Origin of the sequence: uncultured Tateyamaria sp., from assembly GCF_947494755.1 — a bacterium.
Classification (GTDB): domain Bacteria; phylum Pseudomonadota; class Alphaproteobacteria; order Rhodobacterales; family Rhodobacteraceae; genus Tateyamaria.
In genome coordinates, this window is the sequence record NZ_CANLVZ010000009.1 from 55680 (window position 1) to 171022 (window position 115343).

Consider the following 115343-nt stretch of genomic DNA (forward strand, 5'->3'; position numbering starts at 1 on the left):
ATGCTCGAGGCTGCGCAAATCCTGACGGGCCTTGGCTTCACGCTTGTGGCGACCCGCGGCACGTCGGCCTGGCTGAATGAACAGGGTGTTGAGTGCGGCGTGGTGAACAAGGTCTATGAGGGCCGCCCCGACGTGACCGACATGATGAAGGACGGGCGCATCCAACTGGTGCTGAACACGACCGAAGGGGCGCAAGCGGTCGAGGATTCAAAGTCAATCCGCTCCATCGCGCTTTATGACAAGATCCCTTATTTCACGACCGCAGCGGGGGCCTACGCCGCCGCGCTCGCCATTCGCGAACAGGCGCAAGGCGATGTCGGGGTCAAGGCGCTGCAAGGTTGATCATTCGATCAACCCGTCAAAACGGGCTGCGACGTCGTTCAAATTCCTGAGGATGGCGTCGCCCAAAACCGACGCAAGTTGGATGTCGCGCATGTCGACCGGGTCCCCCCGTGCGGCCTGTTCCAGAATGGGCGCGAGCGTGGTCCATTTGCTGGCCACTTTGCCCAAGGTAACTTTGATGTGAATGTTGGGCGCTTTGATAATGGATTTGTCAGGGTTCCCGTTCATCAGATCGTCAATCGTCTGTTCAAATTCGACGATATGGACCGTCATGACCTTCGCAGCACCTGACCACGCAAGATCGGTTTCCAGCAGGCACAGATCACGCTGCACCTGTTGCGACACGGCCCGCATCCGGTGAACCGCCCGGTAGGCGGGCCGCATCTCGTGCAGCGCGGCCGGAACGGTGGCCCCGCTTGCGATGTCGCCAAGTGTGTCGGACACAATCGGGTTGAAACGCAAAAGCAACCCCGCAGGCACAGTGTGCAGGTCCCCTGCCGCCACCTGCTTGGCTGACACGGACATCGTGTGGCCAATATCGCGCAAACTTTTGATCTGGTTTCGATCCTCGCCCGCGCTGGTTGCCAAAAGCCGTTCAAGCCCGGCATCAAGAGCGGTCGAGGACGCCTCGATATCGTCGGCATGTATCTGCGCCTCGGCCCCCATGAGGACTAGGCAGGCCGACTTGGCAATGCGATGGGTCAACACAGCCTGATCCATAACCTGCACCATCGAAACCGGCTGCGCCGCGCTGGACACCGGCAAGATCAGAAGAAAACAACACAGATATGAAAACAGCGCCCGCATGACGCTCCGCATATCCCATCGACATTACTGCGCAATTAACACCGATCAGACCAGATGAATGAAATCCTTTTTCACGTAATTCCGGGTCGAGGCCTTGGCTTCACCACCGTTGTTATTGCTGCCATTTGTGTTGCCTTCGATGGTGTCAAAATCGCTTCTGTTTGCATTTGAAACGATGCCGACATGGTTCCAGTCATTGGCCGTCTTGCGGATCACGAACAGCATGCCCGGCAGGACTTTGGAGGGGCGCAGGTTCGCATCCTTTACGGCGGCCTCGCTCAGGAAACGCCCGGCGGCCTTGGCGTCCTTGACCAGTTGGTCGCAGCTGACCTGCCGCTTGAACGGCATCTTGATCCCCATGTCGCGTGCTGCTTGGGCGGCCAGTGTCGAAACGAAACCCGCACACCATAGCTGCGCATCGCCCTCGCGCCCCTTCATATACAGACGCACCCATGGGCCACGGTTCTGCCCTGCGCGCTCCTGAGGGGCTTGGGCGATGTGCTGGCGCGCGATCTTGAGGTAGGTGGCGTTCAAATCCGCCTCGACGGTGACGGGCATCAGGGCACGACGCATGGGTGCGGTCAGCAGCAGCCACGTTTCGCGGTCCACCTCGCCTGTCACAGGCAGGGCATTGCGCTGCTGGAAACGGGACACGCTTTTGGCTGTCCCCTCACCGAAATCATCATCAACAGCCGTCGAAATCCCATGCAGATCACACCATTCCTGAATACGCCGGGCTGTCATCCCGTCAGTGCCCTTGCCAAAGTGCTGGTTGTGGGTCCCGGGAAAGTCGACCTCCTTGGCGGCATGCGGAAAGGGGCTGAGATCCAGCGTGGCCATATCCGTGCTGCCCAGCACCCCGGCAGGCGCGGGCGAGATCACCTTGCGCTGCGCGGATATCGTCACCAGATCCCGGTCGATCATCCGTTTGAGCAAACAGGCCGCTCCGACCTGTTGAGACACCGCGTTGGGATCGAACTTGCCGTCTGCGACATACTTCCCTTTGTCGAAATACTCCGACCCGCTCCACAGATAGGGGCTCATGCGGCCACGGTTGCGGTAGCCAAGGCCGTTATAACGCTCAAGTACCTCGAGGGCGGGGCCGACGGACCAGTCAGTTACACTGCCAAGGCTGCGCCCTGCCCCGGTCAGCGCGTCCGCGGCACTTTCGGCCCAGGTCATACCCAATCGCCAGCTTTCAGGGCGTCCCACGGGCACACGCACTGTCGGCGCGCTGAGCGGGTCGCCATTGTGGAGGTGCAGTTTGAAATTCGCGCTCGCCTCAAGCATGTGGATGATGCACACGACCCACCACGGCACGCCGGTCATCTGCTCGACCCGCCGATAGCGGACGGTGCGATCAGGCTTGGTCATCAGGTCCACGACGCCATCAATCCGATCAAGCCACGCATCGCGCAATTGCACCGCGTCAAACCAAGCCTGATAGTCCTTGGCCGTTGTGGGTGGGCCGTCAGAGGTATCGGCCACCTGCACCGGCAATGGAGATGGTGGAAGCGTTGGGGCCGGATCCGGCGCGGGGGGGGGCACCACGGGCATCTGTTGGGGTTCATGGTCAGTTTCGGGTGCGGGGTGGTGACGCACCTTGCGGATCATCGTCCCCGCCTTTTCCGCAAGCGCATCTGCCGCCGCCTTGAGGTCCTCGAGGAACATGGTGTCGACCTTGTGCTGCACCTCGCCCGTGGCCTGATCCAACCGGTCCGCCAGCCCTGCGATCTCGGCGGCTGCATTGGCGAGTTGACCAAGGCGGAACCGCTGCTCGGCCCGTTTCAGGTCTTCATAGAGCGCCTCAAGCCGCACCATCTCCTCTTGGCGGTTCTCGGCACTGGCTTTGACGTATTTCTGGCGTGCCTCGTCCTTCAATGCGAGGATATCCTCAAGCGTGACCATATCAAAAGTCCTCCTCTAAAATGTCGGGTGCCCTGAAAATAGGGGCCTAATCTATTGAGCAGCGAGGGCGGCGCGCACCCCTTGGGCTGCTGCGTCCATCTCGGCAATGGTCTGTAAAATACTGGCCGAATTGGCACGCGATTGACGGTTTTCGATGGCATCCACCGAGTGGGCCAAGGCAACGCGGGTGTTTTCCAACAGGACAACCCAATTGGCCAACAACACCTGCAACCCTTCGATCCGCGCCACCTCGGCTTGCGAAAATCCACGCAGGCCGCTGATCGTGTCGCGGTCAAACAGCAAATCCCCGATCAGCACGCAAAAGATCGACGTCGTCGCCGCCTCAAAGCAGGCGCGCTTGGGATCGGTGCTGATCTTGCCGCCCGCGCCGGGTGCCGCCGTGGTGCCGGTCAGCGCAATCAGCTTGTCGAATATCGCATCAATGGTGGGGGCCTGTTCGACCACCGTCTTTTGAAACTCTGCACGGGTCAGCACACCGAAAGCGGCTGTCGTTGCAGGCTCAAGCGCGCGCAAGGGCTGCGCGCGGGTGGCCAGACTGTCAATCACAGCCCGTTGTCCGGGTCCGACCGGGGCAACGATACGTGCGCCCAAGGACGTCGCTTGCGTTCCGATCTGGGTGAGGCGATTGGCCAGAGTCGTTGCGGATTCCCCTGTCGCCAGCCCCGAGACGGTCTGCGTGTAGGTGTTCAGAATATCCAGCGACTTGCGCAAAGAGGCCGTCGCAGGCGGGTCAATCCCCGGCGCAAGATAGCGCGCCTCGCCCGGATCGAAATAGACCGTGCGGGGCGTGATGGGCACGCGGGCATTTTCGAACGCCTTACGCTCGGCCACGGCCAGCTTGTCGAGGACGGATTGGCCGACCTGATAGGACTGATTGAACGAGGCCTGATAGACCGCAAATTCATTCGCACCGGGGCTGATACAGGCCGACAAAACCAGCAAGGCAAATGTCGCAGCGCACAGGCGAGCCAACGGCTTGGAGTTGAAAGGAAACACAACAGGCTCCTTTTGAAAAAATGGATCGAACAAAAAAACGAGAACGAACAATCGGTATTTATATGAACAGAAAACTACCGCGCGGCGCTTACGCCAACGGTTTTGTGGCCTTTGCACCCACAAGTTGAACGCAGTGCGGCGCATCGGCCACAGCCTTAGACAACGATGCAGACCCCCCGTTGGGGCCGGTTATTCGGGCCGCCACTCATCCCGCGTCATGGCGATAAAGGTCCCGGCCACGCCGCCTTCCACATTGCGCTCAACGATATCGCGGATCGTGTCGGTGCTGTGGATCGCATCCCATCCCGGCGCCGAGAACGTCTCGCGTTTGAAGACGTGTTCGGACAACAGCGGGTTGCTGAATGCCTGGCTGAACGCGTCCAGTGCCACGAACAAAAGCACCAGATTGGGCAGGGGGCTGTTGGGCACGCGATCTTCACAGAACAGACCCACATGGAAATCCACGTCGCGCGGGCTGACATAGTGTTCGGCCAATGCGGCGGCCACCTCCGGGTCGGACGAGATCGCCTCGAAGGTCGCGGGTCGGTCCTGCCCCATATAGGCGCAATAGTCCGAGAAACTGGCCAGTTCGCAGAACCGATCCTGCTTGATCGACGCCTCTTCGATATGCAGCAGATGTTCGGCGGTGTTGCGCGGGCCCAGTTCGGCGGCTTGGGTCTGGCTGACGCCCGAAAAGGCACGTTTGAGGCCATGATCTATCAGCAGCGCGTTGTTCATGAAAGTGTGGTGGACGGGGTGCATCTCTCCGCCCCATTTCATCTCGTCGGGGATCAGCGCGTGCCAGCGATAAAGCAGGCTGAATTCGGTGGTGATCCAGTTGGGCTTGTTCCAGGGCGCACGCCAGGCCACTGATGGGTCAGCGCGCAAGGTGAAGGGCAAGGGTGAGATGTGGTTGATGTAATCCTCGACCACCATCTTGATGAACAGCACGATCACCGCATTGCGGGTCGTCTCGAATACCCGATCATCGTCCCAGTCGGGATGTGCGGCCTCGATCTTGCCCGCAAGCCGGTTGTGTTCGCGCAGAAACAGGGTGTTGAGCATGGACACCTGCGGCACGGAATTGGCCCGATCGCCGCCAAAGGCGAACAGCGTGGCGCGGCGCGCGTCATCAATCGAGCTGTCCCCCAAGGGCGAATCCAGCACCTCAAATTGCGGGTCCACCTTGCCACCCGCGTAAAGGAAGGGCGCGTATTCCTCGCCATTGATCATCTGTGATTTGAGCCGTCCACGCTGACCAATATCGGACGACTTCAGGCGCAGCGCATGGGTCTGATCAATCGTGCGCCCATACAAAGGGCACAAGTCAATCTCGTGATTGGAGGTGTTGCGCTTGAGCCGGGTATCACCCCCATGCCCATGCGGCGTCAGCGTTTCGGACTCCGTGCGGATGAACCCATCCGTCAGATACTGCGCAAAGGCCGGGAACAGACAGGTTGATTTCGGACACAGGCGCTGTTTCCCCGCCCGGCGGGCAAAGAGATCGCGCAAGGCGGCCGGGTCCGGTGCATTCTCGCGAGGGCGCGGCGGCAGATGCCGCGCGCTCCACCGACGGTCCGTGAGACCCTGCCAAGAAACATAGTCGCGTTCAGTGCTCAGCGGATGAGGTCGAAACCGGGCGCGATTGACGACACGGTTAATCGCCCACCGGTTCACCCACGCATCCAGAGGCGGCATCGCCTCGACAATGGAAAAGAGGGTCTGACGGATTGAATAGGAAAATGAAGGCATAATGGGACGCTCAGAAAATGGGATGAATAATGCCGCGATCATCCCCCAACAACGCACGCATTTCCAGCAATAGTTGAATATCATCCCCGCCAGGGGGACGCGGAAATCCGCCAATACGTCCGCCGCCACAGACCGGATGGCGTTTCATGAGGTCCTCGGTTATGATCCGGTCAAATCTAAAAAAACAATCAAATGCAACGCCTTACATCGCCGGGATCTGGTATGGCACAGCCCACCTTCACCTTTGAGGATCGCGACGGACAGGCGACTGTGCGGCTGGCCGGACGACTGGTGACGCAGCACCTGAACCTTGTCGACGACGACTTTGCCAACACCACCGCCAAAAGCAACTCGCTGCGCGTTGATTTGAGCGACCTTGACGCGCTGGACACGGGCGGCGCGTGGTTGATCGCCCATTTGCAAGACCGGCTCGAGCGCGATGGAGTGCGCGTCGATGTCGCCGGTGCCGATGCGAACCAAACCGCCCTGCTGCGCACCGTGCGCGAAGCTTTGCCGTCCGAAAAAGGCGTCGAGGACATTCCGCGCGGCCTGCTTGTCTGGGTGTCTGGTATAGGAGCCAAGACGGCAGGCGTCGGGGCCTCGATGGTGTCGCTGCTCAGCTTTACGGGCGAGATGCTGACGAGCCTATTTGGCACTATTCTGCGCCCCAAACGCTGGCGCCCCGCGGCCCTTGTCAGCCAGATGCAGGATGCCGGGTTCAACGCGATCCCTATTGTCGTGTTGATGAGTTTTCTGATCGGAGTTGTGCTGTCCTTTCAGGGGGCCTCGCAATTGCGCCAGTTCGGGGCAGAGGTGTTTGTGGTCGACCTGATCGCCATCTCGATCCTGCGCGAACTGGGCATCCTGCTGACCGCGATCATCGTGGCGGGCCGGTCGGGCTCGGCTTTTACCGCCTCAATCGGGTCGATGAAGGTGCGGGAGGAACTCGACGCGATGCGCACCCTTGGTCTTGACCCGATGGAGGTCCTGGTGCTGCCCCGTGTCATCGCGCTGATCATCATGCTGCCGATCCTTGGCTTCATCGCCAATGTTTCGGGGCTGGTCGGGGGGGCGTTGATGAGCTGGATCGAACTTGGCGTCAGTCCGGGCATGTTCGTATCGCGCCTGCAGGAAAACACCGATGTGTCCCATCTGGTGATCGGGATGGCCAAAGCGCCCTTCTTTGCCGCCGTGATCGGGGTTGTGTCCTGCTGGCAGGCCATGCAGGTGCGCGGCTCAGCCGACAGTGTGGGGCATCAGACGACCATCTCGGTTGTGCAATCCATCTTTCTGGTGATCGTGGTTGATGCCATGTTCTCCATCTTCTTTGCGGAGCTCGGATTGTGAGCGACACGGAACGCGAGGCGGTCATCAAGGTGCGCGGGCTGAGGAACCAGTTCGGCACGCAGGTCGTGCACGAGAACCTCGATCTGGATGTGTGGCGGGGCGAAGTGCTGGGCATCGTGGGCGGGTCCGGCACGGGCAAATCGGTGCTGCTGCGCACGATTGTCGGCCTCAATCAACCCGCTGCAGGCAGCATCAATGTGCTGGGCGCGGATGTGCTGCATGGCAGCCGGGCAGAACGCTTGCAGGCCGAACGGCGATGGGGCGTTGCCTTTCAGGATGGGGCGCTGTTTTCCTCGCTGACCGTGATGCAGAACGTCATGGCCCCGATGCGCGAGCATTTGAACCTCAACCACGCGCTGATGCGCGCCTTGGGCCAGCTCAAGATCAGCCTTGTGGGCCTGCCACCGCTGGCCTGTGGCAAGCTGCCCTCGGAATTGTCAGGCGGCATGCGCAAACGCGCCGCCCTTGCCCGCGCCCTGTCGCTGGACCCGGAAATCGTGTTTTTGGACGAGCCAACGGCAGGCCTCGACCCCATCGGGGCAGCGGCCTATGACGATCTCATCGGCGAGTTGAAACGCTCCCTCGGCCTCACCGTGTTTATGGTCACCCATGACCTCGACTCTCTTTATGCGATCTGCGACAGAATTGCGGTACTGGCAGAGAAGAAGGTGTTGGTCGAAGGGCCCATTGAGGACATGACAGACGTGGATCACCCATGGGTCCAGGAATATTTCACCGGCCCGCGCGCCCGCGCTGCCCAAAGCAAAACCTGAGCCGAAAAGGAGCCCCCGCCAGATGGAGACCAAAGCCAACTATGTGCTGATCGGGCTGTTCACGCTGGCAGGCATTCTGGGTGCGCTTGGGCTCTTGTTGTGGCTCGCCAAGGTCGAGGTGGATCGCCAATACGCATATTACGACATCCGGTTCGAGGATGTGACCGGCCTCGGGTCAGCCAGCGATGTGCGGTATAACGGGGTGCCTGTGGGGCAGGTCATCGATATTGCGCTGGACGGTGAAAATGCCGATCAAGTGCGGGTCCAGATTGAGATCAACGCCGACACGCCGGTGAACGCCGACACGGTCGCGCGTCTTCAGTCACAAGGGGTGACGGGCGTGAGCTATGTGGCGCTGAAAGGCGGGAACGAACGGTCGCCCCCCCTGCCCGATGACGGCATGATCCCGTCCGAGCGCACGGCGCTGCAATCAGTTTTTGACGGCGCGCCCAAGGTGCTGGATCGGGCCGTGACCCTGCTTGATAACATCAATGACGTGTTTGACGACGACAACAAGGTGGCCATCGCGAGCATCCTGGAAAACCTCGCCGCATCCTCTGGCCGGCTCGACACGGTATTGGCCGATTTCGAAACTCTGTCGGCCGACCTTGGTAGCGCGGCGCGCAATGTGGCCGGCTTTGCCGAGCGGCTGGACCAACTGGCCGACACGGCGGATGAGACGCTTGTGCGTGCCTCAACTGCGCTCGAGACCGCGAATGGTGCGTTGAGCACGATCAACACCTTCACCACTGACGAGCTGACCCCATTGGCTCAGGATGCGCGCACAACGATCCAGACCGCCAACAGCGTGGTCGCGGGCGTAGGGGAGGATACAGCCCGGATTGCCGCACGCCTTGATGGGTTGGCCGATGACGGGGCCGCTGCCTTGCGCACCGCTACGGCTGCCTTTGAGAACGCCAATACAACGCTGGCCCTGATCGACACCGCGATGGAGGATGCGTCTACCACGCTGACCACTGCGGACCAGACATTCGCGATGGCCAACACGATCATCGAAAACGACGTGGGCGCGATCATCGCGGATCTGCGCGGGGCGGCCACGGCCTTTACCAGCACGATCACCGACGCGTCGGGTAGTATCGACACGATCTCGACCGAGGTGGTTGCGGCCTCCCGCTCGGCGGCCAACTTCACCGGCGCTCTTGAGACAGTCGTGGCAGGCAACCAACGCCAACTGTCCGAGTTTCTGCGCCTTGGCCTGCCCGAATTCCTGCGCTTTACCGAAGAGGCGCGCGGACTGGTCATCAACCTCGAACGCCTCGTGAACAAGATCGAACGGGACCCCGCCCGCTTCCTGCTTGGCACCCAGAATTCAGAGTTCAGCCGATGAAACGACCTCTTGCAACCCTTGCCCTTTCGACAATGCTTGCGGGCTGCGCCGGTCTGGCCAGCCTCAATCAGGCGAGCCAACCCACCGAGTTGTTCGTGCTGACACCCAAAAGCACCTTTGATCCGGGCCTACCCAAATTGCGCGATCAGATCGTGGTCGAGACACCCACGGCCACCGCTTCTGTGAACACGGATCAGATCGCCGTGCAGCCGACGCCGCTTCAGGTGCAATATCTGCCTGATGCACGGTGGGTGGACCGGGCGCCCCTGATCGTGCAGGCGCTGTTGATCGAGAGTTTCGAGAACTCCGGCAAGGTGCCTGCGGTGGGCAGTTCGACCATCGGGTTGCGCGCCGACTATCTGATCGTCACAGACATCCGCGAGTTTCAGGCCACAGTCCCGGTGGGGGCCTTGTCCGAGGCATTGCAAATCGACGTGCGCCTGAACATCAAGATCATCGACGCCTTTACGGATCGGATCATCGGGTCGCGGTCATTTGAGGAATTTGTCGCGTCGCCCACGGACGCCGCCCCGGATGTGGCCGGTGCCTTTGACGAGGCCCTGGGCGACACGATGCGCGACGCGGTCGAATGGAGCATTCGCCAGATCGCGCGCCACGCCCGAGGACGCTAGCGCAGGCCGTTCTGTGCGATGAACACGGACAGATCCGCGATGATCTGGCCGCGCGCTGCGGCGATCGCCTGCGGGCCGCCATCGACGGCATAAGGCACGCTCAGATCGAACACGCCCGATCGTTCGCGCCGCCCATCCGAGACACTGACAAAGTACTGGCCCGTCGCGCGGTATTGACCCAAAGCATTCGCGACCAGCGTTTCAAACCGGACATCTAGCCGAGCGTCGGGGAATGCCTCAAACGGCCAGGGCTCGGGGGCAACGCGCGCGCCCGACAGGGCGGCAATATTACGCGCCAGTTCCAGCGACAGCGCGCGCGCTGGCTCATCAGCCCAAAGCACAGTCGAGTCCGTGACCAGCTTGCCTGTTTCGTCCTGCACCGCAATTTCGTTGGCGCTCGCGTAGGCGGGCAAGGACACGTCGCGTACCTCGACGCTGCGAAAGGCGATGCGCTGCGTCTGCGAAACCTCGGGGGCCGTCACCGCATAAAGGTCCGGCGAAGCCCCACAAGCCGCCAGCAATATCAGCCCCGCAGCCAAGGCCGGTTTCACAATCCCCATCATCGTCATCTTCCCCGAATAAGCGCGCTTGGATTGCGTTCCAAGGTGCGCGCAAGTGCAGCGATGGCGCTGGCCGCTTCTGACAGATCGCGCAAGGCGGCCTGCGCATCCCGGCTGAGTGCCTCGCCCCTGTTATAGCCCGCAATCGTGCGGCTGGCCTGATCCAGAACCGCGCTCACCCGCGCCACGAGCGAGGGCAAATCCTGCGTTGACTGCGCCACAGCATCCGCCGCATCCCGGGCAGAGGCCAGTGTGGCATTGACGTTGGCGACCGCGCCGCCCTCGCGCAATTCGCGCAAGGTGGCGTTTATTTCATTCAGCGCCGCACCAAGGTCAGCAGGCAGCGCGCGCGCCGCATCCGTCGATAGCACCGCATTGGCGGAAGCGGTCAACCCGGTCAGCTCTTGGGTCAATTCCTCAAGCGGGAGGGCCGCAGCCTTTGCGGCGATCTCCTCGACCTGCGCAATGAGCGCGGGCACGCCCGACACCGATGCGGTCACCCCTTGGGCAGCGGCGGCGGCGGCATCCACGGCGGCAACAAGCTGGGTGGTAAACTGATCGCGCTCAAGCTGCGCCAATATGGCCTCGAAGCGACTGAGGGTCGCGTTCAGCCTGACCGGGATGTCCTGCACGTCTTCGGATGTCACGATCCCGCGCACATCGCCGAGTAAGCCGGTGACCGCCTCCGGCATGCCTTGCAGGTCTTCGCTTGCTACAAAGGCGCGCGCGCTGTTCAAGAACAGGATAACACTGTCGAGTAGTTCTTCGACCGGCAAGTTGTTGATACGCGCCACGACTCCCTCAACCGTGGCGGCGACGTCCGAGACTTCGCTTTCGGTGGTGGGGATGATGGGGATGCCGCCGCGCGATGCGGACCCGGCAAACGGAGGCGCATCATCGACCTGCACCAGCTCAATCTTGAGCCCGCCCGCAAAGATGCTTGCCGCGGCGAGACGGGCGCGCAACCCTTCCTGGATCCGCTTGTTGATAAATTCGAGCGCCGCTTGGGGCGTGGATTCCCCTGGCAGACCAAGCCGCGATGGCTGGATGTAAAGCAATGCGTTCAAGCGGACCCGTTCGTCACCAAACGCGTCGGCATCAATCACGCCGGACAGGCCTTGTACCCGGCCAATCTGCAACCCGCTCAGCTCAACCGGGGCATCAACCGCGAGGCCGGAAATGTTATCCTCGAACACCACGCGCATCTCGAGGGGCTGCACTTCGGAAGCGTTGAACAGGCTTGCCCGCGCGGTCTCTGCGTCCTCGAACACCTCGAACATGTAGCCGTCCGTCACCCGCGATCCGCTGGACACGAACGTGTCAAAGGTCAGCCCGCCGCTGAGCAGTGTAGCAACCGACTGAAAGTCGATCTCGGCCCCGCCGGGACCCACCGAGAAGGTGAAACCGGAGGTGTCCCAGAACCGGGTCGAGCGCGAGATGAGGCGGCTGTGCGGGTGATAGATGATCGCCTCGGCAATGGCGAAGTTGCCGCTTTGCGAAATCTGGGCCTTGCCGACCCGACCCACTTCAATGCCGCGAAAGCTGATGGGGGCATCGTCGGTCAAGCTGCCCTGCCCCGTCGTACGCAAGGCGATCTGCAGGCCCTCGCGCCCATAGCGGAACAGGGGCGTGTCGGTGAGACCGTTGAACCGCGTCTGGGCGGGGCCGATCTGGCTGTCCCATGCCCCTTCGATATAGACACCCGTCAGCACGGTATCGAGGCCGCTGACCCCTTGCGCGCTAAGTTCGGGGCGCACGATCCAGAAACTTGCGCCGACATCGATGAAGGGGGCAATTTCCTTATCCACACGCACGCTGGCCACCACACCATCAAGGCCGGGCGTAAACTTGACGTCCTCGACGACACCCACCGTCACATCGCGGTAGCGCAACTCGGTATCACGCTTTTTGATGCCGGCACCGTTCTCGAACTCGATCTCGATCAGCGGGCCGCGGTCGTTGTAACTCTGCCATGCCACGGCCATCGCGATGGCCAGCGCAAGGATCGGGATGATCCAGATGAACGAGGTCGATCCGAATATGGACCGGCGTACCGGCTCGATCCTGACCGGCGGCGGGGTATCAGTCATTGGCGGCGTGCCCCTTTCGCCCCTCGGCGTCGTCGCGTTTCTGATCGGTCCGCACGTCCCAGATCATGCGGCTGTCAAAGGCCTGCGCCGACAGCATCGTAAAGATCACCGACAGCGCAAAGAACAGGCTGGCCCGACCCGGATTGATCGCGGCCAATGTGTTTAGTTGAACCAGCGACGACATGATGGCAACCACAAAGATGTCGATCATCGACCAACGCCCAATGTATTCAACGACTTCGTAAAGGACCTGGCGATGATGGTTGGACACCGCCGAGGGGCGCGTGACCGAAATCGCGAGAAAGCCGATGGCGAGGAACTTGCCGATGGGGATGACCACACTGGCGAACAGGATGATAAACGCAATGCCGGGCGAGCCGTAGTGGATCAGCTCGATCGCGCCGCCCACGATGGTGTCCTCTTGCACGCTCAGCAAGGTGCGCGTTTGCAGCATCGGGTACATGTTGGCGGGGATGTAGCACATGAACCCGACCAGCCACAGCGCCCAGACCCGTTGCAGGCTGAGTGTGTCGCGCGAGATAACCGCGCTGCCGCAGCGCCCGCAGGTGGTCGTGCCCGCCGGCCACACCTTGGTGCAGCGTCGGCAGGCGACGAAGCCCATCTCGCGTGCGCTCAGGATTTGCGCGTTCTGTCCAGCGACGTCCATACCGACCACCTACACAGGAAATTGTCCTGCACCACAACCAACACCACAAGCACAGCAAACATCCAGAACGCAGGGCCAAACGTCACATCCGCCAGATCACTGATCTTGATCAGCGCCACCGCGCAGCCAAGCGCAAAGATTTCGGCCATCGACCAGGGCCGCAAGGCTTCGGCAAAGCGAAACGCCTGTGTCGCCCCCCGCACAGGCGGATAGTCGAGCACGACGGGGATCAGCACATAAAGCGTCAGCAAGACCCGCGCCAGCGGCACAAAGATGATCAACGCCGCCGTCGCCAGCGCCAGCGCGATCAGCAGCCCGTCGCTGAAGGCCAGCGCGGCATCCAGGATCGACACCGAATTCGTCGTCCCCCCCGCCGAGATAGATAGAAAGGGAAAGACGGTCGCAGCCACGATCAGGATCGCAATCGCGATGGAAACGGCGATGATCTGCAAGCCCGCCTTGCGCCGCGGCGTGATCAGCACCGTGCCGCAGCGCGCGCATGTCGCCTTTTGCCCCGCCGACGGCCGCTCGAGCGCGTAGACCGCATCGCAATGGGTGCACACGATCAGCTTGTCGAGGGGAATCGGGGGCGCTGTGCTCATCCCTCTGATTTAGCAGGTTTTGCAGGCGCGCACAGGCGTCATAAGGGATAGCGGGTCGCTATGGTGCGACGATCGGCGTTGCCTTCAGCGCAGGTGCAACCGTCGGGGTGTCGACAAAGGCGCTGCCATGCTCGAACCAGCTTTGCGGAGCGCGTGCGCCCCAAAGCGTCTGGCGCTGCGGGTCCTTCAGGTCCCACTTGATCGGTTCGAGGTCCGGATCGACCGTCTGATAATCCGAACAGTAAAGCTCGATCCGGTGCCCGTCCGGGTCGAGAACATAAAGGAAGAAGGCGTTGGAAATCCCGTGCCGCCCCGGCCCCCGTTCGATATTACCCACATGCCCCTTGGTCGCCATCAGATCGAGCAGGTCGATGATGTTGAGCGGGGTCGGCACCCAGAACGCCACATGGTGCAGGCGCGGCCCCGTCCCGTTGGTGAAGGCCATGTCGTGCACACCGCCCTTGCGGTGCATCCATGCGGCCCACAGCTTTTCGCTGTTTTCGTCCTCGGTATATTCCGTCACCCGGAACCCGATATCGCTGTAGAAGGCGACGGAGGCATCCACATCCGGCGAGAAGCAGTTGAAGTGGTCGATGCGCAGCGGCTTGACCCCGCGATAAAGCGCGTATTGCTGATGGATCGAGGGCAGACGGTCCATCTTGTGATAGAACTCCAGAGGCATGCCTGCGTTGTCGGAGGTGAGCAGCGTGCGTCCCTGATAGGGCCGCTCGACCCACGCGGTCGGCCGCCCTTTGCCCGCGAAATACGCCGCGGCCCGGTCCAGATCGTCCTCGTCGAATGTCTTGAAGCCCATGACCTCGACCGTGCCGGGCTGGTCGGATTTTTGCAGGATCACGCAGTGGTGGCCGCGTTCTTCCATCGCGCGCAGGTAGATATGTGTGTTGCTTTCGTCCGTCACCTGAAGGCCCAGAATATCGGTGTAGAAGGTGCGGCTCGCGGCCAGATCCGCGACGTTCAGGCAGACGTGGCTCAGCCGGATCGTGTTGAAGTCGGGATAGAGGTTCGGTTCGGGGACGGGCATCAGGAGGCTCCCAATCTGGTGATCTTGTGCTGGCCTGTGGCAAAGCCGACATGCTTTTGCTCCATGTAGAACTCGAAGGACCAGTCGCCGCCGTCCCGTCCGATCCCGCTGGCCTTAACCCCACCAAAGGGCGTCGGCAGGTGGCGCACGTTTTCCGAATTGACCCAGATCATCCCCGCCTCAAGACGGTTGGTGAACCGCAGCGCGCGGGTCAGATCGTTCGTCCAGACATAGCCCGTCAGCCCGTAGGCCGTGTCGTTGGCAAGGCTCAGCGCCTCCTCTTCGGTCGCGAAGGGGATCGAGGTGAGGACGGGGCCAAAGATTTCCTCCTGCGCGATGCGCATGTCATTGGTCGCATTCGTGAACAGCGTCGGGCGCACGAAATACCCCTCGTCCCCCACCGTTGTGCCACCGGCGGCCACAGTCGCCCCATCCGCGCGCGCGATGTCGAAATACCCCGTCACCTTGTCGAAATGCTCCGCGCTGATCAACGGCCCGATCTCGGTCTCTGGGTCAAGCGGATGGCCCACTTTGATCTTGCTCACGCGTTCGATCAGTCGCGCCTCGAAATCAGCCCGGATGGTGTCCTGCACCAGCAGGCGTGAGGATGAAGTGCACCGCTCGCCGTTGATCGAGTAGATCATGAAGATCACCGCATCGAGGGCGCGATCAAGGTCTGCATCATCAAACACGATCACCGGGTTTTTGCCCCCAAGTTCGAGGTGGTTGCGTTTCAGCGTGTCCGCGCCCTGCCGGATGATCTGACTGCCGGTGCGGCTTTCGCCGACAAAGGCAATGGCGCGGATCAACGGGTGTTCACACAGGGCCTTGCCCGCCTCTTCGCCGTACCCATTGACGGTGTTGAGCACACCGGGAGGCAGGCCCGCCTCTTCGGCGATCTCGACCAGCAGGCGGGCGGTGAGCGGCGAGGCTTCGGCCGGTTTGTGTACCACTGTGCAGCCCGCCGCCAAAGCGGGTGCGATCTTCCACGTGGACAGCATGAAAGGCGTGTTCCAAGGCGTAATCACCCCTACGGGACCAATGGGCACGCGGGTCGTGACATTCATCAGCGTGGGCGACGGCAGGTGCTGCCCATCTCGCGCGCCCCCGACCTGATCGGCGAAATAGCGGAAGTTTTCGGCACCGCGCAGGGCGGCCTTGGACATGAATTTGATGGTCTGACCGGTGTCCCAGCATTCGCACAAGGCAATCTCTTCCGCGCGCGCCTCGATTCCGTCGGCAATCCTGATCAGGAGGTCGCGGCGCTGTTTGGCGGGCATGTCGCGCCAGTCGGCAAAAGCCGCCGCAGCGGCCCGGGCAGCCCTGTCGATATCCGCCGCAGTGCCATGGGCAACATCACAAATCACGCTCTTGTCGACGGGTGTGTGGGTTTGGAACACACCCCGTGCCCCGGCCACATCCTGACCTGCGATCCGATTGGGAGTCCCGTGGGCGCGGAAACGTTCAAGGTAACCGTTCAGCTTGGTGATGTTGTCGTCCAGCGCGCTCATTGACGGGGCCTCCGGTTATAAAGATGGGACCAGTATTGCATGATCCGACATCCACTCTATTTAACATGTTAATTACTGTGAAGAGCCGAACCGCAGCCTACGCTGTCATACCCGGCTTGGCCGTAGCAATGGCTGATGTAAGGACCCTGATGGCGCCCAGACTTCCCTCGACCTCCCGCTCCCTGCCTATCGCGCTGATCCGCGCGCGCGAAGGGGTCATGGCCCCGATCCGCGAGATGCTGGCCGACACGGGCATTACCGAACAGCAGTGGCGGGTGTTGCGGGTGCTGTCCGAATACGGGCCGCTGGATGCGTCCACCCTTGCGGACCGGGCCAGTCTGCTGTTTCCAAGCCTGACCCGAATTGCGACCACGATGCGCGAGAAGGGATTGATCACCCAGACCCGTGACAGTGATGACCGGCGGCGTCAGTTCATTCGTATTGCGCCAGCGGGCGAACAGATCATAGATGACCACACTGCACAGGCCGCCCAAATCGTTGCAGGCTTTCGCGAGACATTAGGCGATGCACAGTACGAAACGCTGCTGGACTTGCTAGGCCGTCTGGACCCCGGCGCGCGCAGCTAAGGGCCTGCCAAGAAGCAGTCGAGCGTCAAAGCTGCGCGGCACCGGCTTGGGCAATGAGCGCCTTGTAATGCGCGCGGATCGCGTGAAAGACAGGGCCCGCCGTGCCGCCCCCGATCACGCGCCCATCGATTTCGAACACCGGCGACTGAGCCCCGAAGGTGCCCGTCAAAAACGCTTCGTCCGCGCCGTAAGCATCGACGAGGGAATAGTTGCGCTCGAACACGGGGATGTTGTTGGCGCGGCACAGGTCAATCACCTTCTGGCGGGTGATCCCGTTCATGCAGTAATCCCCGGTTGAGGTCCAAACCGCCCCCTTGCGCACGATAAAGAAGTTGCAGGCGTTGGTGGTGTTCACAAAGCCGAACGGGTCGAGCATCAGCGCCTCATCCGCCCCGGCACGGACCGCATGGTTCAGCGCGATGATGCAGTTCAGCTTGGAATGCGAGTTCAGCTTGGCATCCTGTGTCAGCGGCAGGCCCCGGTGATGGGGCACCGTGTGCAGGCGAATGCCGCGATCCACGATGCTTGCGTCGGGTTTGGAGTGTTCGGCAATGATCACAATCGTGGGGCCATAGACGCTCAGATGCGGATGCTGAAACGGCTTTTTCTTGCGCCCGCGTGTGACCATCAGGCGGATATGCACATCCGTCGTCATCGCGTTCGCGTTCAGGGTTTGCCAGATCGCATCCGTCAGTTCGGCGCGCGTCTTGCCGATATCAAGGTCAAGGTACAGCGCCGCCTCATAAAGCCGATCCAGATGCTCGGCCAGGAACGAGATATGCCCGTCATAAAGCCGCATCCCCTCCCATATCCCGTCGCCCAGCATGAAGCCGGAATCGTAAACTGACACCTTGGCCTCGTCCCGATGCACCACGGCCCCATCCACATAAATCAGGATGTCGTCGTTGCGCGCATCCATGGCCGCATCATGGGTCGAAATGTGTGTGTCGGTCATGTCGGGTCCTTCGCAGATATGGTCAGACCCCAACATGGCGCAGGTGATGATGCGACAACAGCGCAATCCGCAGCGGCAGCTCGCATATCAGGCAAAGGCGGCGTTGGCCTCTGCAAGTTCGGCAAGCATGGCGGCGTATTGCGGATCGTCATGGATTTCCGCGATCTGCTTTTCCATCCCGATGATCTGCGCGCGCGTGGCCTCAATCTTCTTGTCGATGGCCTCGATCTCGACCCGATCTTTGGGATGACCAAGTTTCTGGCGGAACCCGGCGATCTTGTCTGCGATACCGGCGATGGTTTTCTCAAGACTTGCCGCTCGCTGGTCCAGTTGCTCCTTTTTCATTTCATCAAAGGCATTTGCCGCTTTTGATCGAGTGACGGCCAATTCGCTCTCACGGTCGGCTTGCAATCGCTCAAAGTGACTGATCTGAACCTCGATCAACGCATCTGTCTTGCTCAGCTCAAGGCGTTGGATATCACCCTTCAATGCGTTGATATGCGCGGCGATCTCACCGGTTTTACGACCCGCTGTGCGCGCGTATTCGGCCGTCGCCGCCTTGAGGCGGTCCACGTTCTCAGCGGTATAGCTGGAATCGATATCGTCGAAGTAACTCGACATCAAAACCGCGTCCAATGTCGGACGCTTGGTGGGATCAGGCTGCTTGAGGCTGTTGATCAGACGATCCAGTGCCGAGGCTGATGTCGCCTGTCCCGCATCGTCCACCTTTTGACTTGTGACCGGGTTCGCGCTGGAAAACTTTTCGCTGTATTCCCCCTGCTTGCGGATCGGGTCGGTGATGCGTTGCAGGATTTCACCCAAGGTGAAGTTGTCGGACTTTTGGGTCACATCCCCCTCTCCCTGCAATTCGGGCGGCTGATAGCCGGGCGTCCATTCATTCAGATCCTTCACAACATCCGTGCCGCTGTCGACATGATGGGCCAGCCCGAAATCCGCCACCTTAAAGGTCCCGTCCGAGGTCAGAAAGATATTCGCTTCTTTCAGGTCGTGGTGCGTCATACCGCCCTGCTGCATCGCCTGCATCCCTTTGACGACATCGCGCATTTGGGCGGCCATCATCGCTTGACGGGCGTTTTCAGACATCAGGCCCGTATCCTCGCAAGCCGCCATCGCATCGGTATAGGCATGTGCGTCGCCCGCATCCGCCATATCCATGACGATCAGCGGGATCCCGTTGGGGGCCAGCACCATGCCCTTCATATCGAGGATATTGTCGTGGCATGCCCCGTCCTCTCCGCCCGTGGCGGCGCGGTGGTTCAACGCTTCGGAGCGGAAATTCTCATGCATGGTTTCATCCGTGCTGTCCGCGTCGAAATTGGCCGCAATCGGGGTCTTCAACACTACCGGCGCACCGGTGTCGGGATGAACCGCGCGAAAGACTTTGCCGCCGCCCCCGCGCCCCAGAAACGTGATGTCGTCAAAGGTCACACCGTCCAACACAAACGAGGTCGGTGTACCGGTGTCGTCAAAGGCTGCCTTGTTCGGGAACGCATCAAATGCGGCCTTGTTCATCGCTGTGGCCGCAGCTTGAAGCCGGGCAAGCTGATCTGGATCGGTGTCATTTGGGTTCTCGGGATCAAACGGGATGCCGGAGGCCCGTGCAGCCTCCACGCACCAATCCTCGTACCCACGGGCGCACATTTCAAACGCCTCGTCCGGCATCGGGCCTGGGGTCGCAAGCAGGGTCTGCAACGCTGATGTGATCCCGTTGCCAGCAACCAACGCCATCTCGTCGGCGGTGCGGCTGGTGTCGGTCAGATCGAGATCCATGTCCTCAAAGAAGTCCACGGTCGAAAATTCGCGTGTCTTGCTGTTGGTTGGCAAACCCACCGCATCCGTCAGCCCAAGGGCGAAATTGTCCTGCAACACCGCTTGGCGGTATTGCTCCTGAGCCTGCGCCCATCGTTCCGCCTGCCTTGCCTCGACCACCTTGAACCGCTCGGCAACGTCGGCCTCCGCCTGTTTGGCCGTGTCACCCGTCAATGCGGTCCCATCGTTATCGGTGCTTGCGCTGGTTTCCATGGGCGGAGGTGTGGTTTTGGCCGCAAGGGCATTCAGCAAGGCCAAACGCCGCTCTTTGAGCTGCGCCTCCAGTTCGGTGCGCAACTCAGCCCCATTTCCGCTGAGGTGATGGGTGCGCGCCGTCTCGTGCGCGGCCATGTAGTCCCCATTGTAGCTCATGGGCAGCTTTCCGGGCTGTTCCTTGTTCAGCAGCGCCATGTTGTGCCCGATCAATGCGATCAGCGATTTGACGGTCGGCGCACTGGCGTGCATCGCACCATAGGCGTCGAGCCGCCCGGACACAGCCGTCTGGAGCGCATCCATCTGCCCGATCAAAACCAGCTTCTCGCGTTGCGCCGCCCCAAGCAGACCAAGGATTTCTTCGCGATCCGCGCCGGTGGCGGGATCGGTGATCAAGGCACAGCGGTCGATCACGTCCTGGCTTTGGCTATCGGTATCAAGGGTCAGCGCCTGCTTGGCCGTCAACATCGCCTGGATCTTGTTCTTGAGCGTTGCGATATCCGCGCCAATCACCGCCGGGTTCAGACCATTCTTGACCGTATTGGCCGCCGCGCGCGCGCTTTCCTTGATCGCCTTGAGGTCGCCGTAAGCCCCCTTGAGGTCGCCACTCTCGGCCTTTTTGGTGGCGTCCGCGATCCCCTTTTCAACGACAGCGCGCTGCGGATGCTCGGGCGGCAGGACCCCCAGTTCGGCCTCGGCCTTATCGCGGCGACGCCAAAACTCCTTGAGCCGGGCAGCCATGTTGCGTTTGGCAAAGTACCCCTTGGAGTCATAGGCAAGGTGGGTCGTCAGAAACGACATCTGCTCGGTGCTGAGATCAGCCATCATAATTCCTTAATGCAAAACTGCGTTTGGTCACACAATGCAGCGTCATCGCCACATCCCACACATGACCGTCCGGATTTGGCGCGAGACTAAGCAGATCAACAATCTGCGACAAGGATTGGGTGCACCTCTTTACGACGATCACAACCACGGATGGCGTTGTTCATTGTTTGTGAACAGTATTTTTCCAACCTCGGCCCAATAATCGCCACAAACCACAGGCAAACGGGTCTGCATAAGTTGGAGTAAAGCACATGTATTTGTCTGTTGTGGTTCCGTGCATGAACGAAGAAGAGTCGTTGCCCTATCTGGTGGACCGGCTTGTTCAGGCAATTGAGCCCTACAAGGATCGCGCCGAGATTTTGCTGGTCGATGATGGCTCCACGGATGGCACATGGGCGGCGATCATCAAAGCGCAGGCGACCTGCCCCCAGTTGCGCGGCTTGCGTATGTCCTCCAACCGCGGGCACCAGATCGCGTTGACCGCAGGGCTCGAAGCGGCGCGCGGGGCGCGTATCTTTATGCTTGATGCAGACCTTCAGGATCCGCCTGAATTGCTGGCCGACATGATGGCGATGATGGATCGCGGCCACGATGTGGTTTATGGGCGGCGTGCTGAACGGCAGGGCGAGACGCTGTTCAAACGCGCGACCGCGCATGTGTTTTATCGCCTTTTGAACGCCATGTCGGATGTACCGATCCCCAAGGACACCGGTGATTTCCGGCTCGTCAGTCGCCGCGCCTTGGACGCGGTTCTGGCAATGCCCGAAAAGGCACGCTTCATTCGCGGCATGTTTGCATGGGTCGGTTATAGCCAGATAGGCATCGAATACGCTCGCGCCCCACGGCACATGGGCGAAACCAAATACCCCTTCCGCAAGATGCTGCGCTTTGCCATCGACGCGATGACCGCATTTTCCACCAAGCCGCTCAAGCTGGCGACACGGCTGTCCTTTGTCAGCCTCGGCGTCGCCGGGTTGATGATGATCTACGTGTTCCGCTCGTTGATCCTGTATCAGACGGCCCCCGGTTGGGCCTCGGTCGTGCTGGCGATTGCGGCATTCTCGGGCGTGCAATTGCTGACTTTGGGCATCCTTGGTGAATATATCGGCAGGCTGTATGTCGAGGCCAAAAACCGCCCCCTTTATTTCGTCGCGGAGGAGTCGCGCACGGTCGTGGACGCCTCTGCCCGGCTGCAAACACGGGCGTGATCATGGATCAGTCTGCAAAAATCCTGCGCTTTGCCTGCGTCGGGGCGACCGTCGCCCTGCTTTATGTCGCGCTCTATCTCGGCCTGCTCACGCTTGGGCTGGCCCAACCTGTGGCCAACGGTGCTGCATTCTTGCTGGCCGTTGCTGTGCAATATGCAGGCCAAGCCGCCTTTACCTTTCGTGCCCCTCTCAAGGATGGGCCACAGATCACGCGATTTGTGGCGATGATCGGCTGCGGGCTGCTCAGTTCCGCGCTCATCACCGGCATCGCGCAGCCCGCACTTGGCCTGCCGCATTGGGGTGCGGCTGCGATCGTGACCCTTGTGCTGCCGATCCAGAATTATCTGATCATGTCGCGATGGGTTTTCGCGCATGGATCATCCCCTGCGGAGACATCCCAATGACGCATATTTATAACGATACGTTCTTTGATTACATCGACCACGGCGCGCGGCGTTCGGCCAAGGCATTGACCGGGTTGATGACCAAATGGCTGGCCCCGCAAAGTGTGCTCGATCTTGGATGCGGGCGCGGCGTGTGGCTGGATGAATGGCAACGCGCGGGTGCTTTGGATGTGCTGGGAGTGGACGGCGATTATGTGGATCGCAGCCAGTTGGCAATTGACGCCGCCCAGTTTCACGCAGGTGATCTGACCAAGCCCTTGGACCTTGGCCGCCGCTTTGATCTGGCCCAAAGCCTTGAGGTCGGGGAACACCTGCCAACCGCCGCGTCTGATGCGCTGGTGGACAGCCTCACCCAAGCCTCGGACCGGGTCTTGTTTTCGGCAGCCGTGGTTGGACAGGGCGGCGAATTTCACGTCAACGAGCAACCCCTGTCGTTCTGGCAGGCCAAGTTCGAGGCACGCGGATATCGCGCCTATGACTGCCTGCGCCCGCATCTGAAATCCGACCGCTCGGTCGAGCCGTGGTATCGCTATAACGCCATCCTGTATGTGAACGAGGCGGGTGCTGCGCACCTGCCCGAGGCGATCCGCACCCATGCGCTCGCCGATGGCTTGCAAGTCAAGAACGCCGGTGATTTGGCATGGCGGGCGCGGCGCGCGGTCGTGGCGAACCTGCCCCAAGGGGCTGTCACGCGGATTGCGCAGGTCCGCGCCGCCGTTCTGGCTGCAAATGCCCGGCGGATGAACACCCGCACGAGCCTGTCGTAGTGCCCCCCGTCGCAGCCGATGCGACCCCGACCGCACGGGGTCTGTGGCTGCTGATGGCCGTCACCTTCGCCGCCGCCCTGTTGGTCAGCTTGCCCAACCTGCGCGACCCCATGCTCCGTTACGACGATTTCCCCGCCCTTTTGGCCGACCCATCCGGGTTCTGGCCCAAGACGCTGCACGAGGGCCGGTGGCTGAACTACCTGTGGCATCTGCGAGAGGTGGTGACCCCGGCGTGGCTGAATTTCGCGGTTTACCAAGCCCTCTGGGCCGGCTTTGCGGCCAGCTTCGCCTTTGCCGCCACCGGGGCGGCACGCCACGGCCTGATCCTGGCCTTGCTGATCCTGATCGCACCGCCTGCGACGCTGATATCGTTGTGGTTCAATACGTTGATGCCCGGCCTCGCACTGGTGACGCTCTATGGGCTGCTTGGCTGCGTCCTGCGCCCGCGCACGCACCGGCTGCTGATGCCCATCTTTGTCGTGGCGAGCTTTATGTCCTACACGACCTACCCGCTTTTGATCCTCGCCATGGCCCTGGTACGCAGCTCTGAGAGATCGGTGCGCGACCTGGCCGGGTTGCTTGGCCTGTTCGTCGCCTCCTTTGCGGCGGCGGTCCTGATCGTCTATGCGATCAACTATCAGGTTCACGGCATCTTCGGCGTGCCGTTGGCGGCCTGGCGCGCGGCGTCCCCGGCCTCTGATATCGCGGGGATGGTCCAGAATATCCCGCTTGTCACCCAATCCCTCAGCGATCTGATGATCAAAGCGAGCTTTGGTTTTGCCCCAGCCGTCTGGTTCCATCTGGCGATGCTGGTAGGCGGGACGCTGGTACTGGCGCGTCATGTCCCCAAAGAAGCGCTGTATCTGCAAGCCGGGCTGTGGATGGGCATGGCGCTTGTGGTGGTGCAAATCCTCAAGATGGGGGCGATTGTGCCTGCCCGCTCCTTTCTGTTCGCGTGGGTCATTTACGCCGCGATCATCGTGCGCGCCGTGCAAGTCCTCAGTATCAAGCCCACTCTGGCCGCGCGGCTGGCGCTCAATCTCGTGTTGTTGATCGTGGGCAGCTATCTGCTGCAAACCTTTATGCAATACACAACCTATCGCGGCTGGCAGGCCGAGACGCGCGCACTTGCACCCGCCGTCCAAGCCGTCAACGGGCCTGCGGACATTGTGGGTGATGTGATGCAGACCCCGTCCGCGCAAGAGGCAGGGGTGCAGGACCCCTCCGCGTTGGTGTTTCGGCTGCACTATCTGACGGGCAAAACAGTGACGCTGTGCGCGACAGATGCGGGCTGTTCAGACACGGCCCTGCGTCTGGGCCAGAACTGAGCGTCTTACGTCTCGAAATCCGCGCGCCGCTGCACGATCCAGGCGCTCACGAAATCCACGAACGCTCGCACCCGCGCTGTGCGGCGCAGATCGCTGTGCAGCAAGATCCAGATGCTGCGCCCCGGCACCACCGGAACACCGGGCACCCGGATCAGATCAGGCTCGCCGTCCCCCAGAACGGCGGGCACCCACGCAATGCCCAGACCTTGTGCAGCCGCCCGCGTTTGCATGAAAATTTCGGGCAGCGAATGGCGCGCCTTTGCCTTGGGCAAGGGGCTTGAGGCGATCCAGTTGTCATCCCCGCCCCATCCGATCCAATGCGCCCCTTCGCCCCCCGTCGCCATCAGATCGGGATGCGCGTCAACGTAAGCCGGGGTCGCAAACGCCGCCACCACGTAGTCCACCAACCGCCGGCCCACCAGGTCCTCTTCGACATGATGAGCGGCGCGCAGTGACACATCCGCTTCCTGACGGGCCAAATCCGAAATGCGGTTCGTGCCGATCACATCAACGCGGATGTCAGGATATTGCGCGCTGAAGGCGGCCAGGATCGGGGCGAACAGCCCTTGGGCAAAGGATGGCGGCAGACTGAAGCGGACAACACCAGTGGGCGCCGCATCCAGCCCCGTCAACTGGCGCTGCACCTCAAGCATGCGCCGCTCCATTCCTTCGGCGTGGGGCAACAACACCTCGCCGGGTTGCGTGATGCTGAGCCCCTTGGCCGAGCGGTCAAACAGGCGCGTGCCGAGACTGTCTTCAGCGGCCTTGAGGGCCCGCGCGACAGTGGCGTGGTTGACGTGCAAAGCCTCGGCGGCACCGCGCAGGCTGCCTGCCCGGTGGATCGCCAGAAGAATGCGCATGTTGTCCCAGTCCATCAGCTTCCCCCGGCTTGTACGGATCGAATACGATCCGCTCTGCCGGATTATTTCGGGCAGAAACCTAAAAATCAATCCGCTAGGGTTGGCCGCACAATCATCGCAACCGGCGCACCTCTCTGCATAACAACCAGCAGATATCCGCGCTCTCACGACAAATTGGGGCGGCTGCACCTGTTAATGCCGTCCGCTCCGCACATATCCTACCAGATCTGGCACGAGGCTTCGTCCCTGCCACCAGCCCGGAGTATCGACAGTGACACCATCCCTTGCTCAAATTCAGCCCTGCGAGGCGTCGTCATTGTTCGAACGCACACGCATGCGCACCGACGCGCTTGTGGCGCCGCTGAACCCCGAGGACATGATGCTGCAAAGCATGGAGGATGCCTCGCCCGCGAAGTGGCATCTGGCCCATACCACGTGGTTCTTCGAAGAGTTCATCCTCAAACCCCGCCTGCCCGCCTATTCCTCGCCCGATGATCGCTTCGCGTTTCTGTTCAACAGTTATTACACCCAAGCCGGTCCCCGGCACGCGCGCGACCGGCGGGGCCTTGTGTCGCGTCCCGATGTGCAGGCCGTGCGCGACTACCGCGCCCATGTGGAGGACAGCCTCGCGACCCTCATGTCAGGCGCGCGGGACGACACCGACGACATCGCGGCCCTCGTCGAGCTGGGGTGCCATCACGAAATGCAGCATCAGGAATTGCTGGTCACCGACCTGCTGCATGGCCTCAGCTTTAACCCGCTGTTGCCGGTCTACAAGGATCCCGAACCGCTGCCCGTCACGGATGAGGTCCCGTTGACCTATACCCGCCACGATGGTGGGCTGGTCGAGATCGGGCATGAGGGGCCCGGGTTTTCCTATGACTGCGAAGGGCCGCGCCACAAGGTGTTCCTGCGCCCCTACGACATTGCCGACCGCCCCGTGACCAATCGCGACTGGATCGCCTTCATGCAAGACGACGGCTACGGCGATGCGCGCCACTGGCTGATGGAGGGCCACGCGGTGGCCGCGCGCGAAGGTTGGGAGCATCCGCTTTATTGGTGGCAACAGGACGATCAGTGGTGGACTTACAGCCTGCGCGGCCCACAGCCCGTGGCGCTGGACGCGCCAGTGGTCCATGTGAGCTATTATGAGGCCGATGCCTTTGCCCGGTGGGCCGGGGCGAGACTGCCCACCGAGGCCGAACACGAAGTGGCGTTTCGCGACCGTCCCATCACAGGCAACTTGATGGGCGATGCAAGCGCCATCGGCGCATTGCGCCCCCTGCCGGGCGCCGGTGTTTGGGGCGATGTGTGGGAATGGACGGCCTCCGATTTCGCACCCTATCCCGGCTTTCGCCCACCCGAAGGCGCGCTTGGCGAATATAACGGCAAGTTCATGGTCAATCAGCGCGTTCTGCGCGGTGGGTCCTGCGCGACGCCACGCGAACAAATGCGCCCGACCTACCGAACCTTCTTTTTCCCCCATCAACGCTGGCAAATGCTGGGCCTGCGCCTGGCCAAGGACGTATGACCATGACACTCGCCAACGCCCCCTCTTTACACGATAAAACAACGCGCGCCTTCCTGCGTGATGCGATCCAGGGGCTGACAAGCGCGCGCAAATCACTGTCACCCAAATGGCTCTATGACAGCGCGGGCAGCGCCCTGTTCGAAGAGATTACCGGCCTGCCGGAATACTACCCGACCCGCACCGAAATCTCGATCTTGCGGAGCCATGCTGCCGACTTGGCGGGTTACGTTCCTAAGGGCGGGGCATTGGTCGAATTGGGGTCAGGTGCAAGCATCAAGACCCGGCTCCTGCTCGACGCGGGCCCGCATATTGCAGCCTACGTGCCGGTTGATATTTCGGCCGCGTTTCTGCATGCCACGGCGGATGATCTGCGCGCCCGTTATCCCCATCTGGCCGTGCATCCGACCGTGGGGGATTTCGTCAACCCCATCGCGCTGCCTGCCGCTTTGCACGATCTGCCCAAGGTTGGTTTTTTCCCCGGTTCGACCATAGGCAACCTCGAACCCCTGGACGCCACCGCCCTGCTGGCCCGCGCCCGTGCGTGGCCGGGGATCGAGACATTTATTCTCGGGGCCGATCTGGTGAAAGACCCCCAGGTCCTCATTGATGCTTATGATGATGCTGCGGGCGTGACGGCCCGGTTCATCACGAACATCCTGATGCGGATGAACACGGAGTTGGGTGCAGATTTCGATGTGGACCGCTTTGACTACATCGCCGAATGGAACGCGGAGGCCGCACAGATCGAGATGTCATTGATGGCAAAGGTCGATCACCATGTGTCGCTTGGCGGGCAGGACATTCCCTTTGCCAAGCATGAGCGCATCGCCGTTAGCCAGTCCCGCAAATATACGATAGGCAGTCTCGGCAATCTGGCCAATGCGGCGGGATGGTCCGTGCAAGAGGTCGTGACCGACGCCGAGAGCAACTTCGGGGTCGCCGTCCTGAAAGCGCAAAGCGCTGGCTAGCTTATAGGTGGTCCGGCCGCACCGTGCCGGGCCGCGCATCTTCGATCAACGTGAGGATATCGGTGACCTCCAACCCGGTCGCAGATCGCAGCGCGGATTTGTAGGGCGGCAGGTTGGTGCATTCGAGCAAAAGATGACGGTGGTTAGGCGTCTGCTCCGACGCAATGAAGGCCGCCAACTCATCACGGGCGCGGTCCGTGTCCAACATGGCACTGTCCGACGCGATGACCTGACGCAAATGCATCTTCTTGGGCAGGCCAACGATGCCCGGGGCATAGGCCCTTGCCGCCCCCAGATGCGCGGGTGTCAGGCTGTCTTCATCAAAGGTCAGGATCAACACCTCGCCCGGCGCGTGGGCTTCGCTGAGCCTTGGCAAAGCTGTCAGCGCGGAACTTACGAACGGTTTGGACGTCAGGGCGGCCAGATGATCCTGCCAGTACGACAAAAACCCGCAGGAGGTGACGATCACATCCCCCTTGGCGGCCTGCACGGCCTGCTCAAACGGTGCGATGTCTATGTCTTGGGGCTTATGGCTCACAATCCGTGACACGGTTGCGGCGCGCACCCGGATCACGTCAACGGCTTCCATATATGTTTCAGGGCAGGCCACGTCACCGGACACGCGCGGAAAGCCCGTATCCAGTTGCAGTATGCTGACCGACGGGGCCATGCCCTATTGCCTGATGTTGTCTGGCAACCACGTCGCCAGCCCCGGGAACGCCACGAGGATCACGACCATCAACAGCATCAGCCCCACCATCGGCAGCGCCGTTTTCGAGATGTAGCCAATGTCGTGGCGCGTCATGCCCTGCAGCACGAACAGGTTGAAGCCAATAGGCGGGGTCACCTGCGCCATCTCGACCACCACCACGATGAAGATACCGAACCAGATCACGTCGATCCCGGCTTGGCGGATCATCGGCTCGACAATGGCCATGGTCAGCACCACGGATGAAATCCCGTCAAGGAACATGCCTAGGATCACATAGAACAATGTGAGCGCCGCGATCAGGGTGATGGGCGACAGCTCCATCTGGTCGATCCACGCCGCCAGCGCCCGCGGCAAGCCGGTAAAGCCCATGGACAGCGACAGGAACGCCGCGCCCATCAGGATCAGCGCGATCATGGCCGAAGTGCGCGTGGCCCCCATCAGGCTTTCCAGAAAGGTGCCCATCGTCAGCGAGCGTTGGAACAGCGCCAGCGTCAGGGAGCCAAGCACGCCAACCGCTGCCGCCTCAGTCGCCGTGGCCCATCCGAAATACATCGACCCAATGACGGAAAAGACAAGCAGCAGTACAGGGATCAGAAAGCGGCTTTCGCTCAGCATCTCGCCCCAGCTCATGGACGGTTCGGGGGGCGGGCGCTGATCGGGGCGGAAAAAGTGCCAAGCGATGATGTAGGACATGAACAGCCCCGCAAGCACGAGGCCCGGAATGATGCCCGCCATGAACAGCTTGATGATGCTTTCGTTGATCGACACGCCATAGACGATCAGCGTCAGCGAGGGCGGGATCATCAGGCCCAAGGTGGCGGCCCCTGCCAATGTGCCAACGATCATGTATTCGGGATAGTCGCGTTTGCGCAATTCGGGGATCGACATTTTGCCCACAGTCGTCAGCGTCGCGGCCGAGGACCCCGACACGGCGGCAAAGATCGTGCAACCGGCGATGTTGGTGTGCAGCAACCCGCCCGGCAGGAACCGCATCCATGGGGCAAGGCCACGGAACATGTCTTGGGATAATCGGGTGCGATAGAGGATCTCGCCCATCCAGATAAACAGCGGCAGCGCAGTCAGCGTCCAACTGCTCGCCCCGGTCCAGATGGTGGTGATCATCGCATCACCTGCGGGGCGGGTCGTGAACAACTCCATCCCCACCCAGGCGACACCCATCAGAGCAAGGCCGATCCAGATAGACGAGCCAAGCAGGGTAAAGAGGACAAACAGAAACACGATTGTGGCGTAGGCTTCGGTCATTCCACGGCCTCCGACACGATGGGGTTCACGCCGGTCACAAGCATTCGAAACAGCGTGTCCCACAGCGCAATGGCCAGCAGCACAGTGCCGATGGACATGGCCAGTTGGGGTATCCAGACAGGGGTATAGACCAGGGTGTCGGACGCCTCGGACATCGCCTGGCCCCATTCGCCGACGGCGCGGGACGGCAGGCTCAGCAAGGTCACGACCCATTCGGGGATTTGATCCTGCCCTTGCGTGCGGTCATTCAGCATCTCGGAAAATGCATTGGCCTTGATGGCGTACCGCGCGAAATAGGTCGCGATGATGGCCCCGCCGAACACGGCAAACACATCGAGCCAGCGGCGCAGGAACGCGGTGGAGTTCAGGATAATCGACACGCGAATGTGCGCGCCGCGCGTCATCGCATGGCTGAGCGCAAAGAACGAGGTCGCCGCCATCGCGTAGCCTGCAAACTCGGTCGTGCCGGGCAGTGCCACGCTGGTCCAGCGGGCAATCATGCCGGCCACGATCAATCCGAGGATTGTCACCATGAAAATCGCGGCGATTACACCGCTGGCAAAATAGATCCCGTCGAGGGCGCGCCAAAACGGGCGCAATATCCGCTCGATCCGGGGGCCGGTGATCAGGCAGATCAGCGCAAACACACTGGGCAGGACGAAAATCCACACCCAAAGCGGCAAGCCCATGACGGGCGACCAGTCACGCATATTGATATCCCGATCTGTTCAGAAAATGAGGAGAGGCAGGCCCGGCACGATGCCCGGACCCGCCAATGGTAAGATCAGTTGGCGTTGTAGGCGTCCAAAATCGCCTGACCGTCCGCGCCTGCGGTTTCCAGCCACTCGGCGGTCATTTTGGCACCAATCGCTTCGAGTTCGGCCAGGAAATCGGGGCCGGCGTCCTCGACGCTCATCCCGTTCTTGGCCAGTTCATCAAAGTAGAAACCTGCCAGTTCCTCGGATTTGGCCGCGCAGCTTGCCGCGGTTTCGTCGGCGGCTTTCTGGATGCCGTCCTTGGTCGCGTCATCCAGCCCTTCCCACACCTGGGTGTTGACCATCACGTAGTTGCGCGGCAGCCAGGCGTTGACCTTGTAATAGTGGCTGAGATGTTCCCAAACCTTGCGGTCATAGCCCGTCGAACCGGACGAGATGAAGGCCGAGGCGACACCCGTTGCCAACGCCTGGCTGAGCTCAGCCGCTTCGATCTGGACGGGGATCATCCCCAACTCTTCGGCAAAGGTGGCCGTGGCGGAATTGTAGGAGCGGAATTTGATGCCTTGGGTGTCGGCAGAAGAGGCGACTTCCTTGTTGAAATAGAAGCCTTGTCCCGGCCATGGGCAGGTATAAAGCGCAACCAGGTTCAGGTCCGCCAGTTGGGCGTTGACGGTGTCCTTGGCGGCAGCCCACAGCTTGGCATTGTCCTCATAGGAGGTGGCGATAAAGGGGACGTTGTCCCAACCCAAAAGTGGCGCTTCGTTGGCATGGGCGGACATGAAGCGTTCACCGATCGGCACCTGTCCGGTCTGGATCGCTCGCTTGATATCGCCGCCGCCAAACAGCGAGCCGCCCGCATGCACTGTGATGTCGATGGCGCCGTCCGTGTATTCGCGCACCTTGTCGGCAAAAATCACGCCGTGTTCAGAATGGAAGTTCGTGGCCGCATAGGCCATCGGCATGTCCCAGGACTGCGCGTGCCCATCGGCAGAGGCACCGCCCGCAATCAGCGCGCCCACAAGCGTGGCGCAGGTCGTTTTCAGTGATATCGTCATTGGTTGTCTCCCGGTCGGCTACGCGGAGTGCGTGGCATATTTTCGCGGATCGAACTGCGTCAAATCTATGTTCGACTTTTTCCCGTCAATCAGATCCGCGATGATCCGACCCGTTTTGGGCCCACCTGTCAAGCCGACATGCTGATGGCCAAAGGCCGAATAACTGAGACCGGCAGGATCATTCGCCCCGATCAACGGCAGGCTGTCTGCCGGGGCGGGACGGTGACCCATCCATTCGACCACATCGTCATATGTCAGATCGGGCAGCAATGCCTTGACCTGACGCTTGAGCAAGGCAATCGGCCCCACGCTTGGTCCGTTCTCCAAGCCGCCGAATTCAATGATCCCGGCGGCGCGCAACCGCCCCTCCATGGGGGTCAGCACGAATTTGCCACTGGCGACCATCATCGGGGCGCGCGGCATATGCGAGGGGTTTATCAGCTCAATGTGATAACCCCGCTCGCTCTCAAACGGGACCTTGATGCCCAGTTTGTGGGCGATTTCCCTGGACCACGGCCCCATTGCAAAGACGATGCGATCGGCACGAAGCGGACCTTCGGGCGTGATCAGTGCGGCAATCGCGCCCTCCTTTGTGTCGATGTCGGTGATGTCCGCGATGTGCAGCACGCCGCCTTGCGCGACGAAGTGGTCCGCCAGTGCACGCACATACGCCCCCGGATCGGAGACGCGCCCGTGGTTCTTGCAGCGTACAATGACCTCGAACACATCACCAAAGACCGGGTCGTATTGGGCGTAATCTGCCGCCGTCGTCACCTCGAACCGGCAACCTGCCTGTTTGCGGATATTCCAACCATACGCATCCGATTCGAAATCAGCCCGTGTGGCATAGCCAAAGCAGTAGTCTTCGTCGCTCAAATACCTCTCGGCACCCGTTCCGGTGGCAAGCGCGCGGTGCTGATCGGCAGTATCATGCAAAAGTGCCCCCATCGCCGCCGCGTATCGCTGAACATGCGCGTCCGTGGCATGCGCCAGATACCGGGTCAGGAATGGCATCAGTTTCGGCAGATAAGACCAGCGCAGAAACAAGGGCGCATCCGCGCGCATCAACATGCCTGGCGCACGCGACATCAGGCCGGGGGTGGTGACCGGGATGACCGCACCCGCCGCAAGCACGCCCGCATTGCCATGACTGGTGCCGGAGGCCGGTCCAGCACGGTCCACAAGCGTCACCTGATGCCCCGCGCGTTGCAGCCAAATTGCACACGAGATGCCCACAATGCCGGCCCCTGCCACGATGATATTCATGCCCTGTCCCCTGCCTGTCCTGACACCTGCCGTGCCATGTTCATGTCATCGGGCAGCACAGTACAAGCCCCCCGCACACCGCATTCCGCAAAACGCCAGAGGGCATACATTCGCCGAACAGAGCAAGATTCTGATAAAATCAGTTTGCGTTCAGCGCCTACCTACCAATAGGTCTACGTTAGGGTAACGCACCCGACCACAGACCGTGAAGGATACGAAGACGATGGAATTGCACGCCGACTTTGACCAGCGGGTTGTCATGCACTCGGACGATATTGACTGGGTCGCCTCGCCGATGCCGGGCGTGGACCGGCGTATGCTCGACCGGATCGGAGGAGAGGTCGCGCGGGCCACGACGATTGTGAGATATGCGCCCGACAGTCATTTTTCGGCCCACACCCATACCGGCGGTGAAGAGTTCATTGTACTTGAGGGCGTGTTTCAGGACGAACATGGGGACTATCCAGCTGGCACATATGTGCGCAATCCGCCGACCACGTCCCACACGCCCGGGTCAAAGCCGGGCACCGTCATCTTTGTCAAACTCTGGCAGTTCGACATGGACGACCGCAACCAGTTCCGCAAATCCATGGCAGACACCCTTGGCGCTCCGGTCGACGGTGTCGCGACAGGGACGCTGCACCAAGATGCGCGCGAAACGGTGACATATCATCACCTCGACGCGGGCGCGACGCTATCGATGAACGTCAATGGCGGAATCGAAGCGTTGATGATCGATGGCACCCTGACTCAGGGTGGCGACACCTTGCGCAAAGGGTCATGGCTGCGTCTCCCCGACGGAGAGGCGCTGCAGGCCACCGCAGGGTCGGAAGGGGCCAAGGTCTGGATCAAATCGGGTCATCTCGTCCACGCTGCACCTCCGGCAGTCTGATGGAAAGGCCGTTCCAAAGCAGCGGACGCCGCTAGGATGCACACTGATGTTCTGATCATTGGCGCGGGCCTTGCGGGACTATTCCTTGCGGACCAGTTGCACCGGGCAGGCCGTGCCTGCCAAGTCGTCGAAGCGCGGGACCGGCTTGGCGGACGCATCCTGACCGAACGCTGTGATGCCGGACATTTTGATATGGGACCTGCGTGGTTCTGGTTGGGTCAACCCCGGGTCGCCGCACTGATCGAACGCTTCGATCTCACCGCGTTCGAGCAACACTACGCCGGGACGCTCAGCTATGAGGATGAAAACGCACAAATCCAACGCGGGCAAGGTTTCGCGTCGATGCAGGGGTCCTACCGGATTGTTGGCGGGCTTGATCGGCTGACCGACAGCTTGGCAGGGGCACTGCCCCCCGACATGGTTCAAAGGGCGGCAGCGGTGACGCATCTGGGCTATGGCGACGGGCGCATCACGGCACGACTGGCGGCTGGCGCGCATATCACGGCACACACAGTTGTGCTGGCCATCCCGCCGCGCATCGCCGAGGCCCAGATCACTTTTGATCCCGCCCTGCCGCAGGAAACCTGTCTTGCGATGCAACGCGTGCCCACATGGATGGCCGGTCAGGCCAAAGCCCTCGCCGTCTACGACACCCCGTTTTGGCGCGAGGCCGGTTTGTCGGGTGATGCGATCAGCCGCTATGGCCCGATGATCGAAATCCACGACGCCTCACCACGCTCGGGCGGGCCGTTCGGGTTGTTTGGGTTTATCGGCATACCGCCCCAAGAGCGGCTGGACGAGCAAGCGCTGCGCCCTCGTATCATCGCGCAGCTTGAGCGGCTTTTTGGACCCAAAGCGGCGCGGCCAAACGAGCTTTATCTCAAGGACTGGGCGCGCGATCCCTTCACCGCAACGGATCGTGATCAAGCGCCGATGACGGCGCACCCAACCTATGGTATACATCAGGCGATGTTGGATCACTGGGACGGTCGCCTCCTATTCGGAGGGACCGAAGTTGCCACGCATTTTGGTGGATACCTTGAGGGCGCGTTGGAAGCCGCCGAAGCCGTTTTTCTGAATTTGCAAAGCTGAGGCCATAGACGGATGCAGACAGACACAAAGACCGCCTTGCTCGATTCAGCCGAAGCTGCGGTGCGCGCGCGCGGGTTCGACGGGTTCAGCTATGCGGACCTGTCAGCAGATGTCGGCATCCGCAAAGCCAGCATTCACCACCATTTCCCCACCAAAGCGGCGCTCGCCCACGCGCTGATGATGCGCTATTGCGAGGTGCTCGCCGAGGCCTGCACCGACATCAACGCCGCACATGCCACCGGTGGTGCGCGGCTGTCCGCGATCATCGCGCTTTACCGCGAGGCAAGCGCGTCCGGGCAGCAGCTATGTTTGTGCCTATCCTTTGCAACCAGCCCGGATCGGCTGCCTGATGGCGTCAAAACGTTGATCGTCGGATTTCGCCAATCGGTTCTCGATTGGCTGGGTAGCGTGTTTGCACTTGGCCGGAGCGATGGCAGCATTATCGGTGTCATTGATGACCAAGCCGAAGCAGCCGCCGCGATGGCCGTTCTGGAAGGGGCGCAATTGGCGTGCCGAGTCGAAGAAGACATCACCCGCTTTGACATCGCTATCCGTCAATTGAGCGCACGGGCGCGCCCCGCTCAGGGCTGATCATACCGGCAACGCTGTCCCCTCAGGACGCTTTGGCTTGCTGTGCAAAGTCGGTCACCCAGTCTTTTGACAGATCGTGCAACAGCGGGAAATATTCAAACATCTCGGGGATTTGGTCATCCGGGACCAGTGGTTTGTCATACAAGCCGCGGCTGTCATTGTCGTCATGCACCGCGCGGATGTAATAGGGCCGCTGCGAGTAGAGAACGCGTGTGGGTCGGTCGCGCATTATGTTTTTGTGCGAAATGTCGTAGAGGCTGTAGCGAGACGGGCTTGGCGCAACGATGGCAAGGCCCAGATTGGTTGTGGCGCTGACCCTCGGGTGCAGGCTGAGCTTGCCATCCTTGAACAGGCCCGTCAGGCCGCAAGCATGTGAAATGCAGGAATATTTTTCACCCCGTGCGCGCAAATTCTTGGCGGCAGCCGCCTCTGCGTGCAGCTTTTCGTTGAAGTCGACCGACAGCGCGTCATCATCATCAAGCACAACCTGACAGGACCAGGGATCGGCCGTGAAATGCTGCCAGCGGTAGGTGCGGAAATGCACGTGCGTCGGGTCAGGATCGCAGAACATCACATGCGCCCGGTCCCCAAGCATATCCCCGCACATCGCCTTGAGCTGCTTTTGAAAGGTCTTGGGCAGAAAGGTCGAACTCAGGATATTGTGGACAAAGCTCTTGTTGGTCTGATCGGCGAGTGAGCGCAGTGTCACCTTCTCGAAAAAGTACTGCCGCCGCTTCAGTCGCTCGGTGTCGAACAGGATTTCCATGTCCTTGCTGGCCTTGGACCGCCAGCCCGGCGAGGGGTTAAAGAATGAATAACGGGTCTGATAAATCATGTGCATGTTCACGTCTCTCCCTGTCGGCCATGTGCAGCATAATCAACGACAATTGCGTTGCACAGGCTGAATTCTGACTGCGCCACGGTCACCCCAACACCAGTCCATGCGCCCTGCAGCATTCCACATGCGCTTGCGCCATTTCAGCATGGGCCGGGTGTATCGTGCCCAGATTTTCCTGCTGCCACCAGTCGGTTTCAAGGTCATAAAGCTCGGTCGTGTCGTCGTTGTACCGGATGTAGCGATACTTGCCCTTGCGGATTGCGGAGCCGTGCGGGTTGAACGTCGGCACGGCGCGATCCGGGTCCCCCGCGCCCCCTTCAACGATGGGGCGCAGTGATTTGCGAATGTCGCTTTCGCCAGGATCCAGGCCTGCGTAATCAAGCACCGTGGGCCCCGCATCCAGCAACGCGACAGGGTCCGTCACCACCCGCGCGGTCGGGCTGGTCGGATCGTGAACGATCAGGGGCACAAGTGAGGTCTGTTCCCACAATGTCGATTTCCCAAAGCGGCCATTTTCGCCCAGATGATGGCCATGATCGGTTAAGATAACGAAAATGGTGTTTTCGGCATGCTTTGACGCTTTCAGCGCGTCCCACACGCGACCCAAATGGTGATCCCCATGGGAAAACGCGGCAAAATAATTGCGCACGCTTTTGCGCCAATGCCGGCGGTCATGGGTCTTGAAGGTGGGCCCAAGCACAGCGTCCGCATAGGGGCCGCGTTCAAACCCCCGCTGCCATTCGGGCGGGTATTCGAACTGCATGAACGGATACATCTGTTTGTAGGGCACGGGCGTGATGAACGGACTGTGGGGGCTGAAAAAACCGACCTCGCGGTAAAAAGGCTGATCGCTTTCGTAGTTGTTCAGGAACTCGATGAATGAGTCCGCACTTTGGGCGTCGTAGTAATACCCGTCATCCTTGGGATCGGTGGTCGAAATGCCGCCACCACTGCCCCCGTTTCGCGACTGCGCAAATTCCGGACGCAGCTTTATGTCGATGCGAAACCCTTTGCGCTCGTCAGAATAGAGGATTTTCTGAACATGCTCGGGCAGCGGCCGAAACCCGTGGTGGACCTTGCCGCCGGACGAGCAGAAATAGCCGTCTTCCTTGAGCTTGTACTGCCACATCTCTTGGGGCGGGACGGTGTCATACACCTTTTGCTTGTTGTCGTAGATCCCCGTCTCCGGCGGGGCCTTGCCCGACATGAAGCTTGACCGCGAAGGGCCGCACAGGGGCGACTGGCAATAGGCCGCATGAAAGGCAGTGGATTCCGCACAGATGCGGTCCAGATTGGGCGTCTTCAGCTCGACCCCGAAAATATTGCGATACCGCCAAAACGAAAACGCATCGTCAAAACTGAAAAAGACAATGTTCTTCTTTGATTGAGACACCTGTTATCGCCCCGCCTGCCATGCCGTTTTTGACCCCGCCTTTGGTGGCGGAGCTGCTATTGGCCTCGTTGTCGGACAGTTTAGGCCGTATTTCAAGGGACAAGGCCCGGAGGCTCCATTCAGACAAGGTGAACAGCGCACCCTGACGGACCGATCTTTCGCGGCCAGAGGGCAGCGCAAAGCCCCCGAACCTCACCCCGTTTCGAGCGTACCGGGCGGGATCACCTTGGCCGCCGATCTGATGCTTTCCAGTATGCCGTGCAGATGCGCGTCGGGCTTGCGGTCGGCGTGGCGATAAATCCCGATCTTGATCTTTTCACGGGACCGGTCTGACACGTCCAGCATGGTGATCCCATGTTCCGCAAAATACGGACGGCACGCGACGGGATAGACCAGAAAGGCATCGGTATCGCACAACATGTCCAAGCCCGCCGTCATGGAGTTCGTGCTGAACAGCCCCGACTGGCTTTGGCCCAACGCCGCCAGTGACGGGTCGAAATTGGCGTGTTCGATGATGCCGAGATGCTTGTTCACGAACGGGGCGACATCCATTCGAGGATACGCCCTCAGATCGCTCAGACGGATTTCGCGCCCCGACAGGGGATGATCGCTGCGGGCGAACACCACATCCTCGACCGAAAACAGATGCTCAAAGACAAGGCCCATATTGTCGTTCAGCTTGGCCACCTTTGTGCCCACGAAACAGGCTGTGTCCCCAGACAAAAGGCTGCGCAATCCATCAAGGCTACTGCACATGTAGACATGCAGCGATACACCTGCGTGGTGGTCCCGATATGTCGTGACAATGTCGCGCATGAACAGCGACCACCACGCAAATCCCGTCCCGACCCGCATCGCCTTTTGACGCGATGCTTTCAAAATGCGGATCTCGGCGGCGGCGTGTTCGTCAAGCTGCGCCATGACCTTGACATGCTCATAAAGCACCTTGCCGAACTCGGTCAGTTGAACACCGCGCGAACTGCGCGTGAACAACTGCACGCTATATGCCTCTTCAAGACGGCGGATATTCACGGACACGGTGGGTTGCGAGACGTTCAGCAACTCTGCCGCTGTGGACACGTTGCCCGCCTCTGCAACAGCAAGGAACTGGCTTAGTCTGCGATCCATGGGCGTGCCCTCCATAGGCAAAATCTATAATAGTCGCGCCAAAACATATTTCCCTAATCTTTTGCCACTGACTACCCTGAACTGCATGCGTGCCCCTACCGGTCGGCCGCGCACAGAACATCTGGGAGGATTTTTGATGAGATTAGGCATTTCAACGGCTGCCGTGGCATTGCTTGCCACCGGAGCGGTCGCCGACGGCCATTTGATCGTGACACCTGGCGAAGGCGTGTTTGATTGGGACAGCTACGAAGAATTTGCAGCCGCACATGACTACACGGGTCAGACACTCACCATGGCGTCCCCATGGCTTGGCCCCGACGCCGTCGCGGCAGAAGCTGTGCTGGCCTATTTCGCAGCCGCCACGGGGGCCTCGGTCACGCAAGCCGGCTCCGACAGTTTCGAACAGCAGATCCTAATTGACACCGCCGCAGGCTCTCCCCCCAACGTCGCTGTGTTTCCGCAGCCTGGCCTCGCCTGCGACCTCGCCGCGCGCGGGTTCCTGAGCCCGCTTGGTGATGAAACCGCGGCCTGGATGGCCGAAAACTATGCGGCCGGCCCATCCTGGGTTGCCCTTGGATCCTGCGACAAGGTCGAGGGCTTTTACAGCTTTGCATACAGCGTGAACGTCAAGTCGCTGGTCTGGTACGTGCCCGAGGACTTCGAAGAAGCGGGCTATGAGATCCCCGAAAGCATGGAAGAGCTGAAGGCGCTGACCGATCAGATCGTGGCCGATGGCGGCACCCCGTGGTGCATTGGCCTCGGGTCTGGCGGCGCGACAGGCTGGCCCGCAACGGATTGGGTCGAGGATATGATGCTGCGCACCCAGCCTCCCGAAGTCTATGACCAATGGGTGAAGAACGAGATCCCCTTCACCGATCCGCGTATTGTCGCCGCCATCGAAGAGTTCGGGCATTTCGCGCTCAACGACGACTATGTTGCAGGCGGGGCAAGTGCGGTCGCCTCTACCGATTTCCGCGACAGCCCCGACGGAATGTTCAGCAGCCCGCCGCAGTGCTACATGCACCGTCAGGCCTCGTTCATCCCGGCCTTCTTCCCGGAGGATGTTGTGGTGGGTGAAGACGCAGATTTCTTCTATCTGCCCTCCTACGAAGCTGCTGATCTGGGAAAACCTGTTCTGGGCGCAGGAACACTGATGGCCATCACGGATGACAGCGAAGTCACCCGTGGGTTCATCGAGTTCCTCAAACTCCCGCTGGCACACGAGATCTGGATGTCCATCGAAACCCAGGCCTTCCTGACGCCCCATCTGGGCGCAAATCTGGAGGCCTACCATAACGACACGCTACGCGGCCAAGGTGAAATTCTGCGCAACGCGACCACCTTCCGTTTTGACGGCTCTGACCTGATGCCCGGCGGTGTTGGCGCAGGCACGTTCTGGACCGGTATGGTCGACTACGCGAGCGGGAAATCCGCGCAAGAGGTCGCCTCCGATATCCAGGACAGCTGGGACAGCCTCAAGTAACAGTCTCCCGGTCTTTGGGTGTCATTTCCCGAAGACCGCCCGCACCCTGACCTTGATCCAACATCCGGTCAGGGTGCACCTTTTTCCTCAGACCTCGTTGAGTGCCCCATGACACAGTCACCCGCGCCGTGGTGGAAAGCCGCGACAGGTTATCAAATCTATCCCCGCAGCTTTTGTGACAGCAATGGCGATGGCATTGGCGACATTCCGGGCATCATCTCAAAGCTGGATCATCTGCGCGATCTCGGCATCGGGTTCATTTGGCTGTCGCCAGTCTATCGCTCGCCGATGCGCGACAACGGCTATGACATTTCGGACTATTACGACATAGCCCACGAATTCGGAACGCTGGACGATTTTGACCGCTTGGTGGCCGAGGCTCGTGCCCGCGACATCCGGATCGTCATGGATCTGGTCATCAACCACTGTTCCTCCGATCATCCCTGGTTCAAGGCCGCCTGCGCCACGACGGATTGCGCCGAACACGACTATTTCTATTGGCGCGAGGCCGCCCCTGATGGCGGCCCGCCAGACGATCAGCGCTCGTGTTTTGGGGGGCCTGCATGGGTCTGGGTCGAGGACGTCGGTAAGTACTATTTTGCGATGTTTGGCCACCAGCAACCCGACCTCAACTGGCAAAATCCGGCCCTGCGGCGCGAGATCTACGACATGATGAACTGGTGGCTCGACCGGGGCATTGGCGGGTTCCGTATGGATGTCATAGAATTGATCGGCAAGGACGTGGATGCGCGCCACTATTACGAAGGCCCCGACATGCATCGCTATATCCAGGAGATGCGCCAAGAGACGTTTGGGTCCCGCGATGTTCTGACGGTGGGTGAATCGGGTGCCGTCACTGCGAGAAATGCGCTTGAGTATTCGGGCCGGGATCGCGGCGAGCTGGATATGATGCACGGCTTCAACCATATCCATGCGGCGTGGGACCCTGATCTGGGCCGGTTTGGTCCCAGCCGCTTTGACCTTGTGACCCACAAACGCATCCTTGCCGACTGGCAGTCGGCGTTGGCGGATGACGGTTGGAATTCACTGTTTTTGTCCAACCATGACCTGCCCCGCCCCGTGTCCTACTACGGGGACGAGGGGCGCTATCGCACCCGCTCGGCCAAGATGCTGGCAGTTGCGATGTACATGATGAAGGGCACCCCGTTCCTGTTTCAGGGTGAAGAGATCGGGATGACCAATGTGGTCTATGAGCGGATCGACCAGTTCCGCGATATCGAGACGCTTGGCCAGTACAAGGATCGCAGCGCCGCAGGCGTGTCAGATGCCGACTTTATCGCGGGTGCCAATCTGCATGGCCGCGACAATGCCCGCACCCCGATGCAGTGGGACGCGACAGACGCGGCTGGTTTTAGCAGTGGAACGCCCTGGATCGACGTCAATCCGAACTATCGCGACATCAACGTCGCTGACGACAGGCAGCGCCCCGACGGTGTATTTGCCTTCTACCGCGAGCTGATCGCCTTGCGAAAAACCTATGCGACCCTGCGCGACGGATCCTTTGACTTGATCGAGCAGGACCACCCGGATGTGTTTGCCTATGTGCGCGCGCTTGAGGGTGAACGGCTCTTTGTCTTTGCAAATTTCAGCGATGAAGAGGTCAGCATCAAAACGCCCGCAGGGCTATACGCCTATGCGCACACCGTTCTGATCAACACGGATACGCCAGTCACGGTGTCCGACACCATTACGCTGGCTCCTTATCAGGCGGTGGTGTTTGGGATGGATTAAGGCGGCCCGGACAGGGAAAAGGGCCGCAAGCGAGGTGCGGCCCTCTTGTTTGGTTCCGGTCTTTGACATTAGTGGCTGAACTTTCTGATCTCGCCTGATTTCAGGCGTGCGCTGTAGGAGGCCAGCTCGGCCCGCACGACTTTCATCAGGAAGTAGAGGCAGAAGATGTTGACCACCGCCATCGCAAAGATCGCCGCATCCGAGAAATCAATGACCGGGCCAAGGCTGGCTGCCGCACCGATCACGATGAAGATGCAGAAGATGACCTTGAAGATCAGCTCGGTCGTCTTGCCTTCGCCAAAAAGGTAGGTCCACGCCTTGAGGCCATAGTAGGACCACGAGATCATGGTGGAGAACGCGAACAGGATCACCGCGATGGCCAGCACAAACGGGAACCATCCAATGGCGGAACCGAACGCCGCCGAGGTCAGCGCCACGCCGCCATTGCCATCCACGGTCGCGATGGCTGTGCCCGCTTCGTTCAGCAGGTAGTTGCCTGTCGCCTCGTCAACGATCAGTTGTTGCGAGATAATGATGACCAGCGCCGTCATCGTACAGATCACAACCGTGTCGATCAGGGGTTCCAGCAGGGACACGAAGCCTTCGGTGATCGGCTCTTTGGTCTTGACCGCAGAGTGCGCAATCGCCGCCGAGCCGACGCCCGCCTCATTCGAGAACGCCGCACGTTTGAACCCTTGGATCAACGCACCAACAAATCCGCCCGCCACACCAAGACCGGTGAAGGCACCTGCAAAGATCTGGCCAAAGGCCCATCCGATCATGTCAAAGTTCACGATCAGAACGATGATCGCGGCCCCCACGTAAAGAATGCCCATGAACGGCACGATCTTTTCGGTGACCCGCGCGATGGACTTGATCCCGCCCACGATGACGGCAAAGACGACCGCCGCAAAGACAAGCCCCGTGATCCAGCCGGGAAATTCTCCGGTAATCTGGGTGATCTGCGCATGCGCCTGATTGGCCTGGAACATGTTCCCGCCGCCCAAAGCCCCAAGGATACAGAACACCGAAAACAGCACCGCAAGGATTTTGCCGCCGGGCAGGCCCAACTCGTCAAACCCCTTGGAGATGTAATACATCGGGCCACCGGACACGGTCCCATCGGGGTATTCGTTGCGGTATTTCACACCCAGGGTGCATTCGGTGAACTTGGACGCCATGCCCAGCAAACCGGCCAGGATCATCCAGAACGTCGCGCCCGGCCCTCCAATGCCGACGGCCACCGCAACCCCCGCGATATTGCCCAGACCGACAGTGCCGGACAGGGCCGTGGCAAGGGCCTGAAAGTGGCTCACTTCACCCGCATCTTCGGGGTCGGAATAGTCGCCCTTGACCAAGCTGATGGCGTGGCCAAAGAAACGGAACTGCACCGCAGCAAAATAGATCGTAAAGACGGTGGCACCGACCACCAGCCACATCACGATCCAGGGAAAGCTCGTGCCCGGGATCGACATGAATATGAAGTTGACGAACCAGCCGGTCGCATTGGAAAACGCCTCGTTCACGCGCGCATCAAGCGACGCGGCGGCGTCCTGTGCCGACGCAGGTAGTGAGACGGCAACATAGGCCACAAAAGCCCAGAGAAGTGATTGAAAGTATCTCATCAGATCCGATCCTTATGCGACGACAGTGACGGGAACGCGCGCGTTCATCACAAGATTTGCGGTTGAACTGCCAAACAGGCGTGACGTCAGCCCACCGGCGCTGGAGCGTGCCACGACGATCTGCGAGGCACCTTCGGAATGGGCAATATCGTCAATGGTGTCGGCAACATCACCATGGCGCACAATCGCCTTCACCGAATGCCCCGCCTTTTTCAAAGTGGCGACGGCCGGCTCGACGACCCGTTCCATCGCGATTGATATCTCTTCTTCGCGCCGCTTATGGCGTTGCGCATTCTCTTCGGCGGTCTGAAAGGAAAACGGCGACCATTCGATCACATAAACAACGATCAACTCGCAGGTTTCACTGTTCGCCGCGACGCCGGTCGCGAATTCAAGGGCTTTCTCCCCCGAACTCTGACCATCAAGTCCAATAACTAATTTCATTTTTTCGTCCCTGATAAATTGGCCTTATGACTAGGCTTTCTGGTTGGGGAGCGATTGATCCTGCACGTCTCCCATGGGACCGACGGTACGCTACAGAGTGAAATTCAACCCAACGTTTTGTTTTGGGGTCAGAAAAATGGGGCATATCCGGCATTTATTCGCCGGTTGCGGACCTTAGACGTCAGAGGCATCCGCCTGCAACGACCGCGCCATGTTCGACACTTGGCTTGCGTCACCTATGCCCGACAGCAGCTTGATGCTTTGGGGCTTGGCGACTGGCAGGTTGCGGTTCTGGTTGCCCGCCCTGACGTTGTGCAAGTCGGAGAGTATCAGATCACCGATAAGCTGGCGGCCCTTGTCCACCGCCGCTGCGCGGTGCGGCGAAAGGATCACTGCGGGGATCTGGCGTATGGCGTCGTCGCCACCCACGGGTTCGCTCGGGAACACGTCCACGCAGGCGCGGATGCGACCTGTCTGCAATTCAGCCACCAGCGCATCGAAATCGACCAGATGGGCGCGGCTGAGGAGAACAAGAAGACTGTTGTCAGCCAGCAGCGGCAGATTGTCCGCATTCAGCAGGTGCCGGTTCTCGGACGTCGGGATGGCGGCCACAAACACGCAGCGTGATGTCCGCAGAACGGATTCCAGAGGGGCCAGTGTCACACCGAATTCATCCGCGACCTCCTGGGGCAGCCACGGATCGTAGACAGATATGACAGGGCGGAACGGGACAAGAAGCCGGGTGAGTTCCTGCGCGATCTGTCCAAACCCGACGAAGCCGACAGCGCCACCATAAAGCGTGAAATCGGTCTGCGGATTGTCCGCCAGCCAGTTTTCACGCCCCTGCCGGAAGGCTTCATGCTCCTGCACAAGCCCCCGCGCGCCGGACAAGGCCATGGCAAGCCCCATCTCTGCGACGGCCTGTCGAAAACCCGGTGCGCAGCTCAGCACCTCGACCCCGGCGGCGAAACAGGCTGCGTAGTCGATGGTGTCGGGGAACGCCCCTGCCACCTCGATGATAACGCGCAGCTTTGGTGCCTGTGCGAGCGTGTCCGCATCCACGCGCGGCGTGGCGGCGATCAGGACGTCGGCCTGCGGCAGGGCTGCGCGATAGATATCGTCGGGGATTGGCCCTTCCGTCCCCCAGATCACCTCGAACATGTCATAAAGGGCCGCGCGGGTCGCGGGCGAGAACAGCTCGTCCATGCGCCGCCAGTCAGGGTCGAGGATCAGGACCGGTTTCGTCATCTGGTCTCCGGGAAAATATGCGCCTGCGCCGGATCGAATGCGATATCGACCACTGTGCCTGGCGTCTGGATGCTGTCCTCAGCCAGTGCTGCAATGACCTTGGTGCCGTCGGCGAGGGCCACATCAATGACCGTCTCACTGCCCAAACGTTCGGTCAACACGACCTTTCCATGCAGCTTGCCGCCACCGGGGGGCGCGGGGTGCAGGTATTGCGGACGAATGCCAAGGGTCGCGGTTTGACCCACCACAAAGCTGCGCCCCTTGTGCGGCACTGCAATAGGTTCCAGCGACGCATTGCGCACGGTGACCGTGGTGTCGTCCAACGCCTCGACCGTCACATCAAGAAAGTTCATCGAGGGTGCGCCCAGAAAGCCGGCAACAAAGAGATTTTCTGGTTCGTGATACAGGTCCATCGGCGCACCGGCCTGCATGACCTGTCCGTCTTTCAGAACCACGATTTTGTCGGCCAGTGTCATCGCCTCTACCTGATCGTGCGTGACGTAGATCATGGACGCCCCCAAGTCCTGATGCAATTTGCCGATCTCCATTCGCATGTCCATGCGCAAAGCGGCATCCAGGTTCGACAGCGGTTCGTCGAACAGGAACACCTTGGGGTCGCGCACAATGGCCCGCCCGATGGCGACGCGTTGGCGCTGCCCTCCCGAAAGCTCTGAGGGGCGGCGGTCAAGCAGGTGCTCCATCTGCAGAATTTTCGCCGCGGCCGCCACCTTTTGCGCCTTTTCGGCCTTGCTGGCCTTGTTGACCGTCAGCCCGAACGCCACGTTTTCGCGTACCGTCATGTGCGGGAAAATCGCATAGGTCTGAAACACCATCGCGATGCCGCGCTTGGAGGGTTCAAAATCGTTGACCCGGACGCCGTCGATCTCGAGCGTGCCCGAGGTGATATCCTCAAGCCCTGCGATCATCCGCAGCAAAGTCGACTTGCCGCACCCCGAGGGGCCGACGAAGACAACGAACTCGCCATCCTCAATGTCGATGTCCACGCCCTTGATGACTTCGACTTGGCCAAAGCTTTTTCGAATGTCGCGCAATTTGACCCGAGCCATGATTTATTCCGCCGCTTTCAGAGAGGGGGAGAGGCGCAAATAGCGCTCCGGGGTGATCTCTACTGGTTCGGGGTCCATCACATGCCCGATGAACTCGACGCCATCGGGACGGTCCGCAAATCCGAGAATGACGAGGCCCTGACCGGTGTCGACGATCCGGGCGGCATAGCGGCGACAGGGCAAATCCCCGTCGAGAAAGTCGGGTGCTACCTGCCATGGGCCTCGCGGGCTGTCCCCAATCAGATAGTGATTGCCCGAGACGGGGCCACCCGGTGTCGCCTCTGCCCGATCTTTGGAGAAGTGTTCGGCTGCGGTGCAGAACAGGCAGTACCACTTGCCCTCCACCTCAAACACCTGCGGCACCTCAAGCTGGCCATAACCGCCGGTGAAAACCGGTGGTTGCAGCCTCCACTCGTAGCCGTCCGGCGATGTGGCAAAGCCGATGCAGCCACCCTCGTTGGGTTCCGTCACCCCTGCGGCGCGGGCCGTGAAATACATCAACCACCCAGGGCCGTCGGGGTCGCGCATCACCCAAGGGTCGCGCATCGCCCGGTCATGCCAGATCGCCGCGTGATCCTTTTCATAAAGGTCCGCGGCCGGCCCCGTCATGTCGAGGATCAAACCATCGCCCACCCGCGTCCAATTGTGCAGATCGGTCGACGTTGCGTGCCCGATCCGCTGATAGAGCCCCTCTTCGGCCTTGCTGGCCCCGGTATAATAAAGATGCCAAAGTCCGTCATCGCCGCGCACGGTCGATCCTGTCCAAGTGGTGTAGTCGTCCCAGGCGGGTCCTGTGCTTGGCGCGAACGTGGTGCCCAGATGCGTCCAGTTTGTCAGGTCGGTGCTGGTCGCGTGGCCATAGCTTACGTTGAAATGACGCAACTCCGGGTCACCTATCGAGCGCGGTGCCTTGAGGAAATACCCGTGCCAGACATCCCCGTCCCGGACATACCAGCTGTCCCAGATGAACTGATCTTTGAGGGCGATAACCATTGCGTCAGCCTTTCACGCCGGTTGAGGCAATCGACGCGATGAACGCACGTTGCAGGACAAGATAGAACGCCAGCACAGGCATGGTGATCACGGTCAGATAGGCCATGACCTCGCCCCATGCGGTGTTGAGCTGGAAGAAATATTGCAGGCCGACCATGACGGGCCGGTAGTCTTCGGCCTGTACTACGATCAGCGGCCAGAGGTACTGATTGTACATCACAAGGAATTTCAGGATGGCGGCCGTGGCAATGACCGGACCCGAGAGCGGCATCACCACCTTGGTGTAGATCTGCCACCAGCTTGCCCCCTCCACGCGCGCCGCTTCGATCAGGTCACGCGGCAGGTCCTTGAAGAATTGCACAAACAGAAAGATCGTCAGCCCGTCCGCGATCCACGGGATGATCTGCACGCGGTAGGTGTTGAGCCAACCGATCGAGAGGCCGTCAAACCCGATCCACGGCAGCTTGGACACCAGCAACAACAACGGGATCGCGATCGTCTCGAAGGGCACGATAAGCGTGGCGATGATGATCGACAGCAGCAGATCGCGCCCCCGCCATTGCAGGAACACGAATGAAAATGCTGCCAGCGAACACAGCAGCAGCGCCAGCAGCACCGTGACCCCGGTGACGAGCACCGAGTTAAAAACGAACAGCCCCACCGGCGCGCGCGCAAAGGCGTCTGCGTAGTTGTTCAGGCTGATATCGCCGACAGGCAGAAACGCGCGGATGCTGGATGTGTCACGCAGCAGTTGCAGGTCCGGCTTGAAGCTAGAGACCACCATGAAGACCAACGGGAAGACGAAGATCACCGCGATCAGCGTCAGCACCACGTAGCGTGTCGCCAGACGCAGCCCGTGGTTGTCAGCGGAAATGACGGCCATGCTAACGCTCCCTCGTGAGATATCGCTGCGTCAGGCTGATCGCGAGCACGATGAGGAACAGCAGGACCGAGATCGTTGCCCCACCCGAAATGTCCTGCTTGCCATAGCCCCGTTCGACCGCTTGAAAGACGAGCGTTGTGGTGCTGTCGAGAGGGCCACCATTGGTCATCACGTCGATCTGCGCAAAGAGCGCAAAGGCCTGCATCGTGATCACGATCAGCACCAGAACGGCGGTGTTGCGCAGGCCCGGCCACGTGACATAGCGGAACGTCTGCCACTTGCTGGCCCCTTCGATGGACGCCGCCTCGTACAGTGTGGGCGAGATTGTTTGCAGCCCGGCCAGCCAGATCACCATGTGAAAGCCGACCGCCTGCCAGATCGACATTGCCTTGATCGCCCCAAGCGCGGTATGGGGATCCCCCAACCAATCGCGCCCCTCGACCATGCCGAAACTGAGCGTTTGCAGGATCGCGTTGAACAGCCCCTGTTCGGCGTAAAGGAAGCGCCACAACAGCGAGACCACCACGATTGAGACCACAACTGGCATGAAATAGATCGCCCGATATACGTTGATGCCCCGCAGGCGCTGGTTGATCAGCAGCGCGAGGCACAGCGCCAGTCCGCCTTGCACCGGCGCGACCACCAGCACGAACATGAAGGTGTTGCGCAGGGACTTCCAAAAGACCACGTCCGAGGCCACGACGACCTTGGCCACATCGCCACTGTTCCAACGGAACCATTCGCGCATTCCGGCATATTGCGGATAGTCCGGGTTGTTGCGGGTATACGTGCGCACGCGGGGATGTTGGGCATTGCCGTCCGCATCCCGGATCACGGCACCTTTATCATCGCGCGTGGGCTCAATCCTGAGCACGCTGATGGCCAACAGGCTGCGGTAATTCTCGAGCCCGACAAACTCGGTCGGATTGGGTGAGATCAGCCGTTGGTTGGTCAGTGACAGGTAGAAGGCGAAAAAAAACGGCACCACGATAAACAGTGCCAGCAGACCGAAGCCCGGCAAGGCAAAGGCCCAACCTGCGCGATTGGAGGTGGTGAGTTTCGATGCCATCGGTTTTCGCCTTCGCAAAGGTGCCGGGGGCCCGCCGGAACGGTCCCCCGACGGGGAGGATCACTCGTGGCCGTAGCCGTCGTTCCGCTCGATATCGGTGTTGATCTCGTCAACGGCCGCATCCAGCGTGTCCGCCACATCCGCACCGTTGGAGATATCGGCCAGCGCCTTTTCAAAGACCTTGGCCGCGACCACATAGCCGGGCGTCACGGGGCGGACGAGCGCCTGCTCCGCAGACAGATCAAAGAAGACCTCAAGTGGGCCGCCCTCGGAATATGTCTGCGTCATCTCGGCCGCCCCGGGGGTTGCGGGGATCAGACCGGTCGTCGTTGCAAAGGCGGCAAGGTATTCATCTTGCAGCGCATATTCGATCCATGCATTTGCCCCTTCGGGATTTTCGCAGGTGGATGACACCCCGAACTGCCATGAGGCGGCCCCGATTGTGTTGCCATTGCCGAAATCGGGCGCGGGCAGAAAGACCACGTCCTCCACACCTTCGAGGGTCGTGGCCGCCGCCCAGTTGCCGTTCCAGGTGAACGCATATTTGCCGTCGATAAAGCCCGCATCGCGGTCCGCGGGATCCTGGCTGGTGCCGGGCGCATACCCACCGGCGAACAGCGCCTGCCACCACTCGCCAAATGCGATGGCGGCTTCGCCGTTCAGCACCCCTTCGGCGGATGCATAGGTGTCACGGTCGATGATGTCGCCACCGAAAGATTGCAGCAGCGGGCTGAAGGCATACGGGTACCATTCCCCGGTCCAGGCCATGCCCGGATCGAATGCGAATTCGTACTTGCCTGACGCTTTGGCCGCATCAAGCGCCCCCATGAATTCGTCGCGGGTCCAGGGTGCGTCCAAGGTCGGGGTGCGCAAACCCCAGGCGTCCAGATCCGACTGGCGCGCATAGATCGCAACGGCCGCGTCCCACAACCCGATGGAATAGAGCTCACCATTCCAGATGCCCTTGGTGCCGGGCAGGAAGTCAGCAATCAGGCTTTCGTCAATGTCGAGCGGCTGCATGTAGCCCGACCACGCCCAGTTCGGCATGACAGGGCCGTCGACGTCAATGATGCAGGGCAGATCACCAGCAAGGGCGGCGGCCACGACAGAGTCATTGTAACTGTCCTGCGGAAAGCTTTCGACAACGATGTTCCATTCGTCCTGCGCGGCGTTGAAATCTGTCACAATCCGGTTCAGCGTATCCGCCTCGCCCCGGTTGCCCGCGCCGTGGTACCACATCGGCACATCGGTCTGCGCTGACGCCACGGTGGTAAAGCAAGTCGTGCCCAACAGGGCCACTGCCAGAGTTGCTCTCAGTTTCATGTGATCGTCCTCCCTATTGACGAAAGTTTGGTGATGGGTGTCGGAATGTCGCGCACCGATGCGCGGTGATGCACCTGTCCGCTGACCAGAACCGGGCTATCGGGCATGTCGGTGCCGCCCCCGATTGCGTCCAGCAGGATCTGCGTCGCGCGAATGCCAATCGCGTGGTAGGGCAGATCGACGGAGGTCAGGGACGGGTAGAGCGTTTCGGTGATCATCCGGTAATTGTCGTAGCCCGCAATCGACATATCATCCGGCAAGGCCAGCCCGCGTGAGCGCAGAATGCCATAGGCGCGCATCGCCATGCGGTCGTTACCGAAACAGATGACGGTGGGCGGCTCAGACAGACTGAGCACCCGTTCGATGGCGTCCCAGAGCAGCTGTTCCTCGCCCTGTGCGTCGTCAGCGACGATGTCAGACGGGATATAAAGCGCGGGATCAGCGGCGATCCCTGCCGCACCCATCGCATCGCGGTAGCCCTTCGTGCGCAGGATCGTCGCATCGTGGCTTGCCGAAAGCGCGAGGTAGGCAATTCGGCGGTGACCCTTGGCGATCAGCTGTGTGACAAGGCTGAATTGGCCCTGATAGTCGTTGGGCAGGACAGCCGCCGTGCCCACATCGTCATAGCAGTTGGCCAGCACCAGCTTGGTCGAGCCCATGACCGGTGGCAGCGTCACTTTCTGGTGGTGATCGGCCACGTAAAGGATGCCTTCGACACGGTGCTCTTCAAAGGTACGGATCAGTTCGGGTACGCGGTCCATCTGCCCGCCGGTATCGGCAATCAGCAGCGTCTTTTTGCTGGCCTCCATCGCTTTCTGGACGCCCTGAACGATAAAGAGATCTGGAAGGCCCGATGCCTCCGACCGGTTCGGCGTCAACGAAATGGCCCCGGTGATCAGACCCACCAGCCCCGACCGGTTGGAGCGCATCGCCCGGGCCGCGGTCGAGGGCACGTAGCCCAACTGACCAATGGCCGCGTTGACCTTTTCCTTGGTCGCTTTCTTGACGGCGGCATCGCCGTTGATCACGCGGCTCACTGTTTTGGGCGAGACGCCTGACACCCGTGCAACATCGTAGATCGTCGCCAATGCAATGCCCTCCCAAGCTGATGTGGATGACGCAGAGAATCGTGATCGCGCCAAATGACACCGATGTCATGACCTCGGTGTCATAGCGATGTCAAAACTTTTCTGATCATCGTCAAGACCGGTTTGTCCGAGGAAAGTGCGAAGCTCTTAGATGGAACGCCAAGAACTGAAGGGCCTCAAGACACCTCGATGCGCATCAAAAATCCGACCACAAAACCCTCAGGGTCGTTTTATCTCCTCACGTTCCTGACGGCGTACATTGGCGCCACCTCGCCTTCGGTGCCTGTGCCCCATCCAGCGGGAACACCTCGAGGCCGTTTTTGCCTAGCGCGCATGTGGCACCTGCCTTGGATGTCGTCCTGAACCGCGGCATCACAGGAAAAGACAGAGAAGATGTAATCTGCGAAGAACGACGGTACGCGCCCCTATTAGGCACCTGTCACTCCTTCTATTTCAGGTTGGGCGTGCGTAAGTCCCGATTGTGTCGGATGAGTGAGTAAGCCAAAAAACTTCGCATCTAGACCCGGAACGCGCCAAGGAATGCTGCCAGCCTCGAGCTGGACTGTTATCCCCCCGACCACGGTCTTGGCACCCATGACGCGCGGATTGCGCTAGCGTGGGCGCGCATCGACCTCGTTGTCACCCTTGTTGGGAAGGATCGGCAGTGATGTCGGCCGCTGGAACCAGAACTGAGTGGGATTTGTCGCCAGATCCGCAATAAAGCCCTGCACCCCGCCAAGCCCCGTCAGCCGCGCGTCCTTGTTGATCTGATAATTGTGCTCGATCTGCTGATACACAAAATCGACAATTGGGGCGCTGACCGTGTCGGGGGTCCATGTTGTGCCATTCTCGGCTTGCCAATCGGCCAGATCCTGATCGCTGATGGTCGAACGGTGGGCCGCACCGGACGCCAATTCAGCATATATTTCCGCGCGCAGTGCCGCGCTGTCTCCGCCCCGATTCCATGACTGCGTAATGATGTAATCCACCACGTCGGTCATGTTGTAGGCATCGATAAGGTCGGACTGTTCGTCGCCCGTCATCAACAGATGCGAGAACGCGTCGTGCCAAGGCGGCAGGATGTTGGAGATATTGCCATCCGGATCATCGCCAAAGCTGCGCTGCAGAAACTCGCCTTGGAAATACCACGCGGGCATGACAGCGAAATACTGCGGCTCGAAGGTCGCACCAAAGCCGCCACCATCATCCGGCAGGGTTTGCGCCCCGCCCGGAAACGCTTCGACCGGGATCAATTCGGGCACGAACGCATCGCCGCTTTCGCCCGTTGCAATCGCGCGCGGATCGTCCAGCCACTCAACCGTTTGACCCTGGACGGTGCCTGTCTGGGTGGCGAAATTCTCGGGATTGTTCAGTGCGGCCACAATGGGGCGGTTTCGCCCGTAGGCCAGTTCATAATAATATCCGGTGATGGACTGTATGTCAGTGGGTTCGATCCCTGCGTCTATGATGTCCTGTTCGAGCGACGACACCAAGGGCGCGCCGGTGTCAGGCGCGATGGCGTTGGGATCAATGCCAGCCTCAGTGGTCAGCACCATGATCGGGTTCTCAAAAATCGTCCCGTCAAAGAACGCGTCGATAAACCCTTCGCGGTCGGTCTGGAACGCCAAGGCGCTCAGATCACTGCCGGGGTTCAGGTTGGGCACGCTGAAGCCCTTGGCGTCCAGATAGCCCGACATCAACCCCAGTGCGATTTCGCCATCACCGTGTTTGTGCCAGTAAAGCTTGCCATAGTCGTAAAGAAACGACGCCAGCCCTTCGATCGCCTGTTCGCTGCCGGCAGGCTCGGTCAACAGCGCATCCCACCGGTTTGCCATGTCGCCACGGACAGCCCCCAGCATCCCCTCGGATGCGATGTAGACAGTGATCATTTCAAAGGGAAAATCGCTGGCAAAACCTTCAGTCACAGGCCGGATGAGGGTGGTGGCAATGGGATAGGCCGCCCCGTCTGCATCCACCGCCTGCCAACTGTATTCGATGGTGCCGCCCTCTGCGATGATTTGATCAATCTGCTGCGGCAAGGCGCTGGCTTCGAAATCGGGCGCGGCACCATTGACCAGCACGTTGTCCCAATCCGAGGCGATGTGATCCAGCGTAGGCTGCACCCCATCGGAAAACAGCGGGTGCGTCACGCGGGTCGTGCGCGCACCGGGGGCGCGTTCGACGCCGTAGTTCTGGACCAGATCAGTGTTCTGGGGCAAATCGGTCTGCGCCAGCGCCTGCGCGCTCGGCTCAATCCCCGCCAATACAGCGTTCAAATCGCCGTTGCCGCTTTGGATCGCTTGCGAGGTGAAGGTCCCCCAATCGGTGATCGCAGTGTTCACCGCATCCGGGTCAGGAAAGAACGAACTCGCCTCTCGGATGAATTGCACGGAGTCAGGCTCTGCAACCGCGCTGATCGATGTGTCGGGCGTCTCACTCGTGTCCGTGACATCAAGGACGCCGTCCGCGTCTGCATCTAGGGATTGGGTGATGTCCGACTGCGCGACGCCTGCGGTCACAAGATCGCCAAACACGTCAATATCGGCCTGTGTCACGCCGTCGGGGTCAATCGCGCTGAACCCTTCATAGGCGGTGCGCAGATACAGTTCGGACTGCGCCGGGGTCAACGACAAAACCAAAGGCTCTGCCGGAGGGGTGCCAAGATCCTGAGCACCTGCGTCGGCCAGATAAGAGGCGGCGGCGACCCGATTGGCATTCAGGGTTTGGGCCAGATCAAGCCCTTCGGGCGAGCTGCTGAACGCGTCCACATAGAAGTCGGTGAGCGCCTGTATGCGCGGATTGCCCCCGAAATTGCCGACATTGGTGGAGCGAGCGTTGTTCAGAAACTGCTGCACACCCACGGCAAGGCCGCCCTCGCCCGGCAGTGTGCCATCGGCCTGTAACTGATCCAGCGACAGTTGCAGGGCGGCTGCCAGTTCCTCGCTTGCGAAACCGTCAAGCGCGGGGGCCGATCCGTCGCTGCGCTGGAAATCCACCCCGATGAACAGGGCAGCGTGCCCGATCACATCATGGGTGTTGTCGAAATCATAAAGCTCACCGGTAAAGTCACGCGCCGTCGTGACTTGAGTGCCATCCTGCGCAACCCCTTCGATTTCAATCCCGATCGCGTTCAGGCTGCGGTTCTGCGTGCCGCTGTCGATGATCGTGGACTGCAGACGATACGTGAAGTTGTCACCCTGCACCGGGGGGAGGTCGCCGTTCTCTTCCAGCATCGCTAGTGTCTCGCCAGAGATATCGCGCTGGCTGCTGATATCTGTGGGTTCGATCCCAAGGTCGGAACGCACATCGTCGGCGAGGCTGGAATTGGGCGGGGTCGTGCCGTCCGTAGGAGGCGTGGAGGAAGTACCAAAATTCTGGTTGCTCGGGAATTGGCCACCCTGAAAGAAGTTTGAAAAGTTGTCGCGGTAATCCTGTTGCGTGGACAACAGCGCCTCGAGGTCAAGGGAGACACCCGGCGCGAGGCTGTCATAGTCAAGCCCGCGCGAGCGCAACAGCCCATCGACCATCCAGTGTCCCACCGCGGCCGTGCCACGTGCAAGCGGCACCGACTGGAACAACAGCCATGAAAAATCGGCAACCCCATCCAGGAACTCCTGTGTGGTTTCGGCCCGCTGCAAGTTCGTGAATTGCCGATCAAGTTCCGGCATGATCTGGTCCAGCGCGCTGCTGTCTGGATGTGTGATCGACCCCAGCCTGAAGGTGCCGTCTTCGTTGAACACACCGTTGAGTTGGGACAGTCCAACCTCGGTCCCGCCGATGTTGATCGTGGGGCGCACGCTGGCAATCGAGGTACCATCAGCCTGTGCCACCAGCTCTTGCCCGGCGACCCGGTCTTGCAGCCGCCCTTGGTGCCCGATGTAGCGTCGCACCAGCAGCGGTGTGGTCAGCGTTGGTTGCTCAGAGGGGATTGCGCTGACGGTCTCGCCGTTGCGGTTCACGAATTCAACCGGCGTGTCGCTGTTGCGCAGCACGCCAAAGGCCGCGAAATTCGGATCGACCCCCTCGGCCATTTCGCCACGCGCATTGGCAAGGTTTCCAAAGACTGGTCCGAATTTAAGGCTGGCACCGCGCCCGTTTGCATCCTCAAGCGCGCCTTGCAGCGCTTGGGAGACGATGATGCTTTCGCTCGTGAACTGCGGATCAGGTGTGAAGCCGACAACCATGGGCGTGAAACGGACTTCGCTCGGCGTCACGCCAGCATCCGCCAGCCATTGGTTGAGTTCGGCCACCTGATCTGCTCCGATGTGACTGGGCAGCCAGTTTGTCGGTTCGTTTGCGGATGGGTCCAAAGATCCGGTGATATCGGGATAAGGCGTCAGCGATGTGATGTCCGTCGGATCAATTCCGATATCGATCAACTCTTGTTCCAGCGACGACAAAGGCCGTCCAAGTTCCTGGCCAAGCCGTGTGTCATTCCCGTCAAAGGACAGGTCAGGTGGGACGAATGTGGGTATATCCGGCTCTGTTATTGGATCCGGCGATATGTCCGGATCGGGCGTCGGCAGGATCGGGTCGACCGGATCGGCGACGTCGATCGGGTCGGTGCCAGGTTCTGGAACGCTATCGGGATTTTCCGGGGCGACATCTGTGTCGGTCGGTGTGGTGTCCGGCAACGTCTCATCAGGCACCGTCACTTCAGGTAGGCTGTTCTCGACGGTGTTGTCTTCGGCACCGATGGGCTCTGTTGTGATCGGCTCTGGCGTCGTTGGGTCGGTCAGCGCTGGCTCTGTTATGTCGGGCGGCGTTTCCGGTGTCTCGACCGGGGTCGTGTCTGGGTTGTTTGACTCCGGAGGCGTGGTCGGATCGGTCGGATTGGCCGTGTCATTGGGGACGCTCGGCGTATTGCTGAGACCGGGCAATGTGCCGGCTGCCAGTTCCGCTTCGGCTGCCGCCATCGCGTCGTTGAGGTTGGTGGTGCCGGTCAGCTGGACCGTCCGCACCTCGCCAAAGATGGTATAGTTGATCGAGAAACTGCCAAGACCCGTCTCAGTAGGGCTGAGATAGTTCACCGAAAAGCTGTCTCCCAATGGACGCTGGAAGGTGGTGTCCGGGGCATCAAGTCCGAGGAAGCCGCCCGCTTCATATTCGGCCCGGGCTTGTGCGTTGGCCGCAATCGGGTCGGATGTGTCCAGAGGCGCGCTCACGAACGTCCCGTCGCCGACATCACGGCGGGCAAACAAAGTGCCATCGGTCTCGACGATTTCAATTGCGGTGTTGTCAAAGAATGTCAGCGGGTTGCCCCCGACAGTGCGCCCTTCAAGCTGATTGTTGACCAAAAGAGCGGTAATTTGGGTATCGACCGGTGTATCGGTATCAAGCGATACGCTGCGCAAGACGCCATCGTCACCGGTGTAGCTGAAACTTTGGCCGTCTTCGGTGGTGGCAACGGATCCATCAACGCCTGCGACGGTGACGGCTTCGATTTCAGCGGGAGGTGTCTCGGGAGCAGGCGTTTCTGTTATCGGATCGGGCGCGATGTCAGGCGCGGTATTCTCAGGGGTGGCTTGGGGCGGAACAAAGCCGTCATCGTTGAACGTCACAGAGCCATCTGGATTGGTCTGAACCCGAGCAGCCACGTCATTCACTCTGGCCGGATCCAGCGCGCCGAGCCTGTCCAGTGCAGAGTTGTTGATCGGCGCGTTGGTGACGGCACCCGTGACGGCGCTGCTGCCCACAAAACTGGCCAGTTGGTCAGTCACGATCTGGGTGCCACCTCGGACGAACAATAATGCTTCTTCGATTTCTTCGGGCGTCGTGGCCGCGTCCAACCGTACCTTGCCATCGCTGATAGCAGCAACGCCTTCTGCAATCTGGGATGCGACAAATCCCAATTCGATCAATTCGGCCGGTGGGAAGAGCGCTTCAAAAACCATATCGATTGCCGCATCGGTCAGGAATTTGGTTGGATCCGCCAAGACAGACTGGATGAAAGTTGATACCGAACCAACCGCAACGTTCCCGATCATCAGCCCGACCTGAGTTCTAAATTCCGTCGAGTTGGGGTCAAGCTGCGCCAGCGCCCGAATTCCAGCCAAGTCTGCATTGAGCAGGCCTGTCTGGTAGGCCTCTCCGTTTTCGAACAACGCAACGGGATCGACAAACTCGCCAACCCGCGTCTGAATGTCATCCCAACGAAGCAAGAAATCTTCGTCCGATAGAATGAGATTGATGAGCTGCCCGTTTTGAAACTCTGCCTGCAATTCGGGATTGTCCGTCGCGGCGACAAGCCTTTCGATGAAACCTGCATTCTGCAGCACATCCGGGGAAACGATGAAATCCTTGTTGAATACAATTTCGAGAACCTCCGGAAGGGGCGCATCGGAGTCGAGTTCAAAGTCATCGATATGGAAACTCGTGAGTGCGGAAACGTTCGCATCGCCTTCGTCAAAAACTGTGCTGAGCGCGTTTTGTAATTTTTCGCTGACGGGTCCACCACCGGCATAATCCCACATCTCTGCCAAGAACCCGGTGACGACAAATCCATCCCCATCGACATCCCGCTGCTCGCCAGTCAGCGTCCGCAGTCCTTCGGCCTCGGCCAAAACGAACACGTCCCGCACGAAGTCGTTGACCTCGTCCTGGGTCATTTCGTTGAGTTGGGTGAAAACATCAGCGTAGAGCAGTTGCTCTTGTTGCCCGGCCAAGCTGTATTTGCCGACAATAGCAGAATAAAGCGCGCGTTGACCCGGTGTAAGCGTCGACAGCACCTCGGCGCTAAGAGGCCCTTGACTGGTATCGACGTTTCCGAGTGTCTGAGACAGATCAAGTGAAGCCTGCAATTGCCCCGTTTGTTCCGGCAGGATGATCGGGTCGACCGGATTTGCCTCTTCCGGCGTCAGCGCGCGTTCTTGGGACGTATCATCGGTGGCCGGGTTGTGGTTGAACGCGAAGTTTTCGACGCCTTCATCATCGCGGATGTAGTAGTTGTAGGATCCGTTATCGGCCAATTCGATCCGTCCTGTATCAGTGCCATGACGGTCGAGCAGCGCAATCGGCACCCGCGCGGCCCCTTCTGCACCGTCTTCGTAAACGATGATCAACCGCTCATTCTGATTGAAGGGATTGCGCCCTTCGACTTCGCCGTCGAGGTTGTTGAAGAACACCTGCACCGGATTGCTGCCGGTAAAGCCTTCGATGGTTTGAAGCGCGCCGGGGAAAGCTTCGAGCAGGGCGTTGCCGACCCCGTCCCCGTTGTTGACCGCATCCGAAAAGTCGATGATGACCGACGCACCCGTGAACAACGCGGCGGGAAGATTGACGTTGCTGGGGTTCAGCAGCGGCGTGTTCTCAATGAACTCAGGCGCTTGTGTGAACAGCCCTTGGGTGGTCAGGAACCCTGCGGTGGCTGTCAAGATGCCCGACAACTCACCGCTTTCGATTGCGGCCCCGATCCGCGCGGCGTCCGCCCCGCCCAGAAGCAGCTGTTGCGTCCCGTCGCTGGACACGGACGCGCCAAGCAGGAACACCCCTTCGGCGATCTCGAATGCGGAGCCGGATTCCAACCCATCTACAATCATGATCCCGGCCTCGACCGAGTCCGAAAGCTTCGCAAAATCAAGTGGCAGGGTGTCCAATCCGGCAAGGCCTTGCGCCTCAAGCCCGGCCGCCGTCAGGAACAGGTTTTGGGTGAAGTTTTCCCAATCCCCATCAATGGCAGCCGCAGTGCCGCGCAGCGCAGGGGCCACCCATTTGGGTGCAAGCGTTTGTCCACTTCCGGACAATCCACCCCCTGCCGACGCAACCGAGGCTGCCGTAAGCAGTGCGTTCTGAAACGACAGGTTGTCATTGGCCGCATCATAGACAAACTTCGTCACCGCGCCCGCGATGGCCGCAGGTGGGAAAAACGCGCCAACAATCATCAATACCGAGCTGATAAAGCCAAGCGCCGCCAGCTTGGTCCGCACTTCGGGCGGGATGGACTGCAAGGTGGTGATCCCACCCTCTCCATCCGACACATAGATGGACTCGAGGTTGTCGGCATCGCCCGTCAGGTTAATCTGGGCAAGGATACTGCCGTCTTCATCATAGGCGACCAGCTTGTCGCCATCGATCATCGTCCAACCTTCACCGACAAGGCGGGCATCCATGCGCGGCTGGTTCAGAACGACGACATCGTTTTCGTAGATCTCGTCCCCGTTGGCCCACATCCATGAGGCGGCACTGTCCTCAAGGCTGAAATCGCCGCGAAAATCAGGGCCGACCTCGATATAGTCATTGTCATCACCGGGCCGGATGATGTTGCCCACAGCCTCTCCGTTAAACGTCAGGCTGTCCTCGCCGTCGCCCCCGAAAATCGCGCTGTAGCTCAGCGTCGAGCCGTTGTTGGCCACAAAGGTTCCGTCGGTATCGTCAAAGAAAAACGTGCTGCCCGTGACATTCGCACCGGCCTGCAATTCGACCCGGATTTCGCCATTGCCTTGCAGCGAGAACCCGTAGGTGTCGCCGGGCCCGAACAGCACGATGTTTTCGCCGTCATCGGTGAACTGGAAGCTTTGGTTCGTCTCGCCGCTATAGCTGACGATCGACGCGTTTTCCGAACTGGATACGACGTCTTCGATACGCAGCCGTGTGCTGTCGTCAGCCACCACCTGAATGGACCCGCTGCCGGGCCGCAGGATGCCGCCAGTTGCGCCGGTGGTCACGTAGTTCAGATCACCCGCCCCGCTGATGATCCTGTTGCCGGAACCGCCCTCTTCGATCACCGTCAGGTTGCCCAAGTTCGATACGTTATCGACGTTTTCATTCTGCGCGTTGATCAGGAAGGTGGTTGTCGTGCCCGCAACCGCGTCCGGGGCGAAGGTGTCAATGGCCGAGCGGGCCAGCCCGCTGCCGAAGTCATTGAAGAACGACTCGCGCTTGTTTTGATCAAGGTTGTAGCCGTAGCCCAGATTCTGGCCGCTATCTGTCACAAGTCCTGGCGTGTTGCGGCGTCGGTCGGGGGCAAACTCCTCGGTCAGGCCAAGCACAGACAGGACCTGATCGCGGCCCTCCTCCCCCACGACATCAAAGGTGCGGTCCAGATTGGGAGCAACCCTGATAGCGGTGCTGAGATAGTCACCGTCATCGCGTTCCAGCAAGAGGCGGGTGCGATTGCCACGCCCGTTTCCTTCACGCGGAACCCTGATATCGCTTAGAAAACTGCCGATATTGTCGGAATCGATCCGTTCGTCGATCCAGGCCGTAAAGGGCGTTTCATCGCCCCCATCGACGCGCACATCGACCGATCCACCACGCCCATCACCCGGGTCGAAACGCACGCTCACCGCAGGGTGTTTGATCATCGTCCAGGTCAGCAGGATTTCCATAAATGACGCATCATCACCGCGGGCCAACTGGTTGACCGCCGCAAGCTGCGCTGCGTCCGGCCCGGTGGCCAGATCGAAATCGCGGGCGAGGTTAGCTTCGATCTCGGCAAAGGATTGATTGCCGATTGCGCGCAGCTCCAACTCGGGGGCCGTGGCGATATCGAGGCGCCCACCGCCATTGGCCAATACCTGTTCCAGACCGGCCATGATCGTCAAATCGTTGGCCCAGGTTTCAAATTGCGTGTTGGAGATGAAACCCGAACTGAGCCAGGTGAGCATCTGCATCATCGCATTCTCATAGTCGCCCGGGACGGCACCCTCGGGGATTTCGAGGTCAAAGGGCAGATTGTCGATCAGCAAGGGGGCAGTTGCGCTGGCGTCCAGCGGCTCATCATTGGGGCGTGCAGTGATTGGGTCAGGGCGTGGGATGCCTGCGGCGCGGGTTTCACGCCCCTCATCGCTGGTCCACAGGACGGTGTTGTTTTCCACGTCCACCAAGGCCAGGGCCCCGTCATCGCTGAGTGTCAGCTTGAACTCGCGAAATGCCTCACCGTCATTATGGTTGGTGCGGCTTGACCAGACCGCGTTCTCGGGCAGGGTCGGCCCGTTCTCGTAAATGACCAGATTGCCATCAGCCTGGATCGCAAGCGTGCCTTGCACCGCGTCTCCGCCCGTGCCGGTATCCCAGATCGGTTGGGGTCCACCTTCGGCCTGCAGGTCATAAATCACCAGATTGCCGTCGAACTGGAATAGGGCGCGGTAGCGGCCGTTTTCGCTGTCCAGGTATTGGTTGGCTTCCAGGTTGGACCAGGATGCCTCGGACCCGATCAGCGTTTCGGGATAGCCCGCCCCCCCTTCGCGCAACACCTGAAATTCCCGCCCATCGTCAAGCAAAACGGTGCCCTGCCCCGTACTGGAATAGGCACCGCGATTGTCGATCCAGACATCTTCGATGACCATATCGTCGTCGATCACGATAACGCCGTGACCGTTCCGGTTGTCATCGCGAAACACGAAACGGGGTACGGGAACTTCGGCGGCTGCGCCGGGCGCGAGGGGGCGTCCTTCGTGACGGCCTATGTTGATCCAGTGTTCCGCCGCCTTTTCAGTGTCCGTTCCAAAGGCCTCGACCAGATCGGCATTCGCCTCCAGATAGGATTGGGCGGAAAAGGCGGGCACCCGGTTTTCGCCAAGCCCGTTGTTCTCGAAATGATTACGCGCGGCATCATCGTCTGCGCCCAGGGCGTTCATCAGGTCGGGATAGGTCGCGATATATTCCAACGCCTGCGTGTCGTTCCAGTCATCCGCAATCCGGTCCGCCCGGCTAAGCCGATTGCCCGATGACCACAGCGGGGTCCGCACAAGGCTATCCACCAATGTCAACGCTCCGTTGTCCTCGAGCACAAGTTCGTAGTCGCGCGCCGCCATCTCACCCTTGGGGTCAGTGCGCGATGACCATTCGACATCGCCTCCTTGACTGAGGATTACGAGATTGCCGTCCCCTTGAATTCGGAATGTCCCACCGGCGGCGTCTCCGTCGGTGCCGCTGTCCCACAGAACCGCGTCGGATCCGGATTTCGTGGTATCAGTGACCACCAGATTGCCGTCCGCCTGAAACGTCGCGGTGTAGCGCCCGTTGGCTGACACCAAACTGTCCCCGGCTGTCAGATCACCATTGGTTGCGACATGGGTACGCGCAGGCGGAGGCGGCGGCGCGGCCCCTTCAAGCGGGACGTTCGGGAGGGTTTGCCCATTCAGGTCAGTATTCGGGTCGACATTGAAGTTCACCGAGACATCGTTGGGCATGGCCACGCTCCTGTTGTTGCGAGAAGTGTCGTGGATGATGGCCGCTCAAAGCTATGTCAGCTGGCTACGTAGCAATCTACGTGACCCGCACATGACTGCGCAGATGGGTGCCCCGGCTGGCCACCGTCATGATGCAGGGAGGTCTAAAGTGCACACTCAAGCCGTTGCTTGATCTTGCCGCGTAAACGGCTTTCATCTCCGTTCCCTGCCGCGCCCATTCAGGGCACTTTATTTAGCCGCTTCAAGCGCCGCGCGCAGCGTGTCGCGGTCCCCGATTTGATTGGCCAGAATGAGGATCAGCCGTGCATTGAACGCCATGCTCTGTGCTTGAGACAAACCCTCATGCGCTTTCAACAGCGCGTCATAGAAGCCATCGGGGTCAGGAATATTAGGCTCAAGCGTCAACATGGGATCCCTCCCGCGCCAAGGCTTTGGCAAGTGCGGCATCAACCGCCTTTCGGTCATAGGAAGGCCAGCGTCCGACAATGTGCTGATCAGGACGGATCAGGTAAATCGCGCGCGCAGCATCGCCCATATAACGCGATCGCACTCCGTCAGACGGGTCTGGTATATCGACGACGCGCAAGGGGCCGTGTTCAGGCGCGCCGCTTCCCAAGACCAGAACGGCGAAGTCTCCACCAAGGTGATCCAGCAAGAACCCCTCGCCCATCTGCGCATCCGGGCAGGCGGCACCGGGCCGCGTTGCCACCGGACCTTGCAATGCGTCAGGGCCGAAATGAGGGAACCCGTCATAGACACTGGGCACCGACAAGCGACCCGAGTTCACCAGCGGACGCGCAAATGCGTGGCACCCTGCAAGGTCGAGCACGGCGTCGCGAAACAAGCGGCTGATCTCGTTCTTGGGGGTCATGAAGTCTGTCGCACGCGATGAATTCAGGATGTTCTCATCCGCCGCGAAAGCCCGTTCGGCGTGGTAACTGTCCAGCAAGGTTTCATCGGCTTGCCCTTTCAGAACGGCATCCAGCTTCCATGCAAGGTTTTCGGCGTCCTGCACACCCGAATTTGCACCGCGCGCACCAAAGGGCGACACCTGATGGGCACTGTCACCGGCAAAGAACACCGGCCCGTGCCGGAAGTGCTTCATCCGGCGGCACTGAAAGGTGTAGATTGACGTCCAAACCAGATCGTAGTCGGGCACGTGCCCGGTCTGGCTGGACAACATGGCGTCCACGCGGGCGCGAATGCGGTCTTCTTGCAGCTCCCTGTCGCGGTCGATATCCCAGCCAAGCTGAAAATCGATGCGCCAGACATCGTCGGGCTGTTTGTGCAAAAGGGCGGATTGTCCGCTGTCCTTGAAGGGCGGTTCGAACCAGAACCAGCGTTCGGTCGGGAAATCGGCCGTCATACGGACGTCCGCGATCAGGAAGTTATCCTCGAACACACGGCCATCGAAATCGAGCCCCATCATGTCCCGGATGGGCGAGCGCGCACCGTCGCAGGCAATCACATAATCCGCTTCGACTTGATACGGACCATCGGGCGTATCGACGTCGATGACTGCGCCGCTGCCTTGCACCGTGACGCCTGTCACCGCATTCCTGCCACGTATTTCAATCGGAGCTCCGTGCGCTTGTGCCGTTCGGATCTCATCGACGAGGTAGCGTTCGAAATAGGGCTGTTGCAGGTTGATGAATGCCGGGTTGCGATGACCCTCTTCAGGCAGCAGGTCAAAAGCGAAAAGCTGGTTGTCACCGTGAAAGACACGTCCCACATTCCAGACCACGCCTTTGTCGACCATCGATTCCCCTGCCCCCAGACGGTGCGCAATGTCGAGCGTGCGCTTGGCAAAGCAGATCGCCTTGCTGCCCTGCCCGGCCCCTTCGTGATCGTCCAGGACAAGAGCCGGTGTCCCTTTTTTCCCGAGGTCCAGAGCCAGCGCCAGACCGACCGGCCCGCCACCGACAATCACCACAGGGTGCCGAACCGGCGCCGCCGACTGTGCCGGGACCTTTTCGTAGGGGTAAAGTGTGAAGGCTGTCTTGTAGCGTTCGGCCACCATGGTCTGTCCTCCTGATGCGTTAGCCCTGAAGTGCGGCCCACATTTCGAGATCACGCGTGTCCGTCCAGATGCGGGGATGTGCAATGCCACGGGCTTCGTCATAGGCGCGCGCGACGTTGAACGGCAGGCAGTGTTCATAGATGGCGTAGTCCTTGAACTTCGGATCGCAAGCCGCGCGCACGGCGTCCCAGGCCTCTTTCAACGATCCGCCACGGGCCGCGACGCGTGCCGCAGGCTCGTAGGTGGAGGTCACGAAATCGCGGGTGCTTTCGATGGCGCGTTCGACCGCGTCCTTGCCGACCAATGCCTCGCCGCGGCCCGGCGCAATTGCATCGACGTCATAGGACGTGATCGCATCCAGCGTGTTGCCCCAATCCGCAAAATGCCCGTCGCCGCAATAGCAGGCGGAGTGATCCTCAACGATGTCGCCGGTGAACATCACGTTCTCGTCCGGCACGTGGATCACCGCATCGCCCGCTGTATGGGCGCGCCCGATATGTTTGATATCGACACGGCGTTTGCCCAAGTAGACCGTCATGCTGTCGCTGAAGGTGGTGGTCGGATAGGTCAGGCCCGGAATGCTTTCATGCCCTTCAAACAGACGGGGAAAGCGTTGGAATTCACTGTCCCAGTCTTCCTGTCCGCGTTCTTCGACCATGCCGCGGGCCGCATCCGACATGATGATCTGATCCGCCCCGTAGGCCGACGCCCCGAGCACACGCACCGCATGGTAATGGGTCAATACCAGATGGCTGATCGGTTTATCGGTGATGCTGCGCACCTTTTCGATGACCTTTTCAGCCAGACGCGGGGTGGCCTGCGCCTCTACGATCATCACGCTGTCGTCGCCGATGATCACACCCGAGTTCGGATCCCCTTCGGCGGTAAAGGCCCACAAATCACGCCCTACCTCGTCAAAGGTGATCTTTTTCTCGGTCAGGTCGCCTTGGGATGCGAATGCTTTTGCCATTGGTCTTATCCTTTGAATGGGTCGTCGAGGGCAGGCAGCAGCGTTCCCACGCAGTCGCCAAACCCGATTTGATAGCCGTCACCATATGCCGCCCCGTGCAGTGCAAGCGTATCACCGTCTTCGATAAAGCTGCGCTGGCCCGATTTCGTCTCAAGCGGTTCCTTTCCACCCCAGCTGAGTTCCAGAAGCGAGCCGCGATTGCCCCGTTCCGGCCCTGAGATCGTGCCGGACCCCAGAAGGTCCCCGACCCGCATCGGGCAGCCGGATATGGTGTGATGGGCCAGCTGCTGGGCGGCGGAATAGTAAAGCTCGTTATAGTTGGTCCGCGCAATCGTTTCGCCATTCAGCGTGACCGACAGCGGAATATCATACAGCATTGGCCCGGTGTCACGCAGGTGCGGCAACAGCTCTTTCTCGCGCGCGGGCGTGTCGCAGCGGAAGGGTTCGAGGGCCGCCTTGGTCACGATCCACGGGCTGATTGAGGTGGCGGTCGCCTTGGCCTGAAACGGCCCCAACGGCTGGTATTCCCACGCTTGGATGTCCCGCGCCGACCAGTCGTTCAGCAACACGTAGCCAAAGATATTGGCGTTGGCCTGATCCACCGAAATTGGCCCGTCCGAGGGCTGACCCACGATGGCCCCCATCTCGAGCTCGATATCGAAACGCTGCGAGGGAGCCCAACGCGGCGCGGCATCATTGGGGCCTTTCAACTGACCCCACGGCCGGCGGATATCCGTACCGGACAGCAGGACGGATGAGGCGCGCCCGTTATAGCCAATCGGAATATGCAGCCAATTCGGCGGCAGTGCATTTTCAGCGCCGCGAAACATGGTCCCGACATTGGTGGCGTGGTGCCGTCCCGCATAGAAATCGGTGTATTCCGCGACAGTCACCGGCATCGACAACCGCGCGCTCTCCAGCGGGTGGAGATATTTCGCAGCCGCCTCTTGGTCTGCGGATCCTTCAGCCAGGATTTTGGTCAGACGCGTCCGGAAAGCGGCCCATATCTGAGGCCCATATTCCATCAACCCGTTCCATACACCGGTTCCGGCAATACTCAGTCTGTCGATATCAACAAGGCCATCAGCCTCAGCCGCATGAACATCAAAAAGCTGATCCCCGATGGCGACACAGCAACGTGGATTCTCTTCGCCCTCCGGAATGTACGCCCCATAAGGCAGGTTGTTCAAAGGAAAGGGCGTTTGCGCGCTGTTCGCAGTTTCGACCCAGGAGCGGAGCAATGTCATGATGTGGAGTCTTTCTGATGTTCGGGTTTGGCCGCTTGAAAGGCGGGCAGCGCAAGGCAGCGTGCCTCGATCCCTTGAAGGCGGGGGTAAGGGGAAAGATCGACGCCCCATCGGTGCGCATTATAGGCCTGTGCAACAAGGCAGATGTCGGCAAGGCTGGGTGTGTCGCCAAAGCTGAATGGCGTGTCCCGTGCGATCAGCGCGTCAAAGGCGGCAAAGCCTTGACGCATCCAGTCCTGCATCCATGCAATGCCTGTCGCTTCGTCCGAAAGGCCGCGCACCTTTTTGACGACCTTGAGGTTGTTGACGGGATGCACGTCCGTGGCAAAGACCATCGCGGCGGCCAGCACCTGCGCGCGCAAGGTCAGATCGTCACGCGGCAGCAGCGCGGGATTGGGCACCAGATGATCCAGATAATCGAGGATCGCCATGGATTGCGTGATTACGTGCCCCTCATCCGTGATCAGGGTTGGCACCCCTTTGATCGGGTTCAGCGCCGCGTAGTCATCGGATGCCTGTACCCCCGCCACGAGGTCCACGGCGACCGTCTCGTAAGCGACACCCTTCAGGTGAAGCGCGATGCGGACCCGGTAAGACGTGGTCGAGCGCCAGTAGGAATAGAGTTTCATTTCTTGCCCGGCGTCCCGTCGAATTTCTTTTCCAGGTCCGACCAGCAGTCGATGTAGTCGTCCTGCAGCGGGGCTTCATGTGCGGCAAACTCGGTCAGGTGCTGCGGAAAGCGGGTTTCGAACATGAACGACATCGTATTGGCCAGATAGTCGGGGCCAAGGTTCGCATTCGACGCCCCTTCAAACGCCGTCTTGTCGGGACCGTGGGGCAGCATCATGTTGTGAAGCGACATCCCACCCGGCACGAACCCCTTGGGCTTGGCGTCATACACGCCATGGATATTGCCCATCAGTTCGGACATGACGTTCTTGTGGTACCATGGCGGCCGGAACGTATCCTCGGCCACCATCCAGCGGTCGCGGAACAGGACAAAGTCGATATTGGCGGTCCCCTCGACCCCGGACGGGGCTGTCAGGACCGTGAAAATCGACGGGTCCGGGTGGTCAAACAGGATCGCACCGACCGGGCAATAGGTGCGCAGGTCGTATTTGCACGGCGCATAGTTTCCATGCCACGCGACCACGTCGAGCGGGCTATGCCCAATCTTGGTTTCGTGAAACTGACCGGCCCATTTGATTGTGACGGTGCTGGGTGCGTCGCGATCCTCAAAGGCCGCAACGGGCGTTTTGAAGTCGCGCGGGTTGGCCATGCAGTTGGCTCCAATCGGCCCGCGCCCGGGCAATTCGTATTTCTGACCGTAGTTTTCGCACACAAAGCCGCGGCATGGCCCCTCAAGCACTTCGACCCGGTAGACCAGCCCGCGTGGAATGATGGCGATTTCCTGCGGCTCAATATCAATCACTCCCAACTCGGTGGCGAAACGGAGCCGTCCTTCCTGCGGCACCACCAAAAGCTCACTGTCGGCAGAGTAGAAATACGCATCAATCATGCTTTCAGTGACAAGGTAGATATGGCTGGCCATGCCGACCTGGGTGTTTACATCCCCCGCCGTCGTCATGGTGCGCATCCCCGTCAGCCATGTCAGCCCGTCCTTCGAATGGGGCACCGGATCCCACCGGTACTGGCCGAGTGAGGTCACATCGGGGTTCACGTGAGGTGCGGATTTCCAGTAGGGCAGATCGATCTTTTTGAACCGGTGCGTGTGCTTGACCGAAGGGCGGATGCGATAACACCACGTGCGTTCGTTCTGGTGGCTGGGCGCGGTGAAGGCGGTGCCGGACAGCTGCTCTCCGTAAAGGCCATAGTTCACCTTTTGTGGCGAATTCATACCTTGGGGCAGCGCGCCGGGCAGCGCCTCGGTTTCGAAATCATTTCCAAATCCGGGCATATAACCCGGAGAGGTGCCAACGGGCGTTGCCGCAGACTGCAAGGCTTTTGGTGCACTATCCTTGTTCATAGTCATGATCCTCTATGCAACGGTTGCGTTCGTAATTGTTGCTTTTGTAACCATCAACGATCGTTCTGCTCAGATATCAGGAAATTTGATCGTCGGTTGGCCATCAGGTTTGACACCTCTGGCCACAAGTCCCCCCGGGCGCGTCGGCCCCGCACATAAGCAAAAGCTGCCAGGTCTGATCTGCGTCAGTCGGTGCGTCGTCCAGTGCAACGTGCCGCACCCTCATGCAGCACACCCAAGAAATTCCGTGGAACGTTGTTCGACGCAAAACCGTTTCCATCCCAGATTTATCAACACAGCCAAATGAGAACGTACCATGAACGAACACGTCAAGATCCCGCCGCAGGACCAGGATGCGATGCCCGCCGACGAGCACAAGATGAACCCCGCGCCCGATTACATGCCGCGCCATCCCGGTGTCGGTAAACTGAAGGACAAGGTGGCGCTGATCACCGGCGGTGACAGCGGTATCGGACGCGCCGTCGCAGTTCTGTTTGCGCGCGAAGGGGCGAAGGTCGCAATCGCCTACTACGACGAAACAAAAGACGCGGAAAAGACCAAGGAACTGGTCGAGGCCGAAGGGTCTCAGGCGTTGCTGCTGCCCGGCGATCTGGGCGTGAAGGAGAACGCAACCGCAGCGGTGGAAAAGACCGTCGAGGCCTTTGGCCAGCTTGATATCCTGATCAACAATGCCGCGATGCAGTGGTTGGACGAAGACCTGACGGAACTGTCCGAAGACCGGCTGCGTCGCACATTCGACAGCAATGTCATGGCTTACTTCTTTTGCACGCAGGCCGCGCTGCCACACCTGAAGAAAGGTGACAGCATCATCAACACATCCTCGGTCAACGCCTTTGCGGGCATGGGTTCGCTGATCAGCTATTCGACGACGCGCGGGGCCAGCCTGGCCTTTTCGCGCTCGCTGGCGGGCAATCTGGCGGACAAGGGCATTCGCGTGAACACGGTCGCCCCCGGCCCGATCTGGACGCCCTTCATCCCGGGCACCATGCCAGCCGAAGAGGTCGAGGATTTCGGCAGCCAAGTGCCCATGGGCCGCGCGGGTCAACCTTGGGAGGTCGCGACAAGCTATCTGTTCCTTGCCTCGTCCGACGGCAATTACTTCAACGGCCAGACCTTGCATCCGAACGGCGGTATGATCGTCGGTGCCTAGGGGATCGTGGCCCGCAAATCCGGCGATCTATCAGGTCTATCCCCGCTCGTTTCAGGACACGTCCGGAACGGGTGAGGGTGACCTTGCCGGAATAACCAAGCGGATGGGCTACATCGCAGACCTCGGTGTCGATGCGGTGTGGCTGTCACCTTTTTTCGTCTCGCCCATGGTCGACGGCGGCTATGATGTTGCTGATCACGGCGCGGTTGATCCGCGATTTGGGACCCTCGCCGATTTCGATGATCTGGTCGCAGCGGCAAAGAAGCACGGACTGCGCGTGATGATTGATCAGGTCCTCAATCACACCAGCGATCAACACCCTCTGTTTCAGGCCGCAATCGAAGGGGATGACGCGGCCGCCGCCTGTTACCTGTGGTCCGATCCAAAACCGGATGGGACTGCTCCGAACAACTGGTTGTCCCAGTTCGGCCCGCCCGGCTGGACCTGGAACCACAGGCGGCGGCAATATTACTTCCACCAATTCCTCAGCTGTCAGCCCTCGCTCAATCTGCGCAACACACAGGTCCAGGAGATGCACCGCCGGGAAATCCGCTATTGGCGAGACCGTGGGGTGGACGGCTTTCGCTTTGATGCGGTGACGTCATATCTGTTTGATAAAAGCCTCAAGGACAACCCGCCAGCGTCACCCGAAGTGCAAGAGAAGGTGTCGGGCGAGAATTTCGTGCCCTATACCTATCAGGACCACGTTTATGACATGCTGCCCGGTGATGGGGCGGCCTATGCGGAAAAGCTGCGGGACTGGGCGGGCGAGGATGCTTACCTGATCGGGGAAAGCACATCGGGTAACAACTCGCTGGAACTGGCATTGGACTTTACGCAACCCGGGCGTCTGGATGGATGCTACACCATCGACATGCCCGAAAACGGGGCGGACGCTGCCACGTTGCTGCGCGTCTTTGACGCGATCTCTGATCTGTCGCGCTATCCCAAATGGTTGTCGAGCCACGACCAGCCCCGCCACATCTCGGCCTCGGGCGATGGGTCTGACCGCGACGCACGCTTTTTCGCGCTGATGATGGCAACGCTGCCGGGCGCATGGTTGATCTATCAGGGAGAGGAACTGGGCCTGCCCCAAGCCACCCTGTCGCGCGAGGAAACCACCGATCCGCTGGACTTGCTGTATTGGCCCGATGGACCGGGCCGCGAGGGTGCGCGTGTGCCGATGCCATGGACAGCGGGGCCGACCTTTGGCTTTAGCAAGGGAACGCCGTGGCTGCCGATGCGGTGGTCCGATGACCGCTGTGCCGATGCGCAAACCGAGCAGAGCATAAGGGGCTTTTATCAGCGCGCAATCGCGGCCCGCAAAGCGCAGTCATGGCAGGATGGCCGGGTCGTAAGCCACAGCGTCGACGGTGACGTGCTGATCTGCCAGACCGACACGGACGAGGCGACATGGGAGATCGTGATCAACTACGGCACCCAGACCTATGTCCGCGACGCTGGCCCGCCCTTTCTGGCAAGCCAACCCTCGACCGGTGATGTGCTTGGCCGCACGACCGCAATTTGGAAAACCGGCTAGCCGATGATCAGGCGGAGCGCGAACGCGCCGGCACCCAACGTAGCGAAGAACAGCTTGCGCCCGATCACCAAATGAACCTTCGGCGGGGCCTGATGGTCGATGAGGTCAAACAAGGTATTGCGACGACCCTCGGGCTCGGGTCGGTCAGATTTCTGCATTTCCGCACCTGCGCGGGCAACACCATGCCCCTGAAAATGGGCTAGAACACCGACGTGCCGAAGGAGACCTCACCCGACCGCTTACCCATTGCCTTCATCACCGCATCCGCCGCCACGGCGGGGGCAAAGATCGGTGGGGCCAGTTCAGGCTTCATCGACAGGCGGTTGTTCAGAACGACCGGCAGCCAACGCGCACCAGACAGCCCCGTTCCACCGGCAGAAATCCGGGAACCAGTCGGCGGATCGGCAGTTGAATTTCAAATGAAAGGTCCGCACATGCCAATCCCCCTCGTCACGGCCTCCTTGATGCACGATTGGCCGCGTCCGGAGGCTGCTTTTCTATTCCTCGATTTCGACGGCACACTCGTGGACATCGCGAGCACGCCCGACGGCATTTGCGTGCCCCCGGACTTGCCGGATTTGCTGGCTGGTCTGTGGCACCGCACAGACGGGCGCGCCTGCATCGTCAGCGGCCGTTCGGTTGATGATCTGGCCCAATACCTGCCTGACTTCCCCGGAGACCTCTACGGTGGGCATGGTGCCCAAGCCCGCATCGCAGGCGATATGCGTGACCACCACCTTGCCGGGTCTCCCGCCATCCTGCAATATCAGGCTGCCATCCGCGATTTCGTCGCGGATCATGCGGGCACACTGGCCGAGATGAAGGCGGCGGGGGCAGTGCTGCATTTTCGAAACGCGCCGGATTTGGCTGCGGAGGCGACCCGCTTCGCCGAGCAACTGGTCGAAGACGACCCCGACATGGTCGCACACCCCGCCAAGATGGCGATGGAGTTAAAGCCTGCGGATGTGGACAAGGGCGGCGTCGTCAGCAGCCTTTTACGCGACGGGGTCACACCGCTGTTTTGCGGCGATGACACAACGGATGAGGCGGGCTTTGCCGTGGTCAACACGGCGGGCGGGCACAGTATCAAGGTCGGCGAAGGTGAGACGCAAGCGCGCTGGCGCGTCCCGGACCCCGCGACGATGCGCCGGGTCCTGAAGGACTGGTTGGCCGGAGGCACCCAATGACCAAGACAGGCCGCCTGATCGTCGTATCAAACCGCGCGCCTTCGGACGGACCGCCATCGGGCGGGCTGGTCGTGGCTTTGCATGATTGCCTGAAGGCCCATGGCGGTCTCTGGGTGGGCACGTCCGGCGATCTGACCGACACCCCCGCCGATACGTTCCAGACCGTCGATGGCGATGGCTACCAGATCAAAACCTTTGATCTGACCCCGGCCGAGCAACAAGGCTACTATCTGTCTTATGCCAATGGCGTGCTGTGGCCAATCTGTCACCGCCGCGCAGACCTGATCGAAATCACACGCTCGGCCTTTGCCCACTATATCGGCGTGAACCAGCGGTTGGCGCGCATGCTGGCCGCGATTTGCACGCCCGAGGATCGCATATGGATTCACGACTACCATTTCCTGCCGCTTGCCGCCTGTCTGCGTGCCGAAGGGGTGACGGCGACCTTGGGCTATTTCCATCACATTCCCTTCCCGACCCCGCAGGACTTGCAGGCCTTGCCACAGGCGGCGGAGTTTCCCGGCTGGCTTGCCGCCTTTGACCTTGTGGGCTTGCAGACCCAGGCCGATGTCGGCACAGCACTTGAGCTGTTCCGACAGCAAGACCAGTCAGAGCATCTCTCGAACGGCAACCTGCTTTATCGTGGTCGCGAATTCATGCTGCGCAGCTTTCCCATCGGTATCGATACCAAGGGGTTTCAGGCTGATGCAACGGCCCTTGATGGGCGCGCGCTGGCCCATCTGCCCGATGACATGCGGCTGATCATCGGGGTTGACCGGCTGGATTATTCAAAGGGCCTGCCAAACCGGCTCAGCGCGTTTGGGCGCTATCTGGACGAGCGCGACCCGGAGGCACCGCGCGCGACTTTCCTGCAGATCGCACCGCCCACGCGCGGTGAACTCACCGCCTATCAGGACGTGCGCCAGCACTGCGAACTGATAGCGGGCACCATCAATGGCGAACATGCCGAATTGGGCTGGAACCCCATCAATTACCTGCACCGCGGTATTCCGCGGGCGCATCTGGCCGCGCTCTATCGCGCGGCGGCGGTCGGTCTGGTCACACCGTTTTGTGACGGCATGAACCTCGTGGCAAAGGAATACGTCGCGGCCCAAAACCCGGAAGATCCGGGCGTCTTGATCCTGTCACGCGGTGCTGGCGCAGCTGAGGTGCTGACAGAGGCGCTGATCGTCAACCCGTACGATGTGGCGCATATGGCAGACGCGATCCGCACCGCGTTGGACATGCCGCGCGCCGAACGGATCGAACGCCACACCGCTCTGTTCGAAGCGGTTCAGGACAGCGATATTCGGACCTGGACATCAAGCTATCTGCAAGTGTTCGACCAAGGGCCTGCTCAATTGTCGGTGCTACAGGACTAGTCCGGATCGCGCCCGAGTACGAACACAGCGGGCATGCGCGTTGCCCGAGCTCAAAAGGACATCTTGATCACAGTGCCATCCTCGCACGGCAGAATGTCCAGCCTGCCCCCCTGTTGCGCAATGATCTCCGCACAAATCGCAAGGCCCATGCCGGTGCCGCCGCTTTCGCGCTTGGTGGTAAAGAATGGTTCAGCAGCCTTGGAGATATTGGCAGGCGAAATGCCTGTGCCATCGTCTTGCACCTGAATGGTCGAGGTCGCTGCATCAAAGGTGATGCGAACGGTGCTGGCCTCATGCTCTGCCGCGTTTTCAACCAGATGCCCAAAGCAGATGATCGCTGCCTCGTGAGACACTGGCAGGGGTTGATCGATATCGCCGCCGATCTCGAGGTGCAGGTCATCGAATTTGGTACGCAAGACGGGCAACACGGCCTTGAGGTCAGTCGGTGTGGTCTCAAGCAGGTTCTGCCCCCGTGCCATCTCGCGCATCCGATCAAGCAGCCGGTCCATGCGCGTCGCTTCGGCTTTGACCGTCGCGGCGAGTGCAGTGCGGCGAGCGTCCTGGATGTCCGGCGCTTCCAGCAGTTCCGCAGCACCCATGATCGAGGTAACCGGTGATTTCAATTCATGCGTCGCATGCTTGGTATAGGTCTGAAGCGCGGCGGCGTTTTTTCGCAAGGTTGCGCCCATGTCGATCAGGCTCTGGCCCAGACCTGCCAACTCTTTCACACCATAGCCAGACACCTGCGCTTCGGATTTCCCGGCGGCGATGTCCTGCGCCTGCCGTTGCAGCTGCAGCACCGGACGGGTCAGGAAGCGCCACATGAACACCCCGATCAGGGACGCCGCGACCAACACGCCCACGGCGAGCCAGATGAACGTGTGGCGTTGCTGAAACAGATATTTGTTCAGATTGGACGGGGTGCGCGACAGGTATATCGCGCCAATGACATGGTCAGACACGACCACTGGATGGGCCACATAGACCCGAAATCTCGTATCCCGGCTGAGAGAGCGCACCGAGTGGTTTCGATACTCCTCCGTGCGCCACCGCGCCACCGAAACCACGTCGCCGTTCAACGCGCGCCGCACCTCGCCAATATGTCCAAGGTTTCCCGCATCGGTGCCTGATCTGGCAATGATAGTCCCGTTTTCATCAAGCGCGAGAAACCCGACCAAGGTGGTCTTTTGCGCCTGTTTGGCGAGGTCGGACAGCGACTTGGCGATCTGAACATAGGCATCAGCGGCCGGGGTCGTTGCCGCCATCGGCGCGGGCCTTGGCGGCAGAATGGTACTGTTGCTGACGGCCAGTCGGGCCTCGATCGGGTGCCAGTCCTGCGCCAATCGCTCACGTTGCGCCGCGCTCAGTCGAACGCCTTCGAGCGGTGCGGTGGCCGCAGCCTCGTAGGCTTGGGCAAAAGACGTCGCATAGATCGCGGCTTGCGCATGCAGGTTGGCCTCTGTCTCGCGGACAAACTGGTTGCTTGTTGTCCGTGCCGCCACAAGCGCAAGAAACGGCAGGGCCAGCAGCAGTCCAACGACGCATGCGATCAACAGGGCCAGCGAGGGGCGCCATTTGTCCGGGACCGTCACGCCGTACATGACCCCAAGCGCAGACCGACGCCATGTATCGTGCGGATGATGTCCGTATAACCAAGCGCCTGGGTCTTGTGGCGCAGGTTTCGAATGTGGCTGTCGATGGTTCGATCTGACATGACATTGTTTGCGCCATACACCGCAGAGATGATCTGATCCCGCGTGCGCACCCAATCCGGGGCAGCCATCAGCATGTGCAGCAACGCAAATTCCGTCGCCGTCAGGTCCAGCGGCTGGCCTGCAAGTACCGCCTCATGGGCCTGCGCGCGCAGGCTGAGGTCGCCATGCACCAACCGACCATCATCCTCCGCCAACCGCCCACGCGACAGTATCGCCTTGACCCGCAAGATAAGCTCGCGCGGGCTGAAAGGTTTCGTGACGTAGTCATCACCGCCAAGCTGAAAGCCCAGAACACGGTCGATTTCGTCATCGCGCGCCGTCAGGAAAAGCACGGGCACGTTGCTGAACTTGCGCAGGGCCGTGCAGGTCTCGAACCCATCAAGCTCCGGCATCCCGATATCGAGGATCACCAGGGCGCGCGGCGTGCGGCGGTGTTCGACAACTGCGGCCTTGCCGTTTGCCGCTTCGGACACATGAAACCCCGCGTCCTCCAGCGCCATGCGGATGACCGACCGAATGCTTGCATCGTCATCCACGACTAAGATGTCGGTCATCATCTCGCTCACTCCATCTGATCCGTGATAATTGGCATGTCGAATGATGTCACGCCACCGGCTTGCATCAGCGTCAGGTAATCGGCGCGTGCGGCGGCAAGGCGATCTTTGCGCAGTCCCCAGTCGCGCCAACCTTCGGATTCGATGGCCCCGAACTCCGCAATGTGTTTGCAATAGCCATGCCCGGTGTCCCGGGCGTGTTCGTGCAAGGCCGCCATCGCCAGAACCGCATTGCTGCACAGGTAACGGGTATCGATGCGAACCGCGTCACCCTCCAGGTTCTTGAGCGCGATGACATAGCCAAAGTTCACAAAGCATCCGGCATACACCGTGACCGCACAGAGCCCGGCAAAGATTATCGTCACCCGCGCATTCGTCAGGTTGAACCACAGTTGCCACGCCAGAAGCCCCATCCCAACCGCGACCAGACCCATCCCGATCCCTGCCCGGACACGCAGGTAGGTAAAGCCATACACGTCGACATAGAGCTCCAGCCGCGCCAGGGCCGATGACACCAGAAAGACGTTCTGCACGATCCAGGCCAGCAGCAGCACTTTCAGGAGCGGTGCGGATGGGATGAACCTTCGGGAGATCAGCACGAACAACCCTGCAAGGACCGATGTGGCCATCAACGGGTAGGCCCCCTGATGGGCATATCGCGCGTAACTCAGCCCATCGGGCAGTGCCGCGCCACCCCACAAAAACGCGATGTCGGTCGTGTTCTGGGCAAGGAACATCCCGTTGAACAGGACCAGCGAAATCGTGACCGACCGGGCATTGATGATCCTGTCGGAACGTCGCGGGCGATCCAACCGGCACCTCGTTTCTGTCGCAAAGGATTTGGTCAGCGTGATGAACGCCACGAAGGGATAGACGGCGAAAGCGACGAAGGCCCAGAACAGGACACGCGATGGGTCGAAGGCGTTGACCTCAATGCGCGTTGCATTATCCAGCCATCGCTCAAGCACCGGATTTGCCCCGATGAACAACAGCAGAAAGACGCTGCTTGCGCACAAGGGCAGCACCCAGGCCATCACAGCCTCGCGGCTTGACTGCACCGCAGCAGGCATGCGCGCACTGCGCACGGCATCATAGCCCGACAGACATGAAAATATGGGCATGAGATAAGGCAACCGCACCAGATTGCGGAGGACCGGCCCGACCGTGCGCGATTGCAGCGCACACCAGATCAGCAGCCCGAGATGCCCGGCAAGGAGGACAAGCACAGAGGTAAATTGCAAATATTCGACAACCGGCAAGGCGCAGGCGATCCAGGCCGCCGCCACGGCACCCCATTTGGTCACGCTGAATTTGGGGCGAAGACTGGCGATTGCGGCCCCGCTGAGGGCGGCGCTGAAGACGACCAACGACACGCCCGCCGAATGGTCCCAGAAGAGGACGTCGGCCAAAAGAACCAACGCCAGAACACCCAACGCCACGACACGGCGGGTCAGGCCCACCCCATCCGTGTTTTCATCAGGTTGGCATGGTGCGAGGCGATCGGGTGTGGCGTCACTGGCCAACCACCATGCGTCATGCTCGATCGAGTTTGGAACACCGCGTATCGTGAATTCGGTCATTTTTCCGTCCTATGGCTCATCATTCAGCCGGACCTCTACGAACCGGGATTGCAGATGCGTTCATCAGTTTGTGCAGACCTCGTGCAGAAGGTTAGCCTGAGGACAGCTCACAGGGGCGTGACAGAGCCGTGTGACACTCCGCATCATTTCGGTGCGCATAAGTCCCAGATCGCCCGATGTCAGCTCGTCTGCAACGACGGCGCGCCTTTGACCTGCTGTGCCATCGCATCAAGAAACACCCGCAATTTCGCCGGGCGAAAAGCCGTTTCAAGAAACACACCGTTCAAGGGGTAGGCTGGCAAGCCCCAGTCCTCGAGCACACGGATCACGCGCCCTTCGGCCAGGGCATCCTAGACCGCCCAAAGGGGGGATTGCAGAATGCCGTGGCCCGCAAACAGTATACCGCGCATCGCGTTCATACTGTTGATGCTGACCCGGGACGTCACGGTCACCTTCCGGCTCCGGGGACCACGTATCAGGGTCAGCGTCATCTCGGGATAGGGGCGGTAGAAGATGAAGGTGTGCGCGGCAAGATCTTCGGGCCGTTGCGGCACATCACGGTTGTCGAAATACGCCGGTGCCGCCACCAGCGCGTGGGGAACTTCGCCGAATTTGCAGGCGATCAATGCGCTGTCAGACAGCGCCCCGATCCGCACCGCGACGTCCACATTGGCCTCGCGCAGATCGGCGAAATCACTGCCAAGCCGCAACTCAACCGCGAGGTTCGGATAGGCGCGTAGCAACCGATCCACCACGGGCGTGACGAAACGTGCGCCGAAATCGACCGGTGCCGTGACGCGCAGCAGCCCCTTTGGCGTCTCGGACAGGCCCGTGATTTCCGCCCTGAGCGCGGCTTGTTCATCCGCCAGCCGCTTGATCCCATCGCAATAGGCTTGGCCCGCCTCGGTCGGCCGGGACCGTCGGGTGGAGCGGATCAACAGCTTGGCCCCCAGACGTTTTTCGAGCGTCGCGATTTTGCGCGTGACCGAGGACGGATCGGCTTTGGCCTCTGCCGCGGCCGCCTTCAGGCTGCCGGTTTCCACGACGCGGATGAAAAGATCGTCAGTCGGATCGGGCATTAATTGCTCATTTTGCAATTACTGAATGCAATTCAGTCCCTTACCGGGCGAAAACCACAACCCCATCTTTCCCTGCATAGCCAAAACGGCATCACATCGACCAGATCGGAGGAACAAGATGACACAGAACACTGCCGCACAATTGGGCACCGCCAACGACCAACCCCAGGACCATGGACGCCGCGCAGCCTTGCGGGCTGGCACGATCGGCGCAGCCGCCGCCTTTGTGGGCGCGGGGCGCGCGCAGGCGAAAACCGAAAACGCCGCCAAGGAAGTGTCGGACAAGACCGCGTTCATCACGGGCGGGGCGCGCGGCATCGGGTTGGCCGCTGCCGAGGAACTGGCCAAGGCGGGCGCGAATATCGTGCTGTTCGACATCGCGACCGCCGATGTACCCCACGTGCAATACCCGCTGTCCGATGACGCCGATCTGGCCGGTGCCAAGGCCGCCGTCGAGGCCCACGGCGTGCGTTGCATGACCTACAAGGGTGACGTGCGTGACGGTGCCGCATAGGCTGACGCGATGGCCCGCGCCGTCGAGACATTCGGCAGCCTCGACATCGTGCTCGCCAATGCGGGTGTCAGTCAGGCTGGTAATATCGAGGATCTGTCTTCCGACGACATCTCGACCGTGTTCGCGATCAACGTGGCGGGCACCGTCAAGACAACGCAAGCGGCGGTTCCGCATATGCGCGCGAATGGCGGCGGGCGGATCATCTATGTATCCTCAGAGTTGGGGCGAGTCGGCAACGCATTGTTCCCGGTTTACACCCCGACGAAATGGGCGGTGATCGGTTTCGCCAAGAGCGCCGCACTTTCCTATGGTCGCGACAACATGTCGCGACAACATCATGTGCAACGTGGTGGCCCCCGGTCTGGTGCGCACACCGCTTGCCGACAACGACTTTATCCTGGGCAAGATGTTGCCCAACGATCCGAACCCGACCTTCGACGCGGTGTCTGCCTTGCTGGAACCCGGCAACCCGATCCCAGTGGGCCACCACGAGGTCGAGGATATCGCCAAGGCCGTGATGTTTTTTGCTGGCGACGCCACCAAAAACATGACCGCCGAGGTGCTGGATGTCAGTTATGGCTCCGCCGCGCGCAATATCGGTTAAGGTAACAGCAATGTGCGCTCCGCGATCAGCGGGGCGCGCCAGAAAGGGACAGACCTATGTTCAAGGACGCGATTGAGACGGGCGGCCTGGCCGTGGTGACCGGCGGCGCAAGCGGCGTCGGATTGGCGGCGGCAAAGGCGTTTGCCCGACAAGGGCTGAGCGTCGTGCTTGTCGATACGAACGCCGACGCGCTGGAGGACGCAGCCCGTGCCGTCGAAGCACACACGCAGGGGTCGGCTAAGGTCATCACCGCAAAAACCGATGTCAGCGACGCCGCATCGATGGCCCATCTGGCGCAGACCGCGCAGGATCTGGGCCCGGTCGCCGTGCTGATGAACAATGCCGGCATCGCGGTGCCGACCGAAAGCTGGGGCAAGTCCGAGAATTGGCGTCGTCTGATCGACGTCAACCTGTTCGGCGTCGTGAACGGCGTTCACGCCTTTGTCCCACTGATGATTGAGGCGAACCGACCCGCCGCCATCATCAACACCGGGTCCAAACAGGGCATCACGACCCCGCCCGGCAATCCCGGTTATAACGTGTCAAAAGCGGGCGTGAAGGTTCTGACAGAAATGCTGGCGCACGACTTGCGCGCCGCCGACGCACCGATCTCGGCCCACCTGTTTGTGCCCGGTTTCACCTATACCGGCATGATCGCGTCCTTCCTTCCGGACAAGCCACCCGCCGCATGGACGTCGGAACAAGCGGTGTCCTATCTGTTTGAGCGGCTGGAACGGGACGATTTCTATATCCTGTGCCCGGACAACGAAGTAAGCGAAGAGATCGACCAGCGCCGCGTGGCCTGGGCTGCTCAGGATGTGGTGGAAAACCGCCCCGCGCTATCACGGTGGCATCCCGACTACGCGGATGCGTTCAAACGTTTTGAAGGCGGCTGACGATAGCCGGACCTCACCGCGGGCGGAGTTCGAAACGAAGGGCCTGTGGCGTGCTTTGGCCGCTGCCGATGATCCAGCGGCGGTTGGGATCCAGACCCGTCGGGAAGGACATCCGCGACAAAAGATCACCAACCCCGGTGCCCAGACTGTCGCGAATGCGCTCGGCCGTCTGGCTGGTCGAAGGCAACCCGCCGGGGACCGGATCGATCCCGTCCACCGCGGCGAGTTTCACGGTCAGCATCCCCTCCTTCACGCGCCACCACCCCATCGGCACCGACCCGAAGAATTCAATATCAGGCGGCGGATAGCCCCCCGTCGCCGGGTCAAAGAACCGCGCGCGCCCTTCGATGCCCAGGCCCGCGACGTGGCGGAAGCGCAACTCTTCAAACCGCGTCTTCTCAGGGAAATCGACCTCGCGGCTTCGCGCCAGCGCCGCTGCCAAAGCAGAATCCAGTTTCGCCCGCGTGATTTCGACAAAGGGTCCGGGTGCATTCGATGGGCCCGAACAACTCAGTGCCATCGACAGACAGATCAGTGCAAGGACCACCCCGAAAATCGTAGTTCGCATAAGTTCGGTCTCCACCTGACAGGCCGGACGCCCCACCCCTGATCCCGTAGGGTCACGCTACGCATTCATCGCCGCATTGCCAAGTCGGTGCCCGAGCCTCTGCGGCCCGCAAAGGGCCAGATGCAGCGGCCTGCACGCTCGGATTTGCCCGTTGGTTCACACACATTCTGCGGGTCAGTAGTCGCCAAGGCTCGCGGGCAACACTCTCGACAGCACGCCGATAATGAAGGCCGTGCTGATCCCGAAGGTCAGCAAACCGGTGATCGCGCCAAAGGTCGCCACGATGCGTGCGCCTTCGTCCAGAACGATGTCGCCGTATCCGAGCGTGGTGTAGGTGACCGTCGCAAAGTAGAAACTGGTCGGCAAATCAGGCAGGTCCGAGATCAGCAGGAACACCGCCGCCCATGTCCAGATCTGAATCGTTGTGCCAAGACGATGACGCCAAGCGTCAACATCAGGAAAAGGATGATCCGGCCAAACGGGTGCTTGCCCTTCGGGATAAGGCCGGAACAGACCTTGAACGCCGGCAAGCTCAGTGCGACCGCAAGGACGTGGATGACCGCGTTGGAGGCCAAGAGGCCCGAGCCCAGTAGGATTTGCTGAAGGCTGCTCAATTTTCAACTTCCGACTATTCAAACGTTTTCGGAATGCTACAGCGAACCAAGTCCTTTTAGGGAGCGGAATTTACGAATTGCCATTGCATCACCGCGCTGGCAGCGGTTGTCAGCGTGATTTCGGCCGCGTGGAGTGGCGCGCAAGACCAACCCATCCGTCCCGCAAAAATGGCTGAGATCATCGCAACAGATGCAACGATTTCAAGGCGGTATCCAGCCTCGGTGCTCCGCTCGCGCGAGATCGAACTGTCGTTCAAAGTGGCCGGCCAGATGATTGATCTGCCGATGCGCGCCGCAAGTGATGTGGCGCAAGGGGATGTTGTCGCGCAGGCCGACAAGCGTGATTATGAAAACCAGCTTTCGGCTTTGCAAAGCCAGCGCGATCAGGCCGTCGCACAACTGGACGCCCTGAAAGCGGGTGCTTTCGCCGACGAAATCATCGCGTTGGAAACAGCTGTTGAATCTGCCCGAGCGCCAGCAGGTCAAATCCGCGAGGCTTTGGACCACGCCGGGATATCGAGAACTTTTCGAACGTGCAGCCAGGGCAAAGCACCGCGTTGTTGCAAGGTCTGAATATCGTGCATCTGGCCTTTGACATCCCAGACCCGGACGTGATCGAACCGACCCGCAACGGGCTTGAACAGATTTCGAACAGCGTCTTTTCCGGCGCGCTTCCTGGTCAGGAATTTCAGGTCGAAGTCGTCGACTTTTCGGTTCGGGCCGAGAGTGCCAGCCAAACCTATCGCGGGCGCGTGGTGGGTGATGTGCCCAAAGGGGCGGTGATCCTGCCGGGCATGGTGGCCAACGTTGTGACATCGCCTGCAGCGGCTGGCGTCAGGGTCGTTGCCCCGCTGTCGGCCATTGCGGCCACGCCAAAAGGCACCCCTTTCTCTGGCTCGTCGATGATGCGGGGGTGGTGTCGCAAAAAGCCGCGGTCCTGCGAGAGGTCAATGGCGCAGATGTCATTATCCCGGACGGCGTATCCGAGGACGATGTGGTCGTCGCGGCGGGTATCAGCGAGATACTCGATGGCATGACCATCCGCCTCGTCGGAAACTGACCATAGGGATCTCGCCCGCTTCGCTCTGGAAAAGCGCCTGATTTCTTACGTTGCGGCGTCGCTCATCCTCTATGCCGGGTAATTTCGCCTACGCCGTTCTGCCCCGCTTTGAAGACCCCCAATTTGTCATCCGACAGGCGCAGGTCTTTACCCCATATCCTGGCGCATCCACCGAAAACGTGGCGGAAGTCGTTGAAAACGCATTGCAACAGCTTGAAGGCGTTGACGAAGTGCGTTCGGTCTCTTCTCCCGGGCTCAGCACGGTCACGGTGGAATTCACCATCTCCTCGACCCCGGATTATCCCGAGTTGAACCAGAAGGTTTCACAGATGCGCTCCAAGATCTTGGATGCGCAATCTGAACTGCCGCCCAATGCGCTGGCCAGTCAGGTCTATGACGATTTCGGCGATGTCTATGCGCAATACTACGCCACTGTCGGCGAAGGGTTCGCGATTTCAGAGCTTTACGAACACGCAAAGAACCTTCAGCGCGAGTTGGTCGCCGTCCATGATGTGTCCAAGGTAATTCTGAACCGGGTACAGGAAGAGGTCATCTACGTCGAATACTCCCCTGCCCGGCTGACGGAACTTGGCCTTGCACCGTCCCAAATCCCGCAGGCTCTGGAAGGACAGAATCTCGTCGCTCTTGGGGCTCAATTCAGGCAGGATCTTCGCGGCTTCTGGTGCGCCCAGAAAGTGCGGTTGGCTCGACCAAAGCCATAGCGGCACTTTTGATCACCGATCCGCAGACCGGCACGTCCTTTAGGTCGGGCGATAACGCTGAACGCTACCGAGATCTGAAGGAACCGGCGTCATCGCGGCTGTATCGAAACGGTCAACCGGCCATCGGGATTGGTTTTTCGAATATGCTGGGCCGCACGATTGTGGGCATTCAGGCCTTTTCACCTGTCGGGTGCTCTCCAGACAATACCGGCGAATATGCAGGCAGCCTGTTCTGGACCATCGACATCGCGCTGTTGTTCTCCTGGCGCGTCGCGATCTGGTTGGTGCCCTATTACTGCACCTTGCTGCTCGAGGCGGGCAATGCGGATGGCGAGGAAAAGGGAAACCGTCGTCCTGAGCGGCTGTCGGGCCTGCGCGCCCTAGCGATCCGGGTGCGCTAGATCACCGTCGGTCTTGTAATGGCCCTTTTCGCCTCGGCCGTTTTGATGTTCAGCGCGATGGCTGTCGAGTTTTTCCCGTCCTCCACGCGGGCGCAATTCGTGATCAATTGCTTCCTGCCGCAGGGCACGAACTCAGCCGCACCGAAAGCGATCTTCTCGAGATTGCCGAAGTCGCGCGCGGCCTTGATGGAGTCACGGGCATGAACACCGCCGTCGGGAGCGGGCACCTCCACCTTATGCTGATCTGCAAATCCGAGAACAGCAACGCGGCCTTCGGCCAGATCCTCGTGGATGTCGAGGACTTCTCGGTCATAGATGATTTGCGCATGACATTGCAGACTTACGTTCATGAACCATACCCTGTCTCCAACGCCAAGGTCTGGAAATTCGTGCTTGGCCCTGCGGCGGCTCAAAGGTCAAAGCGCGGTTCTTTGGCTCCGATAGGGCGGTGCAGCGAGAGCTGTCCGCGAAGGCCAAGGCGATCATGTCAGAAGCCGGAGCGGTTGCGGCCAAAGACGATTGGCGCGGGCAGGTCCCGGTGGTGCGCCCCGTGATCAACGTCGACAACGCGCGCAGGGTCGGGCTGACCTCATCTGCGGCGAATGACAGGGGACGTTGTCGCTTCGTTCATCTGGGAGGTGTTGCGTGGGCGGCGACGCATCAGGAGCGTGATGGCTCTCACCCGCAATTTCCAGTTTGACCTTATGCGAAGTCATCGTGATCCTGTCGCCATAGACACGCCGGCCAAGGAGTTCTTCATGACATCTGTGAACGTCGATCCGTCGGGCGACCACCTGACGCTCAATACCGCAAACTCCGCACACCGCTTCCATGCGATCTGGCTGCGAGACAATGCCGGCGATGCAGAAACGCGTGCATCCGGCAATGGTCAGCGCTTGATCGCTCTGCGCGACATCCCGCGTGACACGCGCATCGGCAGCGCCGATCTGAAAGGCGCCACACTTGAGGTTCGCTTTGAGCCGGAGGGCAAGGTGGTTGATTATGAGCTCGATTGGCTCGACGCGCATTCCTATGATGACACGTCGTCGCCGCCACGCGGTTGGACCGCACCGGGCGTCGAATTGTGGGACGCAGGACTGATGCGTGACGTGCCCACCGGCGATCTGGCCGAGCTTTCGCGGGACAGTGGTGCGCTGCGCCATTGGCTTGAACAGGTGAACCGCTTTGGTTTTGGCAAGCTGGTCAACGGTCCCGTCGAGGAAGGCGCGGTGTTCAAGATCGTCGATCTGTTCGGCTATGTGCGCGAGACCAACTATGGGCGGCATTTCGAGGTGCGCACCCAAGTAAACCCGACCAACCTTGCCTACACTGGTCTTGGTCTTCAGGCGCACACGGACAACCCCTACCGCGATCCGGTGCCGACGGTGCAGGTGCTCTATTGCCTCGAAAGCTCGGCCGCGGGGGGCGAGAATATGGTTGTCGACGGCTTCGCAGCCGCCCGCCGCCTGCGGGACGAAAACGAGGACTATTTCAATGTGCTCGCTGACCATTGCGCCCGGTTTGAATATGCGGGCGACACAGGTGTTTGCCTGACCTCGCGCCGCCCGATGATCGAGCTTGCACCCGATGGGGAGTTGGTCGCGGTGCGGTTCAACAATCGGTCCATGGCGGCTGTTACCGACGTACCCTTCGACAAGATGGCCACCTACTACGCCGCCTATCGCTGCCTTGGTGAGATCATCGATGACGAGGCGATGGAGGTGACCTTCCGTCTGGCCCCCGGCGAAGCGTTCGTGGTGGACAACACCCGCGTCTTGCACGCCCGCAAGGGGTATTCCGGCGAGGGCACACGCTGGCTTCAGGGCTGTTACGCAGACAAGGATGGCTTACGCTCGACCTATGATGCGATGTGCCGCGCGCAAAAACGGGAGGCGGCGGAATGACGCCCGACATCGCATCACTGAGCCGCGAGACAATCGTCGCCTTCATTGGTTCAATCTTTGACCGGCGCGGTGGCGAAGAGTACCTGGGCGAACCGGTGAACATGGGCCAACACATGCTGCAAGGGGCCACGATCGCCGAGCAGAATGGCCAGCCCGAGGAGATCATTGTCGGCGCGCTACTGCATGACATCGGGCATTTCACCAGCGAATTCGGCACCTTCACCATGGATGACACCGAAGATCGCCACCACGAGGATGCTGGTGCCGAAGTGCTGGAACGTTTCTTTCCAAGCGTCATCACCGATTGCGTTCGCTATCACGTGGCCGCCAAACGGTATCTTTGCGCAACCCGACCCGCATATTTCGAGCGCCTGTCCGACGCGTCCGTCCACTCCCTCAACCTTCAGGGCGGACCGATGAGCGCGGACGAAGTTGCGGCATTCGAGAAAAACCCGAACATCGATCAGATCATCGCGGTGCGTTATCTCGACGACGCTGGAAAACGCCCCGATATGGAAACGCCCGATTATTGGCATTTTGCGCCGATGGTCCAACGGATGGTGGATCGACACAGCGCGGCGGTGGCGTAGCTGCGTCGCGCATATCTGAAGGTTCATCGCTGACCGGCTGAAAGCCGTCTTACGCGCCCCTTGGAAGGGACGGAATTATCGCACTCTGCAAAACGGCAGAGCCCGAAGTAAGGACAAAGGATAAAGGTGGTCCGGCTGGCAGGCGACGTCTGATGGATTTTTCCCTTCGTGCTGGATCGGACCAAATGCAGCACCGGTCGGGGGACCGCCCGCGTGTTTCAGCCGCCCACTCCAAGCCCTGTTGAACGAGACCGTGGACGTCACCGGTCCGCCCTTAGGCCTGACACCAATGTCCACATGGATACCATCGGCTTGAATTCAGAAGATTTTCTGCACGCGTCTATGCGAGACGGGAATGACGTCTTCTTCGAACCACGGTTTCGCTTTCAGCCATTGGTTATTTCTCGGACTTGGATGGGGTGGGATCAGTTTTTCGGGCCACACCTCTGTCCAAGCCCGAACGCGACCGGTCACACTGTGGCCCGCGTAATCAGGCAGGTTCCAGTCAATCGCGTAACGGCCAATAACCAGCGTGAGCGCGACGCTGACATGTACCACTCGACGTTTCAGGCAGGTCGCACCCATTCGCCGCGCCGCGATGATGAACGGAATATGAACGACGTGTTCTCATCAAGTTCAATTCGAATGAGGCATAAACATGACAGTCGAAGAATCGCTGCCCAGAAGGCACCATAAAGGGGACACGGTGAGTTAAATGTCGGACCAGATTAAGAAACCATTCATGGAAACAAAAAAGATCGTTGTGCTGAAGTTTCGCGCGCGTGTTGCACGGCCCAGCAGACAAGCCTTCGAAGCGACGAACAGCCGCTTTGCCGACGTCGATCAGGTCCTTGATGACATTTTCCAGAAAGACCAAATTCGCTGCGCCTGAAAAGAACGCAGTCCCTCGAGGAACAAGGCCGCTCTTTTTGAGCGGCCTTTTTTCGTATCTGCCATTCGCAGTTGCCTTGGGGCGAGATCGCCGGCTGCCAAGCAAGCCACTGAACCACTGTCGCGCTCAACCTGCGAGATGACCGGGACCTCGTGAATCCGACCCGCACGCGACAAAAAAAGCGGCAAGATGGTCTCCCATCCCGCCGCAATTCAAAAGGTTCAGCCGATCCAGCCGCGCGCTGGATCAGCGTTATGTCGACCTCAGAGACCGAGGATAGACTTGACCGCAGCCTCGACTTCATCGGTCACCGGCTTGTTCGCCGCGTCTTCCAGAACCGCGCGCGCGACCTGATCCTGATCGACAAGCTGTGCTTCCAGCGTTTCGACATCAGAGACGGCTTGCTGATAGGCTTCAGCCGCCTGTTGCTCTTGCGTCAGTTCATCGATCGCGACTTGTGACGCCTCCAGATCAGCCCGCGCTTCAGCCAGTTGGCTTTCGATGTCCGGGTCTGCTCCACCAGCCGCTTCAAGCGCCGCTTCCAGTTCGATCACGCGCTGGCTGTCTTGGTCGGCGCGCACCAATGCGTCGGCCTGGGCCACCTCAATCTCAGACAGCGAGCGGCTTGGCGTCTCCAGACCGGCCAGCAACTCCTGTTTCTCTGTCAGTGCGCCGCTCAGCAGCGACGCTGCGATGGTCGCGTCACGAAAGGCTGCGATCTTGCCCACGCGTGAGTTCGGTGAGGCGTTGAGAAATGCGTTCTCGTTGGCGTTGGCTGCGTTCAACGCACCCAATTCGGACGGGTGAACCCCGAGAAGCGCAGCCATTCTGTTGCCCTTGGCCCGTGGCGGTGCCTTGGGTTTGAGAGACTTGACCGGCGCGGACACGCGCACTGTTTTCGTCGGTGCCGCCGCGCGCTTGGTCTTGGCTGCCTTGACGGCAGGTGCGGACCTCGTGACGGATTTTTCCGTCCGGGTCGTTGTGGTTGCCTTGGTTGTCTTGCGGTTCTTCTGGCCGCCGAACAGCGTCTTCAACGAGAACGATTTGCCGTTCGATCGACCGGCCTTGCCGTTTGTGCGGTTGTTCGACTTGGCGCTCTTGCCCTTGTCGCCGGATGCGCTCGACCCTTTGTCGCTGCCGCCGCCGTTACCGCCACCGTTGCCGCCGCCATTGCCGCCACCGTTGCCGCCGCCATTGCCGCCACCGTTACCGCCACCGTTGCCGCCGCCATTGCCGCCACCGTTGCCGCCGCCTTTGCCACCGCCGTTGCCGTTCTTGGCCATTGCGTAATCCGGCACGGCCAGCGTCGCCACAAGCGCCGTGGCCCCCACAAGTGCCGTGGACATCGAGAGTGAGACCGCAAGCGCCTTGAACGCCTGTTTGCCTGAATGTTTCATGTGTATCTCCTTCGCTTTAACTGGCCAACTGGTGCCCAAGTTTGTCTGAGTGTTGCGCGCCCGGGGCCGTCATTGACCAGCGAATCGCACCTTCGCGACACCTATTTTGCATGGGCCCGGTGAACCAAATCGGAATCTGCTGTTCATCGCGGGTTCATCTTGGATTTGCTACTTCTCCGGCGAAATTGGCTTGAAAGTACCCGGTATGAAAAAGACACGATTCGCGATTGTTGCCGCAGCCTTGGCATTGTCCCTGACGGGGGCAGTCACGGCAGGTACGCGTGAATTGAGCCAGGCCGAACTGCGCACAGCGTCAGCGACCGGGCAGGCGATCGGGCTGAAACGGGTGATGGACGGCGTCGCCCGGATTACCGGCGGCACACCCATTGATGCCCGCGCTTTCAAATCAGACGACGTCTACTACCGCATCATGGTCAAGAAGCCGAATGGGCAAATCGTGAGCATGATCGTCAATGCGCGCACCGGCAAAGCGGTGTCACAGAAATCAAGGCTCGGCCGCCAGATCGATGCGCTGGCATCTTCGTCGACCAAGACCAAGACCAAGACGACGGCCAGTGCCAGCAAGCGCAATGGCGGCGGCAATGACAATGGCCGCAGCAACGGCGGCGGTAACGGTGGCGGCAATGGCGGCGGTAACGGTGGTGGCAACGGCGGCGGTAACGGTGGTGGCAACGGCGGCGGTAACGGTGGTGGTAACGGTGGTGGCAATGGCGGGGGCAACGGTGGTGGCAACGGCGGCGGAAAGGGCAATGGCGGCGGCAAAGGTCGCGGCTAATTGAACCAATTCCGCCTTAAATTGTCCCCATTCAGTGTGTAATCGTGGTGGAATGAGAATATTACTTGCCGAAGACGAACCGCAGCTCTGCACCCAGATCAAGACCCTGCTGAACGCAGAGGGTCGGGTCGTTGACGTCGTGAATGACGGGGTCGAAGCGCACTTCATGGGCTCGACCGAACCCTATGACATGATTATCCTTGATATCGGCCTGCCGGAACGCGACGGGATTTCCGTGCTGCGTGAATGGCGCAAGGAAGGTGTGAAAACGCCGGTTCTGATCCTGACGGCGCGCGACGGGTGGAGCGAACGTGTCGACGGGCTGGACGCAGGCGCGGATGACTATATGACCAAGCCGTTCCACATGTCCGAACTGGCCGCCCGCGTACGTGCGATCCTGCGTCGACAAGGCGGGTACGTGAACCCCGTCTTTGAAAAGGACGACGTCGTGTTCGACACCCGCAGCGGGCGTGTGACCATCAACGGGCTGCCCGTGGATCTGACCGCGCAGGAAGTCGCGGTTCTATCCTACCTCGTGCACAATACCGGACGCATGATCTCGCGCACCGAATTATCGGACCACATCTATGAATATGATGGGGATCGCGACTCCAACACCATCGCCGTATTCGTGACGCGGTTGCGCAAGAAACTCGGGCCCAATCTGATCACGACCATCCGCGGCCGTGGATACATGATCGACGCGGCCTGATGCTGTCCTTGCGCCATCGCGCCCTGTTGGGCAGCCTGGCGTCGGGGCTGATCTCGGTTGCGGTGGGGGTCGTGACCCTCAATGCCTATGTCGACAGTCGCGTCCAGGATCGGTTCGATGCCACGCTGCGGGATCGCCATACCCAACTGGTCGTGGCCCTGAGTGCTGCGACCGATGACCCCGACGGGCTGCGCGGTCTGATCTTCGATCCGGCCTACGGCGTGCCTTATTCGGGCCGCTACTGGCAGGTTACCAGCAGTGACGGCCAGGTCTACACCTCTGCATCGCTGTTCGATCAAACCCTTGAGGAACCCACACAGCCCGACGAGGGGTCGGTTGTCTGGGAAACGGTTGGCCCCGAAGAGGAAGGCGTGCGCGGCGTCTATCAGCGGATCGCTTTCGAAGACGGGACCGAATGGGGGGTCAGCGTCGTCGAAAGCCTGACCGAGTTGATGAACGAGCGTGCGGACACGCGCCAAAGCCTGTTGCTCGTGTTTTCGCTGGTCGGCGTGATCGGTCTGGCGGGGTCTGTGCTGTTGATCTCGACCGTCCTGTGGCCCTTGAGAAAACTGCGTCAGGACGTGGCGCGGCGATGGGACGAGGACGAGGAACTGAAGCCGGCCGACTACCCCGAAGAGGTGGCGCCGCTGGTCAATGACATCAACGAACTGCTGCACAGAAACCGCGACATCGTCATGGGGGCGCGGCGGCAGGCGGCGGACCTCGCACATGCCCTCAAGACGCCCTCGGCCATCCTGCGCAATGAGCTCGAGGTGTTGTCCAACACCGGAACAGGTACGGCCATGGCGGTCGAGGCATTGGACAGGATCGATGCCCAGCTTAGTCGCTCGCTCGCGCGGATGCGCTCGGCCAACTCGGCCGAGTTGACCCACGCGCGCACGGATTTATCCAATTCGGTCGACCGGTTCGCGCGACTGTTTTCCACAATGGCCGAACGCGAAGGCAAACTGCTGCACTGCCGGAACGCCAGCGATCTTTGGGTGCGCATGGACACGCAGGATATCGAAGAGGTGATTGGTAACCTGCTGGACAATGCGCTGAAATGGAGTCGGCACGACCTGCAGATCACCGCCGCAAAAGTGCCGGACGGAATCATGATCCTTGTGGAGGATGACGGCCCCGGAATCCCCGAACAATCCCAAAGAGAGGCCCTGCGCTCGGGCGGGCGTCTGGACACGTCCAAGCCGGGCACCGGACTGGGTCTTGCGATCGCGGTCGATCTGCTCAAGGCCTATGGGGCAGACCTCGCCCTCGAAAGGTCGGAGGCTTGGGGCGGCCTTGCGGTGAAGGTGCTGGTCCCCTCGCAAATCGAGCGCAAGGCTGCCTGACCGTGCGCCTGCGGGCACCCTCCTGCAAAGGATTGTTGCTCTTGCCCCCCCGGCGCTCGATTGTGGCGAAGCGAGCCCAATCCAACGCCAGTGAAGCCCAAAAACTAAAACAGGCCCACCGGTCATCTCGGGCCAATAAACCCAAAAGCGCCCAACCGCGCGTACGCCCTACGGTGTCAAAGAAGGGTCAGCACCAACAGACCCGATGACGCCAGAAGCGTCAGGAGGGTACCACCACCCCCGACGATCCGCAGCGGCCCGTTGCCGTCGCCCGACGTCACGCCAATCGCATGCACAACGCGCACCACGGCATAGAACACAGCGATGACTGTCACGAAAAGGCCGCGCGCACCTCCCATTTCGGCCAATCCAAGCAAGATCAGCACAAGTGCTGCGGTTTCAGTGAGGTTGGCCTGTGCCCGCACGGTTTGGCCAATTGATCCGTCTCCAAATGGCGTGCCGGAGTTCTGACGGGCTATGCTGACCCGTGCGGTCAGGACCAAAACAAGAAAGCCCAGAAAGACGGCCAACCACGCGGTCGTCTGGGGAAAGGTCATAATGTCCATGATGTCTACTCCTCAGCCGCCGAAGGTTTCGGGGTTGCCGGGCACGATCCGCGTGATGGCACCGCGTCGCTCGCCGCTTGCCGGGTTCACGATGAACAGGCCAGTCTCGTCCCGCTCGATCAACGAACACGAGTTCTTTGGGGCCGGAACCCAGTCGGCGCAGTATCCGGCATCTGATCCGGCCCAGGTGCCCGACGCCAATGTGCCCGTCGGGAAGCGGGCAAAAATCTCGCCCTGCGCGTTGAAATAGACAGGGACCTCGCCGCCGGGACCCATTGGGCCGCCCGCGGGCACATCAAGATAGACAGTGTTACCGCGCACAAGCGCATCGACTTGCTCCGCATCAAAGGTTTCCGCTGCGGCTGGCATTGCCAGCAGGCTCACGGCTGTGATCATGAATTTCATAGGTCAGTCCTTTCGGTTTGGATGAAGGGAGCCTTCGGCGCTGCGCGCCCGAAAGGCGGAGGGTGTCAACCCGGTAAAGGTCAGAAAGGCCTTGTTGAACGCGCTGAGCGACGCGTAACCGCAATCAAGAGCGGTCGCTGTGACCTGTTTGTCGGCGTGGCTCAGACACTCCACCGCGCGGATCATGCGCAACTGCCGCAGGCACTGCGCCCAACTCATCGCCAGCTCGTCCTGGAACTTGCGCGACAGCGTGCGCTCGGACAGTCCGGCCGCCGCGGCGGTCTGGGTGAGGGTGACCTCGGTGGCAAGCTCTGCCTTCAGAAAGATCAGGGCGCGCTCGATCTCCGGACTGCGGGGCGCGGGTGCCCAAATGTCGGATGGATCGTCCGCTGCGGCCTTGCAGGTTTCGGCGATGGCCCGGAACACGGCATCTGCATGGGCGTCGAACTCTGCGGTTTCCGCGGGCCATCTGCGGCTGAAGGTGATCATCTCGCGGGCGTGGCGCGGCATGGTGAAGACCACCGGCGCGCCCGGCAGGTCACGCACGTATCCCGGTTCAAACAGCACGGAACAGCAGGTCATGGCGTGCGGAATATCGATCCCGATCTCGGTGTTGGCCGGCACCCAGGCCCCGAACGACGGGGGCAAGACCCACTCGCGCTGTCCAAAGGAGATACGGATCGACCCGCTGGTGGCATAGATCAGGTAATCCCGACCAAAGGAGGCCACGCGCGGCAGGGTCGGCTCGAACTCCTGAAAGAAGCAATATGCAGGCGGCAGCCGTTGCGCCATGTCAGTATCCGTCGCTGACATCCGCGATGGTCGTGGCCGGTGGGGCCGACATCAAGGGCCTGAGCCCCTGCCCCAAACGCGCGAAAACGTCACTGGCCTTGTAGGCGTCGAAGGCCTCGAGGCTTGCCCAGCGTTGCACGATGACAATGTCGCCTGCATGTGCCGGGGACGCGAAAATGCCGTAGCTGTCGCAGCCTTCCATTCCGCGCACGGCATCCGCCTGCCCTTGGAACAAGGCGATTGCGCCCTCTCGGTCCTGTGGGTCGAGTGTGGCCTCGACAACGATCAACTTCATGTCTCTATCCTCATGTCATTTGGTCCAAGCCTAGGCATATCTTTGGCGGTGCGCTTGCGTTGACTGGACAAAAATGCGTCCCAAATCGCCAAATCAGTAGTGGGGCCGCGCTGGTTGGCTCCGGCTTAACGATGGTCCAGAACAAATTCCCCGGTCGACCTGCGGAATTTGGGTAGTGAGGCAAACCGATCATCTGCAGCGCGGTACCCGGCCGCAATAAGCAGGGTGGTTGTCTGACCGCGCTCTGTAAGGCCGAGAATGCGGTCATAGTCCGCCGCGCTGAATCCCTCCATCGGACAGGCGTCAACACCCAGAATCGCCGCCGCAGTCAGAAGTTGCCCAACCGCCAGATAGGCCTGTCGCTTTGCCCAATCGACACGCACATCCGCCGTCATAGTGCCGACATAGGCTTTGGCCTTGGCTTCCAGATCGGCCATCTTTGACGGCTCGACGCCCCGCGCCGCCGCCAATTCGCAAACATAGTCCTCAACCGTTTTGTCGGTGATCTTGGTATCAACACTCACCACAAAAAGGGCGCTGCTGGTGGCGACTTTCACTTGGTTGAACGAATGCGGGATGAGGCGCTGGCGCAGCTCGGTGTCTTGCAGGACGCTCACCCGGTAGGGCTGCAAGCCGACGAATGATGGGGCCAGCCGCAAAGCATCAATTAACGCGTCGAGGATGTCTTGCGGTATCTCCTGGTCCGAAAATGCCTTGACGGCGTAGCGCCAATTCAGTGCCTCAGACACTTGGCAGACCGGCGTCGATGGTGGGCGTGCCGCATTTTCCATGTTCTCTTCCTTCACGATACGCGCTCATAAAGCGCGACTGCGGCCAATGCTTCTTCGAGGCCGATGATGCCGCCGCTGTTTCCCGGCAAGGCACGCATAGCACTGATCCTCCACAACTGAAGAGCTCCGCCGCTATCTTCAGGAACACGGAGAAGACACATGGCAAACGAGCGACCGAAGCGGGAAGAGATTGTGACGAAGTGACGGCAGGTTGAGGTTCAAACGGGGCAAGGAATGTCGTGTCTGGATGCAATCCGCCACCTCAGATATCACTGAACAGACATTCTACTGTTGAAAGAAGAAGTACGGTGGAATGGGCCCGGACCAATTGAAGGAACTGAAGCGTCTGCAGAAAGAGAACGAGCGGCGGCACAAGGCTGTTTCCGATCTGACGCTGAACAAGCTTATCCTTGCGGAGGCCGCAAAGGGAAACTTCTAAGCCCCCCTCGTCGCCGAGCCCGCATTGATCGTGTTCGTGCTATTCCGGATGTCTCGGAACGTCGCGCATATCGCGTTCTGAGGCAACACCGATCCATGCAACGTAGGGTGCTAGTTGATCGCCCGAATGAAGAACGATTGGTGGCCGACATGATTGAGCTGGCCAGACAATTTGGCTGATATAGCTATCGTCGGATCGCAGTACTTCTGAGAGATGGTGGCTGGCAAGTGAATGCTACGCGCGTCGAAAGGCTGTGGCGGCGGGAGGGGCTGGAAGCGCCAATCAAACAACCGGAGAGGCGCAAATCCTGATCGAAGAATGGGGGGAAACACTACAACACGAAACGACCACAAAGCGCAGTGGCTTATCGCCGACCGGCCCCCGAAACCATCGTCCGGATGGACCAAAGGCCAGTCATGCACTCACAATCAAATTGGACCACTCGAGTGGGGCTGATCAGCCTAACTGACCTCGAAGACGATGTTGCCTACTGCGTCGCCAGCGGCAAGGCGCTCGTGTGCGGACGTGGCGTTGTCTAGTTCATATGTCCGATCCAGCGTCGGACGGATTGTGCCTGCCCGCACTTGCTCCAGGCCCCACTCCAGATCCGCGACGCCGCCCATCAATGTGCCGGCGATCCGCTTTTGGGGAAAGAAGACTGACCGCACCGGCAATGTCGCCTCCAACCCCAAGACGTTCCCCATCAACACGGTCAGCCCGAGAGGTCTCGTGGTGTCCAGCGACCGTGCGAGGCTTGGGCCGCCAAGGTTATCTATGGCGACGTCCACGCCGCCGCCAGACCAATCGCGCACGGCGTCCAGTGCGCCGTCCTCCATGCCGACAACGAAGTCCGCGCCAAGGCTTTTGACAAAGTCTCGCTTGGCGGGCGACCGAACCGTGGCTGCGACGCGAGCACCCAACGTTTTTGCTACCTGCACCATGAAAGAGCCAGTGCCCGATGCGCCCGCCTGGATGAGAACCGTATCTCCTGTCGTCACGCCACCGACGACTTTAACAGCCCGCACGGCGGTCGTCAGCGCCATGGGCAGTGTCGCCAAATCAACCGGCGAGATGCCTTCGGGCGCCTTCAGGGTCCAGCGGGCGGGTACTGTCATGTATTCGGCGTAGCTGCCGTTTTCGACCAAGCCGCGGATCGCATAGGACGGCGACGTTGCCAGAACATCTGCGCCGGCGTCCGTCGGATCGGTTGGATAGCCCGGCATTGGAATGACCCGGTCGCCTGGTGAGAACCCCGTAGTGTCGTCTCCCGCCTGCTCTACGATCCCGACTGCGTCGGAGCCGAGCACATGCGGGAACGCGAGATCAGGGTTTACACTCCCGTCGCGGATGTAATGGTCAAGCCGGTTGACCCCTGCGGCCTCGATACGGATGAGGAGCTCATGTGGTTTAGGTATCGGACGTGCCAAATCGGCAATCTCAAACACAGAAGGGTCGCCGAAGCGGGTTATGATGGCTGCGCGCATTGTCTTCTCCTTGGTTCCGGGCTGAGACCCGGTTACGATATGAGACCAATGCGTAACGTAAGGACATGAGCTGATGGAAGACGGCACTAATTCCCCACTAGGTTCCCTTTTGGGAACCGCCGAGGCCTGGCCGGACGACTACCTGGATGGCCTTTACAAAGGCGAATACGATCCGGAAATCTGTCCGGTGCGGCATGTGCTGAAAGGGATCGCAGACAAATGGACAATTCTGATCCTCGCCGCGCTCAAGGCCGACAGACAGCGGTTCTCGCAGATCAAGCGGCTGGTGCCTGACGTGTCACAACGGATGCTGACGCAGACACTGCGCAAGATCGAGCGCGACGGCTACGTCACCCGCGAGGTGACGCCGACGATTCCGCCCCGGGTGGACTACGAACTCACAGATCTCGGCCGGTCTCTCGTTGCGCAACTCGCACCACTGGCCCAATGGGCGGACGAACATCGAGAGGCCGTTGGGAAGGCGAGACTGGAATATGACCGCCGAGGTGATGGCGCTGTGCGATAAAGTGCGTCTGTTGCTGTAACCAGTATTGTCGTCGAGCGGGTGGGCCGTTGTCAGCAGACGGACTGGAAATTTTTCGAAGACGTCTCCTTTGGGCAGATCGCACAAAGCGGCGAATGCTGCGCCACAACCCGGTGACCGCTATCGCGATGGTTTTGAGGTGAAATACCAGCAAGCGGGCTGCGCTCGCAGAAACCGTTGGCCGGGCCAACGGCAGATTTGGGCCGCAAAGTTCTATGTTGGTTATTCGGCGGCCAATTCTGTCGAGCTTGGCCGCAAGCCCGCTACCAATGCGGCTGAGGATGGGTCAAAGCTGTTCGCGAGCAGCCAGCCCTGTATCTCTGCGGGGCTGCATCTTGTGTCGCCAAGCCGCTGTTCAAACTGTGACCCAAGGCCCTCTTCTGCTGGGAAAAAGCGATCAAACAATCTTCTGGCGGTTTTCGCGTTTACCAATCCAAGTTCTGTATGCATGTAGGCGCGGCCAGGGCGGATCAGGGCCGGGTCAAGTTTTTCTTTGTGGTTTGTCGTCATGATCAACGCCCGCCCTTCTTGCGCACCGATTCCGTCAATGGCGTTCAGCAAGCCAGAAAAACTGACGCCCGAGCGTTTCTCAGCGCCATCACGCTGAGTGAACACCGCATCCACATCTTCAATGGCGATCAAGGAGTCCTTTGGTGCAGAGATGAGTGCTTCGCGCAGATCATCATCGGTCATGCAGGGGCGCCCCACATCCAGTGTCGCAATATCCAGAGACAACTCAGACGCAAGCGCCCGGATCAGGCTGGATTTGCCAGTACCCGGTGGGCCGTGGAACAAGTAACCTCGCCGCCATGGCACACCTCGGTCAGCGTACCAGTCACGCGCGGCGTAAAACCAACGCATATCTTCAGCGATCTTCTCGATCCGGTCGTCATCGACAAGAATAGTATCGATTGACCTACGCGGGATGTCTCCAAGGCTGTCCCAGTAGCCGTCCTTGAGGACATGCAGCCCGGGACCTACGCGGTCCTTTGCTTGCGCAATCTGCCGGCCGGTGGCGATCCAACCCAACATGGTAGAGACATGCCCAAACAGCACCGTCACATGCAACGTCTCCATTGGACGTGGGTTATGTGACGAACCGACCTTGGATTTTTCGTTAATGTTGCGTTCAAGCCGACAGATCTTGCCGTGTCGGACGAACCAGTGTCGTCCGGGGGCAGGTGCATAGCCCTTCGTGCCACTTGCCCATCGACCGTCGGTCATGCGGACATGTCTGGACCTTGCGAGCACGTTGTTGTGCTCCATCCAAATGCAGAAATGACGATAGGCGGCACTCCGATTGTCCAGTGTCAGGCTGACCCAGACACGACGCATAACGATGTGGTAAAGTGCGATCAGACTCACACGCAACGTTGCTGCCAGAAGGCCAAAGGCGCCAAGCGCAAGACCGCCAGCGAAGAAGTCACTTTGCAGCGCATCGTCCAAGACGCTGTTCCACATGTCAGTCATCGTTTGCCCCCTTCCTCATGAAAGGCACGGCCTTTGAAACAGCGAATGGGGTTTCCGCGTTCGAGCGCGTTGTGAAGCTGGTTTTGACTGCCTCTATCTGCCTCCTGATCAGCGGCGGCTTGCGCACACATCAAGGCTTGGAGCCGCTTTAGTGCCAAAGCCTTATTGCGATGCTGCGAGCGCATTTCGCGGGCGACTGCGACCAGACCGGTCGGACCATGCGTCGCCCGAACCGCGCTGTCGGTTGTGTTTTGGTGCTGCCCACCCGGACCGCCAGCGCGGAAACTTTCGAACGTCACCTCATGCCGACCGATTGCCATCGCCTGGTTGGCTTGTTGGACCAGTTCAGACACGCCCACAAACCAATTGATCCGTTTATGATGGGGTCGCAGCGTGCTTTTGGCGCGCCAGCGGATGGTTCCCTGCCAGCGGTCAGCAAACGCACGAGCTTCGGCACCGTGAAGAAGAATTACCGCTGACTTCAACCCGTGCCTGGCGGGTGTCGCGCTGACATCGAGTTCCAGCCCTGCAAAGTCGGCCTCTTGCTGCAGACGCCGCAAAACCCCAACGACAGCCTGATGACATTCGCCGGGGCCGTTACCACTGGTGATCAAAAGACAGATTTCGGTGCTCATGCTCACGATCTGCCCTCCGCCCGTTTTTTCTTGAACGTCAGCAACGGGTGGAACGTCGCGACAGGCACCGCAGCCCCGGTTGCCTCAAGGTCGGCAACCACGGTCTGCGACGATTTGTAGGCCATCGGCGCTTCTTCGATGAGCAGGTCCCGATCTTCGCAAATGATGCGGCCACCAAAGGGCGTACGTTGCATTGCCTCAATATCCGAACGCTTTGCCCTGACCCGCCCATGCATGGACCCGCGATCATAGCGCCGCCCCGCCCCATGGGCGGTTGATCCCAATGCATTATCGTGGGCCATTGGTTGCAGCAGATAACTGGGCGTCGCGCGCGACCCTGCAAGCGGGACCAGTGACGTGTCAGCCTTGGCCGCGCCTTTGCGATGCAACCAACCATCTGTCGCTTTCGTCAGCAGGTTGTGTGGTGCGTCAACGATCAGGCGCAGATCAGCCCGCAAGGCCTCGGCCGCACGCTGTGCGATGATCTGGCGGTTGAGACGTGCCCAACGCACCGCCTGATCGTGACCCGTCACATATGCGAGTGCGTCGTCGGACGACATGCCCAAGAAGGCGTCTTCGGGAAGATTGCCAAAAACTGCGCTGCCCAATCCGCGCGACCCGGAATGAACCAGCAGATAGATCAAAGATGTGTCCAGACTCGTGTCTGGATCGCAGTCAGCCAGCGTCTGCACCTCGCAGAAGTGATTGCCCCCGCCGATGGTGCCAAGCGACGTCGCGAACAGATCGACCGGCAAGCCGCTCTGTTCGATGCAGCCGGTATGGTCAGTGTCGTCTGGTTCACCCAGAACACGCATGCGTCGAAGGGCCTTTGCCAGCTTTAGCTTGCGGGTTGGCAAGTCCAGCTGAAACAACGACATACCGCAGCCAATGTCGTTGCCGATCAGTTGCGGATAGATGCGGTCGGCCAGCACCGCGCAGCCCACTGGGCCGTATTTGCCGGGATGTACATCAGGAAAAGCGGCGACACGGCGCACGCCAGCCCAACCCGCAACCTGTTCGAGTTGCTGCTCTGCGCGACCCTCGACCCAGGTCGCAGATGTATAGAATTTCGTGATGGTGCCACCGCTGGAAACAGCAGGCGTGCGACCATCCAAGACAGAATTGCCCATGGAGTAGTACCCAATAGTCGTAATGTAGATATGCTGACCAAATGGTCAGTGCATAAAATCATGCGAGGCCAGTTAGTGGCGCAAGCTTTGATCTGCCCTGAAGGGCGATACGATGAATAGTCATGTGGTGCCCTTTCTTGGCTGGGTTACGAGTTGGGTCCTGAAGACTATCGAGATTGCACTGGTTAGAGACATCTGTTGATTCCAACAAACCAAATTTCCCTAGACGAATTGGATGTTGCATTTCCGTCACGTCAATGTCGCGCCCCACGATGCCGAGGCCAAGGTCAGCTTAAAGGAACGATGCTGCTTTTGCTCCGACGACAGCAGTGAGTGTGCTTTACCGATGCTCCATTCGCATCGAACTTCGGCCTTTGCCACCCACTGACGAAAATTCACAATTTTTCATGTCAGTTGGCCCAAAAGCCGTTCGCATTCTCGGGATGCGCCTTGGAGAGGGAGCACCTAAAGAGGGCGAAAGTCCGATCCGACGCTGCCATTTGCATCACGACGAGCATCGGTCGGAATGAGTCCTTCGGAGTCACCAGACGAAGCACCGCAAGAGCGAATATGCGGCGCGATTTGCGATCAACCCGTAAGCCCAGCATCAGGCCCGTGCCGCGGGCAGTATCCGCGACCATTTGTTCGGCAAGCCGATCAAACGCCTCGCTTACGCGCAAAAATGTGGTTTTCATCAATCCAACCTCAGCCTGCCGAATTGGACGCCCCGCCCCGATGTCAAAGGCAACGCAGCGGCCAGTGTCAATCGGGTCATTGTCAGACCAGTCGAAGGGGGCTTAACCGATATGGGCGCTGTCCATTGGCTCGCGACGTTGGAATGGCGTACAAACGTAGGTTGCCGCGGGGTTTTCTCACGCGCGCTTTGAGATATTCAACTTCAGGAATTGCGCATGACGTCTACCTTTGTTGGCTGCGCAGCATTCTGAGGTCCTATCTCTGAGGCAGCGCGATCCCTGATCCCACGTTGCCGAGCGCATCGCAGACAGAAACCACACGGCCAACTGGATTGAGATTTTGTCGAGCGAGATCCCAAGCAACGAAGCTTTGAACCATGCCACGCCGTTGCATTCAGCATGTCATCAGGCTAACAAAACGTGTCGAGGTCCACAGCGGCTTCGATAATTGATTAAAGATATAGGAGAAAAGCGGCAATTTCCCGTAAGCCGTGTATTTGTATGAAAAAATTTATAGTTACAGGAACTCAGATGAAGAATAAGGGGTCTCAGGCGATGTTCCTGACGCTCTGCTTCAGCCTCAAAAAGGTATTCAAAGACTGTGAAGTCTATGGATTCTCGAACAAATACGATTCACCCGAGAAGTACAGCCTGAAGCTGCTGCCATATGACGACTATACGCGAATTGTATTGAACAAGAGATTGAGTATGGTCCCCTTTCTTGTTCCGCTTTTGACTAATTTGGCTGGTATTTGGAAGAAGACCGACAAGTGGAAAGGCAAAATCCCGGAATTGGAAAAGGCGCTGCGCGAGGCGGACGCGATCTTTGATGCGAGCGGCTATACTCTGGGGTCCGGCTGGCCCAAAGGCGGCGGAGAGTTGCTTTTGCAGACGATACGGCTGGCCAAACGTCACAACAAGAAGATCATCCTGATGCCTCAGAGTTTTGGCCCTTTTGACTGGGAAGGGGACAATACGGCTTTCTTGGAGAGCGTCAAAAAAGAGCTTGCGTACTGCACCAAGATCTACGCCCGCGAGAAAGAAGGATATGAGTGCCTTTTGTCCTTGGGGCTGACCAATGTGGAATTGTCGTCGGATATGGTGATCAGAGAAGATCTCTTTCCAACCGCATCCGATATCTACGCCTCGCCTTCAATGGCTTCGGAAGTTGAGTATCCGGCTCCGGGCTCCGTCGGGTTCATTATCAATGAAAACGTATTTCGGATTGGCGACTCTGATGCGGTTTTCGGCCTTTACGCGAAACTGCTGGACCGACTCACCGACAACGGTGAGAAAATCTACGTTCTGAACACTTCCACGGCTGATACGCACCTTGTGGAAAAAGTTCTGAACATGATGCGAGACAGAAGCAAGGTGAGCATCATCAACGGTGAGTACTCCAGCCCCGAGCTCATCGATATCATTGGACGCTTCAAATACGTGGTCGCCTCACGGTACCATTCCGTGGTGTTTGCATACAGGGGTGCCGTTCCTGCAATCATTCTTGGATGGGCGAGCAAATACCAAGACCTGGCGGAGCATTTCCAACAACAAGACTACGTCTTTGACATTCGGGAACTGGGTGTTGATCAGCTTCTCAAGCAAGTTGACCACATGGCTGACAACCACGAAGATGAGTCCGAGAAAATCAAGAAATGCCTGGAGAGGGTTCAGGCGACGTCTGTTATCGAAGACGCCATCGATGCGCTGAACCTGAAGGCCTGATCCGGCGCAAGCAGGCGGGACAAAATGCGGGCGCAGGGCCTTGCGCGCGCATAAATCCACTTCCTGACGAACCTCAGCCCCGTCGATGCGCGTCCCCGAACGCATCGATGGAGTTCACGCTATTTCGATCGATGTCGCGCAAACACTGACCCGGTCACCGCAGGATCGAAGCTCAAAGCGCGACAACGCGCTGATCAGACCACTTGATTTGCACGGGTCATTCGTACTATAAGAAACGTATTATTTTATATACTTACGATGATTGATTTATCTGATGACGACGGCTTTGCACAAAGGTCTGCCAATCCTTAACGGTTACGAAAGTGTCCGCTCGGCGATGCGTATGTGCGCAGCGTTGCCTGGAACCACGATTCGTTTCCCCGAGATTTGCGGCATAGACGGGCCGACAACTCATCGTAACGGCGGTTTTTCCGAACGAGGCGCGCGCGGGTTGCGTGCCGGATCTATGGCCAGACAACACCATCCGATTGAGCCAAATTTCCGCACTCCGTTTCGGTACGGAGCGCTGAAAACGACTGCGATGACGGCCTTTTGCCATCATGCCTTTGTACCAATTTCCAGAAACGATTTACCCACCGAGGATTTTTGAGATGAAAACCTTTGTAAAGAATATGTTATCCGAGAACCAAGTCGATCGGCTGCGCGATGCCCGCCTCATGTTTCGGGAATCCAGAGCCGTCCGCATGGCAACCTCGGCACAGACCGGTGGCCTGAGGGTCGCCTCGTCCGCGCGCCCCTTGTCCACGGCATACTACGCCTTGCTGTCACGACAGTTTCAGCGCGAGGAACGTGCCGTGCTGGCCGGTTTGGCAAAATACCACGCTGAGCTGCAAGAGGATGACGCGAACGTCTTTCTGATGCGCCGAAACGTGCATCGGCTTGAAAAGGGCCTGTCGATGCGGCCCCGGCGTCCTGTATTCGCCAAGGACTACATCCTTGAAACGGTGAACGTATATCGTAAGGTGGTCGATGCCCCCGAGCGCTCCGCCGAGAGTTCCGCGGAGTCGCTTCACTGGGCCTATGATGTGTTGAGCGAGTATTTCAGAGTCGTCGCCGCTGATCCCGTTCTTGATCACGCTCGCGAAGTCTTCGACAAGTGCCCGACGCCCACAGGCAGCGGCGAGGCCGGCGAGCGTATTCCCTACAAGCGCAACCTTGATGAGCATCCCGTGTCATTCGAACAGCTTGAGAAATTGTCGATCAAGCGACGCTCCGTACGGTGGTTCGAGCAAAAGCCCGTGCCTCGCGACCTGCTGGACAAAGCCTTTGGCATCGCAAGTCTGTCGCCAAGTGCGTGCAACCGCCAACCCTTCAGGTTCATCGTCTTTGATGACCCCGAAATGATCGCCACGGCGGCGTCTTTGCCAGGTGGGACCATCGGTTGGAAACACCAGATTCCAGTCATGGTCGCGATTATTGGGTCGCTGGATGCCTTCTACAGCGAAAAAGACCGGCACGTGATTTACATCGACGGCGCGCTTGCCGCGATGTCGTTCTCATACGCGCTGGAAACCCTCGGGCTGAGTTCGTGCATTTGCAACTGGCCAGATATCGAGAGCCACGAACGGCGCGCGGAGAAGGTCTTGGGCCTCGAAAGCTACGAACGTCCGGTGATGTTTATGGCCGTAGGCTATCCAGACCCTGATGCGACGGTCGCCTATTCCCAAAAACGCCCCCTTGAGGTCATGCGGACGTACAATCCGCCGCTCAACAACGCTTAGTCGCCACAGGAGCATCTGTGTGACATAACGCGCCGCTCCGGTTATCCGGGGCGGCGCTTTGCGTTGTGGAGATTGACCAAATGTCGACGGGCGTTAGGGATTTGCGCACACCAGCGATGGAGCCCAAACACCCCGCTTTGCATCGATTGCATTTCGGGGTCACCCCATCCACCGCATGATTGTTTCTCGAGACCCAGAGCCAGCTGTCAGCTGGCGAGATCCTTAGGCCCGTACCAATGAGACAGCGACTGCCCGCTCAACTCTTCCAGAGCGGCGATTGACGGCGCATAGTAGTCGTTGAGGCGATTTCGCAAATCGTCCGTCAGCGGCGGATACTTGACCTCGCGCGCGATCACACCCCGTGCGGCCTCGAAAGCAACGGTGTTGCGCAGCGGACGCACCATCGGTTTCATCCACGACAGCCGCTTGCTCCATACTGCTGGCACGGCCGGCGCGGTTTTGTCCTTGACCTTGTCTGCTCCGTCAGAGGCCAGCGGGTGCGGCGGCAGTTCGAGATGAGCGCGCAGTTGCGCCATCTGTTTGCTCGGATTGCCTGCGACACCTTCGAAGAACAGGATCAGAAGTTTCTCGCGACCAAAAAGGTTAATGAACGCTTCCAGATCAGATGCGAAGTGCCCGGAGACCAAAAGCGGGTTCTCACCAGCGATCGACGGTTCCAGATAGGACCCGATATCGGCCCCCACTTCGCCCCGCCTGAACCGCATGCAGTAGTTCGAATAGGCCCGCTCGACCGGATTGCGCAGTTGCGCGATGAGCTTGACATGCGGCAGGTGCTGTTTGATCCGGGTCGCCGCGTTGGGCGTGTAGAGATAGGAATTCGACTTCTCTCCGACAATCCTGCCCTGCCCCGCATCATCGAACTGCGACAGATACCAGTCTACGCCGCGTTCGTAGTTTCGGGAAAAGAAGTGAAGCTCCGGATCGGGCATATAAACCGCCGGATCCGACTGAAGTTGATTTTGAAGCCAGGTCGAAGCCGACTTTCCGGCTCCGATGATGAGGAAATCGATATCACTGAGTTTCATGTGTTAAAATCATCTGTAGTTGCTGTGCTGAAAAATAGTCTGAAACGAGATTCATGATCGCGCGTTGCGCTGTAATATTGCCAATTCGGTTGTCGGCATCGACGCGGCCATCATGTGCGGCAATGCGTTCTTGTCTATAAATGGATGCTTCTGACGTCGCCCGAAGCGTTTGAAATTAAATAGGTTCTGGGCGTCACATCCCAGATGAAAACACAGAACACCTTACAGACCTGCGGGCTTTTAGACAAGATCGTTCTTGCACGATGCTCCAGGGTGTAGCCGAGTGTTGATCACCATCCCGGATGTGCAGGGTCGGGATGGTCACGTTGTCTGCGTCGCCCTGCGCGCCAATGACGCGCGCAGAACCAAACCCGTCGTAATCAGCCAGACCACGTTGCACAACAGATGTGTGGCCGCCGCGCCCTCAGCGCCAAACCGCGCAGTCATGGGCCAGAACGTGGCAAAGAACAGGATCGTCACCCCCAAGCGTATCAAGATCAGTGCGACATCGCCGTCAGTGCTTAGCAGGGCAGGAACAAAAGCGACCCCTGCCAGCAGTACAGCGGAGGCACAGATCTGTATCCCCACCGTCAAAGCCGCATCGCGGTAGTCGTCGGTAAAGACATAGACGATAAGTGGCTCGATCCAGATCAACACAGGGGTCACGATCACGATAATCAGCAGGAAAAACACGCCGGACACTCCGTAGACATAACGCGACAGCCGCCCTTCGTCACGTGACGCCGCAAAGCGCGCAAGCTCGGGGTAGATCGCTTGCGCGAGTGGTCTGCCGAGGCGCAAGCCCGCCAAGGCGCTCCGCTTGGCGATGTGGTAATATCCGACGGCTGTGGGAGAGACGAGTGTTGCCATCAGGATCACATCGAGCCGTTGGGTCATTTGCCGCAATATCACGGCGGCGTTGCTGTTAAAGAACATCCGCACCAAGCCGGGGTTGTCGTGAATGGCCTGCAGCGGGCCGTCAGCGGGTCCGTCGGCCAATTGATCGGCCATCACGCGGCGCCCCGCAATATACACAAGCGCTCCGCTGGCCACAGAGAAGACGACGATAATGCCGACAAACGCGGCGGGTCCAGCGCCCATCACCGCCAGCAGCACGGACGAGATCGCGCGCACGATGGCCATGCCTGCATCAAGCCGCGCAAGTTTGTCGAACCGATCAAACAGCCGCAACATCGCCATACCCGTGGGGCGCAGTGATACGGCAAGCGCCAGGGATGCGATCTGAAGCAGTCCGACATGCTCTTCCAGTTTGAGCCATGGTGCGAGCAGTCCGGCCAAGGCGAAGGCAATCAGTGCAGACGCCACCCCAAGAACCAGATCGACAGCCGTCGAGAACCCCATCAACGTGCGGAAGCGTCGCGTATCACCGCGCTCAAGTGCTTCGCTGCCAAACCGTATGACAGCCTGCCAAGGCTCCAGATGAACAAAGAGAGAGACCAGGCGCATATAGGCCTCGACCAAAGCCACGATGGCGACACTTTCCGCGCCAAGGGCACGTGCGGCAGCAGCCATCGAAATGAGACCGCCAAGGCTGGTGACGACCTGAGACGAGAAAATCCAACTGACGTTTCGCGCAATGCGCCCGACGACTTTCTTGTCTTCCTGAGACGTGGCCAGCCGACGCATCACGGGGCGGCCACCGAGATGCCGGGAATGGCTTGGACCGTGAGCCCAGTTTCCAAGCCATGTTGATGGGCGAAAGGAACCGCCGCCCACTTATCTTTGGCCTCATCGCGGGCCAGACCAGGACGCATTTTTTTCCACTCGTCGGAGTGCCCCCAACGACCGGGGATCGCGTCGATTTTGCAGTGTATGACGGGACCGTACGCGCCCGCATGTAAACGAGCGAGGTCGGCAGTCGCTTCCCGCAGCAGCGCATGTCCAGCGTGTTGTACGATTTTCAGGCCTAGCATTTTGAGGACCGTGCGTGAGCGACCGATACATCGCCCACCGGGTCACATACCTGTCCGTATTTCCTAATTTCTTTATAAAACATAGTGTTAATCACCTCGGCCGAACCGATTGTCGTTGCCTTGTTACCAGTGCTCCCGTCGCGATAACACTCAAGGGACGCCGTCGCAGGCTTATGTAAATGGTATAAAAAACAGCACCGTGCAGCGTGCAGATGGAATGCTCCCTAAAAATGCCGTTCCATGCGTGAATTGGCGGGTAATGACTGCTGGCCGGCAGCCGGTTGGCATGAGTAATTTCAGCCGAAAGTCCTCAGAAAACATGGTGGTTCAAAATTTCTTACATGACAAAGGCTATCGAAAAACAGCCGAGGCGCAAGGGGCATGAGGCGATTTGCTTGTTGAAAGCGTTCCTACCGCTTTGGAGGAAGGTCGATTCAACTGGCGTAGGTGGCCTACGACTCAATGTTGCGGACGCGGCTGCTTCACAGCCCAGTTTAGCCAAATACGGTGTCGCGGTCCTGACGCCCATCGTTTACCAGTAGTTGATCACATGGAGGAGGCTCAAAGATACCCTTCCTTTGGGCCCTCTCGCTGAGTGAAGAACCGCCTCTGTGCAGTTTATGGACCGGAGGCCGGAAAACCCTGCGGTACGGCACCACCAGAGAAGGGCGCGCCATCGCGCTGTTGCGCCCTTCACCGATTGGGGTTCTGCGGAGCGAGCGCCTCAAGAGCTTGTGGGCTCCGAACCCAACGCGTTTGCCTGATCAGACCGTAAAGAGCATCAAAAATACGCGCGTAACTTCTCACAGTGAAGTGCGTTTCGTCCATTGTCTGCGCTGCAGACAATTTCAGAGCAAACTGGCTTGAAACGGCAAGCCATCATCACGTCGCCAGCACGTAGACCTGATCTAAGCAGGCACTTCAAAACGATCCACCAAATGATCTGTTAAACCTCGGCGAGGACGGACAAAGCGCGCCTATACTGTAGCGCCATCAACTCGGGATCCACCAGGCAAGCAAACATGGGGTCGCTGTGCAGCGCATTGTCGGTATCCTGCGTGGCGCGCATCAGCGCGTTGCGGATAGCTTCGAGCCCTATTCGAGGTACCGTCACAGGTCGGCCAGAACCTCGCTAAGCGCAGATTGTCGGAGAGGTTTCTTGAGCACGACGGCCTCCGGAAACTGATCTGATTGAACGCCGTCGACACCATACCCTGTCACAAAAATGAATGGCACGCCAAGATCCTGCAATCGTTCTGCAATCGCAAAAGATGAATCCCCTCCAGACAGGTTGACGTCCAGTACGGCGAATTCAGGAACGTTATGCTCGATGGCTTGCAGCGCATCTTGGCTGGAATTCGCGGTTCGCACATTCTCAAATCCCAAGCTCTCCAGGACGTTGATCGTATCCATTGACACAACAAAGTTGTCTTCGACCAGAAGACACACGCCATCCGCCCGGTCCAATTGCTGTCCGGTCGAATAGAGGTTTTTCGAAACAGAAGGTGCTGTTGTGTCGGACTGGAAGGATATGACACTGATCAACGCATCTGGCAGTTCCAGAACGCAGCAAAACCCATCTTCCGCAAAGTCTCGAACAATCGTCCCGCGCAAATCGTTCGGAACGGCATTGTCCAACAATGTCGAGCCAAACCCGTTCTGCTTGGGCGCATTGACGCTTGGCCCGCCCCGCTCTGTCCATTGCAGCTTCAATCCGCCACGCTGCGTCTCTACCTCGATTTCGACCACACCGCCGGGAACGGACAACGCACCATATTTGGTCGCGTTTGTCATAAGTTCATGAATGACCAAGGCAAAGATCGGAGTCACTTCTGATTGAAGGCCAATCTCCGGCCCTGAAATCCGGACACGGTCGCCTTCGCTGCCATGCGCGTCGGCCTCTTGCCGCAAGATACTCTGAATGCTGACGAGTGCCTGGGGTTGTTCAACCGCCAACGAATGCGCATTCGCAACGGCTTCGATCCGCGCCTCGAGCGTATCGACGTAGTGATCGATGGATTTGGACGTGACCCGCGATTGTCTGGACAACGATCGGATCAGTGTCAGGAGGTTCCGGACACGATGATTTAACTCGCCAATGAGCATTTTTTGCTGGCGCGTGGTCTTTTCGACAAGCGCTTTATGCTCCGAATTGATCAGGATCGCCCAGACATCACTGGCAAATTCGTCTTGTTCCTGCGTCCACGGGTTGGAAGTGCCGAGCACGGTCTCTTTATATGCGGCAAAAGATCCGCGGGGCCGCAACCGTGCATCCGCACCCGTTCCGATGATCGTCTTTTGAGGAGCCCCGGCCCACGTCGTCATCTGTTCTCTGTCGCGTCGAAAAAAGGCGACCATATTGTCGGCTCGTACAGGGGTCAGATGCATGCCCGCGATATTGTTGCCAAGTGCTAGAGCAAGATTTGGGTGGTCCGTCTGAAGCATCGAGGATTTGATGGACTCCGTTTGCCCGTTGGCAAATTCTATCAGCGCGCTTGCTGCATCTTTCGAGACGAGCCCGCAGGTTTGCACAAATCCGTCTTTGGCAAGAAGCGCACCATCTGCCTGCATTGCGTCGGTGAGCTGTTCCAACAACCGCGTGCTAAGCCGAATATCTGCATCGTCAGAAGCAGCGATATCCATCAATTCCTTGCGCAGCACACTTGCCCGACGCAGGCGGTTCAGTCGGTCGTTTTGAAGCATTGTGGAGAGTTTAAGTCCGAAGAAGCGTACGAAATTCCGACAAAACTCGCGGACAGATGGGTCAGGAACGCGCGGAGCCGGGTCATGCAACGAAATCATGCCCCACAAGCGGTCGTCCACCACCACATTCAACGTCAATGATGCCCGCGTCCCCATATTTCTGAGGTATTCCAGATGCACCTCGGAAACACCGCGGAGATGGGCCTGTGTCATGTCCAATGGCGGTAGGTCCGGATTCGCTGCCAACACTGATACGTTGGGCGCGTTCACATCACCGATATAGCGAAACGGAGTGCGCTTCATGATCGTTCGAGCTTGCGGCGGGATATCCCAAGCCGGGAAACTTAGGCCGAGAAAGGGCTCAGCATTGCCGGAAAGCGCCTCTGCTCGGATTGTCCCGTTGTTCTCTGCGTCGAACTCATAGACCATCACCCGCTGATATCCCGTGAGCACTTGCAGCAGTTGAACGGCCAATTTGAACAGGGCCTCGAAGCTTTCAACTGACTGAAGTTGCTGCGTCGAAAAAGCGAGTTGCTTGACAATATCGCTGGTTATCGATGCCTGTTTTTTTGGGTATTCAAACTCAAAGATCGTCGCAGGACCTGCGGCTGACGCATTGGCAAGTAAAATTTTTTGGTTCAACTCGAGCGGGTCAAGCATCCGGGTATCTTGCTTCAGAAAACTTGGGAGCAGGTTATTCACCATGTCGTGCCGCACACCGGGCGGGAAAACATCATTGATGCTCTCGCCTAAGACCTCTTCGGCAACAAGACCTGTTACTGCTTCAAGATTGGTGCTGGCATGTGTCAGGCGCATGCTGTCATTGTCGAACGCCACCAACGCGCCATGACCTTGGATCGAGCCCGGAATGTGAACAGGTTCGGAGGCACAGTGATCCAAGGCCCGCTCAATGTCTCCGGTCCCCTTGAGTGGTTCCATGATGGCTGTGCCCTATTCCAAACAATTAGTGCTAAATGTTACCGAGCAATGGTGCACGAATGCTTAAACTCAAATGATTTGCATTGCACCCAGAAGACCCCTTCCACTTCGTGTCCACGCGACCGCGTCGCTACAACAATCCAGGTGCTACCCACGCAGTTCAGATTCTGGTTGGTGAGGCCTCCACATTACTGAACCTCATGCGTCATGTCCAAACCTGCACAACGCTTGGCGACCTCTTCCTATGCGGGTTTTAAGCAGTTTTCTGGGTGGGCATATTTCGGTGGGGACGTTTGATGTCATAGTGCTGTTAATTCCAGACGCTTGCCTAAAAAAAACCTGAGCAAAATCGGTTATTGGTTTGCCGTTATTTCCTTAATTTCTGGAGGGTCCGTTCAAAACGATGGGGTGAGCGCAAGAATACGGGATAACCGTGGTCTCCAGGGATTATTATGGAGGCGCAGATGCAGTGGAGCATTACTTTGGACGCCATTGACCCGATCGGGGATGAATATCGCAAAGGCGTTCATGATCGAGAAGAGTCTTGATGGTCTGGCTGACGGGGAGCCGGGCTGCTTGATCGAAGACGGCAAGGCGATCATGAAAAAGGTTCAGAAGACCTGGCGACGTTGTTGCCGGATCAATCCGGGAGTACCTTCACTATGCTTCGTGGCTGGAAATTGGCTATGGGGAGACGGAAAAAGGCCGACAGGCAGCGGCGCTGGTCCGAAAACCTGAACTATCCGGGCCGACGGCAGTTCACGCTCACGCTTGCGGGCGATCCGGCACGCGAACTTGTCCTTGATGTTGACATGACGCACATATCTTTGGTCAAGCGACAGGACGGACGAACCTTCGAAGCAGCTGTTGGCCAGTGTGGGCGCGGCGGAAGAGGCGAGCCGGCGATTGAATCCTCTCTGGACCTATGTGAAATCCAACTATTTTGCGAGATATTCAGTCCAACGCGAAAATGCGTCCGCAATCAGGATCTTGTCAGACCCAACTACGAAAGTGGTGACACCGAGGCTGCGCCAATTTTCAATTAGGCGTCGCGCCTCGTCCTTGTCGGGCGAGAAAACAGGCATCATCACTGGAACACCAGCCGCAGCGGCTGCACCCACCATATGAGCCACGGCCGCGCCGACTTCCGGCGCGCGCCAGTTGCCTTCATACCCCATCGACACAGACAGATCAAAAGGCCCGCACATCAATGCGGTCAGGCCCGGCACGCTGACGATCTCCTCGATATTCTCAACACCCTTGATGGTTTCCACCAGTGCAATGGCACCCACTCGGGCCTCCTCAATGGCAACGTATTCGGTCCAGTTGCGGATGAAATGCCCGCCAGAACGGCAGCAAGGGCAAGCCCCGCGCAGACCGTGCGGCGCAAACTGCGTGGCCGCGACTGCCTGCTGCGCGGCCTCAGCCGTTTCGAGGTTGGGGATGACCACGTGACGGATGCCTGCATCCAGCGCCTTCATGATCTGTACAGGGTCGTTGTCAGCAAGCCGCACTGCGCTTGCAATCCCGTTGGCGTCCGCCGCTCTTGCGAGATTTTCCGCGGTTTCGATGCCGAAGGGCCCGTGCTGGCAGTCGATGATGGTGAAACCAAAACCGTTGAGCCCGATAAGGTCCACCAGTTCGGGCGCGGCAATTTGGGTCCATGTCCCGAAGCTTGTCTGATCAGAGCGAAGCAGCGCCTTGAGGTCGCAGGTCATGATGTCAGCCCCAGAATGGCTTTGCATTTGATTTCGGCGATGATGCCGGGCATGGAAAAGCTGGGCACGCCAAATCCGGTCCACGTCGGATAGAGGTTCGTGAAGAAACGATCTTTGACCGCCATGAAGGTTTTCAGATTGCCCATGTCGGGTGCGAACCAGCTTTCCAGTTCCACCACATCATCCCAATCCGCGCCGGCCGCGGCCAATATCTTTCCCATATTGTCGAAGGCTTGCGTATATTGTGCTTCGACCCCTTCCACGACGTTCAGGTCAGCATCGCGTCCCACTTGGCCCGAACAATAAAGCGTGTCGCCCACCAGAATGCCGGGGGCGTAATGGTAAGTTTCGTAGATGTTCTCCATCCCCTCAGGGATGATGACTTGGCGCTTGGGCATGGGGTTATCTCCTGTAGCAGACTGTTTCTATGGCTGCGGTGATGTCGCGAGCGTCGGGCATGTATTCCCGTTCCAGCCGGTCGTTGTAAGGAACGGGCATTTCGGGCGCACCGACACGGATCACGGGAGCATCGAGCCAGTCGAAGGCTTGCTCCATGATTGATGCTGCGATCTCCCCGCCAAAGCCACCGAAGAGGGGGGCTTCGTGCACTACAACCGCGCGGTTGGTCTTCCGCACGGACGCCAGGATGGTCTCCATATCAAGCGGCTTGATTGTTCGTGGGTCGATGACTTCGACATCGATGCCCTTTTTCGCTAATCGTTCGGCGGCCTGTTCGGCCCGTTCGACCATAGCGAGCGTTGCGATGACAGTGCAGTCGCTTCCCTCCCTAACAATGCGCGCGCGTCCCGGAGCGATCTCGTAGGCTTCTTCCGGCACGGGGGCTTCAGATCCGAGATAGAGCAGTTTGTGTTCCAGAAAGACGACCGGGTTGTCCGAGCGGATGGCCGCGGCCATCAGCCCCTTGGCGTCATAGGCGGATGCGGGGGCGTAAACCTCTAGCCCCGGCACATTGGCAAAGAGCATTTCGAGCGATTGCGTGTGCTGGGCCGCAAGACGAATGCCCGCCCCCTGCGGCCCGCGAAAGACAATGGGGACGCGGGCCTTGCCCCCGAGCATGAACCGTGCTTTTGCCGCCTGATTGACGATGGCGTCCATCATCAGGGTGACAAAATCAAACAGCTGAATTTCGATGATGGGCCGGAAGCCCTGAAGGGCGGCACCGACACCGCAGTTGGCAAGTACCCCTTCGGCAATCGGCGCGTCGCGGACGCGCTCTGTCCCGAAAGCCTGCTGCAAGCCCGCGGTCGTGCCAAAGATCCCGCCAATCGCGCCTACGTCCTCACCCATCAGGATCACCGTTTCATCACGGGCCATTTCGAGGTGGAAGGCCTCGTTTATTGCCTGTTTGTAGGTGATCGAACGCGTGCCGGGAGGTGGTTCGGCGCGAGCGAGCGCTTGCGCCGGGGTCTTGACCATTTGCTGCGCAGCCTCCAGGTCCGGCTCCGCCAGATCCGCCGCCCAGTCGATCGCGGTTTCTACGGCAGCATGAACGTCGGTCTGAATGGCATCGATCTGATTTGCGCGAATTTCGCCTGCGGCAAGGACCAGATCGCGCTGCCGCGCGATGGGATCGCGGGCGCGCCAGTCCGTTTCTTCTGCCGCGCTGCGGTAGCCATCCAGATTTGCGCGCATTGAATGATCGTCCCAACGGTAAGTCATTGCTTCGATCAGTGTGGGGCCTTCGCCTGCGCGGGCGCGCAGCGCAGCCTTTTCAACCGCGTCAAAAACGGCGACGGGCGCATTGCCGTCGATCACCATGTAGGGGACGCCATACGCATCGCCCCGCGCGGCGATGCCGGCACCTGCGACCACGCTTTCCGTGGCTGTGGTCAGCCCGTACTGATTGTTTTCACAAAAGAAGATCAGCGGCAATTTCCACAGGGCA

99 protein-coding genes and 2 pseudogenes (2 of these 101 cut by a window edge) are annotated in these 115343 nt (G+C 59.9%); 38 read left to right on the plus strand and 63 right to left on the minus strand.

Features of this window, described 5'->3' with window-relative positions:
- Window positions 1–342 carry the end of a carbamoyl-phosphate synthase large subunit gene (gene carB, locus Q0908_RS12435; RefSeq protein ID WP_299284659.1) on the plus strand. Its footprint begins 2991 nt before the window's first position, so only the last 342 of its 3333 coding nucleotides appear in the window; its start codon lies off the left edge, out of view; the stop codon is at window positions 340–342.
- On the opposite strand, the gene Q0908_RS12440 is transcribed toward carB, so the two are convergent.
- The 5 genes from Q0908_RS12440 to Q0908_RS12460 form a co-directional block, all read right to left on the minus strand.
- On the minus strand, window positions 343–1149 hold the full coding sequence (locus Q0908_RS12440) for a hypothetical protein (RefSeq protein ID WP_299284663.1): 807 nt from the start codon (window positions 1147–1149) through the stop codon (window positions 343–345).
- A gap of 45 nt (window positions 1150–1194) precedes the next feature.
- Complete coding sequence (locus Q0908_RS12445; RefSeq protein WP_299284665.1) at window positions 1195–3057, minus strand: peptidoglycan-binding protein; 1863 nt, start codon at window positions 3055–3057, stop codon at window positions 1195–1197.
- 51 nt (window positions 3058–3108) lie between these two features.
- Window positions 3109–4074, minus strand: coding sequence for a hypothetical protein (locus Q0908_RS12450; RefSeq protein WP_299284668.1), 966 nt, complete (start codon window positions 4072–4074; stop codon window positions 3109–3111).
- A 189-nt stretch (window positions 4075–4263) separates the two neighbouring features.
- Window positions 4264–5826, minus strand: coding sequence for a peroxidase family protein (locus Q0908_RS12455; protein WP_299284671.1), 1563 nt, complete (start codon window positions 5824–5826; stop codon window positions 4264–4266).
- Window positions 5827–5836: 10 nt separating this feature from the next.
- Window positions 5837–5974, minus strand: a complete 138-nt coding sequence (locus Q0908_RS12460; RefSeq protein WP_299284674.1) for a hypothetical protein — start codon at window positions 5972–5974, stop codon at window positions 5837–5839.
- A gap of 74 nt (window positions 5975–6048) precedes the next feature.
- Between Q0908_RS12460 and Q0908_RS12465 the strand changes: the two genes are divergently transcribed.
- From Q0908_RS12465 to Q0908_RS12480, 4 genes are read left to right on the plus strand one after another with little or no spacing between them, the layout of a single operon-like run.
- The gene (locus Q0908_RS12465) at window positions 6049–7173 is read left to right on the plus strand and encodes an ABC transporter permease (RefSeq protein ID WP_299284677.1); all 1125 of its coding nucleotides are present in this window, start codon (window positions 6049–6051) and stop codon (window positions 7171–7173) included.
- The gene (locus Q0908_RS12470; protein ID WP_299284680.1) at window positions 7170–7946 is read left to right on the plus strand and encodes an ABC transporter ATP-binding protein; all 777 of its coding nucleotides are present in this window, start codon (window positions 7170–7172) and stop codon (window positions 7944–7946) included. Before Q0908_RS12465 ends, Q0908_RS12470 begins: the two co-directional genes overlap by 4 nt.
- Before the next feature lie 22 nt (window positions 7947–7968).
- Complete coding sequence (locus Q0908_RS12475; protein WP_299284683.1) at window positions 7969–9297, plus strand: MlaD family protein; 1329 nt, start codon at window positions 7969–7971, stop codon at window positions 9295–9297.
- Window positions 9294–9929, plus strand: a complete 636-nt coding sequence (locus Q0908_RS12480) for an ABC-type transport auxiliary lipoprotein family protein (RefSeq protein ID WP_299284686.1) — start codon at window positions 9294–9296, stop codon at window positions 9927–9929. The genes Q0908_RS12475 and Q0908_RS12480 overlap by 4 nt, the downstream gene beginning before the upstream one ends.
- Here the strand turns inward: Q0908_RS12480 and Q0908_RS12485 are convergent.
- The 6 genes from Q0908_RS12485 to hpaE are packed head-to-tail and all read right to left on the minus strand — an operon-like array spanning window position 9926 to window position 16401.
- Entirely contained in the window at window positions 9926–10492 is a 567-nt protein-coding gene (locus Q0908_RS12485) for a membrane integrity-associated transporter subunit PqiC (protein ID WP_299284689.1), read from the minus strand. The genes Q0908_RS12480 and Q0908_RS12485 overlap by 4 nt on opposite strands.
- A gap of 2 nt (window positions 10493–10494) precedes the next feature.
- Window positions 10495–12579, minus strand: coding sequence for an MlaD family protein (locus Q0908_RS12490; RefSeq protein ID WP_299284692.1), 2085 nt, complete (start codon window positions 12577–12579; stop codon window positions 10495–10497).
- A complete protein-coding gene (locus Q0908_RS12495; protein WP_299284997.1) occupies window positions 12572–13201 on the minus strand; it encodes a paraquat-inducible protein A in 630 nt (209 codons plus the stop codon). The genes Q0908_RS12490 and Q0908_RS12495 overlap by 8 nt, the downstream gene beginning before the upstream one ends.
- 11 nt (window positions 13202–13212) lie before the next feature.
- On the minus strand, window positions 13213–13848 hold the full coding sequence (locus tag Q0908_RS12500; protein WP_299284695.1) for a paraquat-inducible protein A: 636 nt from the start codon (window positions 13846–13848) through the stop codon (window positions 13213–13215).
- Between the two features lie 58 nt (window positions 13849–13906).
- Window positions 13907–14890 (minus strand): 3,4-dihydroxyphenylacetate 2,3-dioxygenase, encoded by a 984-nt coding sequence (gene hpaD / locus Q0908_RS12505; RefSeq protein ID WP_299284698.1) that lies wholly within the window; start codon window positions 14888–14890, stop codon window positions 13907–13909.
- Entirely contained in the window at window positions 14890–16401 is a 1512-nt protein-coding gene (gene hpaE / locus Q0908_RS12510; RefSeq protein WP_299284701.1) for a 5-carboxymethyl-2-hydroxymuconate semialdehyde dehydrogenase, read from the minus strand. The genes hpaD and hpaE overlap by 1 nt, the downstream gene beginning before the upstream one ends.
- A 149-nt stretch (window positions 16402–16550) precedes the next feature.
- Between hpaE and hpaR the strand changes: the two genes are divergently transcribed.
- Window positions 16551–16988 (plus strand): homoprotocatechuate degradation operon regulator HpaR, encoded by a 438-nt coding sequence (hpaR, locus tag Q0908_RS12515; protein ID WP_299284704.1) that lies wholly within the window; start codon window positions 16551–16553, stop codon window positions 16986–16988.
- 25 nt (window positions 16989–17013) lie between these two features.
- On the opposite strand, the gene Q0908_RS12520 is transcribed toward hpaR, so the two are convergent.
- Together Q0908_RS12520 and Q0908_RS12525 are read right to left on the minus strand one after the other, a co-directional pair.
- Entirely contained in the window at window positions 17014–17943 is a 930-nt protein-coding gene (locus Q0908_RS12520; RefSeq protein WP_299284707.1) for an aminotransferase class IV, read from the minus strand.
- Between the two features lie 87 nt (window positions 17944–18030).
- The gene (locus tag Q0908_RS12525) at window positions 18031–20811 is read right to left on the minus strand and encodes a protein kinase (protein WP_299284709.1); all 2781 of its coding nucleotides are present in this window, start codon (window positions 20809–20811) and stop codon (window positions 18031–18033) included.
- 254 nt (window positions 20812–21065) lie between these two features.
- Between Q0908_RS12525 and Q0908_RS12530 the strand changes: the two genes are divergently transcribed.
- Genes Q0908_RS12530 through Q0908_RS12545 form a run of 4 tightly spaced genes read left to right on the plus strand, consistent with a single transcriptional unit; the run spans window position 21066 to window position 24521 of the window.
- Window positions 21066–22022 carry a glycosyltransferase family 2 protein gene (locus Q0908_RS12530; protein ID WP_299284712.1) on the plus strand — a complete coding sequence of 319 codons (957 nt, stop codon included), beginning with the start codon at window positions 21066–21068 and terminating at the stop codon, window positions 22020–22022.
- A 2-nt stretch (window positions 22023–22024) separates the two neighbouring features.
- On the plus strand, window positions 22025–22426 hold the full coding sequence (locus Q0908_RS12535; protein WP_299284715.1) for a GtrA family protein: 402 nt from the start codon (window positions 22025–22027) through the stop codon (window positions 22424–22426).
- Complete coding sequence (locus Q0908_RS12540) at window positions 22423–23193, plus strand: methyltransferase domain-containing protein (RefSeq protein ID WP_299284718.1); 771 nt, start codon at window positions 22423–22425, stop codon at window positions 23191–23193. The genes Q0908_RS12535 and Q0908_RS12540 overlap by 4 nt, the downstream gene beginning before the upstream one ends.
- Window positions 23193–24521 (plus strand): hypothetical protein, encoded by a 1329-nt coding sequence (locus Q0908_RS12545; protein ID WP_299284721.1) that lies wholly within the window; start codon window positions 23193–23195, stop codon window positions 24519–24521. Before Q0908_RS12540 ends, Q0908_RS12545 begins: the two co-directional genes overlap by 1 nt.
- 5 nt (window positions 24522–24526) lie before the next feature.
- On the opposite strand, the gene Q0908_RS12550 is transcribed toward Q0908_RS12545, so the two are convergent.
- Window positions 24527–25396 carry a LysR family transcriptional regulator gene (locus Q0908_RS12550; protein ID WP_299284724.1) on the minus strand — a complete coding sequence of 290 codons (870 nt, stop codon included), beginning with the start codon at window positions 25394–25396 and terminating at the stop codon, window positions 24527–24529.
- Between the two features lie 256 nt (window positions 25397–25652).
- Between Q0908_RS12550 and egtB the strand changes: the two genes are divergently transcribed.
- Both egtB and egtD read left to right on the plus strand, forming a co-directional pair.
- The gene (gene egtB, locus Q0908_RS12555) at window positions 25653–26912 is read left to right on the plus strand and encodes an ergothioneine biosynthesis protein EgtB (protein WP_299284727.1); all 1260 of its coding nucleotides are present in this window, start codon (window positions 25653–25655) and stop codon (window positions 26910–26912) included.
- Window positions 26913–26914: 2 nt separating this feature from the next.
- Complete coding sequence (gene egtD, locus Q0908_RS12560) at window positions 26915–27880, plus strand: L-histidine N(alpha)-methyltransferase (RefSeq protein ID WP_299284730.1); 966 nt, start codon at window positions 26915–26917, stop codon at window positions 27878–27880.
- A gap of 1 nt (window position 27881) precedes the next feature.
- Here the strand turns inward: egtD and Q0908_RS12565 are convergent, their stop codons facing one another.
- The 5 genes from Q0908_RS12565 to Q0908_RS12585 all read right to left on the minus strand — a co-directional run bounded on the left by Q0908_RS12565 (window position 27882) and on the right by Q0908_RS12585 (window position 32892).
- The gene (locus tag Q0908_RS12565) at window positions 27882–28550 is read right to left on the minus strand and encodes an aspartate/glutamate racemase family protein (RefSeq protein WP_299284732.1); all 669 of its coding nucleotides are present in this window, start codon (window positions 28548–28550) and stop codon (window positions 27882–27884) included.
- A gap of 3 nt (window positions 28551–28553) precedes the next feature.
- Window positions 28554–29855 carry a TRAP transporter large permease subunit gene (locus tag Q0908_RS12570; protein ID WP_299284735.1) on the minus strand — a complete coding sequence of 434 codons (1302 nt, stop codon included), beginning with the start codon at window positions 29853–29855 and terminating at the stop codon, window positions 28554–28556.
- Window positions 29852–30565 (minus strand): TRAP transporter small permease subunit, encoded by a 714-nt coding sequence (locus tag Q0908_RS12575; protein ID WP_299284738.1) that lies wholly within the window; start codon window positions 30563–30565, stop codon window positions 29852–29854. The genes Q0908_RS12570 and Q0908_RS12575 overlap by 4 nt, the downstream gene beginning before the upstream one ends.
- A gap of 74 nt (window positions 30566–30639) precedes the next feature.
- On the minus strand, window positions 30640–31626 hold the full coding sequence (locus Q0908_RS12580) for a TRAP transporter substrate-binding protein (protein ID WP_299284741.1): 987 nt from the start codon (window positions 31624–31626) through the stop codon (window positions 30640–30642).
- Between the two features lie 18 nt (window positions 31627–31644).
- The gene (locus tag Q0908_RS12585) at window positions 31645–32892 is read right to left on the minus strand and encodes an FAD-dependent oxidoreductase (RefSeq protein WP_299284744.1); all 1248 of its coding nucleotides are present in this window, start codon (window positions 32890–32892) and stop codon (window positions 31645–31647) included.
- 223 nt (window positions 32893–33115) lie between these two features.
- Between Q0908_RS12585 and Q0908_RS12590 the strand changes: the two genes are divergently transcribed.
- From Q0908_RS12590 to Q0908_RS12600, 3 genes are read left to right on the plus strand one after another with little or no spacing between them, the layout of a single operon-like run.
- Complete coding sequence (locus Q0908_RS12590) at window positions 33116–33784, plus strand: cupin domain-containing protein (protein WP_299284747.1); 669 nt, start codon at window positions 33116–33118, stop codon at window positions 33782–33784.
- Between the two features lie 36 nt (window positions 33785–33820).
- Window positions 33821–34876, plus strand: a complete 1056-nt coding sequence (locus Q0908_RS12595; RefSeq protein ID WP_299284750.1) for an FAD-dependent oxidoreductase — start codon at window positions 33821–33823, stop codon at window positions 34874–34876.
- A 12-nt stretch (window positions 34877–34888) separates the two neighbouring features.
- Complete coding sequence (locus tag Q0908_RS12600) at window positions 34889–35467, plus strand: TetR/AcrR family transcriptional regulator (protein WP_299284753.1); 579 nt, start codon at window positions 34889–34891, stop codon at window positions 35465–35467.
- A 22-nt stretch (window positions 35468–35489) separates the two neighbouring features.
- Here Q0908_RS12600 and Q0908_RS12605 read toward each other — a convergent pair whose 3' ends face one another.
- The 3 genes from Q0908_RS12605 to Q0908_RS12615 all read right to left on the minus strand — a co-directional run bounded on the left by Q0908_RS12605 (window position 35490) and on the right by Q0908_RS12615 (window position 38826).
- Window positions 35490–36308 carry a glycosyltransferase gene (locus Q0908_RS12605; RefSeq protein ID WP_299284756.1) on the minus strand — a complete coding sequence of 273 codons (819 nt, stop codon included), beginning with the start codon at window positions 36306–36308 and terminating at the stop codon, window positions 35490–35492.
- Window positions 36309–36390: 82 nt separating this feature from the next.
- A complete protein-coding gene (locus Q0908_RS12610; RefSeq protein WP_299284759.1) occupies window positions 36391–37698 on the minus strand; it encodes a sulfatase-like hydrolase/transferase in 1308 nt (435 codons plus the stop codon).
- Window positions 37699–37890: 192 nt separating this feature from the next.
- Window positions 37891–38826, minus strand: a complete 936-nt coding sequence (locus Q0908_RS12615) for a LysR family transcriptional regulator (protein WP_299284762.1) — start codon at window positions 38824–38826, stop codon at window positions 37891–37893.
- Between the two features lie 133 nt (window positions 38827–38959).
- Between Q0908_RS12615 and Q0908_RS12620 the strand changes: the two genes are divergently transcribed.
- On the plus strand, window positions 38960–40309 hold the full coding sequence (locus tag Q0908_RS12620; protein ID WP_299284764.1) for an ABC transporter substrate-binding protein: 1350 nt from the start codon (window positions 38960–38962) through the stop codon (window positions 40307–40309).
- A 108-nt stretch (window positions 40310–40417) separates the two neighbouring features.
- Complete coding sequence (locus Q0908_RS12625) at window positions 40418–42061, plus strand: alpha-glucosidase (protein WP_299284767.1); 1644 nt, start codon at window positions 40418–40420, stop codon at window positions 42059–42061.
- Window positions 42062–42129: 68 nt separating this feature from the next.
- Here Q0908_RS12625 and Q0908_RS12630 read toward each other — a convergent pair whose 3' ends face one another.
- The 16 genes from Q0908_RS12630 to hmgA all read right to left on the minus strand — a co-directional run bounded on the left by Q0908_RS12630 (window position 42130) and on the right by hmgA (window position 69157).
- Window positions 42130–43686: an alanine/glycine:cation symporter family protein gene (locus Q0908_RS12630; RefSeq protein ID WP_299284770.1), complete on the minus strand. Its 1557-nt coding sequence runs from the start codon at window positions 43684–43686 to the stop codon at window positions 42130–42132.
- Between the two features lie 12 nt (window positions 43687–43698).
- Entirely contained in the window at window positions 43699–44130 is a 432-nt protein-coding gene (locus Q0908_RS12635; RefSeq protein ID WP_299284773.1) for a universal stress protein, read from the minus strand.
- Between the two features lie 174 nt (window positions 44131–44304).
- On the minus strand, window positions 44305–45378 hold the full coding sequence (locus Q0908_RS12640) for an NAD(P)-dependent oxidoreductase (protein WP_299284776.1): 1074 nt from the start codon (window positions 45376–45378) through the stop codon (window positions 44305–44307).
- Complete coding sequence (gene ugpC, locus Q0908_RS12645) at window positions 45375–46445, minus strand: sn-glycerol-3-phosphate ABC transporter ATP-binding protein UgpC (protein ID WP_299284779.1); 1071 nt, start codon at window positions 46443–46445, stop codon at window positions 45375–45377. The genes Q0908_RS12640 and ugpC overlap by 4 nt, the downstream gene beginning before the upstream one ends.
- A gap of 3 nt (window positions 46446–46448) precedes the next feature.
- Window positions 46449–47438 (minus strand): levansucrase, encoded by a 990-nt coding sequence (locus tag Q0908_RS12650; protein WP_299284782.1) that lies wholly within the window; start codon window positions 47436–47438, stop codon window positions 46449–46451.
- 4 nt (window positions 47439–47442) lie between these two features.
- Window positions 47443–48321: a carbohydrate ABC transporter permease gene (locus Q0908_RS12655; protein WP_299284785.1), complete on the minus strand. Its 879-nt coding sequence runs from the start codon at window positions 48319–48321 to the stop codon at window positions 47443–47445.
- 1 nt (window position 48322) lies between these two features.
- The gene (locus Q0908_RS12660; protein ID WP_299284788.1) at window positions 48323–49390 is read right to left on the minus strand and encodes a sugar ABC transporter permease; all 1068 of its coding nucleotides are present in this window, start codon (window positions 49388–49390) and stop codon (window positions 48323–48325) included.
- 60 nt (window positions 49391–49450) lie between these two features.
- Window positions 49451–50713 carry an extracellular solute-binding protein gene (locus tag Q0908_RS12665; protein WP_299284791.1) on the minus strand — a complete coding sequence of 421 codons (1263 nt, stop codon included), beginning with the start codon at window positions 50711–50713 and terminating at the stop codon, window positions 49451–49453.
- Window positions 50710–51801, minus strand: coding sequence for a LacI family DNA-binding transcriptional regulator (locus Q0908_RS12670; RefSeq protein WP_299284794.1), 1092 nt, complete (start codon window positions 51799–51801; stop codon window positions 50710–50712). The genes Q0908_RS12665 and Q0908_RS12670 overlap by 4 nt, the downstream gene beginning before the upstream one ends.
- 611 nt (window positions 51802–52412) lie before the next feature.
- The gene (locus Q0908_RS12675; protein ID WP_299284797.1) at window positions 52413–62933 is read right to left on the minus strand and encodes a hypothetical protein; all 10521 of its coding nucleotides are present in this window, start codon (window positions 62931–62933) and stop codon (window positions 52413–52415) included.
- Window positions 62934–63161: 228 nt separating this feature from the next.
- The gene (locus tag Q0908_RS12680; RefSeq protein WP_299284801.1) at window positions 63162–63341 is read right to left on the minus strand and encodes a DUF2783 domain-containing protein; all 180 of its coding nucleotides are present in this window, start codon (window positions 63339–63341) and stop codon (window positions 63162–63164) included.
- On the minus strand, window positions 63328–64953 hold the full coding sequence (locus tag Q0908_RS12685) for an FAD-dependent oxidoreductase (RefSeq protein ID WP_299284804.1): 1626 nt from the start codon (window positions 64951–64953) through the stop codon (window positions 63328–63330). Before Q0908_RS12685 ends, Q0908_RS12680 begins: the two co-directional genes overlap by 14 nt.
- A gap of 19 nt (window positions 64954–64972) precedes the next feature.
- Window positions 64973–65923, minus strand: coding sequence for an MBL fold metallo-hydrolase (locus Q0908_RS12690; RefSeq protein ID WP_299284806.1), 951 nt, complete (start codon window positions 65921–65923; stop codon window positions 64973–64975).
- A gap of 5 nt (window positions 65924–65928) precedes the next feature.
- Window positions 65929–67170, minus strand: coding sequence for a fumarylacetoacetase (gene fahA / locus Q0908_RS12695; RefSeq protein WP_299284809.1), 1242 nt, complete (start codon window positions 67168–67170; stop codon window positions 65929–65931).
- Window positions 67167–67799, minus strand: coding sequence for a maleylacetoacetate isomerase (maiA, locus tag Q0908_RS12700; protein WP_299284812.1), 633 nt, complete (start codon window positions 67797–67799; stop codon window positions 67167–67169). Before maiA ends, fahA begins: the two co-directional genes overlap by 4 nt.
- Entirely contained in the window at window positions 67796–69157 is a 1362-nt protein-coding gene (gene hmgA / locus Q0908_RS12705; protein WP_299284815.1) for a homogentisate 1,2-dioxygenase, read from the minus strand. The genes maiA and hmgA overlap by 4 nt, the downstream gene beginning before the upstream one ends.
- Before the next feature lie 316 nt (window positions 69158–69473).
- Between hmgA and Q0908_RS12710 the strand changes: the two genes are divergently transcribed.
- Both Q0908_RS12710 and Q0908_RS12715 read left to right on the plus strand, forming a co-directional pair.
- Complete coding sequence (locus tag Q0908_RS12710) at window positions 69474–70328, plus strand: SDR family oxidoreductase (protein WP_299284818.1); 855 nt, start codon at window positions 69474–69476, stop codon at window positions 70326–70328.
- Window positions 70321–71868 (plus strand): alpha-amylase family glycosyl hydrolase, encoded by a 1548-nt coding sequence (locus tag Q0908_RS12715; protein ID WP_299284821.1) that lies wholly within the window; start codon window positions 70321–70323, stop codon window positions 71866–71868. Before Q0908_RS12710 ends, Q0908_RS12715 begins: the two co-directional genes overlap by 8 nt.
- Here Q0908_RS12715 and Q0908_RS12720 read toward each other — a convergent pair.
- A complete protein-coding gene (locus Q0908_RS12720; protein WP_299284824.1) occupies window positions 71865–72026 on the minus strand; it encodes a hypothetical protein in 162 nt (53 codons plus the stop codon). The two genes, Q0908_RS12715 and Q0908_RS12720, sit on opposite strands and share 4 nt — an antisense overlap.
- Before the next feature lie 276 nt (window positions 72027–72302).
- On the opposite strand from Q0908_RS12720, the gene otsB reads away from it, so the two are divergent.
- Both otsB and Q0908_RS12730 read left to right on the plus strand, forming a co-directional pair.
- Window positions 72303–73055, plus strand: coding sequence for a trehalose-phosphatase (gene otsB / locus Q0908_RS12725; RefSeq protein ID WP_299284827.1), 753 nt, complete (start codon window positions 72303–72305; stop codon window positions 73053–73055).
- Window positions 73052–74437, plus strand: coding sequence for a trehalose-6-phosphate synthase (locus Q0908_RS12730; RefSeq protein ID WP_299284830.1), 1386 nt, complete (start codon window positions 73052–73054; stop codon window positions 74435–74437). The genes otsB and Q0908_RS12730 overlap by 4 nt, the downstream gene beginning before the upstream one ends.
- Before the next feature lie 50 nt (window positions 74438–74487).
- Here the strand turns inward: Q0908_RS12730 and Q0908_RS12735 are convergent, their stop codons facing one another.
- From Q0908_RS12735 to Q0908_RS12750, 4 genes are all read right to left on the minus strand, one after another.
- The gene (locus tag Q0908_RS12735; RefSeq protein WP_299284833.1) at window positions 74488–76029 is read right to left on the minus strand and encodes an ATP-binding protein; all 1542 of its coding nucleotides are present in this window, start codon (window positions 76027–76029) and stop codon (window positions 74488–74490) included.
- Window positions 76026–76706 (minus strand): response regulator transcription factor, encoded by a 681-nt coding sequence (locus tag Q0908_RS12740; protein WP_366869143.1) that lies wholly within the window; start codon window positions 76704–76706, stop codon window positions 76026–76028. Before Q0908_RS12740 ends, Q0908_RS12735 begins: the two co-directional genes overlap by 4 nt.
- An 8-nt stretch (window positions 76707–76714) precedes the next feature.
- On the minus strand, window positions 76715–78286 hold the full coding sequence (locus tag Q0908_RS12745) for a DUF4173 domain-containing protein (protein WP_299284836.1): 1572 nt from the start codon (window positions 78284–78286) through the stop codon (window positions 76715–76717).
- 350 nt (window positions 78287–78636) lie between these two features.
- Entirely contained in the window at window positions 78637–79365 is a 729-nt protein-coding gene (locus Q0908_RS12750; RefSeq protein WP_299284838.1) for a LysR substrate-binding domain-containing protein, read from the minus strand.
- Window positions 79366–79483: 118 nt separating this feature from the next.
- Here Q0908_RS12750 and Q0908_RS12755 point away from each other — a divergent pair.
- The 3 genes and pseudogenes from Q0908_RS12755 to Q0908_RS12765 all read left to right on the plus strand — a co-directional run.
- Window positions 79484–80143, plus strand: a pseudogene (locus tag Q0908_RS12755) (SDR family NAD(P)-dependent oxidoreductase); the annotation flags it as partial.
- A 43-nt stretch (window positions 80144–80186) separates the two neighbouring features.
- Window positions 80187–80483 (plus strand): hypothetical protein, encoded by a 297-nt coding sequence (locus tag Q0908_RS12760; protein ID WP_299285008.1) that lies wholly within the window; start codon window positions 80187–80189, stop codon window positions 80481–80483.
- Window positions 80484–80539: 56 nt separating this feature from the next.
- Window positions 80540–81379: an SDR family NAD(P)-dependent oxidoreductase gene (locus Q0908_RS12765; protein WP_299284842.1), complete on the plus strand. Its 840-nt coding sequence runs from the start codon at window positions 80540–80542 to the stop codon at window positions 81377–81379.
- 13 nt (window positions 81380–81392) lie between these two features.
- Here the strand turns inward: Q0908_RS12765 and Q0908_RS12770 are convergent, their stop codons facing one another.
- Window positions 81393–81947, minus strand: coding sequence for a hypothetical protein (locus Q0908_RS12770; protein ID WP_299284845.1), 555 nt, complete (start codon window positions 81945–81947; stop codon window positions 81393–81395).
- Between the two features lie 174 nt (window positions 81948–82121).
- A complete protein-coding gene (locus Q0908_RS12775; protein ID WP_366869147.1) occupies window positions 82122–82583 on the minus strand; it encodes a potassium channel family protein in 462 nt (153 codons plus the stop codon).
- Window positions 82584–82729: 146 nt separating this feature from the next.
- Here Q0908_RS12775 and Q0908_RS12780 point away from each other — a divergent pair, with 146 nt between their 5' ends.
- The 4 genes from Q0908_RS12780 to Q0908_RS12795 all read left to right on the plus strand — a co-directional run bounded on the left by Q0908_RS12780 (window position 82730) and on the right by Q0908_RS12795 (window position 84744).
- Window positions 82730–83134: a hypothetical protein gene (locus Q0908_RS12780; RefSeq protein ID WP_299284851.1), complete on the plus strand. Its 405-nt coding sequence runs from the start codon at window positions 82730–82732 to the stop codon at window positions 83132–83134.
- Window positions 83122–83598 carry a hypothetical protein gene (locus Q0908_RS12785; RefSeq protein WP_299284854.1) on the plus strand — a complete coding sequence of 159 codons (477 nt, stop codon included), beginning with the start codon at window positions 83122–83124 and terminating at the stop codon, window positions 83596–83598. Before Q0908_RS12780 ends, Q0908_RS12785 begins: the two co-directional genes overlap by 13 nt.
- 94 nt (window positions 83599–83692) lie before the next feature.
- Window positions 83693–84343, plus strand: coding sequence for an efflux RND transporter permease subunit (locus Q0908_RS12790; protein ID WP_299284856.1), 651 nt, complete (start codon window positions 83693–83695; stop codon window positions 84341–84343).
- Window positions 84344–84351: 8 nt separating this feature from the next.
- Complete coding sequence (locus Q0908_RS12795; RefSeq protein WP_299284859.1) at window positions 84352–84744, plus strand: hypothetical protein; 393 nt, start codon at window positions 84352–84354, stop codon at window positions 84742–84744.
- Here Q0908_RS12795 and Q0908_RS12800 read toward each other — a convergent pair.
- Window positions 84741–85094, minus strand: a complete 354-nt coding sequence (locus tag Q0908_RS12800) for a hypothetical protein (RefSeq protein WP_299284862.1) — start codon at window positions 85092–85094, stop codon at window positions 84741–84743. The genes Q0908_RS12795 and Q0908_RS12800 overlap by 4 nt on opposite strands.
- Before the next feature lie 408 nt (window positions 85095–85502).
- Between Q0908_RS12800 and Q0908_RS12805 the strand changes: the two genes are divergently transcribed.
- From Q0908_RS12805 to Q0908_RS12815, 3 genes are all read left to right on the plus strand, one after another.
- Window positions 85503–86648, plus strand: a complete 1146-nt coding sequence (locus Q0908_RS12805) for a TauD/TfdA family dioxygenase (protein WP_299284865.1) — start codon at window positions 85503–85505, stop codon at window positions 86646–86648.
- The gene (locus tag Q0908_RS12810; protein WP_299284868.1) at window positions 86645–87238 is read left to right on the plus strand and encodes an HD domain-containing protein; all 594 of its coding nucleotides are present in this window, start codon (window positions 86645–86647) and stop codon (window positions 87236–87238) included. The genes Q0908_RS12805 and Q0908_RS12810 overlap by 4 nt, the downstream gene beginning before the upstream one ends.
- Window positions 87239–87980: 742 nt before the next feature.
- The gene (locus Q0908_RS12815; RefSeq protein ID WP_299284871.1) at window positions 87981–88130 is read left to right on the plus strand and encodes a hypothetical protein; all 150 of its coding nucleotides are present in this window, start codon (window positions 87981–87983) and stop codon (window positions 88128–88130) included.
- 263 nt (window positions 88131–88393) lie between these two features.
- Here the strand turns inward: Q0908_RS12815 and Q0908_RS12820 are convergent, their stop codons facing one another.
- On the minus strand, window positions 88394–89527 hold the full coding sequence (locus Q0908_RS12820) for a hypothetical protein (protein ID WP_299284874.1): 1134 nt from the start codon (window positions 89525–89527) through the stop codon (window positions 88394–88396).
- Window positions 89528–89732: 205 nt separating this feature from the next.
- Here Q0908_RS12820 and Q0908_RS12825 point away from each other — a divergent pair, with 205 nt between their 5' ends.
- From Q0908_RS12825 to Q0908_RS12835, 3 genes are read left to right on the plus strand one after another with little or no spacing between them, the layout of a single operon-like run.
- Entirely contained in the window at window positions 89733–90323 is a 591-nt protein-coding gene (locus Q0908_RS12825; RefSeq protein ID WP_299284877.1) for a hypothetical protein, read from the plus strand.
- A 52-nt stretch (window positions 90324–90375) separates the two neighbouring features.
- Window positions 90376–91035 carry a response regulator transcription factor gene (locus Q0908_RS12830; RefSeq protein ID WP_299284880.1) on the plus strand — a complete coding sequence of 220 codons (660 nt, stop codon included), beginning with the start codon at window positions 90376–90378 and terminating at the stop codon, window positions 91033–91035.
- Window positions 91035–92384 carry a HAMP domain-containing sensor histidine kinase gene (locus tag Q0908_RS12835; protein WP_299284883.1) on the plus strand — a complete coding sequence of 450 codons (1350 nt, stop codon included), beginning with the start codon at window positions 91035–91037 and terminating at the stop codon, window positions 92382–92384. Before Q0908_RS12830 ends, Q0908_RS12835 begins: the two co-directional genes overlap by 1 nt.
- A gap of 176 nt (window positions 92385–92560) precedes the next feature.
- Here the strand turns inward: Q0908_RS12835 and Q0908_RS12840 are convergent, their stop codons facing one another.
- The 5 genes from Q0908_RS12840 to Q0908_RS12860 all read right to left on the minus strand — a co-directional run bounded on the left by Q0908_RS12840 (window position 92561) and on the right by Q0908_RS12860 (window position 95233).
- The gene (locus Q0908_RS12840; RefSeq protein WP_299284886.1) at window positions 92561–92950 is read right to left on the minus strand and encodes an MAPEG family protein; all 390 of its coding nucleotides are present in this window, start codon (window positions 92948–92950) and stop codon (window positions 92561–92563) included.
- A 12-nt stretch (window positions 92951–92962) separates the two neighbouring features.
- A complete protein-coding gene (locus Q0908_RS12845) occupies window positions 92963–93355 on the minus strand; it encodes a hypothetical protein (RefSeq protein WP_299284889.1) in 393 nt (130 codons plus the stop codon).
- Between the two features lie 3 nt (window positions 93356–93358).
- Window positions 93359–94147, minus strand: coding sequence for an AraC family transcriptional regulator (locus tag Q0908_RS12850; RefSeq protein ID WP_299284892.1), 789 nt, complete (start codon window positions 94145–94147; stop codon window positions 93359–93361).
- A 1-nt stretch (window position 94148) separates the two neighbouring features.
- Window positions 94149–94442, minus strand: coding sequence for an antibiotic biosynthesis monooxygenase (locus Q0908_RS12855; protein ID WP_299284895.1), 294 nt, complete (start codon window positions 94440–94442; stop codon window positions 94149–94151).
- A 125-nt stretch (window positions 94443–94567) separates the two neighbouring features.
- Window positions 94568–95233, minus strand: coding sequence for an NAD(P)H-dependent oxidoreductase (locus Q0908_RS12860; RefSeq protein ID WP_299284898.1), 666 nt, complete (start codon window positions 95231–95233; stop codon window positions 94568–94570).
- A 159-nt stretch (window positions 95234–95392) separates the two neighbouring features.
- Here Q0908_RS12860 and Q0908_RS12865 point away from each other — a divergent pair.
- A pseudogene (locus Q0908_RS12865) lies at window positions 95393–95977 on the plus strand (IS3 family transposase); the annotation flags it as partial.
- A 156-nt stretch (window positions 95978–96133) separates the two neighbouring features.
- On the opposite strand, the gene Q0908_RS12870 reads toward Q0908_RS12865, so the two are convergent.
- A complete protein-coding gene (locus Q0908_RS12870) occupies window positions 96134–97156 on the minus strand; it encodes a zinc-binding alcohol dehydrogenase family protein (RefSeq protein ID WP_299284901.1) in 1023 nt (340 codons plus the stop codon).
- A 73-nt stretch (window positions 97157–97229) separates the two neighbouring features.
- On the opposite strand from Q0908_RS12870, the gene Q0908_RS12875 reads away from it, so the two are divergent.
- On the plus strand, window positions 97230–97682 hold the full coding sequence (locus Q0908_RS12875; RefSeq protein WP_299284904.1) for a helix-turn-helix domain-containing protein: 453 nt from the start codon (window positions 97230–97232) through the stop codon (window positions 97680–97682).
- Between the two features lie 240 nt (window positions 97683–97922).
- Here the strand turns inward: Q0908_RS12875 and Q0908_RS12880 are convergent, their stop codons facing one another.
- The 4 genes from Q0908_RS12880 to Q0908_RS12895 all read right to left on the minus strand — a co-directional run bounded on the left by Q0908_RS12880 (window position 97923) and on the right by Q0908_RS12895 (window position 101630).
- Window positions 97923–99146 carry an AAA family ATPase gene (locus Q0908_RS12880; RefSeq protein WP_299284907.1) on the minus strand — a complete coding sequence of 408 codons (1224 nt, stop codon included), beginning with the start codon at window positions 99144–99146 and terminating at the stop codon, window positions 97923–97925.
- A 20-nt stretch (window positions 99147–99166) separates the two neighbouring features.
- Entirely contained in the window at window positions 99167–99805 is a 639-nt protein-coding gene (gene prfH, locus Q0908_RS12885) for a peptide chain release factor H (RefSeq protein ID WP_299284910.1), read from the minus strand.
- Window positions 99806–99807: 2 nt separating this feature from the next.
- Window positions 99808–100935, minus strand: coding sequence for an RNA ligase RtcB family protein (locus Q0908_RS12890; protein WP_299284912.1), 1128 nt, complete (start codon window positions 100933–100935; stop codon window positions 99808–99810).
- A gap of 410 nt (window positions 100936–101345) precedes the next feature.
- Window positions 101346–101630, minus strand: coding sequence for a hypothetical protein (locus tag Q0908_RS12895; RefSeq protein ID WP_299284915.1), 285 nt, complete (start codon window positions 101628–101630; stop codon window positions 101346–101348).
- 531 nt (window positions 101631–102161) lie between these two features.
- Here Q0908_RS12895 and Q0908_RS12900 point away from each other — a divergent pair.
- Together Q0908_RS12900 and Q0908_RS12905 are read left to right on the plus strand one after the other, a co-directional pair.
- On the plus strand, window positions 102162–103355 hold the full coding sequence (locus Q0908_RS12900) for a polysaccharide pyruvyl transferase family protein (RefSeq protein WP_299284918.1): 1194 nt from the start codon (window positions 102162–102164) through the stop codon (window positions 103353–103355).
- A gap of 611 nt (window positions 103356–103966) precedes the next feature.
- Window positions 103967–105097, plus strand: coding sequence for a nitroreductase family protein (locus Q0908_RS12905; protein ID WP_299284921.1), 1131 nt, complete (start codon window positions 103967–103969; stop codon window positions 105095–105097).
- Window positions 105098–105303: 206 nt separating this feature from the next.
- Here Q0908_RS12905 and Q0908_RS12910 read toward each other — a convergent pair whose 3' ends face one another.
- The 6 genes from Q0908_RS12910 to Q0908_RS12935 form a co-directional block, all read right to left on the minus strand.
- Window positions 105304–106143 (minus strand): sulfotransferase, encoded by an 840-nt coding sequence (locus Q0908_RS12910; protein ID WP_299284924.1) that lies wholly within the window; start codon window positions 106141–106143, stop codon window positions 105304–105306.
- A gap of 321 nt (window positions 106144–106464) precedes the next feature.
- Window positions 106465–107790: an oligosaccharide flippase family protein gene (locus tag Q0908_RS12915; protein WP_299285002.1), complete on the minus strand. Its 1326-nt coding sequence runs from the start codon at window positions 107788–107790 to the stop codon at window positions 106465–106467.
- Window positions 107791–109187: 1397 nt separating this feature from the next.
- Window positions 109188–111719, minus strand: coding sequence for an HWE histidine kinase domain-containing protein (locus Q0908_RS12920; protein ID WP_299284928.1), 2532 nt, complete (start codon window positions 111717–111719; stop codon window positions 109188–109190).
- A gap of 938 nt (window positions 111720–112657) precedes the next feature.
- Complete coding sequence (locus Q0908_RS12925; protein ID WP_299284931.1) at window positions 112658–113437, minus strand: aldolase/citrate lyase family protein; 780 nt, start codon at window positions 113435–113437, stop codon at window positions 112658–112660.
- Entirely contained in the window at window positions 113434–113835 is a 402-nt protein-coding gene (locus Q0908_RS12930) for a RidA family protein (RefSeq protein ID WP_299284934.1), read from the minus strand. The genes Q0908_RS12925 and Q0908_RS12930 overlap by 4 nt, the downstream gene beginning before the upstream one ends.
- Before the next feature lie 4 nt (window positions 113836–113839).
- Window positions 113840–115343: the 3' portion of a dehydrogenase E1 component subunit alpha/beta gene (locus Q0908_RS12935; protein ID WP_299284936.1), read on the minus strand. It continues 524 nt past the right edge of the window; the window shows 1504 of its 2028 coding nt (coding positions 525–2028); its start codon lies beyond the right edge, outside the window; the stop codon is at window positions 113840–113842.

Excerpts from the sequence above, each read along its gene's own strand:
- Q0908_RS12490 (WP_299284692.1), bottom strand. The coding sequence starts at position 12,579 with ATGACTGATACCCCGCCGCCGGTCAGGATCGAGCCGGTACGCCGGTCC.
- Q0908_RS12575 (WP_299284738.1), bottom strand. The coding sequence starts at position 30,565 with ATGCGTGACTGGTCGCCCGTCATGGGCTTGCCGCTTTGGGTGTGGATT.
- Q0908_RS12665 (WP_299284791.1), bottom strand. The coding sequence starts at position 50,713 with ATGAAACTGAGAGCAACTCTGGCAGTGGCCCTGTTGGGCACGACTTGC.
- Q0908_RS12690 (WP_299284806.1), bottom strand. The coding sequence starts at position 65,923 with ATGGCAAAAGCATTCGCATCCCAAGGCGACCTGACCGAGAAAAAGATC.
- Q0908_RS12480 (WP_299284686.1), top strand. The coding sequence starts at position 9,294 with ATGAAACGACCTCTTGCAACCCTTGCCCTTTCGACAATGCTTGCGGGC.
- Q0908_RS12750 (WP_299284838.1), bottom strand. The coding sequence starts at position 79,365 with ATGCCCGATCCGACTGACGATCTTTTCATCCGCGTCGTGGAAACCGGC.
- Q0908_RS12660 (WP_299284788.1), bottom strand. The coding sequence starts at position 49,390 with ATGGCATCGAAACTCACCACCTCCAATCGCGCAGGTTGGGCCTTTGCC.
- Q0908_RS12595 (WP_299284750.1), top strand. The coding sequence starts at position 33,821 with ATGCACACTGATGTTCTGATCATTGGCGCGGGCCTTGCGGGACTATTC.
- maiA (WP_299284812.1), bottom strand. The coding sequence starts at position 67,799 with ATGAAACTCTATTCCTACTGGCGCTCGACCACGTCTTACCGGGTCCGC.
- Q0908_RS12525 (WP_299284709.1), bottom strand. The coding sequence starts at position 20,811 with ATGGCTGATCTCAGCACCGAGCAGATGTCGTTTCTGACGACCCACCTT.
- ugpC (WP_299284779.1), bottom strand. The coding sequence starts at position 46,445 with ATGGCTCGGGTCAAATTGCGCGACATTCGAAAAAGCTTTGGCCAAGTC.
- Q0908_RS12650 (WP_299284782.1), bottom strand. The coding sequence starts at position 47,438 with ATGGTTATCGCCCTCAAAGATCAGTTCATCTGGGACAGCTGGTATGTC.
- Q0908_RS12600 (WP_299284753.1), top strand. The coding sequence starts at position 34,889 with ATGCAGACAGACACAAAGACCGCCTTGCTCGATTCAGCCGAAGCTGCG.
- Q0908_RS12905 (WP_299284921.1), top strand. The coding sequence starts at position 103,967 with ATGAAAACCTTTGTAAAGAATATGTTATCCGAGAACCAAGTCGATCGG.
- Q0908_RS12920 (WP_299284928.1), bottom strand. The coding sequence starts at position 111,719 with ATGGAACCACTCAAGGGGACCGGAGACATTGAGCGGGCCTTGGATCAC.
- Q0908_RS12635 (WP_299284773.1), bottom strand. The coding sequence starts at position 44,130 with ATGAAATTAGTTATTGGACTTGATGGTCAGAGTTCGGGGGAGAAAGCC.
- Q0908_RS12815 (WP_299284871.1), top strand. The coding sequence starts at position 87,981 with ATGGAAACAAAAAAGATCGTTGTGCTGAAGTTTCGCGCGCGTGTTGCA.
- Q0908_RS12495 (WP_299284997.1), bottom strand. The coding sequence starts at position 13,201 with ATGGGCTTCGTCGCCTGCCGACGCTGCACCAAGGTGTGGCCGGCGGGC.
- Q0908_RS12780 (WP_299284851.1), top strand. The coding sequence starts at position 82,730 with ATGGCTGAGATCATCGCAACAGATGCAACGATTTCAAGGCGGTATCCA.
- Q0908_RS12810 (WP_299284868.1), top strand. The coding sequence starts at position 86,645 with ATGACGCCCGACATCGCATCACTGAGCCGCGAGACAATCGTCGCCTTC.
- hpaD (WP_299284698.1), bottom strand. The coding sequence starts at position 14,890 with ATGCCCGTCCCCGAACCGAACCTCTATCCCGACTTCAACACGATCCGG.
- Q0908_RS12845 (WP_299284889.1), bottom strand. The coding sequence starts at position 93,355 with ATGAAATTCATGATCACAGCCGTGAGCCTGCTGGCAATGCCAGCCGCA.
- Q0908_RS12630 (WP_299284770.1), bottom strand. The coding sequence starts at position 43,686 with ATGAGATACTTTCAATCACTTCTCTGGGCTTTTGTGGCCTATGTTGCC.
- Q0908_RS12520 (WP_299284707.1), bottom strand. The coding sequence starts at position 17,943 with ATGACCGACACACACATTTCGACCCATGATGCGGCCATGGATGCGCGC.
- Q0908_RS12830 (WP_299284880.1), top strand. The coding sequence starts at position 90,376 with ATGAGAATATTACTTGCCGAAGACGAACCGCAGCTCTGCACCCAGATC.
- Q0908_RS12475 (WP_299284683.1), top strand. The coding sequence starts at position 7,969 with ATGGAGACCAAAGCCAACTATGTGCTGATCGGGCTGTTCACGCTGGCA.
- Q0908_RS12875 (WP_299284904.1), top strand. The coding sequence starts at position 97,230 with ATGGAAGACGGCACTAATTCCCCACTAGGTTCCCTTTTGGGAACCGCC.
- Q0908_RS12565 (WP_299284732.1), bottom strand. The coding sequence starts at position 28,550 with ATGGCCCCGTCGGTCAGCATACTGCAACTGGATACGGGCTTTCCGCGC.
- Q0908_RS12900 (WP_299284918.1), top strand. The coding sequence starts at position 102,162 with ATGAAGAATAAGGGGTCTCAGGCGATGTTCCTGACGCTCTGCTTCAGC.
- Q0908_RS12455 (WP_299284671.1), bottom strand. The coding sequence starts at position 5,826 with ATGCCTTCATTTTCCTATTCAATCCGTCAGACCCTCTTTTCCATTGTC.
- Q0908_RS12820 (WP_299284874.1), bottom strand. The coding sequence starts at position 89,527 with ATGAAACATTCAGGCAAACAGGCGTTCAAGGCGCTTGCGGTCTCACTC.
- Q0908_RS12655 (WP_299284785.1), bottom strand. The coding sequence starts at position 48,321 with ATGGCCGTCATTTCCGCTGACAACCACGGGCTGCGTCTGGCGACACGC.
- Q0908_RS12745 (WP_299284836.1), bottom strand. The coding sequence starts at position 78,286 with ATGACCGAATTCACGATACGCGGTGTTCCAAACTCGATCGAGCATGAC.
- Q0908_RS12570 (WP_299284735.1), bottom strand. The coding sequence starts at position 29,855 with ATGACCGAAGCCTACGCCACAATCGTGTTTCTGTTTGTCCTCTTTACC.
- Q0908_RS12805 (WP_299284865.1), top strand. The coding sequence starts at position 85,503 with ATGACATCTGTGAACGTCGATCCGTCGGGCGACCACCTGACGCTCAAT.
- Q0908_RS12550 (WP_299284724.1), bottom strand. The coding sequence starts at position 25,396 with ATGGACTGGGACAACATGCGCATTCTTCTGGCGATCCACCGGGCAGGC.
- Q0908_RS12870 (WP_299284901.1), bottom strand. The coding sequence starts at position 97,156 with ATGCGCGCAGCCATCATAACCCGCTTCGGCGACCCTTCTGTGTTTGAG.
- Q0908_RS12720 (WP_299284824.1), bottom strand. The coding sequence starts at position 72,026 with ATGCAGAAATCTGACCGACCCGAGCCCGAGGGTCGTCGCAATACCTTG.
- Q0908_RS12890 (WP_299284912.1), bottom strand. The coding sequence starts at position 100,935 with ATGGGCAATTCTGTCTTGGATGGTCGCACGCCTGCTGTTTCCAGCGGT.
- Q0908_RS12910 (WP_299284924.1), bottom strand. The coding sequence starts at position 106,143 with ATGAAACTCAGTGATATCGATTTCCTCATCATCGGAGCCGGAAAGTCG.
- Q0908_RS12580 (WP_299284741.1), bottom strand. The coding sequence starts at position 31,626 with ATGACGATATCACTGAAAACGACCTGCGCCACGCTTGTGGGCGCGCTG.
- egtD (WP_299284730.1), top strand. The coding sequence starts at position 26,915 with ATGACACTCGCCAACGCCCCCTCTTTACACGATAAAACAACGCGCGCC.
- fahA (WP_299284809.1), bottom strand. The coding sequence starts at position 67,170 with ATGACATTGCTCCGCTCCTGGGTCGAAACTGCGAACAGCGCGCAAACG.
- Q0908_RS12760 (WP_299285008.1), top strand. The coding sequence starts at position 80,187 with ATGGTCGCGACAACATGTCGCGACAACATCATGTGCAACGTGGTGGCC.
- Q0908_RS12835 (WP_299284883.1), top strand. The coding sequence starts at position 91,035 with ATGCTGTCCTTGCGCCATCGCGCCCTGTTGGGCAGCCTGGCGTCGGGG.
- Q0908_RS12625 (WP_299284767.1), top strand. The coding sequence starts at position 40,418 with ATGACACAGTCACCCGCGCCGTGGTGGAAAGCCGCGACAGGTTATCAA.
- Q0908_RS12530 (WP_299284712.1), top strand. The coding sequence starts at position 21,066 with ATGTATTTGTCTGTTGTGGTTCCGTGCATGAACGAAGAAGAGTCGTTG.
- Q0908_RS12445 (WP_299284665.1), bottom strand. The coding sequence starts at position 3,057 with ATGGTCACGCTTGAGGATATCCTCGCATTGAAGGACGAGGCACGCCAG.
- Q0908_RS12465 (WP_299284677.1), top strand. The coding sequence starts at position 6,049 with ATGGCACAGCCCACCTTCACCTTTGAGGATCGCGACGGACAGGCGACT.
- Q0908_RS12460 (WP_299284674.1), bottom strand. The coding sequence starts at position 5,974 with ATGAAACGCCATCCGGTCTGTGGCGGCGGACGTATTGGCGGATTTCCG.
- Q0908_RS12605 (WP_299284756.1), bottom strand. The coding sequence starts at position 36,308 with ATGCACATGATTTATCAGACCCGTTATTCATTCTTTAACCCCTCGCCG.
- Q0908_RS12860 (WP_299284898.1), bottom strand. The coding sequence starts at position 95,233 with ATGGAAAATGCGGCACGCCCACCATCGACGCCGGTCTGCCAAGTGTCT.
- hpaR (WP_299284704.1), top strand. The coding sequence starts at position 16,551 with ATGGCGCCCAGACTTCCCTCGACCTCCCGCTCCCTGCCTATCGCGCTG.
- Q0908_RS12680 (WP_299284801.1), bottom strand. The coding sequence starts at position 63,341 with ATGTTGACGCTTGAGCCTAATATTCCTGACCCCGATGGCTTCTATGAC.
- Q0908_RS12930 (WP_299284934.1), bottom strand. The coding sequence starts at position 113,835 with ATGCCCAAGCGCCAAGTCATCATCCCTGAGGGGATGGAGAACATCTAC.
- prfH (WP_299284910.1), bottom strand. The coding sequence starts at position 99,805 with ATGAGCACCGAAATCTGTCTTTTGATCACCAGTGGTAACGGCCCCGGC.
- Q0908_RS12640 (WP_299284776.1), bottom strand. The coding sequence starts at position 45,378 with ATGACGAAACCGGTCCTGATCCTCGACCCTGACTGGCGGCGCATGGAC.
- Q0908_RS12765 (WP_299284842.1), top strand. The coding sequence starts at position 80,540 with ATGTTCAAGGACGCGATTGAGACGGGCGGCCTGGCCGTGGTGACCGGC.
- Q0908_RS12740 (WP_366869143.1), bottom strand. The coding sequence starts at position 76,706 with ATGACCGACATCTTAGTCGTGGATGACGATGCAAGCATTCGGTCGGTC.
- Q0908_RS12915 (WP_299285002.1), bottom strand. The coding sequence starts at position 107,790 with ATGCGTCGGCTGGCCACGTCTCAGGAAGACAAGAAAGTCGTCGGGCGC.
- Q0908_RS12685 (WP_299284804.1), bottom strand. The coding sequence starts at position 64,953 with ATGGTGGCCGAACGCTACAAGACAGCCTTCACACTTTACCCCTACGAA.
- Q0908_RS12615 (WP_299284762.1), bottom strand. The coding sequence starts at position 38,826 with ATGGATCGCAGACTAAGCCAGTTCCTTGCTGTTGCAGAGGCGGGCAAC.
- otsB (WP_299284827.1), top strand. The coding sequence starts at position 72,303 with ATGCCAATCCCCCTCGTCACGGCCTCCTTGATGCACGATTGGCCGCGT.
- Q0908_RS12850 (WP_299284892.1), bottom strand. The coding sequence starts at position 94,147 with ATGGCGCAACGGCTGCCGCCTGCATATTGCTTCTTTCAGGAGTTCGAG.
- Q0908_RS12790 (WP_299284856.1), top strand. The coding sequence starts at position 83,693 with ATGCCGGGTAATTTCGCCTACGCCGTTCTGCCCCGCTTTGAAGACCCC.
- Q0908_RS12710 (WP_299284818.1), top strand. The coding sequence starts at position 69,474 with ATGAACGAACACGTCAAGATCCCGCCGCAGGACCAGGATGCGATGCCC.
- Q0908_RS12855 (WP_299284895.1), bottom strand. The coding sequence starts at position 94,442 with ATGAAGTTGATCGTTGTCGAGGCCACACTCGACCCACAGGACCGAGAG.
- hmgA (WP_299284815.1), bottom strand. The coding sequence starts at position 69,157 with ATGAACAAGGATAGTGCACCAAAAGCCTTGCAGTCTGCGGCAACGCCC.
- Q0908_RS12675 (WP_299284797.1), bottom strand. The coding sequence starts at position 62,933 with ATGCCCAACGATGTCTCGGTGAACTTCAATGTCGACCCGAATACTGAC.
- Q0908_RS12840 (WP_299284886.1), bottom strand. The coding sequence starts at position 92,950 with ATGGACATTATGACCTTTCCCCAGACGACCGCGTGGTTGGCCGTCTTT.
- Q0908_RS12585 (WP_299284744.1), bottom strand. The coding sequence starts at position 32,892 with ATGAATATCATCGTGGCAGGGGCCGGCATTGTGGGCATCTCGTGTGCA.
- Q0908_RS12895 (WP_299284915.1), bottom strand. The coding sequence starts at position 101,630 with ATGAAAACCACATTTTTGCGCGTAAGCGAGGCGTTTGATCGGCTTGCC.
- hpaE (WP_299284701.1), bottom strand. The coding sequence starts at position 16,401 with ATGAGCGCGCTGGACGACAACATCACCAAGCTGAACGGTTACCTTGAA.
- Q0908_RS12730 (WP_299284830.1), top strand. The coding sequence starts at position 73,052 with ATGACCAAGACAGGCCGCCTGATCGTCGTATCAAACCGCGCGCCTTCG.
- Q0908_RS12535 (WP_299284715.1), top strand. The coding sequence starts at position 22,025 with ATGGATCAGTCTGCAAAAATCCTGCGCTTTGCCTGCGTCGGGGCGACC.
- Q0908_RS12800 (WP_299284862.1), bottom strand. The coding sequence starts at position 85,094 with ATGAACGTAAGTCTGCAATGTCATGCGCAAATCATCTATGACCGAGAA.
- Q0908_RS12440 (WP_299284663.1), bottom strand. The coding sequence starts at position 1,149 with ATGCGGGCGCTGTTTTCATATCTGTGTTGTTTTCTTCTGATCTTGCCG.
- Q0908_RS12825 (WP_299284877.1), top strand. The coding sequence starts at position 89,733 with ATGAAAAAGACACGATTCGCGATTGTTGCCGCAGCCTTGGCATTGTCC.
- Q0908_RS12500 (WP_299284695.1), bottom strand. The coding sequence starts at position 13,848 with ATGAGCACAGCGCCCCCGATTCCCCTCGACAAGCTGATCGTGTGCACC.
- Q0908_RS12770 (WP_299284845.1), bottom strand. The coding sequence starts at position 81,947 with ATGCGAACTACGATTTTCGGGGTGGTCCTTGCACTGATCTGTCTGTCG.
- Q0908_RS12925 (WP_299284931.1), bottom strand. The coding sequence starts at position 113,437 with ATGACCTGCGACCTCAAGGCGCTGCTTCGCTCTGATCAGACAAGCTTC.
- Q0908_RS12485 (WP_299284689.1), bottom strand. The coding sequence starts at position 10,492 with ATGATGGGGATTGTGAAACCGGCCTTGGCTGCGGGGCTGATATTGCTG.
- Q0908_RS12590 (WP_299284747.1), top strand. The coding sequence starts at position 33,116 with ATGGAATTGCACGCCGACTTTGACCAGCGGGTTGTCATGCACTCGGAC.
- Q0908_RS12540 (WP_299284718.1), top strand. The coding sequence starts at position 22,423 with ATGACGCATATTTATAACGATACGTTCTTTGATTACATCGACCACGGC.